The sequence below is a fragment of the Massilia paldalensis genome (assembly GCF_044901715.1).
GTDB lineage: Bacteria > Pseudomonadota > Gammaproteobacteria > Burkholderiales > Burkholderiaceae_D > Telluria > Telluria paldalensis.
This window is the reverse complement of the sequence record NZ_JBJCIU010000001.1, coordinates 1,873,191-1,988,143: the sequence shown is the minus strand read 5'-3', so window position 1 is coordinate 1,988,143 and position 114,953 is coordinate 1,873,191. Positions and strand designations below refer to the sequence as shown.

At 67.8% G+C, this 114,953-nt stretch carries 95 protein-coding genes and 3 tRNA genes (2 of these 98 cut by a window edge); 55 read left to right on the top strand and 43 right to left on the bottom strand.

All coding sequences use genetic code 11. From position 1 onward, the window contains the following. The 5 genes from ACI1V7_RS08705 to ACI1V7_RS08685 all read right to left on the bottom strand — a co-directional run. On the bottom strand, positions 1-320 hold the 5' portion of the coding sequence (locus tag ACI1V7_RS08705; RefSeq protein ID WP_404531355.1) for a protein kinase domain-containing protein. Its footprint begins 1,867 nt before the window's first position; only the first 320 of its 2,187 coding nucleotides appear in the window; the start codon lies at positions 318-320; its stop codon lies off the left edge, out of view. A gap of 119 nt (positions 321-439) precedes the next feature. After that, the gene (locus ACI1V7_RS08700; RefSeq protein WP_404531353.1) at positions 440-2,302 is read right to left on the bottom strand and encodes an AI-2E family transporter; all 1,863 of its coding nucleotides are present in this window, start codon (positions 2,300-2,302) and stop codon (positions 440-442) included. A 213-nt stretch (positions 2,303-2,515) separates the two neighbouring features. Further along, positions 2,516-3,124 (bottom strand): SAM-dependent methyltransferase, encoded by a 609-nt coding sequence (locus ACI1V7_RS08695; RefSeq protein ID WP_404531352.1) that lies wholly within the window; start codon positions 3,122-3,124, stop codon positions 2,516-2,518. After that, positions 3,121-4,596: an APC family permease gene (locus tag ACI1V7_RS08690; RefSeq protein WP_404531351.1), complete on the bottom strand. Its 1,476-nt coding sequence runs from the start codon at positions 4,594-4,596 to the stop codon at positions 3,121-3,123. Before ACI1V7_RS08690 ends, ACI1V7_RS08695 begins: the two co-directional genes overlap by 4 nt. 161 nt (positions 4,597-4,757) lie before the next feature. Beyond that, on the bottom strand, positions 4,758-5,384 hold the full coding sequence (locus ACI1V7_RS08685; protein WP_404531350.1) for a LysE family translocator: 627 nt from the start codon (positions 5,382-5,384) through the stop codon (positions 4,758-4,760). A gap of 160 nt (positions 5,385-5,544) precedes the next feature. On the opposite strand from ACI1V7_RS08685, the gene ACI1V7_RS08680 reads away from it, so the two are divergent. From ACI1V7_RS08680 to cphA (ACI1V7_RS08665), 4 genes are all read left to right on the top strand, one after another. Next, the gene (locus tag ACI1V7_RS08680) at positions 5,545-6,396 is read left to right on the top strand and encodes a metallophosphoesterase (protein ID WP_404531349.1); all 852 of its coding nucleotides are present in this window, start codon (positions 5,545-5,547) and stop codon (positions 6,394-6,396) included. Between the two features lie 296 nt (positions 6,397-6,692). Then, positions 6,693-8,087, top strand: coding sequence for a branched-chain amino acid transporter BcaP (gene bcaP, locus ACI1V7_RS08675; RefSeq protein ID WP_404531348.1), 1,395 nt, complete (start codon positions 6,693-6,695; stop codon positions 8,085-8,087). Positions 8,088-8,314: 227 nt separating this feature from the next. Beyond that, complete coding sequence (locus ACI1V7_RS08670; RefSeq protein ID WP_404531347.1) at positions 8,315-9,775, top strand: iron-containing redox enzyme family protein; 1,461 nt, start codon at positions 8,315-8,317, stop codon at positions 9,773-9,775. A gap of 83 nt (positions 9,776-9,858) precedes the next feature. After that, positions 9,859-12,492: a cyanophycin synthetase gene (gene cphA, locus ACI1V7_RS08665; RefSeq protein ID WP_404531345.1), complete on the top strand. Its 2,634-nt coding sequence runs from the start codon at positions 9,859-9,861 to the stop codon at positions 12,490-12,492. Between the two features lie 172 nt (positions 12,493-12,664). On the opposite strand, the gene cphA (ACI1V7_RS08660) is transcribed toward cphA (ACI1V7_RS08665), so the two are convergent. The 4 genes from cphA (ACI1V7_RS08660) to ACI1V7_RS08645 all read right to left on the bottom strand — a co-directional run bounded on the left by cphA (ACI1V7_RS08660) (position 12,665) and on the right by ACI1V7_RS08645 (position 17,706). Continuing rightward, positions 12,665-15,262, bottom strand: coding sequence for a cyanophycin synthetase (cphA, locus tag ACI1V7_RS08660; protein ID WP_404531344.1), 2,598 nt, complete (start codon positions 15,260-15,262; stop codon positions 12,665-12,667). Continuing rightward, positions 15,259-16,170, bottom strand: a complete 912-nt coding sequence (locus ACI1V7_RS08655; RefSeq protein ID WP_404531343.1) for a cyanophycinase — start codon at positions 16,168-16,170, stop codon at positions 15,259-15,261. The genes cphA (ACI1V7_RS08660) and ACI1V7_RS08655 overlap by 4 nt, the downstream gene beginning before the upstream one ends. After that, the gene (locus tag ACI1V7_RS08650) at positions 16,167-17,084 is read right to left on the bottom strand and encodes an isoaspartyl peptidase/L-asparaginase (RefSeq protein WP_404531341.1); all 918 of its coding nucleotides are present in this window, start codon (positions 17,082-17,084) and stop codon (positions 16,167-16,169) included. Before ACI1V7_RS08650 ends, ACI1V7_RS08655 begins: the two co-directional genes overlap by 4 nt. Positions 17,085-17,250: 166 nt before the next feature. Next, complete coding sequence (locus ACI1V7_RS08645) at positions 17,251-17,706, bottom strand: DUF2244 domain-containing protein (protein ID WP_404531569.1); 456 nt, start codon at positions 17,704-17,706, stop codon at positions 17,251-17,253. Between the two features lie 140 nt (positions 17,707-17,846). Between ACI1V7_RS08645 and ACI1V7_RS08640 the strand changes: the two genes are divergently transcribed. From ACI1V7_RS08640 to ACI1V7_RS08595, 10 genes are all read left to right on the top strand, one after another. Further along, positions 17,847-19,097, top strand: coding sequence for an Hsp70 family protein (locus ACI1V7_RS08640; RefSeq protein WP_404531340.1), 1,251 nt, complete (start codon positions 17,847-17,849; stop codon positions 19,095-19,097). Between the two features lie 31 nt (positions 19,098-19,128). Then, positions 19,129-19,761: a 3'-5' exonuclease gene (locus tag ACI1V7_RS08635; RefSeq protein ID WP_404531339.1), complete on the top strand. Its 633-nt coding sequence runs from the start codon at positions 19,129-19,131 to the stop codon at positions 19,759-19,761. A gap of 183 nt (positions 19,762-19,944) precedes the next feature. Further along, positions 19,945-21,504, top strand: coding sequence for a tetratricopeptide repeat protein (locus tag ACI1V7_RS08630; RefSeq protein ID WP_404531338.1), 1,560 nt, complete (start codon positions 19,945-19,947; stop codon positions 21,502-21,504). 342 nt (positions 21,505-21,846) lie between these two features. Continuing rightward, positions 21,847-22,425 carry a serine hydrolase domain-containing protein gene (locus ACI1V7_RS08625; protein WP_404531337.1) on the top strand — a complete coding sequence of 193 codons (579 nt, stop codon included), beginning with the start codon at positions 21,847-21,849 and terminating at the stop codon, positions 22,423-22,425. Continuing rightward, positions 22,394-23,071, top strand: a complete 678-nt coding sequence (locus tag ACI1V7_RS08620; RefSeq protein ID WP_404531568.1) for a serine hydrolase domain-containing protein — start codon at positions 22,394-22,396, stop codon at positions 23,069-23,071. The genes ACI1V7_RS08625 and ACI1V7_RS08620 overlap by 32 nt, the downstream gene beginning before the upstream one ends. 235 nt (positions 23,072-23,306) lie before the next feature. After that, complete coding sequence (locus tag ACI1V7_RS08615; protein WP_404531335.1) at positions 23,307-24,095, top strand: prohibitin family protein; 789 nt, start codon at positions 23,307-23,309, stop codon at positions 24,093-24,095. An 81-nt stretch (positions 24,096-24,176) separates the two neighbouring features. Then, positions 24,177-26,354, top strand: coding sequence for a prolyl oligopeptidase family serine peptidase (locus tag ACI1V7_RS08610; RefSeq protein ID WP_404531333.1), 2,178 nt, complete (start codon positions 24,177-24,179; stop codon positions 26,352-26,354). 182 nt (positions 26,355-26,536) lie between these two features. After that, positions 26,537-28,723, top strand: a complete 2,187-nt coding sequence (locus tag ACI1V7_RS08605; RefSeq protein WP_404531332.1) for a hybrid sensor histidine kinase/response regulator — start codon at positions 26,537-26,539, stop codon at positions 28,721-28,723. A 103-nt stretch (positions 28,724-28,826) separates the two neighbouring features. Beyond that, positions 28,827-29,780, top strand: a complete 954-nt coding sequence (locus ACI1V7_RS08600; RefSeq protein ID WP_404531567.1) for a GlxA family transcriptional regulator — start codon at positions 28,827-28,829, stop codon at positions 29,778-29,780. 28 nt (positions 29,781-29,808) lie between these two features. Continuing rightward, positions 29,809-30,657, top strand: a complete 849-nt coding sequence (locus tag ACI1V7_RS08595) for an aldo/keto reductase (protein ID WP_404531331.1) — start codon at positions 29,809-29,811, stop codon at positions 30,655-30,657. Positions 30,658-30,797: 140 nt separating this feature from the next. Here the strand turns inward: ACI1V7_RS08595 and ACI1V7_RS08590 are convergent, their stop codons facing one another. Further along, positions 30,798-31,373 carry a helix-turn-helix domain-containing protein gene (locus ACI1V7_RS08590; RefSeq protein WP_404531330.1) on the bottom strand — a complete coding sequence of 192 codons (576 nt, stop codon included), beginning with the start codon at positions 31,371-31,373 and terminating at the stop codon, positions 30,798-30,800. 165 nt (positions 31,374-31,538) lie between these two features. On the opposite strand from ACI1V7_RS08590, the gene ACI1V7_RS08585 reads away from it, so the two are divergent. From ACI1V7_RS08585 to moaD, 6 genes are all read left to right on the top strand, one after another. Beyond that, on the top strand, positions 31,539-32,744 hold the full coding sequence (locus ACI1V7_RS08585; RefSeq protein WP_404531328.1) for a glycine C-acetyltransferase: 1,206 nt from the start codon (positions 31,539-31,541) through the stop codon (positions 32,742-32,744). A gap of 56 nt (positions 32,745-32,800) precedes the next feature. Continuing rightward, positions 32,801-33,760 carry an NAD-dependent epimerase/dehydratase family protein gene (locus ACI1V7_RS08580; protein WP_404531327.1) on the top strand — a complete coding sequence of 320 codons (960 nt, stop codon included), beginning with the start codon at positions 32,801-32,803 and terminating at the stop codon, positions 33,758-33,760. Between the two features lie 89 nt (positions 33,761-33,849). Beyond that, positions 33,850-35,247 carry an L-serine ammonia-lyase gene (locus ACI1V7_RS08575; RefSeq protein WP_404531326.1) on the top strand — a complete coding sequence of 466 codons (1,398 nt, stop codon included), beginning with the start codon at positions 33,850-33,852 and terminating at the stop codon, positions 35,245-35,247. Between the two features lie 169 nt (positions 35,248-35,416). Next, positions 35,417-36,913: a threonine synthase gene (gene thrC / locus ACI1V7_RS08570; RefSeq protein WP_404531325.1), complete on the top strand. Its 1,497-nt coding sequence runs from the start codon at positions 35,417-35,419 to the stop codon at positions 36,911-36,913. 32 nt (positions 36,914-36,945) lie between these two features. Then, positions 36,946-38,163 (top strand): molybdopterin molybdotransferase MoeA, encoded by a 1,218-nt coding sequence (locus ACI1V7_RS08565; RefSeq protein ID WP_404531566.1) that lies wholly within the window; start codon positions 36,946-36,948, stop codon positions 38,161-38,163. An 8-nt stretch (positions 38,164-38,171) separates the two neighbouring features. Beyond that, positions 38,172-38,429 carry a molybdopterin converting factor subunit 1 gene (gene moaD, locus ACI1V7_RS08560; protein WP_404531324.1) on the top strand — a complete coding sequence of 86 codons (258 nt, stop codon included), beginning with the start codon at positions 38,172-38,174 and terminating at the stop codon, positions 38,427-38,429. A gap of 125 nt (positions 38,430-38,554) precedes the next feature. Here the strand turns inward: moaD and ACI1V7_RS08555 are convergent, their stop codons facing one another. The 5 genes from ACI1V7_RS08555 to ACI1V7_RS08535 form a co-directional block, all read right to left on the bottom strand. Continuing rightward, positions 38,555-39,790, bottom strand: a complete 1,236-nt coding sequence (locus ACI1V7_RS08555) for an MFS transporter (protein WP_404531323.1) — start codon at positions 39,788-39,790, stop codon at positions 38,555-38,557. A 227-nt stretch (positions 39,791-40,017) separates the two neighbouring features. Further along, positions 40,018-41,037, bottom strand: coding sequence for a TRAP transporter substrate-binding protein DctP (dctP, locus tag ACI1V7_RS08550; protein WP_404531322.1), 1,020 nt, complete (start codon positions 41,035-41,037; stop codon positions 40,018-40,020). A 400-nt stretch (positions 41,038-41,437) separates the two neighbouring features. Beyond that, positions 41,438-42,400: an alpha/beta fold hydrolase gene (locus ACI1V7_RS08545; protein WP_404531321.1), complete on the bottom strand. Its 963-nt coding sequence runs from the start codon at positions 42,398-42,400 to the stop codon at positions 41,438-41,440. After that, positions 42,397-42,597 (bottom strand): helix-turn-helix transcriptional regulator, encoded by a 201-nt coding sequence (locus tag ACI1V7_RS08540; protein WP_404531320.1) that lies wholly within the window; start codon positions 42,595-42,597, stop codon positions 42,397-42,399. The genes ACI1V7_RS08545 and ACI1V7_RS08540 overlap by 4 nt, the downstream gene beginning before the upstream one ends. Further along, positions 42,594-42,992: a hypothetical protein gene (locus ACI1V7_RS08535; RefSeq protein ID WP_404531319.1), complete on the bottom strand. Its 399-nt coding sequence runs from the start codon at positions 42,990-42,992 to the stop codon at positions 42,594-42,596. The genes ACI1V7_RS08540 and ACI1V7_RS08535 overlap by 4 nt, the downstream gene beginning before the upstream one ends. A 143-nt stretch (positions 42,993-43,135) precedes the next feature. Between ACI1V7_RS08535 and ACI1V7_RS08530 the strand changes: the two genes are divergently transcribed. Both ACI1V7_RS08530 and ACI1V7_RS08525 read left to right on the top strand, forming a co-directional pair. Further along, on the top strand, positions 43,136-44,404 hold the full coding sequence (locus ACI1V7_RS08530) for a TIGR03862 family flavoprotein (RefSeq protein ID WP_404531318.1): 1,269 nt from the start codon (positions 43,136-43,138) through the stop codon (positions 44,402-44,404). A gap of 49 nt (positions 44,405-44,453) precedes the next feature. Next, entirely contained in the window at positions 44,454-45,011 is a 558-nt protein-coding gene (locus ACI1V7_RS08525; RefSeq protein WP_404531317.1) for a hypothetical protein, read from the top strand. On the opposite strand, the gene ACI1V7_RS08520 is transcribed toward ACI1V7_RS08525, so the two are convergent. From ACI1V7_RS08520 to hpnC, 6 genes are all read right to left on the bottom strand, one after another. Next, complete coding sequence (locus tag ACI1V7_RS08520; RefSeq protein ID WP_404531316.1) at positions 45,012-45,821, bottom strand: GIN domain-containing protein; 810 nt, start codon at positions 45,819-45,821, stop codon at positions 45,012-45,014. A 9-nt stretch (positions 45,822-45,830) separates the two neighbouring features. Continuing rightward, positions 45,831-46,619 carry a DUF1700 domain-containing protein gene (locus tag ACI1V7_RS08515; RefSeq protein ID WP_404531314.1) on the bottom strand — a complete coding sequence of 263 codons (789 nt, stop codon included), beginning with the start codon at positions 46,617-46,619 and terminating at the stop codon, positions 45,831-45,833. 25 nt (positions 46,620-46,644) lie between these two features. Further along, positions 46,645-46,791, bottom strand: a complete 147-nt coding sequence (locus ACI1V7_RS08510) for a hypothetical protein (RefSeq protein WP_404531313.1) — start codon at positions 46,789-46,791, stop codon at positions 46,645-46,647. 132 nt (positions 46,792-46,923) lie between these two features. Then, the gene (hpnE, locus tag ACI1V7_RS08505) at positions 46,924-48,288 is read right to left on the bottom strand and encodes a hydroxysqualene dehydroxylase HpnE (RefSeq protein ID WP_404531312.1); all 1,365 of its coding nucleotides are present in this window, start codon (positions 48,286-48,288) and stop codon (positions 46,924-46,926) included. Further along, complete coding sequence (gene hpnD / locus ACI1V7_RS08500) at positions 48,275-49,120, bottom strand: presqualene diphosphate synthase HpnD (RefSeq protein WP_404531311.1); 846 nt, start codon at positions 49,118-49,120, stop codon at positions 48,275-48,277. The genes hpnE and hpnD overlap by 14 nt, the downstream gene beginning before the upstream one ends. Positions 49,121-49,198: 78 nt before the next feature. Then, complete coding sequence (gene hpnC, locus ACI1V7_RS08495) at positions 49,199-50,008, bottom strand: squalene synthase HpnC (protein ID WP_404531310.1); 810 nt, start codon at positions 50,006-50,008, stop codon at positions 49,199-49,201. A 171-nt stretch (positions 50,009-50,179) separates the two neighbouring features. On the opposite strand from hpnC, the gene ACI1V7_RS08490 reads away from it, so the two are divergent. The 11 genes from ACI1V7_RS08490 (at position 50,180) to ACI1V7_RS08440 (ending at position 63,860) form a co-directional block, all read left to right on the top strand. Then, positions 50,180-51,346 (top strand): efflux RND transporter periplasmic adaptor subunit, encoded by a 1,167-nt coding sequence (locus ACI1V7_RS08490; protein ID WP_404531309.1) that lies wholly within the window; start codon positions 50,180-50,182, stop codon positions 51,344-51,346. After that, the gene (locus ACI1V7_RS08485) at positions 51,343-54,465 is read left to right on the top strand and encodes an efflux RND transporter permease subunit (protein ID WP_404531308.1); all 3,123 of its coding nucleotides are present in this window, start codon (positions 51,343-51,345) and stop codon (positions 54,463-54,465) included. Before ACI1V7_RS08490 ends, ACI1V7_RS08485 begins: the two co-directional genes overlap by 4 nt. A gap of 302 nt (positions 54,466-54,767) precedes the next feature. Further along, positions 54,768-54,854 (top strand) — tRNA-Leu (locus ACI1V7_RS08480). A gap of 31 nt (positions 54,855-54,885) precedes the next feature. Then, positions 54,886-56,226, top strand: coding sequence for a trigger factor (tig, locus tag ACI1V7_RS08475; protein WP_404531307.1), 1,341 nt, complete (start codon positions 54,886-54,888; stop codon positions 56,224-56,226). Positions 56,227-56,312: 86 nt separating this feature from the next. Then, a complete protein-coding gene (clpP, locus tag ACI1V7_RS08470; protein ID WP_290414123.1) occupies positions 56,313-56,930 on the top strand; it encodes an ATP-dependent Clp endopeptidase proteolytic subunit ClpP in 618 nt (205 codons plus the stop codon). A 160-nt stretch (positions 56,931-57,090) separates the two neighbouring features. Next, positions 57,091-58,359, top strand: a complete 1,269-nt coding sequence (clpX, locus tag ACI1V7_RS08465) for an ATP-dependent Clp protease ATP-binding subunit ClpX (protein WP_404531306.1) — start codon at positions 57,091-57,093, stop codon at positions 58,357-58,359. 266 nt (positions 58,360-58,625) lie between these two features. Then, entirely contained in the window at positions 58,626-61,031 is a 2,406-nt protein-coding gene (gene lon / locus ACI1V7_RS08460) for an endopeptidase La (RefSeq protein ID WP_404531305.1), read from the top strand. A 158-nt stretch (positions 61,032-61,189) separates the two neighbouring features. Then, on the top strand, positions 61,190-61,513 hold the full coding sequence (locus ACI1V7_RS08455) for an HU family DNA-binding protein (RefSeq protein ID WP_404531565.1): 324 nt from the start codon (positions 61,190-61,192) through the stop codon (positions 61,511-61,513). Positions 61,514-61,558: 45 nt separating this feature from the next. Further along, a tRNA-Asp gene (locus ACI1V7_RS08450) sits at positions 61,559-61,635 on the top strand. A 32-nt stretch (positions 61,636-61,667) separates the two neighbouring features. Continuing rightward, positions 61,668-61,744: transfer RNA gene (locus ACI1V7_RS08445), tRNA-Asp, on the top strand. A gap of 199 nt (positions 61,745-61,943) precedes the next feature. Then, entirely contained in the window at positions 61,944-63,860 is a 1,917-nt protein-coding gene (locus ACI1V7_RS08440; RefSeq protein ID WP_404531304.1) for a SurA N-terminal domain-containing protein, read from the top strand. Positions 63,861-64,011: 151 nt separating this feature from the next. Here the strand turns inward: ACI1V7_RS08440 and mnmH are convergent, their stop codons facing one another. Together mnmH and ACI1V7_RS08430 are read right to left on the bottom strand one after the other, a co-directional pair. After that, positions 64,012-65,079 carry a tRNA 2-selenouridine(34) synthase MnmH gene (gene mnmH / locus ACI1V7_RS08435; protein ID WP_404531303.1) on the bottom strand — a complete coding sequence of 356 codons (1,068 nt, stop codon included), beginning with the start codon at positions 65,077-65,079 and terminating at the stop codon, positions 64,012-64,014. After that, positions 65,079-65,720: an arylesterase gene (locus ACI1V7_RS08430; RefSeq protein WP_404531302.1), complete on the bottom strand. Its 642-nt coding sequence runs from the start codon at positions 65,718-65,720 to the stop codon at positions 65,079-65,081. The genes mnmH and ACI1V7_RS08430 overlap by 1 nt, the downstream gene beginning before the upstream one ends. Between ACI1V7_RS08430 and ACI1V7_RS08425 the strand changes: the two genes are divergently transcribed. Further along, positions 65,719-66,462 (top strand): ABC transporter ATP-binding protein, encoded by a 744-nt coding sequence (locus tag ACI1V7_RS08425; RefSeq protein WP_404531301.1) that lies wholly within the window; start codon positions 65,719-65,721, stop codon positions 66,460-66,462. The two genes, ACI1V7_RS08430 and ACI1V7_RS08425, sit on opposite strands and share 2 nt — an antisense overlap. Before the next feature lie 96 nt (positions 66,463-66,558). Here ACI1V7_RS08425 and ACI1V7_RS08420 read toward each other — a convergent pair whose 3' ends face one another. Then, positions 66,559-68,049, bottom strand: coding sequence for an NAD(P)H-hydrate dehydratase (locus tag ACI1V7_RS08420; RefSeq protein ID WP_404531300.1), 1,491 nt, complete (start codon positions 68,047-68,049; stop codon positions 66,559-66,561). 93 nt (positions 68,050-68,142) lie between these two features. Between ACI1V7_RS08420 and ACI1V7_RS08415 the strand changes: the two genes are divergently transcribed. Next, a complete protein-coding gene (locus tag ACI1V7_RS08415; protein ID WP_404531299.1) occupies positions 68,143-71,757 on the top strand; it encodes a hydantoinase B/oxoprolinase family protein in 3,615 nt (1,204 codons plus the stop codon). Between the two features lie 110 nt (positions 71,758-71,867). On the opposite strand, the gene ACI1V7_RS08410 is transcribed toward ACI1V7_RS08415, so the two are convergent. Beyond that, on the bottom strand, positions 71,868-73,532 hold the full coding sequence (locus tag ACI1V7_RS08410; RefSeq protein WP_404531298.1) for a response regulator: 1,665 nt from the start codon (positions 73,530-73,532) through the stop codon (positions 71,868-71,870). 196 nt (positions 73,533-73,728) lie between these two features. Between ACI1V7_RS08410 and purL the strand changes: the two genes are divergently transcribed. From purL to lpxD, 3 genes are all read left to right on the top strand, one after another. Further along, complete coding sequence (gene purL / locus ACI1V7_RS08405) at positions 73,729-77,769, top strand: phosphoribosylformylglycinamidine synthase (protein WP_404531297.1); 4,041 nt, start codon at positions 73,729-73,731, stop codon at positions 77,767-77,769. Positions 77,770-77,949: 180 nt separating this feature from the next. After that, positions 77,950-78,837, top strand: a complete 888-nt coding sequence (locus ACI1V7_RS08400; protein WP_404531296.1) for a 5'-nucleotidase, lipoprotein e(P4) family — start codon at positions 77,950-77,952, stop codon at positions 78,835-78,837. Positions 78,838-78,977: 140 nt separating this feature from the next. Continuing rightward, positions 78,978-80,027 (top strand): UDP-3-O-(3-hydroxymyristoyl)glucosamine N-acyltransferase, encoded by a 1,050-nt coding sequence (lpxD, locus tag ACI1V7_RS08395; RefSeq protein WP_404531564.1) that lies wholly within the window; start codon positions 78,978-78,980, stop codon positions 80,025-80,027. Here the strand turns inward: lpxD and ACI1V7_RS08390 are convergent. From ACI1V7_RS08390 to ACI1V7_RS08355, 8 genes are all read right to left on the bottom strand, one after another. Next, entirely contained in the window at positions 80,002-80,379 is a 378-nt protein-coding gene (locus ACI1V7_RS08390; protein ID WP_404531295.1) for a DUF1304 domain-containing protein, read from the bottom strand. The two genes, lpxD and ACI1V7_RS08390, sit on opposite strands and share 26 nt — an antisense overlap. A gap of 89 nt (positions 80,380-80,468) precedes the next feature. Continuing rightward, the gene (locus tag ACI1V7_RS08385) at positions 80,469-81,764 is read right to left on the bottom strand and encodes a putative glycoside hydrolase (RefSeq protein ID WP_404531294.1); all 1,296 of its coding nucleotides are present in this window, start codon (positions 81,762-81,764) and stop codon (positions 80,469-80,471) included. Between the two features lie 117 nt (positions 81,765-81,881). Next, the gene (locus ACI1V7_RS08380) at positions 81,882-82,661 is read right to left on the bottom strand and encodes a peptidylprolyl isomerase (protein ID WP_404531293.1); all 780 of its coding nucleotides are present in this window, start codon (positions 82,659-82,661) and stop codon (positions 81,882-81,884) included. An 80-nt stretch (positions 82,662-82,741) separates the two neighbouring features. After that, positions 82,742-83,521, bottom strand: coding sequence for a peptidylprolyl isomerase (locus tag ACI1V7_RS08375; protein ID WP_404531292.1), 780 nt, complete (start codon positions 83,519-83,521; stop codon positions 82,742-82,744). 110 nt (positions 83,522-83,631) lie between these two features. Then, positions 83,632-83,907 carry a BolA family protein gene (locus tag ACI1V7_RS08370; protein ID WP_404531291.1) on the bottom strand — a complete coding sequence of 92 codons (276 nt, stop codon included), beginning with the start codon at positions 83,905-83,907 and terminating at the stop codon, positions 83,632-83,634. After that, the gene (locus tag ACI1V7_RS08365; RefSeq protein ID WP_404531290.1) at positions 83,904-84,539 is read right to left on the bottom strand and encodes a septation protein A; all 636 of its coding nucleotides are present in this window, start codon (positions 84,537-84,539) and stop codon (positions 83,904-83,906) included. Before ACI1V7_RS08365 ends, ACI1V7_RS08370 begins: the two co-directional genes overlap by 4 nt. Before the next feature lie 15 nt (positions 84,540-84,554). Continuing rightward, entirely contained in the window at positions 84,555-84,950 is a 396-nt protein-coding gene (msrB, locus tag ACI1V7_RS08360) for a peptide-methionine (R)-S-oxide reductase MsrB (protein ID WP_404531289.1), read from the bottom strand. Between the two features lie 39 nt (positions 84,951-84,989). Then, positions 84,990-86,468: a protein adenylyltransferase SelO gene (locus ACI1V7_RS08355; RefSeq protein ID WP_425593026.1), complete on the bottom strand. Its 1,479-nt coding sequence runs from the start codon at positions 86,466-86,468 to the stop codon at positions 84,990-84,992. A gap of 207 nt (positions 86,469-86,675) precedes the next feature. Between ACI1V7_RS08355 and ACI1V7_RS08350 the strand changes: the two genes are divergently transcribed. From ACI1V7_RS08350 to ACI1V7_RS08335, 4 genes are all read left to right on the top strand, one after another. After that, a complete protein-coding gene (locus tag ACI1V7_RS08350) occupies positions 86,676-88,364 on the top strand; it encodes a 3-(methylthio)propionyl-CoA ligase (protein ID WP_404531288.1) in 1,689 nt (562 codons plus the stop codon). 149 nt (positions 88,365-88,513) lie between these two features. Next, positions 88,514-90,595, top strand: coding sequence for a 3-hydroxyacyl-CoA dehydrogenase NAD-binding domain-containing protein (locus ACI1V7_RS08345; RefSeq protein WP_404531287.1), 2,082 nt, complete (start codon positions 88,514-88,516; stop codon positions 90,593-90,595). A gap of 163 nt (positions 90,596-90,758) precedes the next feature. Then, positions 90,759-93,350, top strand: a complete 2,592-nt coding sequence (locus ACI1V7_RS08340) for a hypothetical protein (protein WP_404531286.1) — start codon at positions 90,759-90,761, stop codon at positions 93,348-93,350. Positions 93,351-93,408: 58 nt separating this feature from the next. Next, the gene (locus tag ACI1V7_RS08335) at positions 93,409-94,671 is read left to right on the top strand and encodes an MFS transporter (RefSeq protein WP_404531285.1); all 1,263 of its coding nucleotides are present in this window, start codon (positions 93,409-93,411) and stop codon (positions 94,669-94,671) included. Positions 94,672-94,692: 21 nt separating this feature from the next. On the opposite strand, the gene ACI1V7_RS08330 is transcribed toward ACI1V7_RS08335, so the two are convergent. Both ACI1V7_RS08330 and ACI1V7_RS08325 read right to left on the bottom strand, forming a co-directional pair. Continuing rightward, on the bottom strand, positions 94,693-96,393 hold the full coding sequence (locus tag ACI1V7_RS08330; RefSeq protein ID WP_404531284.1) for an MFS transporter: 1,701 nt from the start codon (positions 96,391-96,393) through the stop codon (positions 94,693-94,695). Positions 96,394-96,546: 153 nt separating this feature from the next. Further along, positions 96,547-97,608, bottom strand: a complete 1,062-nt coding sequence (locus ACI1V7_RS08325; protein ID WP_404531282.1) for a site-specific integrase — start codon at positions 97,606-97,608, stop codon at positions 96,547-96,549. 253 nt (positions 97,609-97,861) lie between these two features. Here ACI1V7_RS08325 and ACI1V7_RS08320 point away from each other — a divergent pair, with 253 nt between their 5' ends. After that, a complete protein-coding gene (locus ACI1V7_RS08320; RefSeq protein ID WP_404531281.1) occupies positions 97,862-98,164 on the top strand; it encodes a Dabb family protein in 303 nt (100 codons plus the stop codon). Between the two features lie 50 nt (positions 98,165-98,214). After that, positions 98,215-99,102, top strand: a complete 888-nt coding sequence (locus ACI1V7_RS08315) for an SDR family NAD(P)-dependent oxidoreductase (protein WP_404531280.1) — start codon at positions 98,215-98,217, stop codon at positions 99,100-99,102. A gap of 144 nt (positions 99,103-99,246) precedes the next feature. Here the strand turns inward: ACI1V7_RS08315 and ACI1V7_RS08310 are convergent, their stop codons facing one another. From ACI1V7_RS08310 to ygfZ, 3 genes are read right to left on the bottom strand one after another with little or no spacing between them, the layout of a single operon-like run. Next, positions 99,247-100,005 (bottom strand): NRDE family protein, encoded by a 759-nt coding sequence (locus ACI1V7_RS08310; protein ID WP_404531279.1) that lies wholly within the window; start codon positions 100,003-100,005, stop codon positions 99,247-99,249. After that, complete coding sequence (locus ACI1V7_RS08305) at positions 99,996-100,316, bottom strand: DUF4936 family protein (protein WP_404531278.1); 321 nt, start codon at positions 100,314-100,316, stop codon at positions 99,996-99,998. Before ACI1V7_RS08305 ends, ACI1V7_RS08310 begins: the two co-directional genes overlap by 10 nt. 15 nt (positions 100,317-100,331) lie before the next feature. Beyond that, positions 100,332-101,402, bottom strand: coding sequence for a CAF17-like 4Fe-4S cluster assembly/insertion protein YgfZ (ygfZ, locus tag ACI1V7_RS08300; RefSeq protein WP_404531277.1), 1,071 nt, complete (start codon positions 101,400-101,402; stop codon positions 100,332-100,334). A gap of 123 nt (positions 101,403-101,525) precedes the next feature. Between ygfZ and mltG the strand changes: the two genes are divergently transcribed. The 11 genes from mltG to lpxO all read left to right on the top strand — a co-directional run bounded on the left by mltG (position 101,526) and on the right by lpxO (position 109,661). Further along, positions 101,526-102,527, top strand: a complete 1,002-nt coding sequence (gene mltG, locus ACI1V7_RS08295; protein WP_404531276.1) for an endolytic transglycosylase MltG — start codon at positions 101,526-101,528, stop codon at positions 102,525-102,527. Beyond that, positions 102,524-103,147, top strand: coding sequence for a dTMP kinase (tmk, locus tag ACI1V7_RS08290; protein WP_404531275.1), 624 nt, complete (start codon positions 102,524-102,526; stop codon positions 103,145-103,147). Before mltG ends, tmk begins: the two co-directional genes overlap by 4 nt. Next, positions 103,138-104,169: a DNA polymerase III subunit delta' gene (locus ACI1V7_RS08285; RefSeq protein WP_404531274.1), complete on the top strand. Its 1,032-nt coding sequence runs from the start codon at positions 103,138-103,140 to the stop codon at positions 104,167-104,169. The genes tmk and ACI1V7_RS08285 overlap by 10 nt, the downstream gene beginning before the upstream one ends. A 10-nt stretch (positions 104,170-104,179) precedes the next feature. Further along, entirely contained in the window at positions 104,180-104,557 is a 378-nt protein-coding gene (locus ACI1V7_RS08280) for a PilZ domain-containing protein (RefSeq protein ID WP_404531273.1), read from the top strand. A 55-nt stretch (positions 104,558-104,612) separates the two neighbouring features. After that, positions 104,613-105,131 carry a GNAT family N-acetyltransferase gene (locus ACI1V7_RS08275; RefSeq protein ID WP_404531272.1) on the top strand — a complete coding sequence of 173 codons (519 nt, stop codon included), beginning with the start codon at positions 104,613-104,615 and terminating at the stop codon, positions 105,129-105,131. 145 nt (positions 105,132-105,276) lie between these two features. Continuing rightward, the gene (locus ACI1V7_RS08270; protein ID WP_404531271.1) at positions 105,277-106,059 is read left to right on the top strand and encodes a TatD family hydrolase; all 783 of its coding nucleotides are present in this window, start codon (positions 105,277-105,279) and stop codon (positions 106,057-106,059) included. A gap of 3 nt (positions 106,060-106,062) precedes the next feature. Then, complete coding sequence (locus ACI1V7_RS08265) at positions 106,063-106,764, top strand: ankyrin repeat domain-containing protein (protein WP_404531270.1); 702 nt, start codon at positions 106,063-106,065, stop codon at positions 106,762-106,764. A 112-nt stretch (positions 106,765-106,876) separates the two neighbouring features. Then, the gene (locus ACI1V7_RS08260; RefSeq protein ID WP_404531269.1) at positions 106,877-107,809 is read left to right on the top strand and encodes a class I SAM-dependent methyltransferase; all 933 of its coding nucleotides are present in this window, start codon (positions 106,877-106,879) and stop codon (positions 107,807-107,809) included. Between the two features lie 181 nt (positions 107,810-107,990). Beyond that, positions 107,991-108,182: a hypothetical protein gene (locus tag ACI1V7_RS08255; protein WP_290414161.1), complete on the top strand. Its 192-nt coding sequence runs from the start codon at positions 107,991-107,993 to the stop codon at positions 108,180-108,182. Positions 108,183-108,293: 111 nt separating this feature from the next. Next, positions 108,294-108,521: a DUF6139 family protein gene (locus ACI1V7_RS08250; RefSeq protein WP_404531268.1), complete on the top strand. Its 228-nt coding sequence runs from the start codon at positions 108,294-108,296 to the stop codon at positions 108,519-108,521. A 240-nt stretch (positions 108,522-108,761) separates the two neighbouring features. Further along, positions 108,762-109,661, top strand: coding sequence for a lipid A hydroxylase LpxO (gene lpxO / locus ACI1V7_RS08245; protein WP_404531267.1), 900 nt, complete (start codon positions 108,762-108,764; stop codon positions 109,659-109,661). A gap of 130 nt (positions 109,662-109,791) precedes the next feature. Here the strand turns inward: lpxO and ACI1V7_RS08240 are convergent, their stop codons facing one another. The 5 genes from ACI1V7_RS08240 to ACI1V7_RS08220 all read right to left on the bottom strand — a co-directional run. Further along, positions 109,792-111,204, bottom strand: a complete 1,413-nt coding sequence (locus ACI1V7_RS08240) for an acetate kinase (protein WP_404531266.1) — start codon at positions 111,202-111,204, stop codon at positions 109,792-109,794. Between the two features lie 25 nt (positions 111,205-111,229). Then, positions 111,230-111,745, bottom strand: coding sequence for a hypothetical protein (locus ACI1V7_RS08235; protein ID WP_404531265.1), 516 nt, complete (start codon positions 111,743-111,745; stop codon positions 111,230-111,232). An 11-nt stretch (positions 111,746-111,756) separates the two neighbouring features. After that, positions 111,757-112,431, bottom strand: a complete 675-nt coding sequence (locus tag ACI1V7_RS08230) for a C39 family peptidase (protein WP_404531264.1) — start codon at positions 112,429-112,431, stop codon at positions 111,757-111,759. After that, positions 112,428-112,859, bottom strand: coding sequence for a hypothetical protein (locus ACI1V7_RS08225; RefSeq protein ID WP_404531263.1), 432 nt, complete (start codon positions 112,857-112,859; stop codon positions 112,428-112,430). Before ACI1V7_RS08225 ends, ACI1V7_RS08230 begins: the two co-directional genes overlap by 4 nt. Before the next feature lie 71 nt (positions 112,860-112,930). Beyond that, positions 112,931-114,953 carry the 3' portion of a hypothetical protein gene (locus tag ACI1V7_RS08220; RefSeq protein ID WP_404531262.1) on the bottom strand. It continues 287 nt past the right edge of the window, so only the last 2,023 of its 2,310 coding nucleotides appear in the window; its start codon lies off the right edge, out of view — the gene reads right to left on this strand; its stop codon occupies positions 112,931-112,933.

The window sequence follows — 114,953 nt, the reverse complement described above, 5'->3', positions numbered from 1 at the left end:
AGCGTGCGGCCGCGAATCAGCTCCATGACGATGAACTGGCCGTTGGCGGTCTCTTCGATCGCATGGATCTTGACGAATGCGGGATGATGCAGCGAGGCAGCCATCCGTGCTTCCCGCATCAGGTCCACGCCCGCGGCGATGGCTTCGCGCTTCACGCGCTTGATCGCGACGCTGCGTTCGAGCCTGGTATCCAGCGCCTCGTAGACTTCGCCGTGGCCCCCTTCGCCCAGCCGGCCACGGAACGCATAATGCGCCGGCGCGGCCGGAAAACCGGCAGAGGGCACCAAGCTGGGAGGAAGAACGTCGTCGGAGACAGCCATGCCATGGGATGCGGAACAGAGTGTCTCTGATTATAGCAATGGAGCAACTAAAAATGGATGCAGAAATGCAATTTTTAGTCGCCCCGTGGCGACATTGTTGGCAATCTGCAGCGCTGCCTTCAGCTCCGCGCCGGCTTCTCCGGCGTCACGAACGCCAGCGCCTCCTCGAACGACCTCAGCACGATGTCGATATGGTTCTCGATGGCCGACTGCGGCACGGTCGAGCGGTCGAACGGCGGGCGTACCGTGGCCAGCAGCACGGTCGGCAGGCTGTCACGCAGTTCCAGCGCCGCCGTCAGCCAGGTGGCGAGGTGTTCTTCCAGCGGGTAGGGGAGGAAGATCGTCGAGATCAGTTCGGCGTAATCCGGCCCCGGGCCTTTCGTTTCCAGCAGCGTGAAGCTGCGGGCGTCGATGTCGGCCTCGCGCAGCGCACGCACGAGCAGCTCGCTCAGGATGCCGTCGCGTTCGGAGGCCAGGCCCGCGCACAGGACGACGGAGTGGGCCGGCACGTCGAGCGAGCCCTGCCAGCGGCCTTGCCGTTCCTCGCGCATCTGGCGCAGGTGGGCGCCGAGGTTGGCGTCCAGCAGCGAGACGTCGCGGCGGCGCAGGCTGCGCGGCGTCGCGGGCAGGTCCGGCGTCAGCTGCAACGCGACGTTGGCGATGGTGGCGCGGATGCGGGCGAGCTGGACGTCGTCGATCTGGCCGCTGCGGATGTCGGCCGCGGCCGTCGACAGGCCCGGCAGCAGCACCTGGTCGCAGTAGCGCGCAAAGCTGGCGCGGCGCAGGTAGGCGCGGGCGTCGCGCAGGATGGTCTCCGTGTCGCCGGCCAGCACGCGCTGGTACAGGCGCTGCGCGCCGCTTACGCTGGGGGCGTCGCCGAGCAGGATGGTCACGGGCTCGAGCCCGCGCACGTGGCGGCCCGCCACGACGAGGCACAGCGTCAGCGGCGTCGACAGCAAGAGGCCGATCGGTCCCCACAGCGCCCCCCAGAACACGGCGGAGATGATCACCGCCAGTGGCGACAGGCCGGAGCTGTGGCCGTACACCTTGGGTTCGACGACGTTGGCGACGAACAGTTCCAGCGCGAGGAACAGGGCGATACAGGAAATCGCCAGCTGCCAGCCCGGATCGATGGCGGCGACGAAGACGGCGATGATGAGGCCGGCGGCCATGACGCCCAGGTAGGGCACGAAGCGCAGCATGGCGCTGAGGGCGCCCCACAGGCCGGCATGCGGCACGCCGGCCAGCCACAGCAGCAATCCGATCAACGTGCCGAACGTCAGGTTGACGACGAATTGCGAGAAGAAGAAGCGGGACACGCCCTGGGCGGCGTCGGACAGCGCACGGATCGTCCTACCGACCTCGGCCTGGCCGGCCAAGCGGATCACGCGGTCGCGCAGGGATTCGTGCTCCAGCGTGATGAAGACCAGCAGCACGAGCACGAGGCCCGCTTCGCCGATCGGTCCCCAGGCGACGGAGAACAGGCGCTGGATCTGGTCCGTGGTCGTGAGGCGCGGCTGGCGGATCTCGACGGGCAGGGGCTGCGTCGGGCTGACGGTGACCGTCGTGATGCCGCGCCGTGCCGTGACGGCGCCGCGTTCCTGCGGCGAGACGGCGGTCAGCTCGGCCTCCAGGCGGGCGAACGGACGCTCCGCGAATTCGCGCACGGCGGCCACCTTGGTGCGGATCGCGGCGCGGTACTTCGGCAGGTCGTGCGACACGGCCACCAGCTGGAAGGCGAGGATGGTGCCCACGCCGATCACGCAGCTCGCGACGATGATCACCGACAGCAGCGTGGCCGGCATGTGCGACAGCCCGACCCGGCGCATGCTGCGGATCAGCGGCGCGATGACGAGGCTCAGGATGGATGCGAGCGCGAGCGGCTGGATCACGTCGCGGCCGAAATACAGCAGGCCGAGAACGCAGCAGGCCGTGACGATCGCGCCGGAACCGAGGTACTTGAATAAGGATGAATCGCGCATTCGCGGGGTGCGGGGCGGATGGCGGGACGCTGCCGCTGCCATTCCGTAAACATAAAACCTCCAATGTATCGAAAAAATGGAGCCCAATCAAATTAGCTTATGGAAATAGAAAGGAATGGGCGTGTCGTACGTACGGCGAGGGTGCCGAGCGGGCACCCGGCCCGGCGGCTCAGGTGCTCAGGTGCTCAGGTGTGCTGGAAGCGGGTGTCCCAGTCAGGTCCTGGACCGCTCGCCATCCGCCAGCGCAGCCTTCTGGGCCGGTCCGACGGTCCACATGTAGATGGTGCGGCCATCGACGTCTTCCGTCCGCTCCGGCGGCCACTCCGGACCCATGTCGAAGGCGTGCGAGACGACGCGGCTGCCGACCTTCAATTGTCGCCACAGCTTCGGGCGCAGCTTGACGTTCACGTCGGGCAGCAGGTACAGGGTGACGACGGAGGCGCGCGACAGGTCGGTCTCGAACAGGTTGGCGACCCGGAAGTCCACGCGCGTGCCCACGCCCGCCTTTTTCGCGTTGGCGCGCGCCTCCGCGATGCGTTCCGGATTGAGGTCAATGCCCAATCCCTGCGCGCCGTATTCGCGGGCGGCGCTGACGACGATGCGGCCGTCGCCGCAGCCGAGGTCGATCAGGTAGTCGCTTTTTTCCACGCGGGCCAGTGCCAGCATGCGGTCGACGACTTCCTGCGGCGTCGGCACATAGGGCACGTCCAGGCGCGGCGGCGGAGGCTTGTCCTGGGCACGGATGGCCGGTGCGGGCAGCAAGGCGATCCCGCCGGCAGCGGCGGCGAGCAGGAACTGGCGGCGGTGCAGGGTCGGGTTCATCGTCGTTTCTCCTCGGGATGGGTGTCGAAGGGGGCCAGCGGCTCGCCGGCGGCACGCCGGCGCCGGCCGTCGTCGTGTTGCAGCAAGCGCAGCAGCAGCACCCCGACGGCCAGGACGGCGACGCCGACCCAGGCCGCATTCACGCCGCCCACGGACTGGCTGGCGACGTGGGACAGGCTGGCCCACAGCATGGCCGCGCAGCTGGTGCAGAAGACGAGGGGCAGCAGCGGATACCACGGTACGCGGTAGGGGCGGTGGCGCGCCGGGTCGCGGCGGCGCAGGACGAACAGCGCGATACCGGTCAGCAGGAAGAACAGCCAGAAGACGGGCGCCGTGAATTCGACCATCGCGCGGAATCCGTCGCCGCCGGTGCTGCCGGCGGCGACGAGCAGCATGGCCGCAGCCGCTTGCACGAGCAGCGCCACGGCGGGCGTGCCGCGCACCCCGTTCCAGCGCGCGAGCCGGCGCAGCCGTGGCCAGTCGTGGCCCAGCGCATAGCCGGTGCGGGCGCCGACGATCATGGTGGCATTGATCGAAGTGAGCGCGGACACGGCGACCAGCAGGGCGATGGCATGGCCGCCGGCGCTGCCCAGTCCCAGCCGCAGCACGTCGGCCGCGGGCGCGGGCGAGGCCGCCAGTCCCGCCATGCCGAGCGTATGCCAGTAGGCCCAGCAGACCAGCAGGTACAAGGCGGTGATCAGCATGACGGACAGCACGAGGGCGCGCACCATGGCGCGCGGCCCGCCGCGCAGCTCCGCGCTGATGTAGGCCGCTTCGTTCCAGCCGCCGTAGGTCAGCAGCACGAAGACCATCGCCAGGCCGAAGGCCGGCGGGCCGCCGGTCCCGGCTGCGGACGGGGGCGGCGTGGCGCCGGCGCCCGCTGCCAGTGCCAGCGCCGTGGCGCCGACCAGCAGCAGGCCGCCGACTTCGACGAAGGTGAGCCAGTTCTGGGTGCGGCTGCCGCTGCGGATGCCGGCCAGGTTGACGAGCGCCAGGACGAGGACGGCGGCCGCGGCATAGACGGCTGCGCCGGCACCGGCGGGCAGGCCTGACAGCGGCAATGCCTGCTGCAGGTAATCGCCGAACACGAAGGCGAGCAGGGCGATGGATCCCGTCGTGATGACGGCATAGCGGGCCCAGCCGAACAGGAAGGCGAGGGAGCGGCCGTAGGCCAGGCGCAGGAAATGGTAGTCGCCGCCGGCGTGTGCATGGCTGGTGGCCAGTTCGGCATAGCACAGGGCGCCCACCAGCGACAGCACGCCCCCCAGTATCCAGGCGAGGAACATCCACGGGGGACTGCCCGTCATGGCGGCCACGGCGGCGGGCGCCTTGAAGATGCCGGCGCCGATGACGATGCCGACGATCAGCGTGACGGCTTCGCGCAGCCCGAGCACCGCGCGCGGGGCGTCGCCGCGCTCGATCGCCGCGGTGCCTTCCAAGCTGTCGTCGTTGCCGGGCCGCGTATCGTGCATGAGGGTTCGCGTCGGGTTCGGGGCCGGTTCGCAAGCGATCCGGTGCTCGGGCGCGGCACGGTACGCATGCCGTCTGTTCAGTCAGACGGCAGGGCTGGGGCTAAGTTCCGGCGCCTGGCCGGACGTGGACGAGGATCAAAGGTGGTGCCGAAGGCAGCGGCTCAGCGCGCCACGATCAGGCGCAGGCCCAGGCCGATGAAGACGGCCCCGGCGATGCGGTCCAGCCACATGCCCGCCTTGGGACGCCGCCCCAGCCAGACGCCGATGGCGCCGGAGAAGAAACCGAGCAGGCCGAACAGCACGGCCGCTTGCAGCGTGAACGTCAGGCCGAGCAGGGCGATCTGCAGGTTGGCGTCGCCGCGGCCTGCGGCCACGAACTGGGGCAGGAAGGAGAGGAAGAACAGGGCGACCTTGGGATTGATCGCATTGGCCAGCATGCCCTTGAAGAACAGCGTGCGCGCCGATTCCGTCACGCCTTCGGCGCGATTCACCCGGGCTCCGCCGCGGCTCCGGATCGCGTGCCAGCCCATCCATGCCAGATAGAGGCCGCCGCATACCTTCAAGGCCGTGAAGGCGACGGGCGACGCGGCGATCAGCGCGCTGACGCCCACCACGGCCAGCAGCGTATGGCTGAGGCAGCCGAAGGCGCAACCGAGGCCGAAGGCGATCCCGCGCAGGCGGCCCTTGGCGATGCCGATGCTCAGTACCATCATGTTGTCGGGACCCGGCGACAGGGTCAGCAGGACGGCGGCGGCGAGGAAGGCGAGGAATTGGTCGAGGGTCAGCATCGGCGTCGCGGATAAAGGGGCCAATAAAGGGGGCCAATAAAGGGGATGCCAATCTTAGCCGCTCTTGATGCAGAGCACTAGTGATCGCTTGCCGGTCGGGTAATCTGCGCCGCCCGCGGCACGCTTCGTGTACAGTGCCGGTTTTACAAGTATCTTACGCATGAGCAAGAACAAGCACGCGCGCCCCATCCGCCACGCCACCGAACGCGTCCTGAACTTCCTGCTGCTGGGCGGCACGGTCGCGGGGCTCAGCTACCGGCTCGGTGGCCAGGGCAGGGTGCGCGTCGTCCGCCAGGACGTCGACGTCAAGGGCGGCAAGCGCCTGGCGCGGCCGCTGCGCATCGGCTTCGCCTCGGATTTCCACGCCGGACCGACGACGCACGACGCCTTGTTCGACGACCTGCTGCGCCAGATCGAGCAGGAGCGGCCGGACGTGCTGCTGCTGGGCGGCGATTACGTATCCTTCGATGCCGCCAATGCCCGACACCTGGCGGCCTTCCTGCGCCAGGCGCACGGCCTGGCGCCGCTGGGCGCCTACGCCGTCATGGGCAACCACGACGTCTGGAACGGCCGCGAGCCCATCGAACGCGTCCTGCGCGACAGTGGCGTAACCGTGCTGGTCAACCGCAGCATCCCATTGCCGGCCCCGTTCGGCGAGGTCAGCATCTGCGGCATCGACGACCCGTGGACGGGCCGGCCGTCCGCCCGCGATACCTTCGCCGGCGCCGGCCCCGTGCGTATTTACCTCATGCATTCTCCCGACGGCTTGTGGCGCCTGGAGGGGCAGCATTTCGACGTCGGTTTTGCCGGACATACCCACGGTGGGCAGATCGCGCTCCAAAATGGTGCGCCATTGTTCCGGCCCAGCGGACCCGTATCGCGCGATTACTGCTATGGCCGCTACGACGTGCCCGGCAACGGCCCGCTGATCGTCAGCCGCGGCGTCGGCTGCGCGGGTATTCCCTTGCGCCTGAACGCCGACCCGGAGCTGCTCATCTGCACACTACGCTAGCAAACATCGCGCTTCGCAGCCGGATCGTTCGTCATCCGAAGCGGCCACCTCCAGCATTTCCATCCTAAACAAAGGGATTTTTTAACTAATCCTTTGATTCCGGTTAAGAGAATGGTGATAATGTCACGCCGCTAACGCTGCTGCCCGGCATTGTTTTTGCATGTCGGAAAGCCGCGCAAGCCCGTACCCAAGAGGAGACATCGCGCGTGTGTCGGTCGAGAACGACACGATCGCTCTGCGGCGGCGCACACAATAACGAGGGTCCGGGATCTATCTACTATCGATTGGAGAAAGCAGTGAGTCTTTTCAGAACCAAGAATCTCGACAACATGGTCGCGTCCGCCGCTACCCCTGGCGGACTGAAGAAGGTACTGGGTCCGACCGACCTGATCCTGATGGGCATCGGCGCCATCATCGGTACCGGTATCTTCGTGCTGACCGGCGCGGGCGCGCTCACCGCGGGCCCGGCACTGACGGTGTCGTTCATCGTCGCCGCCATCGCCTGCGGTTTCGCGGCGATGTGCTATGCCGAGTTCGCATCGACCGTGCCCGTCGCCGGCTCGATCTATACCTACAGCTATGCCACGCTGGGCGAACTGGTCGCGTGGATGATCGGCTGGGACCTGCTGCTCGAATACGGCCTCGCCACCTCCACCGTCGCCAGCGGCTGGTCGGGCTATTTCCAATCGCTCATGTCGGGCTTCGGCCTCGAGATCCCGAAGGTGCTGTCGGCCGCGCCGGGTGCGCTGCCGGGCGTGCAGACCTACATGAACCTGCCGGCCCTGTGCATCATGCTGCTGCTGACCTGGATGCTGTCGCTGGGCGTGCGCGAATCGGCGCGCGTGAACAACGTCATGGTGATCATCAAGACCGTCGTCGTGCTGCTGTTCATCTTCGTCGGCGTCAAGCACGTGGCCCCGGCCAACTGGCATCCGTTCGCTCCGTTCGGCGTGAACGGCATCATGAGCGCAGCCGCCGTCGTGTTCTTCGCCTTCATCGGCTTCGACGCCGTGACCTCGGCCGCCGAGGAAGTCAAACGTCCGGAGCGTGACCTGCCGATCGGCATCATCGGTTCGCTGCTGATCTGCACGGTGCTGTACGTGATCGTGGCCGGCATCATGACGGGCATCGTCCCGTTCAAGCTGTTCGAAGGCGTCGACCACCCCGTCTCGCTGGCCCTGCAGCACGCGGGCGAGAACTGGTTCGCCGGCTGGATCGACCTGGGCGCGATCCTGGGCATGACCACCGTGATCCTCGTCATGGCCTACGGCCAGACGCGCATCATCTTCGCCATGTCGCGCGACGGCCTGCTGCCGGCCAAGCTGTCGACCGTGCACCCGAAATACGGCACCCCGTTCTTCGCCACCTGGATGGTCGGCATCGTGTTCGGCCTGATGGCTGCCTTCGTGCCGCTGAACGTGCTTGCCGAACTGGTCAATATCGGCACGCTGGCCGCGTTCTGCCTCGTGTCGGTGGCCGTGATCGTGCTGCGCAAGAAGCGTCCGGACCTGAAGCGCGCGTTCCGCTGCCCGGGCGTGCCCGTCGTGCCGGCCATCGCCGTGGTCTTCTGCCTGGCGCTGATGTCCTTCCTGTCGGCCCTGACCTGGATCGCGTTCGGCATCTGGCTCGTCATCGGCCTGGTCGTGTATTTCGGCTATGCCCGTTCGCGTTCCAAGCTGCACGGTCAATAAATAAAGTCTGTGCCGCGCCCGTCGCGGCGGACGAAGGAGGGCGGCCACGAGCCGCCCTTTTTCATGGCTTGATGCATTGCTATCAGGAATGAATATAAAAATATCTTTCTTGAAATGAATGCATTTTTTGTAATCATTGTCTGACAGCGAGGAGGGGAGCCTACCGATTACGTGCTAACGAGCGGGTCCGCATAATCTGGGTAGAACAGTTACCAAAAAGATCTGCCATGACCTCTACGTTTGCCATCGAGAGCGCGCAAGTGCGTACCACGCAGGAGACACGCGCCGCCACCCCCGCCCTGGATTCGAAAGCACTTTATTTTGCGCTGCTGGACAACCCGGCCGAGCATGTGGAAGGAGCGCGCGCCTACCTGCGTGCGCAAATCGAGGCGACCCGCGCCGAGCCGGACGAGCTGCCGGAAGCCCCCTGGCAATTGCCGGGCTGGATCCAGGGCCGCTCGGAAGCCGTGGGCCTGTCCTACCGCGAATACCTGGCCGCGCGCAAGAACGGTGCGCCGCGCCGTTATTTCTCGAACAAATCGCATGCGCTGTATTTCCTGAAGGGTGCCGCGCCGACCAAGCTGGTCGACGGCGCCTGGCTGTACGGCGTGCTGTCGCGCTGGGAAAACCCGGACTACCATCCGCTCATCAAGACCTACCTCGAAGAGCTGGGCGACGGCGTGCCGGACAAGAACCACGTCACGCTGTACCGCCGCCTGCTCGCCGCCCACGGCTGCGAGCACTGGGAAGGCCTGTCCGACGAGTATTTCGTCCAGGGCGCGATCCAACTGGCGCTGGCTTACTGCGCCGACGAGTTCCTGCCGGAAGTCGTCGGCTTCAACCTGGGCTACGAGCAGCTGCCGCTGCACCTGCTGATCACGTCCTACGAGCTGAACGAACTGGGCATCGACCCCTATTACTTTACGCTGCACGTCACCGTCGACAACGCCGGCAGCGGCCACGCGCACAAGGCCGTGCAGGCCGTGCGCACGCTGGCAGCCCAGTCGAGCGACCCGGCCGCGTTCTGGCGCCGCGTGCTGGATGGCTACCGCCTGAACGACCTGGGCGCCTGCACCACGTCCATCATCGGCTCGTTCGACCTGGAGGCCGAGCTGGTCGAGATCTTCACGGCGAAGGCCGCGATCGGCAAGAACATGCACTCGGATTACTGCCGCGTGGCCGGCCGTTCCGTCAACGACTGGCTGTCCGAACCCGCCGACATTCCCGCCTTCCTGAAGGCGATGGAAGACGCGGGCTGGATCCAGCGCGGCGAGCCGGTCGAGAACAGCCGCTTCTGGCGCCTGATCCAGGGCGAACGCGCGGAAATGTTCGGCGTGTTCTCCGCCTACGAGCAGGAAGTGCTGCGCGACTGGATCACGAGCACCCGCGACGACATCAAGACCAGCCGCACGGGCCGCGTGCTGTCGCACCGCGCGCGCCAGCGCACGCTGGACAAGCTGAACCAGCAAGGCGAGCGCAGCGGCTATCCGGAGCGTGGCCTGATCCGCCGCCGCACGGCGGGCACCGGCGGGGACAGCGAACTGATCCAGCTGGAAGAACGCGTCGCCGGCGCCGCCGGCAAGTCCGAGGCGATGTCCATGCTGGCGCGCCTGATGTCGCCTTCGGTGCATCATACGGCCATCGGCCTCATGGCGACCCGCATGTATTCCAAGCTGCTCGACGCCTGACGCAAACAATACAAGCCTTACCCTGGGACGCGGCCGCCGGCACCACCGGCGGCCGCGTCCCGTTGTCCAGAACGAGGAAACCTGTGCACATACTTGAACAACGCTTCCTGCGTGGCCCGAACATCCACGCGGAATCCCCATGCCTGCTGTCCGTGCTCGACCTCGGGGACGTGTACGGCGTCTCCACGCGCGACATCCCCCACTTCACGGAGGCCCTGCTGGACCTGCTGCCGTCGCTCGCCGACTACCTGGTGCCGACCGGGCAGCCGGGCGGCTTCGCCCAGCGCCTGCGCGAAGGCACGTATTTGGCGCGCGTCGTGGAGCACGTCGCCCTCGGCCTGCAATGCCTGGTCGGCGCGCCCGTGGGCTTCGGCCGCACCCGCCCCGTGTCGGGCAAGCCGGGGCAGTACCGCGTGGTCGTCGCCTACCTGCAGGAAAAGGTGGCGCAGCCGGCGTTCGCGCTGGCCGTCGACATCGTCGACGCGCTCGCGCACGGCAAGCCGTTCGATCTCGAACCGCGCCTGCAGGAACTGCGCGAGGTGGCGGAACACTATGCGATCGGCACCAGCACCGCGGCCGTGCTGGCGGCGGCGCAGGACCGCGGCATCCCCGTGCAGCGCATCACCGAGGACGCCAACCTGTTCCAGCTGGGCTGGGGCGCGAAGCAGAAGCGCATCCAGGCCACCGTCACGGGCGACACGAGCACGATCGCCGTGCGCATCGCCAGCGACAAGCAGCTGACCAAGCAGCTGCTGCAGGAAGCGGGCGTGCCCGTGCCCCAGGGCGAGACCGTCACCACGATCGAGGACGCGCTGCGCGTGGCGCGCAAGCTGGCCGTCCCCGTCACCGTCAAGCCGCTCGACGCCAACCAGGGCAAGGGCGTGACCGTCGACTGCCGCACCGACAGCGAAGTCGAGCAGGCCTACGCGTTCGCGCGCAAGCATGGACGCCGCATCATCGTCGAGCGCTTCGTCGACGGCGCCGACTACCGCGTGCTGGTCGCGGGCGGAAAGGTGGCGGCGGCCTCGTGCCGGCGTCCGGCCCACGTCGTGGGCGACGGCCGCAGCACCGTGCGCGAGCTGGTCGACGCGGAAAACACGAACCCCGCACGCGGCGCCGGCCACACGAACATTCTGACGAAGATCGCGCTCGACGCCCATGCCGAGGACCTGCTGCGCAAGCAGGGCTACGTGCCGGACGCCGTGCCGCCGGCGGGCGCCACCGTCTACCTGCGCGGCAACGCCAACCTGTCGACGGGCGGCACCGCCGAGGACGTGACGGACCTGCTGCCGGAATCGACGCGCCGCCTGTGCGTGCGCGCCGCCGCCAAGATCGGCCTGGACGTGGCCGGCATCGACATCGTGTGCCGCGACATCGCCGTGCCGCTGGACGAGCAGGGCGGCGCCGTCATCGAGGTCAACGCGGCGCCGGGCATCCGCATGCACCAGCATCCGAGCAGCGGCCAGGCGCGCGATGCGGGTGACGCCATCGTCGAGGGCATGTTCGGTCACGGCGACGGCCGCATCCCCGTCATCGCCCTGACTGGCACCAACGGCAAGACGACGACCACGCTGCTGATGGCGCACACGGTGCGCCTGGCCGGCCGCGTCACCGGCGTGACCACCACGCACGGCGTCTATATCGACGGCAAGCAGGTCGCCAGCGGCGACTGCACCGGCTACTGGTCGGCGCGCACCGTGCTGGCCTCGCCGGACGTGGAATTCGCCGTGCTGGAAACGGCCCGCGGCGGCATCCTGAAGCGCGGCCTCGCGTTCGACCGCTGCGACGTGGGTATCGTGCTGAACGTCGCGGCCGACCACCTGGGCCTGGACGGGGTCGACACCATCGAAGACCTGGCGCAGGTGAAGGCCGTCGTACCCATGTCGGCCTCGCGCGCCGTCGTGCTGAATGCCGAAGACCCCCTGTGCGTGGCCATGGCGCGGCGCGTCCACCCGGACGTCGAGATCATCTATTTTGCGATGGCAGCCGACAATCCCGTGCTGCTGCGCCACCTGGAAGAGGGCGGCCGCGCCACGTATTTCCAGGACAACGCCGTCGTCGTCGCCGACGCGACCTACCACCAGGAACTGCTGCGCGTGGAATCCATGCCGATCGCGTTCGGCGGCCGCGCGCGCTACAACATCGCGAATGCGCTGGCCGCGGCGGCGGGCCTGATGGCGTCCGGCTTCTCGAACCTGCAGATCGCCACGGGCCTGTCGACCTTCGTCAGCGACGGCAAGACCAACCCGCTGCGCACCAACGTGTTCGACGTGCGCGGCGTGACCGTGATCATCGACTATGCGCACAACAAGGCGGCATACTCGGCCCTCGTCGAGATGGCGCGCGCGCTGCTGCCGGGACAGCTGGTCGGCATCGTGACGGCGCCGGGCGACCGCCGCGACGAGGATCTGACGGACGTGGGCCGCGTGTGCGGGGCCGGCTTCGACGAACTGGTCGTCTACGATTCCGCCCCGCGCGGCCGCACGGCGGGCGCCGCCGTTGACCTCATCCTGCGCGGCGCCGAGGAAGTGGTCGGCGTGTCGGACACCCTGCACCGGGAACTGGACGTGGGCAAGGCGATCCGCCTGGGCCTGTCGCTGTGCGAGCGCGGCGACGTGCTGGTATTCGCCTGCGGCACCTCGCTGGACGTGTTCGTGGAAGCGATCCGCGAGATGGATCCGGAGAGCGCGCAAAAGATCGCGGCGCAGGTGGGGTAAGGAAGATCGGTAGTGAAAAGCCGCCCTTGCTTGCGCAGGGGCGGCTTTTTTTGTGATGCGACTGCAAAAATACGTCGTCCCTGCGCAGGCAGGGACCCAATTTTCACGTACTACGACAGCGCGTGCAGAACTTGGGTCCCTGCCTGCGCAGGGACGACCTGTCGAGGTTAATTCAGACCGCCTCCGCCGCGATCCTGCTCGCCGTCTCCGGCGACGTCGGGCGGATCGCCTCCGTCAGTTCCGTGATCGACGAGCCGCAGCCGAACACGAGCACGTCGCCCGGTTCGCAGCGGGCCAGGCCGGCGCGGATCGCCTGGTGCACGTCCAGCTCCACCTGCAGGTGGTCGGACTCGAATTTGGCCAGCTGCGCGCCCTGCACCAGCAGCTGCGACACCTCGCCGGCGGCGCGGCCGCGGTTCTCCGTTTCGTACACCACCAGCTCGTCGAAGCCCGACGCGCAGGTCTCGCCGATGTCGACCAGGTCGCCGTCGCGGCGGTCGCCCGGTGCGGCCACCACGCCGACGAGGCGGCCCGGCGTCATCGCGCGCGCCGTCTCGGCCAGCGCGGCATAGGCGGCCGCGTTGTGGGCATAGTCGACGATGACGGTGACGCCGTCCACGTCGTATACGTTCGAGCGTAGCGGGTTGTGCTTCCAGTCCGACACGAAGGTGCGCAGGCCGTCGGCGATCTCCAGGTTACCGAAGCCCGTCGCGGCCAGCGCGGCGGCGGCGGCCAGGCTGTTGGCGATGTTGTAGCGGGCGGCGCCCTTCAGGGTGACGGGCATCGTGCGCACGTCCAGCAGCGCCTCGTGGCGGGTGGCGCCGGCCAGCACGATGCTGTTGTCCTGCAGGTAGACGGCGCGGCCGCCCCGTTCCAGGTGCTGCAGCAGCACCGGGTTGTCGGCGTCGAGCGCGAAGTAGAGCACCTCGACGCCCGGGGCCAGTTGCGCGGCCATGGCGACGCAGTGGTCGTCCTCGGCGTTGAGCACCACGGCCCGGCGCGCGCGCCCGGCAATGACGCTCTTCACCCGCGCCAGTTCCTCGACGCTGTCGATGCCGTCCAGGCCCAGGTGGTCGGCGGAGACGTTCAGCACGACGGCGACGTCGCACTGGTCGTAGGCCAGGCCGCGCTTGAGCAGGCCGCCGCGGGCCGTTTCCAGCACGGCGAAGTCGACGTCGGGGCTGGCCAGCACGGTGCGCGCCGAGCGGTAGCCCGTGCAATCGCCCTTGACGATGCGGTCGCCGTCGATGAACACGCCTTCGGTCGTGGTGACGCCCGTGCGCAGGCCGGCCATGCGGGCCGCGTGGGCGACGAGCAGCGTCGTCGTGGTCTTGCCGTTGGTGCCGGTGACGGCCACCACGGGGATGCGGCCGTCGTCGCCGCCGAACAGCGCTTCCACGATGGAGGCGCCGGCGTCGCGCGGGGTGCCGCGGCTCGGGTACTGGTGCATGCGGATGCCGGGGGCGGCATTGACCTCGATGATGCCGCCGTCCTGTTCGCGCAGCGGCAGCGCGATGTCCTGGCACACGATGTCGATGCCGGCCACGTCCAGGCCGATGGTGCGCGCGGCGCGGATGCAGATGTCGCGCGTCTCTTCCGGCAGCAGGTCGGTCACGTCCTCGGCGGTGCCGCCGGTGGACAGGTTGGCGTTGCCGCGCAATTCGACCACGGCGCCTTCCGGCGGCACGGCATCCAGGTCGTAGCCCTGCTTGGCCAGGACATCCAGCGCGACGTCGTCGAGCGGGATCTTGGTGAGGATATTGGTGTGGCCGGCGCCCCGTGCCGGGTTGCCGTTCTCCAGTTCGACGAGCGCGCGCACCGTGGAGACGCCGTCGCCCATCACGTGCGGCGGCCGGCGCCAGGACGCGGCCGCGACCTTGCGGCCCGTGACGAGCACGCGGTAGTCGCGGCCCTGCAGGTGTTCCTCGACGATGATGCGGCGGCCGTACTGGCGCGCGAAATCGTAGGCGCGCTCGACTTCCTCGGGCGTCGTGCAGTTGACCGTCACGCCCTTGCCCTGGTTGGCGTCGAGCGGCTTGACGACGACGGGGCCGCGCATGCGGCGCGCCACGCGCAGCGCCTCGTCCAGCGTGCCTACGGTGGAACCGCCCGGCACCGGCACGCCGGCCTGGTCGAGCAGGGTCTTCGTCAACTGCTTGTCGCTGGCGATGCCGACGGCGATGTGGTTGGAGGCGCCCGTGATGGTGGCTTGCAGGCGCTTCTGGCGGCTGCCCCAGCCCAGCTGGAACAGGTTGGCATCCTCGGTCAGGCGCAGGCTCGGGATGCCGCGCTTGTGCGCCGCTGCCAGCACGGCGCCCGTGCTGGTGCCGATCGCATGGCGGTGGGCCGTATCGCGCAGTGCGTCCAGCAGCGCTTCCAGGTCGGGCGTCTCGTGGCGGGCGCAGGCATCGATCAGCGTGCGCGCCGCGTCCAGGGCGGCGCGTGCGACCTGCTCGATGGCGTAGCCGCAGGCGATGCGCACCTTGCCGGGGCGGGCGTGGTCTTCGTGCACCTGGCTGAAGGCACCGGGCGCGCCCGCGAGGCGCTGCAGTTCCATCAGCACCGGTTCGAGGGCATCGTGCGGGGCCTGGCAGGCGGACAGGCGCGCGGACGCTTCCGGGGTCATGCCGGGCAGCAGGGCCAGCAGGCGGGCGCCGAGGCCGGCGACGCCGGCGTCGGGCGCCGCCGCGGCATCGACCACGACCAGCATGCAGGGCGTCGCGGCGTACAGGTTCGGGCCGCGCAGGAAGCGTTGTTCAGTGATTCTCATGAGATCGGGTTCCGTTTCGTTACATTTTCCAAAAACTCGAGCAGCGGCGGCGGGATGCGGCGCGCGCCTGCTTCTTGCGCGGCGTGGGGCAGCACGTACTTGCTGCCGGCGGGCAGCAGGTGCAGGCGCACGTCGATCAGTTCGGGGGTTTCGCTGTTGGCGATCTCGGCGACGTTGGATTCCATCGAGCGGCCATCGACGATGGTGACGGCGCCCTGGCCCAGCACCTCGATGCCGGCGCCGCGTTCGACGACGAGGGCCGTGTCCTCGTCGATCCCGATGCCTTGCAGGTAGGGGTTCTGCGCCACCACCGTCAACAGGCGCGACAGGCGCTGGCGTTCCGAGAAGTGCTGGTCGATGACGACGCGGTGCAGGAAGCCCAGGCCCGCGCCCAGGCTCACCGAGCCCTTTTCCGGATGGAGTTCCACGCGCCCCGTGGCCAGCATGTGGCCGGACATCGCCGAGGCCCCGGCGCTGGTGCCGCCGATGCAGGCGCCGCGCAGCTTGAGGGCGGCGTGCATCTCGGCATCCAGGGCGGTGCCGCCGATGATGGCCAGCAGGCGCTTCTGGTCGCCGCCCGTCATGAAGATGCCGGTGGCGTCGACCACGTCGCGGATGTGCTCTTCGTTGTTGGCGTCCTGGCGGCTGGCCAGGTGCAGGTGGACGTGGCGTTGCACGCCCAGTTCGGCGAAGGCCTTGTCGTAGGTCTCCCACATGTCCTCGGCCACGGTGCTGGCCGCCGTGATGACGACGATCTTCGCGTCGGCACCGCCGGACAGCTCGACGAAGCGCCGCAGGATCTCCATGTCGCGCTGCTTGTCCTCATGGCCGCCGATGATCACGAGGTGGCCGTGGCTGGTCGCCAGGCGGGCCGCCCGGTCCTGCATGTCCTGGTCTTGCGTCGTCATTGCTGGATGATCCTTGCCTGCGGCATGTCACGGTTGGAGAAGGAGCCGGCTTCGGTCTTGCTGACGGCGATCAGGCCGACCGGCACGGCCGGGTCGAACAGCCCGACGCCGCGTTCCAGCGCCTGCTGCAGCGGCATGCCGTCCTCGATCCAGCCGTAGACGGTGCGCGCCAGCAGGTGGCGCACGATCTGTTCGCCGATGCCGGTGGCGGCGACGGCGCCGGCGGGGCCCGCATAGAAACCGCTGCCGATGATGGGCGTGTCGCCCACGCGGCCCAGCAGCGACGGCGCGGAGCCGCCCGTCGACAGCGCGACGGCGAAGTGGCCGTCGGGGCCGCGCACGACGGCGCCGACGGTGTCGCACGCCGCGTTTTCCGGCAGCTCGAGCGGGGTCTGGTAGTTCCAGAAGCGCAGGAAGGCCTTGGCCTTCGGATCGATGCCGGGCATGGCGGGCAGGGCGCCGGCCAGCTCCTTGACGACCTTGGCGTGGGCATCGCGCTGGCGCTGCGAGATCTCCGTATGGACGGGGTGCCGGATCGCGGCGGCGAAACGGTTCGCGCCGTCGCCGGCCAGCATCCAGTGCGGGGTATCGGCCACCGCGCGCGCCAGCAGCACGGGGTTCTTGACACCCTGTACGCAGGCGACCGCGCCCAGTCGGCCCTTGGTGTCCATGATCGAGGCGTCCATCTCGACGGTGGCGCCGTCCAGGCACAGCACGGAGCCCGTGCCGGCGTTGAAGCGGCCGTCGTCTTCCATGACGGCGACGGCGGCGATGGCGGCGTCCAGCGCATCGGCACTGATCGCAAGCTCCTGCGCGGCCCGCTCCACGGCGCGTTCGCAGCCGTCGTCGTAGTCGCGCGGGCTGCCGGCACCGCCGTGCACGACGATGGCATATCCTTGTTGGGTAACGCTCATGTTTTTTTATTCTCCAATGCAAGAGCCGGCCACGCGATAAATAAAGTGTGGTCCAGCGAATAGCGCATTATGCAAAACATACATAATTTGAAACATCGGTAGCCTAGCCGTGTGGATGTAAGAGGGGGCTTACACGGCCGCGGTCGTTACGAAACGGGGTGGGCATTCAGCCTGCCGTGGTGGAAACCGTCCGCAATGCGATGCGCAACTCCTGCGCCACCTGGCGCTTGCGCGCGTCCGTCGCGTAGCGTCCGATCTCGACCTGCACGCCGCGCGCCTCCAGATGCACGAGCGCCCGTCCGGGCCTGTCCGGAAGCAGCACGCGGGTGCGCAGCGGATCGAGGCGCGTGACGCGTCGCCGCTCGGCCTGCACGCATTCGACCACGAGGCCGCCGTCGGACAGGGCGATGCGTTCGTGGTCGGTGGCATGGCGTGCATACAGCAGCAGGGCGAGGCCGACGGCGGCGAGTTCCGTCAGGCTGAAGGCGAGCACGAGCCAGACGCCGTGGACGAGGAAGGCGATGGCCACGGCGAGGGACACGGTGCAGACGGCGGCGTAGGCAAGGGCGACCTGACGCGGTGTCAGGGAGCAATTGCGCTGTAGTATCCATTCGTACTGCATGGCCGCCTCGCGCCGGGGAAGGGGAGAATGCAGATCATACTGCAAGCGCGGCGTGGCGGCGTGGCCTCACGGACTCGGCGCCAGGTGCCGTCCGGTCCGGAATCTGCTACACTCTCGCCCCTTTTCCACGAGAGGCTTCCATGGCGAACGCTTGCGGCGTCGACTTCGGCACGTCCAATTCCACCGTCGGCTGGGTACGCCCCGGCCAACCGACTCTCCTGACCCTGGAGGACGGCAAGCCGACCCTGCCTTCGGTCGTGTTCTTCAATGCCGACGAGGATGCGGTGCGCTATGGCCGGGCTGCCCTGGCCGATTACCTGGAGGGCTACGACGGCCGCCTGATGCGCTCGCTGAAGAGCCTGCTCGGCACGAGCCTGATGGACGGGCAGACCGAGGTCGCCGGGCGCGCCTTGCCGTTCCGTCAACTGCTGGCCCACTTCATCGGCGAGGTCAAGCGCCGCGGCGAGCAGCAGGCCGGTCGCCCGTTCGACCACGCCGTGTTCGGCCGTCCCGTCTATTTCGTCGACGGCGACCCGGAGGCCGACCGCCTGGCCGAGGACACGCTGGCCGGCATCGCCCGCTCCGTGGGTTTCAAGGACATCGGCTTCCAGTACGAGCCGATCGCCGCCGCGTTCGACTACGAGTCGCGCATCGGGGGCGAGGAGCTGGTCCTGATCGCCGACATCGGCGGCGGCACCTCGGACTTCTCGCTGGTGCGCCTGGGCCCGGACCGCGCCGCCCGGCCCGACCGCCGCGAGGACCTGCTGGCCAACGGCGGCGTGCACATCGGCGGCACCGACTTCGACAAATACCTGAGCCTGGCGAGCGTGATGCCCCTGCTGGGCTACGGCAGCCAGCTGGTGTCGGGCGCGGCCATCCCGTCGAGCTATTATTTCAACCTGGCGACCTGGCACACGATCAACCAGGCCTATACCCGCAAGAGCGTCGCCCAGCTGGCCGAGCTGGTGCGCGACGCCGCCGAGCCGGACAAGCTGCAGCGCCTGCGCCACCTGATCGACGAGCGCGCCGGCCACTGGCTGGCCATGCGCGTGGAAGAGGCGAAGATCGCGCTGTCCGACGCGCCCGAGGTCGTGCTGGACCTGGACCGCCTGCAGCCGCCCGAGCAGCTGCGCATCGCGCGCGCCGGCTTCGATGCGGCCGCATCCACGCTGGTCGACCAGGTCGGCGCCACCGTGCGCCAGCTGCTGGCGGATGCGGGCGTGCCACCGGAACGCGTGGACACGGTATTCTTCACGGGCGGATCGAGCGGTGTGACGGCGCTGCGCGAGCGTATCGCCAGCATCGTCCCGGACGCGCGCCGCGTGGAGGGCGACCTGTTCGGCAGCATCGGCGCCGGGCTGGCGCTGGACGCCGCGCGCCGCTACGGCTGAGCCCGCGTACACCATCAAAGAAAGGATCATCGTGTTCGAACGCCCCATCGTCATGCTCGACTTCGAGACCACCGGCCTGTCGCCGGATACGGGCGACCGCATCACCGAAGTGGCCGCGCTGCGCATCGCCGGCGGCGAGATCGTCGACCGCTACGTTTCGCTCGTCAATTGCGGCGTGCGCGTCCCTTATTTCATCACCCAGCTAACGGGCATCACGCAGAAGATGGTCGACGGCGCGCCGCCGGCCGACGAGGTGGTGCCGGCGCTGCTGGACTTCATCGGCAACGACGTGCTGGCCGCCCACAACGCCAGCTTCGACGAGAAATTCCTGAAGGCCGAGGGCGCGCTGCTGGGCCACGATTGCCGCCACACGGGCCTGGTGTGCTCGCTGAAGCTGTCGCGCCGCGTGTTCCCGGGCCTGGCCAGCTACAAGCTGGGCCAGCTGTCGCAATCGCTGGGCATCGTGTTCGGCGGCCGCGCCCACCGGGCCGAGGCCGATGCCGAGGCGGCCGCGCACGTGCTGCTGCACATCGGCCGCCACCTGGGCAGCTCGTATGGACTGCAGCGCGTCGCCCCCGAGCTGCTGGTCTCGCTCAACCGCGTGGCGGCCGCCAAGGTCCCGCGCTTCATCGACGCCTACGTCGCGAGCCGCTCCGGCGACTGATGCCGGCGCCGCCGGGCGGGTGCGCTTTCGCCGCTGTCCATCCCCTCCCGATTGGTGCAGGTCAAATCCGCAGGCCTGCCCAAATTTAAACTTTTGGCAAGTATCGAGCGCATGGCAAGTCGCTGGTCGCGGCTTGCCGGCCTTGTCCGTCGGAGTTCAACGACATAAGTCCGGAGAGCGAACATGGAAGGCGACCCCTCACAGCCCAAGCCCTCGCGCGAGCAGCCGTACAGGCAGCTGCACGAGCCGCCACACCAGACGCCAGACAAGACGCGAAGCAAGCCTCGGCCCGAGGCCCCATACACGCCATCGCACACGCGATCAACTACGTCATCGCAGCCGCGATCACACACGCCCTCGCGGACCTCGCCGCACAAGGCCGAGCTTCTTTCCTGGTTCGCGCGCGCCGCCGAGCGCGGCGATCCGTACGCGCAATTCAATCTGGCCCTCATGTACAAGAACGGCGAGGGCACGCCCCGCGACGATGCGGCCGCATGCCGCTGGCTACGCCGCGCCGCCGGCCAGGGCCTGGCGTTCGCCCAGAACCACCTGGGCAGCATGCTGTTCCTGGGGCGCGGCGTGCCCCAGTCCGATACGGACGCCGCATACTGGTTCGGGCGCGCGGCGGAGCAGGGTGATCCGTCAGCGCAGCAGAACCTGGGCGACATGGCGCGCCACGGCCGCGGCATGCCGCGCGATGCCGAGCTGGCGGTCCACTGGTATGCGAAAGCGGCCGAGCAGGACCTGGCCAGCGCCCAGCGGCGCCTGGGCGAGTGCTATCTGCGGGCCGAAGGCGTGCCCGCCAGCCACCCACTCGCCATGGCGTGGTTCCGCAAGGCGGCGCTGCTCGAGGATGCGGCCGCCGAAGTCAGCCTGGGCCTGATGTACCGGCACGGCCAGGGCGTGGCGCCGGGGGAGGCCGAGGCCGTGCACTGGTTCCGCCGGGCCGCGGCGCGCGGCCATGCGCCGGGCCAACGCCTGCTGGGCCAGGCCTGCCTGGATGGCCGCGGCACGCCGCGCGACCGTACGGCCGGCATCTCCTGGCTACGCTGCGCGGCGGGGCAGGGTGATGCGGAGGCGGCCTGGAGCCTGGGCCGCTTGCTGGCAGACGGGCCCGACGGCCAGCGCGACGAGGCGGCGGCCCTGGCCTGGTACGAACAGGCGGCCCGGCGCGGACATGCGCCGTCCCAGTACCAGCTCGGCACCCTCTATGCCCAGGGCCGCGGCACGCGGGCCGATCCGCAGCGCGCCCTGGTCTGGTACCGCCGCGCGGCGAACCAGGGGGCCGCCAATGCCCAATTCACCCTCGGCGTCATCTACGCCAACGGCCAGGGAGTGCGCCGCAACGACGCGATGGCCGCCGAATGGTACCGGCGCGCCGCGGAGCAGGGCGATGCCAGCGCGCAGAACAACCTCGGCGTCATGTATGCGAACGGCCTGGGCGTATGCCAGGACGATGCGCTGGCCGTGCAGTGGTATGGCCTGGCGGCCGAGCAGGGCCATCCGCTGGCCCAGTACAACCTGGGCGGCATGTACGGCGCCGGCCGGGGCGTGGCCCGCGACAGCGTGCGTTCCTATATGTGGATGCTGCTGGCGGCCGACGCCGGCGACGCAGCCGCCAGCGCCAACAAGGCCATCGTCGCCCGCCGCCTGTCGCCGCGCGAGATCGACAGCGCGATCGACCTGCGCCGGCGCTGGCACAGCGAGCGTTCCCCTTCGGGCACGGAGCGGCGCGCCGCCTGAGGGAGCGGCCGATACAGCGTGGACGGTGCGGGATGCGACGCCGCGTCCCACGTTCCATGCACGTCGATTGACGTCCTACGATTCAGGTTCCACGATCCAGGTTCCACGATCCATGTTCCTGCGTTCCATGCTCTAGGATCCATGTTCTACGATCCATGCCCCGTGATCCAAGCTCCACGATCCATTCCCAACGCTCATTCCCTACGTTACATGCCACATTCTGGACAGCCGTTTCCACCGTCTATCGCGTAAAACGACCGCCCCGTCGCAATCTTGGCCATTCCGGGATGCGGCTTCCTTACAGTGCTGAGTAACGCGATCTGCAATGGGAAGGGAAGTGATATGGGACCTGTCGATGCGGGACGCCGGCGAGCCGTCGCCAGCCTGTTGTCCTTGCCGCTGCTTGGCGTTGGGGGCGGCGTGCACGCACGCGCGGTGCGGGCGGAGCGCGTGGATGCGGCAATCGCCGCGCCTGCCGCCGCGTTCATGGCCGACCCGCGCGCCGTGGGGCTGTCGATCGGCGTGCTGCATGGCGGCATGCGGCGCACCCGACATGCCGGCACCGTCGACGGCGACCGTCACCGGGCGCCGGACGACCGCACCATCTATCCCATCGCTTCGCTGACCAAGACGTTCACGGCGACATTGCTGGCGCAGGCCCAGCATGACGGCAAGCTGAGGCTGGAGGACGACATCCGCCTGTACCTGGATGGCGACTACCCGAACCTCGTCTACGAGGGCCAGCCGATCCAGGTGCGCTACCTGGTGAGCCACCTGTCCGGCTTGCCGCGGCTGCTGCCCGACAGGCCGGAGGCGGCTCCGGTTTTACGAGCGACGTCCCGTATCCAGACCGCTTGCGCGCGCTCGTCGCGGCGACGACGCGGCGCCAATTCGATGCAGGCCTGCACCAGGCCAGGCTGACGGCGCCACCGGGAACACGTTTTCAGATTCGAATGCTGCGGCGCAATTGGCGGGATATACATTGGAGCGCGTGTACGGGATCGATTTCGACACCCTGGTTCGCCGGCATATTGCCGATCCGCTGGGCATGCAGGATACGGGTATCGTCGTCAACGAAGAGCAGCGGCGGCGCTGCGTTTCCGGATACGAGAACGGCAAGCGCCAGCCGTATTTTCCAGACCAGACACAGGCCGCCGGCGCATTGAAATCGACACTGGCGGATATGCTGGCTTATGCGGATTGGCAATTAGCGGAACGGGATCCAGCGGTGCGCCTGTCGCACCAGCCTGTCTATCGCGACGGCGATGTATTCGTTGCCTTGAATTGGCAAGTCGTGGAAAAGGAAAGGCGCCGTGTGATTTCCAGGATGGCTCGCATCCCGGTTTCGCCTGCCTGCTCGTCCTGCATCCGGAGAGTGATATTGCCATCGTATTGCTGTCGAACGAAATCGATCCCGGTACGCTCCAGCGCTTGCGTACCGTGGCAAACGGCATCGCTCTGCGACTGGACGCGCACGCCATTGCCATACCGTGAAAAGCGCCCGTCGCCATCGATATTATCGGAGGATCTTGATTCTCACGAAAATGCGCATGTGCGCGGATGGTAATTCGCGTGGAGAACTGCATAATAATTACGGCGATTCCACGTAATACTTTCCGCGATTTCCTTTCCTGTCTTCGCATTCGAATTGCCCACGCTTCGACATTTACGAAGATGCCCATCTGAAATATCTGATTTCCCTCTCTCATTCGCCACGCTACACTTTATTTGTCGTCACCGAACAAGACGGCCTGCCCGGAAAAATACATCGTTCGGCAGAACCATGAGAAAGGAAAAGAATAATGAAAACCTTGCCCTTGAAAGTCGTCGGCATCATCGTCCTGATGATCCTGCTGTGGTCGCTCGCGCCGTTCGGCACGGTGCCCGCCGGACACCGGGGCGTGATGACGACCTTCGGCAGCCCGAGCGACCAGGTGCTGAGCGAAGGCATCCATTTCCGGATTCCGCTGGCGCAAAAGCTCAACCTCGTCAACGTCTCGATCCAGAAAGGCGAGGGCGACGGCGACGCGGCCTCGCGCGACCTGCAGACCGTGCACACGCGGGTGGCGCTGAACTACCACGTGCTGCCGCAGGGCGCCGTTTCCGTGTTCCGCGACCTCGGCAACGAGCCCGGCACGCGCATCATCCTGCCGGCCGTGCAGGAAGCGGTGAAGGCCGTCACGGCGCGCTTCACGGCCGAGGAGCTGGTGGCCAAGCGTACCGACGTGCGCGACCAGATCGTCGCCCAGCTGCGCGAACGCCTGGGCCGGCACGGCATCGTCGTGGACGAGTTCTCGATCGTGAACTTCAATTTCTCGAAGTCGTTCAACGACGCGATCGAAGCCAAGACGACGGCCGAGCAGCTCAAGCTCAAGGCCGAGCGCGACCTGCAGCGCATCGAGGTCGAGGCCAAGCAGCGCGTCGCCCAGGCCCGGGCAGAAGCGGAATCGCTGGCCGTGCAGCGCCAGCAGGTCACGCCCGAACTGATCCGCCTGCGCGAGATGGAAAACCAGCGCATGGCGATCGAGAAGTGGGACGGCAAGCTGCCGAACGTCGCGGGCGGGGCGGTACCGTTCATTAACGTGAAGTGATGCACTTCATCCCATGAATTCGGGATAAGATGCTCTGTGGCATTTCCAACAACCTGCTCATCGACATCGAGATTGATAGACATGCACCTGAGACACCTTACCCTCGTCGCCGCGCTGGCTGCCGCCTTCGGCAGCGGCACGGCGCTCGCCCAAGCCCGGTCGCCAGCCTGCGGCGGCACGCCCCTGGCTTACCCGGTCGCCAAGAAGGTCGACCAGACCGACGATTATTTCGGCACCAGGGTCGCCGATCCGTACCGCTGGCTGGAGGATGCGAACAGCGCCGAGACCAAGGCCTGGGTCGATGCCGAGAACAAGGTGACCCAGGCCTACCTGGCACAGATCCCGCAGCGCGGCGCGATCCGCGAACGGCTGACCCAGCTGTGGAACTACGAGCGCTACTCGGTACCGTACAAGGAGGGTGGCCGCTACTTCTACAGCCGCAATGACGGCTTGCAGAACCAGAACGTGCTGTACACGATGACGTCGCTGGACGACACGCCGCGCGTGCTGCTCGACCCGAACACGCTGGCGGCGGACGGTACCGTCGCGCTGGCCGGGACGGCGGTGAGCCCGGACGGCAAACTGCTCGCCTATTCGACGGCGGCTTCGGGCTCGGACTGGAACGAAATCCGCGTGCGCGACATCGAGACGGGCAAGGACCTGGCGGACCACGTCAAGTGGGTGAAATTCTCCAGCACGGCCTGGACCCACGACGGCAAGGGTTTCTTCTACAGCCGCTACGACGAGCCGAAGGAAGCGACCAAGCTGGCCGACGTCAATTACTTCCAGAAGCTGTACTATCACAAGGTCGGCACGCCCCAGAGCGCCGACACGCTCGTCTACGACCGCCCGGACGAGAAGGAATGGGGCTTCCTGGCCATGACGACGGACGATGGCCGCTACCTGCTGATCCAGGCGACGCGCGGCACGGCGCACAAGCACCGCATCTTCTACAAGGACCTGTCCCGGCCGGACGCGAAGGTGCTGCCGCTGATCGACAATTTCGACGCGGCCTACGAGTTCGTCGACAACGTCGGCCCCGTGTTCTACTTCGTTACCGACCGCAACGCGCCGCGCCAGCGCATCGTCGCCATCGACACCCGCAAGCCGCAGGAAAGCGGCTGGAAGACCGTGGTGCCGGAGAGCCGCGACACGCTCGTCGCCAGCCACCTCATCGACAACCAGCTCGTCAGCGAATACCTCGTCGATGCGCGCAGCAGCGTGCGCATCGTCGATTTGAACGGCAAGCCCGTTCGCGAAGTGGCATTGCCCGGCATCGGCAGCGTGTCCGGCTTCGGCGGCAAGCGGGGCGACAGCGAGACCTTCTTCTCCTTCACCAGCTACACGATGCCGACGACGATCTATCGCCTGGACATGAAGCGCGGCGCCAGCACCGTGTTCCGCCAGCCGAAGGTGGCGTTCGACCCGGCCGGCTACGAGACGCGCCAGCAGTTCTACACGAGCCGCGACGGCACCCGGGTGCCGATGTTCATCGTGTCGAAGAAGGGGCTGAAGCTGGACGGCAGCAATCCGACCTACCTGTACGGCTACGGCGGCTTCAATATCTCGCTGACGCCCGCATTCTCGCCGGCCAACCTGGCCTGGATGGAGATGGGCGGCGTGTTCGTCGTCGCCAACCTGCGCGGCGGCGGGGAATACGGGGAAGCGTGGCACGAGGCGGGCACGAAGCTCAAGAAGCAGAACGTGTTCGACGACTTCATCGGCGCGGCCGAATGGCTGGTGGCGAACAAGGTCACGTCGCCCGCCAAGCTGGCCATCGGCGGAGGCAGCAACGGCGGCCTGCTGGTCGGCGCGGCGATGACCCAGCGTCCCGACCTGTTCGGCGCCGCGATCCCGCAGGTGGGCGTCATGGACATGCTGCGCTTCCACAAGTTCACCATCGGCTGGGCCTGGACCTCGGACTATGGTTCGTCGGAGAACGCGGACGAATTCAAGGCGCTCGTCAAGTATTCGCCGCTGCACAACCTCAAGCCCGGCACCTGCTATCCGGCGACGATGATCACGACGGCCGACCACGACGACCGCGTCGTGCCGGCGCACAGCTTCAAGTTCGCGGCGACGGCGCAGGCGGCGCAGGCGGGCGGCAACCCGGTGATCATCCGCATCGACACCAAGGCCGGCCACGGCGCCGGCAAGCCGACGACGAAGCAGATCGAGGAAGTCGCGGACCGCTGGGGTTTCCTGGCGAAGGCGCTGCACATGGACGCGCCGGCCACGGTGGCGAGCGGCGCGCAGTAAGGAAGGCGGCGTAAGCACGGCGCAGCCAGGTTGTTGTAAGCTGCCGACGCCTTGGAAGGCGCTGGCAGCGAAATCGCTTGCATGACTGGCACGCCTTGCCGTGCGCGGGCATACGCTGGGGCATAATGCAGCCGTTGCATTTGTCCAAATCCATGCCGCTGCCGCCGGCAGCGGATTCCCGCATGAAGATCCGCGCATATTTATTGATCACGGTGGGCGCCATCCTCCTGCCGATCTCGCTGTTCGCCGCCGTCGCCCTGCAGACGCTGTTGCGCGCCGAGCGCGAAGCCGCCTTGCAGGCCCTCACGGAGACCGTCAGCGCGACCGCGCTGCTGGTGGACCGCGAACTGAGCAGTGCGGAAGCGGCGCTGCGGGTGCTGGCGCGCTCGCCGCATCTGGCCAGCGGCGACATCCGGGCCTTCTACGACCATGCCCGGAGCGCGGACCGCGGCGAGGGGGGCAGGACGATCTTGTTCGACGCCGAGGGCCAGCAAATCATCAACACGGTGGCGCCTTACGGGCAGCCGCTGCGGCCGGCGCCCGATTATGTACGGGTACGCACGCGCCGTGTCATCGAGAGCCAGCAGACGGTGGTGTCGGACCTGATCATCGGCGCGCTGCAGCAGATTCCCGTCACGACGATCAACATTCCCGTGCCGCTCGACGGCGGCCGGCGCTACGTGCTGGGCTCCGTGTTCGCGCCTGACTATTTCAGCAAGCTGATCGCGCGTCGCGCCATGCCGTCGAGCTGGACGCTGTCCGTGATCGACCGCGCCGGCCGCTACGTCGCCCGCTCGCGCGAGCCCACGCGGCTGGGAAACTACGCGAATCCCGCGCTGCTGGACGCGGCGAACGCCCACGGCGAGGGACAGGTCCGCTACAACAACCGCGCGGACATCGACTCCTACCATGCCTATGCGCGCTCGCCGATGTCGGGCTGGATCGTCGCCGTCAGCGTGCCCGCCGCCGAGATCGAAGGCGCGGCGCGCCGCGCGACGACGCTGGCAGCCGCCGGCCTGCTGGTGGCGCTGCTGTGCGCGAGCGCGGCCGCCGCGTTCTTCGGGCGCCGGTTGCTACGCGCGGTCGCCGGCGCCGAGGCGACGGCCGCCATGCTGGGGCGCGGCGAGCAACCCCGCCGTCCCGGCACCGGCATCGCCGAGGTCGATGCGCTGCAGGACGCGATGTGCGCCGCCGGGCGCAAGCTGGCCGAGGCGGACCGGCAGCGCGCCGAGCTGCTGGCGCGTGAACGGGACGCACGGTGCCTGGCCGAGGAGCAGGTACGCATCCGCGACGATTTCCTCGCCATGCTGAGCCACGAGTTGCGCAATCCGCTCAGCGGCATCGTCGGCGCCGCCCAGCTGCTGGGCATGGAAAGTCCGAACGCGGCCCTGAAACGCAACGCCCAGGACATCCTGATGCGCCAGAGCCGGCACCTGACGCGCATCGTCGACGACCTGCTCGATCTGGCGCGCCTGGCGCGCGGCAAGATCAAGCTCGAGATGCAGCCGGTCGAACTGTCCGCCGTGGTCGAGTCGACGGTGTCCGCGTTGCGGGTGGCCGGCCGCGTCGACCACGCGCTCGGGTGCCGCCTGCAGCGCCTGTGGGTGCGGGGCGACCGCACGCGCATCGAGCAGGTCGTCGGCAACCTCGTGACGAACGCGCTGAAGTATACGCCGCCGGGTGGGCGCATCGACATCGTGCTGGAAGCGAACGAAGGCATGGCCTGCCTCGAGGTCGCCGATACGGGCGTCGGCATCGCGCCCGAGCTGATGCCGAAGCTGTTCGACATCTTCGTGCAGGGTACGGTGTCGCTCGACCGCGCCCAGGGCGGCCTGGGGATCGGCCTGGCGCTGGTGCAGCGCCTCGCGGCGCTGCACGGCGGCAGCATCGAGGCGGCCAGTGCGGGCAGCGGGGAGGGCAGCACCTTCCGCCTGCGCCTGCCCTTGCTGGCCGCGCTGCCGCACGAGACGCCGCCCACGGGCGAGGCGCGGTCCGCGCCGGCGGCGCACCCCTTCTCGACGGTGCTGCTGGTCGACGACAACGACGATGCGCGGCGCATGCTGGTGGGTCAATTCGAGGCGGCCGGCTGGCGCGTGTCGGAGGCGGCGGACGGCATCGCGGGCCTGGCGTTGGCGCGGCGCGCGCGGCCCGACCTGGCCGTCGTCGACATCGGCCTGCCCGGTATCGACGGCTACCAGGTGGCGCGTGCGTTGCGCGCCGACGCGTCGTTCGACGGCATGCGGCTGGTTGCCCTGACGGGATACGGGCAGGAGGCCGACCGCCTGCGCGCGCTGGATGCCGGTTTCGATGCGCATTACGTAAAACCGATCGATTTCGAGGCGCTAGTGCACGATTTGGCCGCTACCTGAGTCATCGCGACCCGGTTTGACCGAATTCGTGGGATATCGGTCCCACCGCATGCCTTCCGTTTTGGGAAGATCGTCCTGTGACAATGACAGGAGTTCTTCCATGATTCGCGATATCGCGATTGTTGCCTTTCCCGGTTTCCAGCTGGTCGACCTGGCCGCGCTGAACGTCTTCGAGCTGGCCAACCGCCCGCCCGGCGGCCCCCATTATCGCTTGCACGTGCTGTCGCGCCAGGGCGGGCCGGTGGCCAGTTCGGCGGGCATCAGCGTCGACACCGTCGCCTTCGATACGCTGGCCAGCCCTCCCGACACCATGATCGTGTTCGGCGGCGACGACCTCGATGCCCAGCCGCGCGCACTGCTCGACTTCCTGGCGCAGACGAGCAGCGCAGCGCGCCGCACGGCCAGCATCTGCAGCGGCGTGTTCCTGCTGGCCGCGGCCGGCCTGGTCGAGGGCCGCAGCGTGACCACCCACTGGAACCTCGCCGCCGAGCTGCAGCGCCGCCATCCGGGACTGCGCGTCGAGCCGGACCGCATCTTCATCAACGATGGGCCGTACTGGACCTCGGCCGGCATGACGGCCGGGCTCGACCTGGCGCTGGCGCTGGTCGAGGAAGACGTCGGCAGCGCGGCGGCGCGCGAGATCGCCCGCCACATGGTGCTGTACTACCGGCGCAGCGGCGGCCAGTCGCAGTTCGCCAGTCCCGCGGACATCGCGCCTCGTTCCGATCGCATCCAGGCCGCGCTGGAATACGCGCGCGACAATCTGTGCCGCCCGCTGTCGCTGGAAGAACTGGCCGACGCGGCGCAGCTGTCGCGCCGCCAGTTCAGCCGCAGCTTCCGCGCCGAGACGGGCCAGACGCCGGCGCGCGCCGTCGAGCAGCTGCGCGTGCAGGCGGCCCGCGAACTCATCGAAACCACCAGCCATCCGATCGAGGTCGTCGCCCGCGAGAGCGGCTTCCTCGATCCGGAGCGCATGCGCCGCGCCTTCCTGCGCGCCTTCGGCCATCCGCCGCAGGCGATCAAGCGCCAGGCCCGCGCCGGCCGCCTTCCCACCTGACCTTCACCACCACGACGAGGACCCGACCATGACAATCAACGATACTTTCCTGCTCGGCGGCAGCACGCCGATCCGGCGCCTGGGCTACGGCGCGATGCGCATCACCGGGCCCGGCGTGTGGGGCGATCCGCCCGACCGCGATGGCGTCATCGCGCTGCTGCGCAGCCTGCCCGAACTGGGCGTCGACTTCATCGACACGGCCGATTCCTACGGCCCCAACGTCTCCGAGGAACTGATCCGCGACGCGCTCGCGCCGTACCGCGCCGGCACGGTCGTCGCCACCAAGGCCGGCCTGGCGCGCACGGGCCCGGGCAACTGGGTGCCGCTGGGCCGCCCCGAGTACCTGATCCAGCAGGCCTACGCCAGCCTGCGCCGGCTGGGCGTCGAGCAGATCGACCTGTGGCAGCTGCACCGCATCGATCCGGCCGTGCCGCGCGGCGAACAGTTCGGCGCTATCGCCTGGCTGCTGGAGCAGGGCGTGATCCGCCATGCGGGCCTGTCCGAGGTGGGCGTGGCGGACATCGACGAGGCGCGCCGCCACTTCCCCGTGGCGACGGTACAGAACCGCTACAACCTGGCCGAGCGCCAGAGCGAGGACGTGCTGGCGTATGCGGAAGACCACGGCATCGGCTTCATTCCCTGGTTCCCGCTGGCGGCGGGCAGCCTGCTGCAGCCGGGTGGGGTGCTCGATGCCATCGCGCGTCGCCACGGCGCCACGCCGGGCCAGGTGGCGCTGGCCTGGCTGCTCAGGCGCAGTCCCGTGATGCTGCCTATTCCCGGCACGTCGAGCCTCGCGCACCTGCGCGAGAACCTGGGGGCGTGGGAACTCATGCTGTCGGACGAGGAATTCGCGGCCTTGTCGCAGCTGGGGCGCTGACCGGTAGATCGCGCCGGTAGATCGAGCGATATGGCACGTCGTCCCTGCGCAGGCAGGGACCCAATTAAGCGAGCGTTGCCGTCACATTACATTGGGCCCCTGCCTGCACAGGGGCGACGCGATCATGGTGCAGGGCGCCGCTAGCGGTGCACCACCACCATCAGCGCCTTGGCCTCGGCCTTGCCCGCGTTACGGATCACGTGATCCTGGTCGGCCGGATAGCGCGCCGTCGCGCCATGCTTGATTTTCTTCTTTTCTCCCCCCACCTCGAGTTCCACCGTCCCCGTGACGATGGTGAGGTGCTCCGTGGTGCCGGGGTCGTGGGCCTGGGAGGCCAGTTCGCCGCCCGGCTGGAGCGTCAGTTCGTACCATTCGTACTTGCCGGCCAGCTCCATCGGTCCCAGGATGCGCAGCGAGTAGCCGGCGTGGGCGCCGGGCAGGGTCGGGATCTCGTGCGCCTCGACCACGCGAATATGCTCGGGCGTACGCACCTCGGACGACAGCAGCTCGCCGATCTGCACGCCCAGCGCATTGGCCAGGCGCCAGGTGATGGCGATGGTCGGGTTGGCCTTCTCGCGCTCGATCTGCGACAGCATCGATTTCGAGACGCCGGCGATGCGCGACAGGTCTTCCAGCGTCAGGCCGCGCGCCAGGCGCAGGCGCTGCAGGGTGGCGCCCACTTCCGGAGGTGCATTATTGGTAACGACGGTATTCATCTAAGCTTATGTATTCTTGCTTGCCAAGTTCAATGGCCGGGGGTAATATTCGATATATTGAATTCGCGTTCGACATAGAGAACAAGTTCAAGACATCGAACGACCCACGGTACAACATCCGCCAACCGCCGGTCAAGCCGGACAGTAAATAAAAGGGATCACATCATGAGCGACCAGGCTTTTTATAGCGCCCTCCAGCAGAAACTCCACACGCTCCAGAGCGAGGGCCTGTTCAAGCCCGAGCGCGTGCTCGCCTCGCGCCAGGGCGCCGAAGTGGTCGCCCAGGACGGCCGCACGCTGATCAACATGTGCGCCAACAACTACCTGGGCCTGTCCGGCGACCTCGAGACGCAGAAGGCGGCGGAAGCGGCGCTGCAGAAATACGGCTATGGCCTGTCGTCCGTGCGCTTCATCTGCGGCACCCAGACCGTGCACAAGGAACTCGAGGGCGCGCTGTCGCGTTTCCTGGGCACCGAGGACACGATCCTGTACGCGGCGGCCTTCGATGCGAACGGCGGCGTGTTCGAGCCCCTGTTCGACGAAAACGACGCGATCATCTCCGACGCGCTGAACCACGCGTCGATCATCGACGGCGTGCGCCTGTGCAAGGCGGCGCGTTATCGCTACGCCAACAACGACATGGCCGACCTGGAAAAGCAGCTGCAGGCCGCCACCGACGCGGGCAAGCGCCACAAGATCATCGTCACCGACGGCGTGTTCTCGATGGACGGCACCATCGCCAAGCTGGACGAGATCGTGGTACTGGCCGAGAAATACGGCGCGCTGACCATGATCGACGAATCGCATGCCTCCGGCTTCATGGGCGCGACGGGCCGCGGCACGCACGAGCACTGCGGCGTGGTGGGCAAGATCGACATCATCACGGGCACCCTGGGCAAGGCCCTGGGCGGCGCCATGGGCGGCTTCACCTCGGGCCGCAAGGAAGTGATCGAGATGCTGCGCCAGAAGTCGCGTCCCTACCTGTTCTCGAACACGCTGGCCCCGATGATCGCCGGCGCCTCGCTGGCCGTGCTGGAGCGCATCAGCAAGAGCACCGAGCTGCGCGACCGCCTGCACGAGAACACCGCCTACTTCCGCAAGGAGATCGAGCGCATCGGCTTCACCATCAAGCCGGGCACGCACCCGGTGGTGCCCGTGATGCTGTTCGAGGCGCCCATCGCGCAGAAATTCGCCGCTCGCATGTTCGAACTGGGCGTGCTGCTGTCGGGCTTCTTCTACCCGGTGGTGCCGATGGGCCAGGCGCGCGTGCGCGTCCAGCTGTCCGCCGCCCACACCCGCGAACAGCTCGACACCGTGCTGGCCGCCTTCGAACAGGCCGGCCGCGAACTGGGCATCCTCAAGGCGCAGTAAGGGCGGTCCCTACGCATCCGAACAAGAACACGAACAGAAAGTACAGGTACAACAGCATGGAACGCATCCTCATCATCGGCGCCAACGGCCAGATCGGCAGCGAACTCGTGACCGCCCTGGCGGACAAGCACGGCGCGGACAACGTCATCGCCTCGGACATCGGCGCGGACAACGTCTACGGCGCCAAGCGCTACACCCGCGTCGACGTGCTCGACAAGGACGCCGTGGCGCGCCTCGTGGCGGACGAAGGCATCACCCAGGTGTACCAGCTGGCGGCGCTGCTGTCGGCCACCGGGGAAAAGGCGCCGCTGAAGGCCTGGACGCTGAACATGGACGGCCTGCTGAACATCCTGGAAATCGCCCGCGAGCGCGGCGAGGCGGGCAAGCCGCTGAAGATCTTCTGGCCCTCGTCGATCGCCGCGTTCGGCCCCAACACGCCGTCGGATGCGCCCCAGTACGCGATCATGGATCCGACCTCGATCTACGGCATCAGCAAGCTGGCCGGCGAGCGCCTGTGCGAGTACTACCACGCCAAGTACGGCGTCGACGTGCGCAGCATCCGCTACCCGGGCATCATCAGCTTCAAGTCCCCCCCGGGCGGCGGCACCACCGACTACGCGATCGCGATCTTCCACGCGGCGCTGCGCGGCGACGTGTACGAATGCTTCCTGGGCCCGGAAACGACGCTGCCGATGATCTACATGCCGGACGCGATCCGCGCCACCGTCGAGCTGATGGAAGCGCCGGCCGAACGGGTCAAGATCCGCTCCTCGTACAACGTCGCCGGCGTGTCGTTCAATCCGCGCGAACTGGCCGCCGCCATCGCCGCCAAGCTGCCGTCGTTCCGCATCGAGTACAAGCCGGACAGCCGCCAGCAGATCGCGGACTCCTGGCCGAAGAGCCTCGACGATGCGCGCGCCACGGACGACTGGGGCTGGAAGGCGGCCATCGGCGTGGATGCGATGGTGACGGACATGCTGGCCAACGTCGACGTCGGCCTCGGCAAAGCTGCCTGAAAATAAAAATAGCGTGTATAAACGAACGTCGTTCCCGTGCAAGCGGGAGCGACGTTTTGGCTTAACAAAAGAAACACTGGAGACAGCGCATGGACATGAGCGTATTTGACCTCTTCAAGATCGGCATCGGCCCTTCGAGCTCGCACACGGTGGGCCCGATGGTCGCCGCGCGCCGCTTCCTGAACGACTACCGGGCGGAGGCGGGTTCGCTGGACGACGTCACGGGCGTGGAAGCGCACTTGTACGGCTCTCTGGCGCTGACGGGCGTCGGCCACGCGACCGACAAGGCCGTGATCCTCGGCCTGATGGGCGAAACGCCCCAGGAGGTCGACCCGGACGGCGTCGAGGACAAGCTCGCGGAAGCGGAGCTGGACGGCGAACTGCGCCTGCTCGGCACGAAGGCAGTGCCGTTCACGCAGCGCGAGAACCTCGTCTGGCACAAGCAGTCGACGCTGCCCGAGCACCCGAACGGCATGCGCTTCGTGCTGCACCTGGCGGACGGCAGCCTGGTCGAGCGCATCTATTATTCGATCGGCGGCGGTTTCATCACCGCGGCGGGCGAGGCGCAGGCGGCCAAGGAGGCGGCGCCCGCCGCCAACGTGCCGTTTCCGTTTAACACGATGGGCGAGCTGCTGGAGCAGGGCCGCCGCCACGAGCTGTCGATTCCCGCCATGCTGCGCGCGAACGAGTGCGCGCGCATAAGCAACGAGGAGCTCGACGCGGGCCTGGACCGCATCTGGCACGTGATGCGCGACTGCATCGCGCACGGCCTCGTCACCGAGGGCCAGCTGCCGGGCGGCTTGAACGTCAAGCGCCGCGCCGCCAAGCTGTGGCGCCAGGAGCAGGAAGGCAAGCTGACGGCGAACCAGCTGCCGCACGATGCCGTCAACCAGGTCAGCCTGTACGCGATGGCCGTCAACGAGGAGAACGCGGCCGGCGGTCGGGTCGTTACGGCGCCCACCAACGGCGCGGCCGGTATCATCCCCGCGGTACTGCGCTACTACGCCGAGGATTGCCGGCCTAGCGACCCGCAGCGCGGCATCCGCGACTTCCTGCTGACGTCCGCCGCGATCGGCATGCTGTGCAAGAAAAACGCGTCGATTTCGGGCGCAGAGATCGGGTGCCAGGGCGAAGTCGGCGTGGCCTGCGCGATGGCGGCGGCGGGCCTGGTGGCGGCGCTGGGCGGCAGCAACGGCAAGATCGAGAACGCGGCGGAGATCGGCATCGAGCACCACCTGGGCATGACCTGCGATCCCATCGGCGGCCTGGTGCAGATCCCCTGCATCGAGCGCAACGGCATGGGCGCGATCAAGGCCATCACGGCGGCTTCGCTGGCGCTCAAGGGCGACGGCACGCACTTCGTCAGCCTCGACGACGTCATCGAGACGATGCGCCAGACGGGCGCCGACATGCAGGCGAAGTACAAGGAGACGTCGCTGGGCGGCCTGGCGATCCACGTCGTCACCGTGAACCACGCCGCCTGCTAGGCGGCAGGGGTCAGAGTCCGGTGTTGCTTTTAAGGGACTCTGACCCCGGTGTTCAGCCCCACCGTTAGACAGGCCTACAACGCCAAACAATATTCGGTAAAAGACAATATTTCCGCGGCCGGACTATAATAAACCTCCCACGCCAGCCAACCCGGAATCTTTCTACCGTATGCATTATGTGTCCACCCGCGCGACGAGCGCGTCCGCAGCACGCAATCCCCAAACGTTCTCGAGCATCCTGCTGGGCGGCCTGGCGCCGGACGGCGGCCTGTATCTCCCCGGCGACTATCCGCAGGTGACCTCGGCCGAGCTCGATGCCTGGCGCACGCTGTCGTATGCGGAGCTCGCCTACGAGATCCTGCGCAAGTTCGCCACCGACATCCCTGACGCCGACCTGCGCGCCCTGACGGCGAAGACGTACACGGCCGATGTCTACCGCAATGCGCGTGCCGACGAGTCGAGCGCCGAGATCACGCCGCTGCGCGTGCTGGAGAAAAGCGGGCAGGGCACGCTGATCCTGCAGGGCCTGTCCAACGGCCCGACGCTGGCGTTCAAGGACATGGCGATGCAGTTGCTGGGCAACCTGTTCGAGTACGCGCTGGCGCGCAGCGGCGACGAGTTGAACATCTTCGGCGCCACCTCGGGCGACACGGGCAGCGCCGCGGAATACGCGATGCGCGGCAAGCGCGGCATCCGCGTGTTCATGCTGTCGCCGCACCAGAAGATGAGCGCCTTCCAGACCGCCCAGATGTTCAGCCTGCAGGACCCGAACATCTTCAATATCGCCGTCGAAGGCGTGTTCGACGACTGCCAGGACATGGTCAAGGCGGTGTCCTCCGACCTCGAATTCAAGGCGCGCCAGAAGATCGGCACCGTCAACTCGATCAACTGGGCCCGCGTCGTCGCCCAGGTCGTGTACTACTTCCGCGGTTACCTGAAGGCGACCACGTCGAACGCGCAGAAGGTCTCGTTCACGGTCCCGTCGGGTAACTTCGGCAATATCTGCGCGGGCCACATCGCCCGCATGATGGGGCTGCCGATCGACAAGCTGGTCGTCGCCACCAACGAGAACAACGTGCTCGACGAATTCTTCCGCACGGGCGTGTACCGCGTGCGCAAGAGCAGCGAGACCTACCACACGAGCAGCCCGTCGATGGACATCTCGAAGGCCTCGAACTTCGAGCGCTTCGTCTACGACCTGGTCGGCCGCGACGCCGAGCGCACACACGCGCTGTTCCGCAAGGTGGACACGCACGGCGGCTTCGACCTCTCCGGCGGCCCGGGCAGCGACGGCGACGAGTTCAAGCTGGTCGCCGACTACGGCTTCCAGTCCGGCACCTCGCGCCACGAGGACCGCCTGGCCACCATCCGCGCCGTGTTCGACGACTACGGCATCACCATCGACACCCACACGGCCGACGGCATCAAGGTCGCCCGCGAGCACCTCGACCCGGCCGTGCCGATGATCGTGCTGGAGACGGCCCTCGCCGCCAAGTTCAACGAGACGATCCTGGAAGCGCTGGGCACGGATGCGGCGCGCCCGGCCGGCTTCGAGGACATCGAGTCGCTGCCGCAGCGCTTCGTCGTCATGCACCCGAACGTCGCGCAGATGAAGGAATTCATCGCCGCGCACACGGGGCTGGGCCACGCGGAGGCGGGCCAATGAGCGCGCAGGGCCAGGCGCCGGCGCGCAAGCCGATGCTGACGGTGCGCGAGGCGCTCGACTTCCTGCTGGCCGCCGCGCGGCCCGTCGACGGCGTCGAGACGGTCGATACGCTGGAGGCCAACGGCCGCGTGCTGGCCGAGGACCAGGTCTCGCTGCTGGACGTGCCGTCGGCCGACAACACGCAGATGGATGGCTATGCCGTGCGCGCGGCCGATTGCGCGAGCGGCGCCGCGCGGCTGCGCGTTGCCCAGCGCATCCCGGCCGGCAGCGTCGGCCAGCCGCTCGAACCGGGCACCGCGGCGCGCATCTTCACGGGCGCGCTGATCCCGCCCGGCGCGGATGCCGTCGTGATGCAGGAACAATGCGAAGCGGACGGCGACCATGTGACCGTCCGGCACGCGCCGAAGGAAGGCGAATGGATCCGCCGCGCCGGCGAGGACGTGCGCGCCGGCAGCGTGATCCTGCCGGCCGGCACCCGTTTGCGCGCCCAGGAACTGGGCCTCGCGGCATCCGTCGGCCTGGCCACGCTGCCCGTGCGCCGGCGCCTGCGCGTCGCCGTGTTCTTCACGGGCGACGAATTGGCGATGCCGGGCGAGCCGTTGAAGCCGGGCGCCATCTACAACTCGAACCGCTTCGCGCTGCGCGGGCTGCTGGAGAACTTCGGCTGCACGTTCACCGACTACGGCATCGTGCCGGACTCGCTGCAGGCCACGCGCGACACCTTGCGCGCGGCGGCGCGCGAGCACGACCTGATCATCACCTCGGGCGGCGTATCGGTCGGCGAGGAAGACCACATCAAGCCCGCCGTGGAAGCGGAAGGGCGCCTGAACATGTGGCAGATCGCCGTCAAGCCGGGCAAGCCGCTGGCGTTCGGCGCCGTGCGCCGTGCCGAAGGGAGTGACGGGGAAGCCTTCTTCATCGGCCTGCCGGGCAATCCGGTGTCCAGCTTCATCACCTTCCTGCTGTTCGTCCGCCCCTTCCTGTTGCGCCTGCAGGGCATGACGGGCGCCGTCGCGCCGCGCACGATCGCCATGCGCGCCGACTTCGACTGGCCCAAGGCCGACCGCCGCAACGAATTCCTGCGCGCCCGCATGAACGAGGCGGGCGGCCTGGAACTGTTCCCGAACCAGGGCTCGGGCGTGCTGACGTCCACCGCCTGGGCCGACGGCCTGATCGACAATCCGCCGGGGCAAAGCATCGCGCGTGGCGACACGGTGCGCTTCATCCCGTTCGCTTCACTCCAGTATTGAATACCGACATGAACATCAACCTGCGTTTCTTCGCCAGCGTGCGCGAAGCCCTCGGCACTCCGGGCGAGACGGTGGCGCTGCCCGACGGCGTGGCCACCGTCGGCGCCGTGCGCGACTTTCTGATCGCGCGTGGCGGCGCCTGGGCCGAGGCACTGGCCCACGACCGCGCCCTGCGCATGGCCTTCAACCACGTCATGTGCGCGCCCGAGACGCCCGTCGCGGAAGGCGGGGAAGTGGCGTTCTTCCCGCCGGTGACGGGCGGCTGATCCAGCTCCGCTAGAAAAAGCCGTCGCCCCTGCGCAGGCAGGGGCCCAAGTTCTCGGGCACGATCGCTGCGCCACGAAATTGGGCCCCTGCCTGCGCAGGGGCGACGTGTTTGCAGGGTCTGCCGTCAGCCGTGGTGCGCTTCCTCGCGCACCGCAGGGGCCTGGGCCGGCGCACCGTGGCGCATGGCCGCGACGATCACCAGCACCAGCGCCAGGACCGTCAGCGCCGCGCCGCCGAACATCACGGCCGCATAGCCCGCGCCGGCGTTCAGCACGGCCGCGCCCAGCGCCGCGCCGATCGCATTGCCCAGGTTGAAGGCGCCGATGTTCACGGAGGAAGCCAGGCCCGGCGCTTCCGTCGCGGCGCGCATCACGCGCATCTGCACGGGCGGCACCAGGGCGAAGGATGCGATGCCCCACACGAGCAGGCCGATCGCGGCGCCGGCCTGGGTCTGGGCCAGCCACGGGAAGGCGATCATGGTCGCCGCTTCCAGGGCCAGGAAGAACATCAGCGTCTTGTCGATCGAGCGGTCGGCCAGCTTGCCGCCGACCGAGTTGCCGATCGTGAAGCCGATGCCGACCACGGCCAGCATCAGGGTGATGAAGCCCGGCGAGGCGTGGGCAAACGTCTTGAGTGCGGGATTGATGTAGGTGTACAGCGCGAACATGGCGCCGGAGGCCAGCACGGTCGTCAGCAGCGCCTGCAGCACGACGGGGCGCAGCAGCACCTTCAGTTCCTTGCGCACGTCCGGTGCCTCGCCCTTGGCGCCCTTCGGCAGGAACATCAGCAGCGAAGCCATCGCCAGCACGCCCAGCATGCCGATCGCGCCGAAGGATTCGCGCCAGCCCAGGCTGTCGCTGACCCAGGTGGCGGCCGGCACGCCGCCGATATTGGCGATGGTCAGGCCCGTGAACATCGCCGCGACGGCGCTGGCCTGCTTCTCGCGCGGCACCAGGCTTGCGGCGACGACGGAACCGATGCCGAAGAAGGCACCGTGCGTGAGGCTCGTGATGACCCGCGCCGCCATCAGGCTGGCATAGTTGGGCGCCAGCGCCGACAGGATGTTACCGATCGTGAAGATCGCCATCAGGGCGATCAGCGCGTTGCGGCGCGGCCAGCGCGCCAGCAGCAGGGTCATGATCGGCGCGCCGACCATGACGCCGATCGCGTAGGCCGAGACGAGCATGCCGGCCGACGGGATCGACACGTTCACGCCCTGGGCGATGGTGAGGAGCATGCCCATGGGCCCGAATTCCGTGGTGCCGATGCCGAAGGCGCCGATCGCCAGGGCGAGCAGGGGCAGGGCGGCGCTGTGCGGCTGCCCCGTGGAAGTGCTGGAGGATGGTGTGGATGCGTGCATATTATTCTCGCGTGGTTCGGCCGAGACCCCTGTCCGGCCCGATGAACCCGCATTATGCACGCGATCACTTTTTCAGATAAAGCCCGTAATCCTCAAAACACTTTTGTAAATAAGGCGAAAATTGACGCGCAAAGCGCGTCATCGCTGCGCAGGCAGGGGCCCAATTTCATGTCGTGCTCCCGAGATGCCGACAAGCTCGGGCCCCTGCCTGCGCAGGGGCGACGTGGTCACGCCAGCGTCTTCTCAGCAAGCGCCATCAGCCGCGCGCAGTTCGCATTGCGGTCGGCATAGTCCTTCCACGCCGTCGTGCGGGCCAGGTCCTGCCACTTGCGCAGCGAGGCATCGTTGAGGTCGACCGTGCGTCCGCCATTACCCTGGAACAGGGCTGCGACCGAGGCATCGTCCATCTGTGCCGACTTGCGCGCGAAGCTTTCCAGGTCAGCGCCCACGGCCAGCAGCGTCTCCTGCTGTTCCTTGGTGAGGCGGTCGAACGTGGACTTCGAGATCAGCAGCGGCTCCAGCATGAACCAGTAGGCGCCGTTGCGGGCCGTCGTCACCGACTTGCTCACTTCGTCCAGGCGGAACGAGATCAGCGAGGACGAGGAGGTCATGGCGGCATCGATGCGGCCCTGCTGCATGGCGCCGCGGATCTCGTTGGAAGGCATGGCGACGACGCTGGCGCCCGCCTGCTTGAGGATCAGGTCCATCTCGTGCGAACCGCCGCGCACCTTGAGGCCGGCCGCATCCTCCGGATCGACGATGGGCTTGCCACGCGAGGCCATGCCGCCCGCCTGCCAGATCCAGCTCAGGATCACGATGCCCTTGTCGGCGAGGATGCGGTTGAATTCCTGGCCGATTTCCGCGTTCTTCCAGCCGTAACCCTGTTCGTAGGACGTCACCAGCCCCGGCATCAGGCCGATGTTCACCTCGGGCAGGTCCGCGCCGGCGTAGGACAGCGGCACGAGCGACATGTCCAGGCGGCCCGCGGCCAGCGCCCCGATCTGCGCCTCGCTCTTTATCAGCGTGGAGCGCGGGTAGATCGAGAACTTGACCCTGCCCTTCGTACGGCGCTCGGCCTCGGCGGCGAACATGCGGCACAGGCGGTCGCGGAAATCGCCTTCGGCAACGCTGCCGCCGGGGAACTGGTGGGAGATCTTGAGGTGGGTGGGCTGGGCCCACGCCGTCTGGAGCCAGAGCGGACTGGTCGCGATCGCGCCCAGTAATGTCCTACGGGTCATTACCGACATATTCATCCTCCAAGATGATCAGATCGACGTGTCGAATCGTGCCGCCTTGTCGCATGGCGCCGGTGGCATCGTTCGTATTGTTGTGCGTATAAGCATAGGCTGAGCCCGTGGCATGTCAAGACGAAAATTGAATTTATGCCAAAGCTTTTTGCCGCCGGCCGTGCTGGCCGCATGCGGCAATGCAGCGCAAGTATCGGTCGCGCGAACGCATTCTTGTTTGCGCTGGCTCAGATGCTTGCTCGGTTCGCCAGGTATTGCGGTGCACCGTCGGCGCGGCCGGACGGTGTTGCAAGAAAAGCACGTCGCCCCGGCGCAGGCCGGGGCCCAATGTCGTGGCGCAGCCGAGCCGCATGGAACGTGGGCCCCGGCCTGCGCCGGGGCGACGATCGGGGGGAGTCGCTCAGAGCCCGCGCAGGAAGGCGCGGATCGCGTCGCGCACCTTGTCCGGCTGGTCGAACATGGCGAAATGGCGCGCCGGCGCGACGCCCGTCACCTGCAGGCGCGGCACGCCTTCCAGCAGCGCGCGGTAGTAGTCGAGCTTGGCCGCTTCCGTCAGGCCCTGCTGCTGGCTGTCGAGGTCGAAGTAGGGCGCCAGTACCAGCACCGGCGCAGCGATCGACTTCAGGCCCGGGCGCAGGTCCAGCGCCAGCACGTCGGCCGTGTAGCGTCCCACCGAGGCCGGGTCGCTGCGCCCGGTCAGCTTGGCCAGTTCGTCGGCCTTGTCCATGTCGAGCACGCCGATCGTGCGCATATAGCCCTGCTGCTGCGCCGCGAAGGCGCCGGCCGGGATGTTGGCCAGGCGCTGGCGCATCGTGGCCGCCTGCTGGGTGCGCTGCTGGGGCGGGAAGTCCTCGGTGCCGGGGAACACGGGCAGGCCGTCGATGCTGACGACGCCGCCCAGCAGCTGCGGCTGGTCCTCCGCGAGCGCGAAGCCGAGGATGCCGCCCAGGCTGTGGCCGATCACGACGGGCTTGTCCAGCCGCCGCTGGGCGATCAGCTTCTGCACGGCGGCCTGGGCGGCGGCGAACGGCTGCTCGCCGGCGGCCGGGCGGCCATCGAAGCCGGGCAGCGTCAGCACGTACAGCGTGTACTCGCCGGCGAAGGCGCGGATCGTGTCCTGCCACACCCAGCTGCCGCTGGCGAGGCCCGGCACGAGGATCAGCGGACGGCCGCGCGACCCGTGGCGCTCGACCAGGACGCCGTCGACCTCGAAGCGCTCGGCCGGCGCGATGGTCGCGGCGTAGCGGCTCGTGGCAGCGGGGGCGGGCGCCGGCTCGGCGGCGCGGGATTCCTTGCCGACGTCCTGGCCGATGCAGAGGACGGCGATCAGCAGGGCGGCGATGCGGGGTTTCGTGCACTTCATGCGGACTCCTCGGGGAAAAAGATGGTTTCGATCGGCTGTTCGAACAGCCGGGACAGCGCGAAGGCGAGCGGCAGGCTGGGGTCGTACCTGCCCGTCTCGATGGCGATGACGGTCTGGCGCGACACGTCCAGCAGCTCGGCCAGGTGGGCCTGGCTCCAGCCGCGCGCGCCGCGCAGGTCGCGGATCAGGTTCTTCATGCTTCCAGGCGCCGGTCCATGCGGGTGCGGATCAGGCCGGCCAGCGCCCAGCTCGCGCCCATCACGATCCAGACGGCGAACATCGACAGACGCGGAAAGCCGGCCGTCTCCAGGAAGCCGTAGCTGAACGTGACGGCGCCTGTCAGGGCGAAGGCCAGGCCCAGCGTCTCGAGCATGCGCAGGCGCTGGTACTCGTCGATGCGGCGCACGTGGCGCGCGATGGCGCGGATCATCAGGCCGAAGCCGGCCATCGGCAGCAGCAGGACGGCCGTGCGCAGCGGCCCTTCGTCCAGCGGGCGGCCGAACGCGATCGATGCGCACAACAGGACCGCGTAGACGGCGAGCGCCGTAAACAGCTCGCGGTGGTAGGCTTTCGTGACCCGTCGTTCGTGCATGGATGGCTCCTCGTGGCGGTGGATGTAAAGGATGCTTGACATCGTAGGCCGGCGCATTCCCGATGTCAAGCGTCCTTTACATCGACCGGCGTAGCGGCCTTCGACTACAATGCACGCCTTTCCTGCACACGCCGCTTCCCGCCATGACCCAGACTCCCGACCCTTCGCGCCGCGCCATCGTCGTCGGCGGCGGCCCCGCCGGCCTGATGGCGGCCGAGGTGCTGGCCGCGGGCGGTGCCTCGGTCGACGTATACGACGCCATGCCGTCCGTCGGCCGCAAATTCCTCCTGGCGGGCAAGGGCGGCATGAACATTACCCACTCGGAGCCCCTCGATGCGTTCGCGGCCCGCTACGGCAGCCGCCGCGCCAACGTCGCGCCCTGGCTGGACGGCCTGTCGCCGGACGCGGTGCGCGGCTGGATCCACGCACTCGGCATCGAGACCTTCGTCGGCACATCGGGCCGCGTCTTCCCCACGGACATGAAGGCGGCGCCGCTGCTGCGCGCATGGCTGCACCGGCTGCGCGAGCGGGGCGTGCGCTTCCACATGCGCCACCGCTGGCTCGGCTGGGACGGCGACGTCGATGGAAGTGCGGCGGGCGGCGCGCTGCGTTTCGCCACGCCCGAGGGCGAGCGCGTGGAACGGGCCGGCGCCGTCGTGCTGGCCCTGGGTGGCGCCAGCTGGGCACGGCTCGGTTCGGACGGCGCCTGGGTGCCGCTGCTGCAGGGGGCGGGCGTGGACGTCGCGCCGCTCCTTCCCGCCAACTGCGGGTTCGACGCCGACTGGAGCGCGCATTTCGCGCAGCGCCACGCGGGCGCGCCCCTGACCACCGTGGCGCTGGCACTGGACGACGTCGACGGCGTGCGGCTGGCGCGCAAGGGCCAGTTCGTCGTCACGGCGACGGGCATCGAGGGCAGCCTCGTGTACGCGCTGTCGGCGCCCATCCGCGAGCGCATCGCGCGCGACGGCCAGGCTACCGTGTTCGTCGACCTGCTGCCGGACCATGACGCGGCGCGCGTGCTGGACGAAGTGGCGCGGCCGCGCGGGACGCGCTCGATGTCCAGCCACCTGCAGAGCCGCCTCGGCATCAAGGGCGTGAAATCGGGCCTGCTGCACGAGTGCCTGTCGAAGGAGGCGTATGCCGATCCGGCGCGCCTGGCGCGGGCGATCAAGGCGCTGCCGCTGGTCCTCAAGCGTCCCCGCCCCATCGACGAGGCGATCAGCAGCGCCGGCGGCGTGCGCTTCGCGGGCCTGGACGCCGCCGGCATGCTGCGCGCCGTCCCCGGTACCTTCGTCGCCGGCGAGATGGTGGACTGGGAAGCGCCGACGGGCGGCTACCTGCTGACGGCCTGCTTCGGCAGCGGACGCGCGGCGGGCCAGGGTGCACTGGCATGGCTGGACCGTCCCCGCTGAGCGGACCGGCCATGCTAGGATGGCAATATTGTGACTTGACCATCATTCCATGAAAAAGACCGTCCCCTTCCTCCTCGCGTTCTTCATGACGCATGCCGCGTCGGCCGCCGAACCATCGTGCGCCCAGCAGCTGGGCCCCAAGCAGTCGGCCATGCTGGTGGCGCAGTGCATCCAGGCGTCGCCGGCCACCCATCCGCCCTGCAATGCGGCCAACAGCTGCGCGATGGTGATCGGCGAGATCGAGCGCGGCTGCAACCTGCTGCACGGCCAGTCGTACGAACCCGGTTTTTGCAAGGTGGTGGACATGCCCAAGGGGACGCGGCGCGCGACGGGCGTCCTGATGCCCTCGGGAGGCGGCGACGATGCCTTCCTGCGCATCATGACGGAGGGCGGCGTGCAGCTGGGCGGCTTCTGCCTCGCGGGCAGCGGCTGCGACACCTGGTTCGGCGAAGGCGGGGACGGCGAGCCCCCGGTGGTGCTGGACAAGAAGCTGCGCGGGCGCCGCGCGCAAATCGAATTCGTCACGGAACCGAACCGCGGCCGGATCGAGGGTGCAGACGAGCGCGACGTCCTCACCTTCGTGAAGCGCGCCACCTTGCTCAAATAATCAGTCCTTGAACACGACGCTGCCGCTGCCGTGGCGCGTCACGCTGCGCTGATCCGGATTGCCGTAGACGACGGCGTCGCCGCTGCCCGTGAGCGACACGGTCACTTCGCGGGTGGCGTACAGGGCGCTGTCGCCGGAACCCTGCTGCACGAGTGCGGCTTCCTCGACGCGCAGGTGGCGCGCGTCGATGTCGCCCGAGCCGCGCAAGGTGGCCGCCAGCGCGCGGCTGGAGCCGACGAGGGTCAGCCGGCCCGAGCCCTCGACGTCGCCCGTCACCGTGTCGCTGCTGCCGCCCGTGACCTCGAGGTCGCCGCTGCCGTGCACGTTGGCCGCGATCTCGCGGTAGCGGCCGTTGAAGCGCACGCTGCCCGAGCCGCCCAGCGTGATGACGATGCGTTCGCCGCCGAAGCCGCTGACGGCGTGTTCGCCGTTGCCGTTGACGGCCAGGCTGTCCAGCGTCGGCAGCGTGAGGGCGACTTCGATCGGCTGGCGGTGGCGCAGCAGGATGCCGCGCGGGGCGATGCGCAGCGTATCGCCGTCCAGCGCCGTGTCGATGTTCGCCAGCAGGCGCTGCTCGCCGCGCACTTCGAGGCTGGGCACGGCGCCCTGGCGCAGCGTCAGGTTGACGGGGCCGCTGACCTCGACGCTCGACACGGCGCGGTCGAGGGCGCGCTTGTCGGTGGCCAGCAGGCGGCTGCCCGGGGTCGACGGACCGTTGCTGCCATGGGCGCGCAGCATGCTGTACGAGACGCCGATCAGGACGAAGGCCAGCAGCAGCAGGGCGAAGCCGATTTTCAACAATGCGCGCATCGCCGCCTTTCAGCTGCCCTTGAGCAGCGACCGGTTCATCTGCAGGTAGCGCTTGATGCCTACCCATGTATAGCGCGTGACGACGAGCGAGGCCAGCATCAACGCGATCCCGCCCAGCACCATGCCGCCGCCGAGCAGCGTCTGCGTGGTGCGCGATTCCGCGTCCATGTCGGTGCTGATGCGCAGCGTGCTGTCGGCCACCGCCTCGGCGCCGCGCAGCACGCGCGAGCGGCGCGACTGGCCGTCCGCGCCGGCGCCGCCGTCGGCCTCGGCGTCCGCCGCGTTGTCCGCCCGCTCCTGGCGCACGTGGATGCCCTGTTCCCCGATCGTGATCAGCATCTGGCGCTCGCCCCGGTCCTCGTCGATCGTGACGAAGCGGCTGGGCCAGTCCAGGACCAGTTCGTTGGTGCCGGCCAGGCCGCTGGCCGTGGTGGCGATGCCCGCCAGGTAGAACGCGAGCGCGCTCACGTACAGGGCGAACAGCAGCGAAGCGTAGACCATCGCCGGCACGATCATGAACAGGTTGAAGATGGCCAAGCCGAAGGCAGAAACGGCCATGCGCGCGGCCCCGGCCGGGCTTTTCCGGACCGAGAGCGTGGACAGGTGGGCGCTGGCACGCAGCGTCATCGCGATCTTCTTCGGCTCGTCGAGCTCGCGCGCCACGTCCTGCTCGCTGCGGCCGGCGGCGACGCCGTCCACGAAGCGCTGTTCGTAGTAGGCCAGCGTTTTGGCCTGCACGTCGGGCTGCAGGCCCAGCATGGCCCGCTTGAGCGCGTCGAGGTATTCCAGTTTGCCCATGCGGCGTTCTCCCCCGGCTCCGGCGTCAGTGGCGGCCGATGGCCGGCAGCACGTACGGCGCCGGGTCCAGCGCCGCCCCGGCGCCGACCAGTCCCGGATGGACGAGCACCACCGTCGCGAGGGCGACGACGGCCAGGAGGGCCAGGGTACGCAAGCCGAGTACGAGGTTCATGTGCATGTCCGCCAACATTCTTGTCGATGCTCCCACTCTACGCAGCGTTGCCGGCACGGGCCAGCGCGGTGCGACGGACTGCCGTTTTTGCGGAATAGTCCGCATGGGGCCGGGATAGCCGGGATGCATGGATCATGGCTTGCGCCCCTTCAGCAGCGCCTGCGCGGCCTGGACGCCGCTGCGTACGGCCGCTTCCAGCGTGGCCGGATAGTCGCTGGCCGTGTAGTCGCCGGCCAGGAACAGGCCGGGCAGGGCCGTCGCGTTGGCGGGGCGCGCCAGGCCTGGCGTGCAGGCGAAGGTGGCGCGTTTTTCCGTGATCACCTGGGTCCAGCGCGGCGCCGCCAGCACCGGCATGGCGAAGGCATCGGCCAGCTGCTTGGCCACGGCGCACGCCAGCGCCTCCTGGGGCTGGGCGGCCGCATCGCCGGCGGCGCTGACGACGATGGCCAGCAAGCCGTCCTGCTCGCCCCGGTCGCCGTCCAGCTGGCCGCGGTCGAAGGCGAACTGGCCCCACAGGCCCTGGTCCGGCGCGTCGAGCAGGGCGCAGAACGGCAGGGGCAGGCGGGTACCCGGCTCGTATTGCAGGTAGACGGTCGAAATGGGCTCGTAGTCGAAGGCATCGAGCTGGGCGCAGGTTTGCGCCAGCGGCGGCAGCGCGCGCAGCAGGCTGGCCGCCTGCCACGGCGGGGCGGCGACGACGACGGCATCGTGGACGAGGCAGCCCGCGTCGTTGCCCACGCGCCAGCGCGCGCCGTCGGGCACGACACTGCTCACCCGGGTCCCCGTCAATACGCGCGCGCCGCGGCGTTCCAGCCATGCGCGCGCGGCTTCGGGGAACAGGGCGTCGAGCAGCACGCGCGGCAGCAGCATGTCGGACGCCGCCCGCTTTGCACCCAGGCTGTCGCGCAGCACGGCCAGGAAGACCCTGGCGGAGGCGCGCTCGGGCGGCGTGTTCAGCGCCGCGATGCACAGCGGCGCCCACAACAGGCGCTGCAGGCGCGGCGTCTGGTCGAAGCGCTCCAGCAGTTCCGCCACGCTGCAATCGGCATGGAGCTGCCAGCCCATCCAGCGCGCGCTTGTCGAAAAGCGCGCCAGCGCCAGCTTGTCCTCGCGTTCGAGGCCCTTGGCGCCCAGCAGGGCCGCCAGCACGTGCAGGGGCGCCGGCAGGCGCGGGGCGGCGAAATCCATCAGCCGCGCCGCGGGCGGGTAGCGCATCTGCAGCGGCAGGCGCAGGAAGGCGGCGCGCGGGTCGACGCCGACGCGGCGCAGCAGCTTCAGGCTGTCCCGGTAGGCGCCCAGCAGGATGTGCTGGCCGTTGTCCAGCCGCCGCTCTCCCGCCGGGCCCTTGACCTCGACGGCGCGCGCGCGGCCGCCCAGCATGCGCGCCGCTTCGTACAGCGTGACGCGGCAGCCGGCGGCGGCCAGTTCGACGGCGGCGGCACAACCGGCCCAGCCGCCGCCGACGACCGCCACGTCGGCGCCGTCAGTTCTTGACATACGTCTTCCACGCCAGCCACAGCTTGCGCAGCGGCGTCAGCGAGATCTTCTGGTTCAGCACGTGGTAGCCGTCGCGCGCGATCTCATCGAGCAGCGTGCGGTAGATGGCGGCCATCATGAGGCCGGGACGCTGGGCGCGCCGGTCCGCCCTGGGCAGCAGCGCGAAGGCCTCGTCGTAGATGCCCTGGGCGCGCTCGGTCTGGAATTGCATCAGCGCTTCGAATTTGTCGCTGTGGCGGGCGTTAAGGATGTCGGCCGCCGTCACGCCGAACTGCTGCAGCTCGTTGACGGGCAGGTAGATGCGGCCCTTGCGCGCATCCTCGCCGACGTCGCGGATGATGTTGGTGAGCTGGAACGCGAGGCCCAGCTTTTCGGCGTACTCGAGGGTCCGGGGATTCGTCACGCCGAAGATGCTGGCCGACAGGATGCCGACGACGCCGGCCACGTGCCAGCAGTACTTGCGCAGGCCGGGGTAGTCGAGGTAGCGCGACTGGTCCAGGTCCATCTCCATGCCGTCGATGATGGCCAGCAGGTGTTCTTCCTTCAGGTCGTAGACGGCCAGGTGCGGCTGCAGCGCCAGCATCACGGGGTGGGTGGGCGGATTGCCATCGCTGGCGCCATACATGCTAGACACTTCCTTGCGCCACCAGGCCAGCTTGATGCGCGCGACGGAGCCGTCGCTGGTCTCGTCCACGGTGTCGTCGACCTCGCGGCAGAACGCGTACAGCGCCGTGATCGCGCGCCGGCGTTCCGGCGGCAGGAACAGGAAGCTGTAGTAGAAGCTGGAGCCGCTCTGGACGGTCTTTTGTTGGCAGTATTCGTCGGGGGACATAATCAAATTCGGGGTCATGCGGCGCGGGGCCGCGTGGTTAGCCTGCTATCTTAGCCGATACCGTGCCCTTGCGGCCCGCTACATGCGGATGGCGCGCCAGCCGACGACGATCCAGTCGCGGCGCTTGAGTTGCGGGCGGCGCCGGAACACGTCGTAGTCGACGCGATCGATGGCGTCGAGGATGCGCAGGCCGCCCTGCACGATCAGGCGCAGCTCCCAGCCGATGCGGCCCGGCAGGCGCGTGGCCAGCGGCGCGCCCTGCAGCATCAGCGCCCTGGCCCGTTCGACCTGGAAGCCCATCAGCGCGCGCCAGGCCGGGCCGGTGCGGCCGTGGGCGATGTCGTCCTCGGACACGCCGAAGCGCGCCAGGTCTTCCTGCGGGAGGTAGATGCGGCCCTTGTCGATGTCGATCGCCACGTCCTGCCAGAAGTTGATGAGCTGCAGGGCCGAGCAGATGGCGTCCGCGTCGCGCAGGCTCGCCTCGTCGTCGACCTGGTACAGGCCCAGCATCAGGCGCCCGACGGGATTGGCGGAGCGGCGGCAGTAGTCGAGCAGGGTGCCGTAGTCGGCATAGCGGGTCGTCACGACGTCCTGGCGGAAGGCGCTGAGGAGGTCGCGCAGCGGCTGCAGCGGCAGGCGGTGCGCGCGCAGCGCGGCGGCCAGGCGCGCGAACATCGGGTCCACGCTGGGCTGGTCGACGGCGATCACGTCCAGTTGTTCCTCGTAGGCCTGCAGCGCGGCCAGGCGCTCCGCGGGCGACGCGTCGCCCTCGTCGGCCAGGTCGTCGGCGCTGCGCGCGAACGCATAGATCGCCTCGACGGCCGGCACCAGGCGGCGCGGCATCAGGAGCGAGGCGACGGGGAAGTTTTCGTAGTGATCGACTGCCATGAAGCGGAAAGTGGTGGGAGAAAAGCGTGCGTCTAGATTGCTGACTCTAAAGTCATTTGTTTTGCATAGTTGCATGATTATAATTGCTCGGCTTCACGCGAAGGAATAAATCGCGATGACCCGTGCGACGCGCCGCGTCGCCCCTGTGCAGCACCGACCGAGGACTCTACCGTGCTTGATGCGTTTTCCCCTCGCTGCGCCCGTCCGCGCGCAGCCACGCTGTCCGTCGTACTTCTTGTTGCCCTGCTGGCCGGCTGCTCGAAGGCGCCGCCGCCGGCGCCCGACGTGCGCCCCGTGCGCGCCATGGTCCTGGCGGCCGGCAACGGCGCCGCCAGCGCCGAGTTCTCGGGCGACGTGCGCCCGCGCTACGAATCGCGCCTGGGCTTTCGCGTGGGCGGCAAGATCAGCGCGCGCCAGGTCGACGTCGGCACCGTCGTCAAGCGCGGCCAGGTGCTGATGCAGCTGGACCCGCAGGACCTGCGCCTCGGCCAGGCCCAGGCCGACGCCAGCCTGCGCGCCGCGCAGACGAGTGCGGAACTGGCGCGCGCGGAGCTGAAACGCTACCAGGACCTGCGCGCCCAGAACTTCGTCAGCCAGGCCGTACTGGACGAAAAGATCGCGGCGGCCCGCTCCAGCCAGGCGCAGGCCGAGGCGGCGCGCGCGGCCCTGCGCAACCAGGCCAACCAGACCGGCTACGCGCGCCTGCTGGCGGACGCCGACGGCGTCGTCACGGGCATCGATGCGGAGGTCGGCCAGGTGGTGCAGGCCGGCACCCCCGTCGTGCGCGTGGCGCGCACCGACGAGAAGGAAGTCGTGATCGGCGTGCCCGAGGACCAGGTCGATGCGCTGCGCGAGCTGGCCGACGTCAAGGTGCGGCTGTGGGCCGACCCGGACGCCAGCATTCCCGGCAAGATCCGCGAAGTGTCGCCGGTGGCCGACCCGGCCACGCGGACCTACACGGTCAAGGTCACGGTGCCGGCGCGCGAGGACATCCGCCTGGGCATGACGGCCGTGGTCGCGCTGCAGAAGAAAGGCGACGGGCAGGCCGGCATCCGCGTGCCGCTGCCGGCGCTCGTGCAGAACGGCGGCGCGACGTCGGTGTGGGTCGTGGAAAACGGGGCCGTGCGCCTCGTGCCCGTCAGGATCGGCGGCGTGTCCGGCAACGACGTGGTGCTGGTGGACGGCGTGCGTCCGGGCCAGACGATCGTCACGGCCGGCGTGAACCTGCTCAAGAACGGGCAGAAGGTCAGGATCCTGGCGGCCGACGTGGCCCGCCGCGGCGACGCGGAGCAGGAGGCCATCGGCGGCGCGGCCGCGGCGGCCGGGGTCAAGCAATGAGGCATTTCAACCTGTCGCGCTGGGTCCTCGAGAACATTCCCCTCACGCGCTACCTGATCGCCGCGCTGCTGATCGGCGGCATCCTCAGCTACCAGCAGCTGGGCCAGGACGAGGATCCGCCGTTCACCTTCCGCATCATGGTCGTCACGGCCTACTGGCCCGGCGCTACCGGCGTGCAGATGGCCCAGCAGGTCACGGACAAGCTGGAGCGCAAGCTGCAGGAGACGCCGCACGTCGACAAGATCCGCAGCTTTTCCAAGCCGGGCGAGACGACCATCCTGGTCGAGCTGCGCGAATCGACGCCGCCGCAGGACGTGCCCGCGACCTGGTACCAGGTGCGCAAGAAGGTCGGCGACATCGCGAACACGCTGCCGCAGGGCGTGGTGGGACCGTTCTTCAACGACGAGTTCGGCGATACCTACGGCTCGATCTTCGCGCTGTCCGGCCACGGCTTCACCTATGCGGAGATGCGCGACTACGCCGACTTCGTGCGCCAGCAGCTGCTGGGCGTGCCGCTCGTCGCCAAGGTCGAGCAGTTCGGCGTGCAGGAAGAAAAGATCAACATCCTGTTCTCGCAACAGAAATTTGCCCAGCTGGGCGTGCCGTTCGAGCAGATCGTGAACCAGATCGCGACGCAGAACGGCATCGAGTCGGCCGGGGTGCTGGTGACGCCGCTGGAAAACCTGCAGGTGCGTGTGACGGGCGGCCTGAAGACCGTCAAGCAGCTGGAAGACCTGAGCCTGCGCGCCGGCAGCACCACGTTCCGCCTGGGCGACTTCGCGAAGGTGGAGCGCGCCTACGAGGATCCGCCGCGCGACAAGATGCGCTACAACGGCCACGAAGTGATCGGCCTGGGCGTATCGATGGAAAAGGGCGGCAACATCATCGCGCTGGGCAAGGGGCTGGAAGCGACCGTGGAGCGCATCCGCGCCCAGCTCCCCGTCGGCATCGAGCTGGAACGGGTGTCGAACCAGCCGGCCGCCGTCACCGAGTCCGTCGACGAATTCATGCACACGCTCGTGGAAGCCGTCGTGATCGTGCTGGTCGTGTCCTTCCTCGCGCTGGGCCTGCACCGCAAGCCCCGGCTGCGCCTGGACATCTGGCCCGGCCTCGTCGTCGCGCTGACGATCCCGCTGGTATTGGCGATCACCTTCCTGTTCATGCACATCTTCGACATCTCGCTGCACAAGGTGTCGCTGGGCGCCCTCATCATCGCGCTGGGCCTGCTGGTCGACGACGCCATCATCGCCGTCGAGATGATGGTGAGGAAGATGGAGGAGGGCATGTCGCGGTTCGAGGCGGCGACCTTCGCCTACACGTCGACGGCCTTCCCCATGCTGACGGGCACCCTGATCACGGCCGCCGGCTTCCTGCCGATCGGCCTGGCCAAGTCCGCGGCGGGCGAGTACACGTTCACGATGTTCTCGGTGAACGCCATCGCGCTGCTGGTGTCGTGGCTGGTGGCGGTGAGCTTCACGCCCTACATCGGCTTCCTGCTGCTGAAGGTGACGCCCCACGCGGCCGCCGCGGGCGAGGGGCACGGCCACGACGTGTTCGACACGCCGGGCTACCGGCGCCTGCGCCGCATGGTCGACTGGTGCGTCACCTGGCGCAAGACGACGATTGCGCTGTCGCTGGGCGTGTTCGCGCTGGGCGTGTTCGGCTTCAAGTTCATCGAGAAGCAGTTCTTCCCCGATTCCAGCCGGCCGGAGCTGATGGTGGAGATGTGGCTGCCGGAGGGGACGAGCTTCGCGGCCAACGAGGCACTGGTGAAGAAGTTCGAGCGCTTCGTGCGCGCCCAGCCCGAGCTGCACAGCGTGACGAGCTACGTGGGCACGGGCAGCCCGCGCTTCTACCTGCCGCTGGACCAGATTTTCCCGCAGTCGAACGTGTCGCAGCTGGTCGTACTGCCCAGGAGCCTGGCGCAGCGCGAGACGCTGCGGCGCAAGATCGAGGCCGCGTTCAAGACCGACTTTCCCGAAGTGCGCGGGCGCGTGAAGCTGCTGCCGAACGGGCCGCCGGTGCCGTATCCCGTGCAGTTCCAGGTGGCCGGGCCGGACATCGCCGTCGTGCGCGGCGTGGCCGACCGCGTCAAGGAGATCCTGCGCGCAAACCCGAACGCCGTCGGCGTCAACGACAACTGGAACGAGCCCGTGAAGGTGCTGCGCCTGGACCTCGACCAGGACAAGCTGCGCGCGCTGGGCGTGACGTCGCAGGCCGTGCGGCGCACGGTGGCGACCGTGCTGTCCGGGACCACGGTGGGCCAGTTCCGCGAGAGTAACCGCCTGATCGACATCGTCGTGCGCCAGCCCGTCGAGGAGCGCTCGACCATGTCCGTGCTGGCCAACACCAACGTGGCCACGCCCGCGGGGCGGCCCGTGCCGCTGTCGCAGCTGGCCCGCATCGAGTTCGTGTGGGAGCCGGGCGTCGTCTGGCGCGAAGGACGCGAGTGGGCGATCATGGTCCAGTCGGACGTGGTCGAGGGCATCCAGGGCCCGACCGTCTCCGCCCAGGTCGGTGACAAGCTGGCGACACTGCGCGCCGGTCTGCCGGCCGGTTACCGCATCACGCTGGAAGGAGCGGCCGCCGACAGCTCCGAGGCCGAGGCCTCGATCGCCGCCAACGTGCCGCTGGTGCTGTTCATCGTGTTCACGCTGCTGATGCTGCAATTGAAGAGCTTCTCGCGCGCGCTGCTCGTGTTCCTCACGGGGCCGCTGGGCGTGGCCGGCGCGGCGATGGCGCTGCTGGCGCTGCACCGGCCGTTCGGCTTCGTTGCCAACCTGGGCGTGATCGCGCTGTTCGGCATGATCATCCGGAATTCCGTGATCCTCGTCGACCAGATCGAGAAGGACATCGCGGCCGGCCATCCGGCCTGGGATGCGATCGTCGACAGCGCCGTGCGGCGCGCCCGTCCGATCCTGCTGACGGCCGCCGCCGCGGCGCTCGCGATGATCCCGCTTTCGCGTTCCGTGTTCTGGGGGCCGATGGCGGTGGCGATCATGGGCGGCCTGCTGGTGGCGACGGCGCTGACCCTGCTGTTCCTGCCGGCGCTGTACGCCGCCTGGTTCCGCGTCCGCAGGGTCGAGGGCGCGTCGTCCACGCGGTCGAAGAGTGCCTGAATGGTGCTGCGCGAGGGTGGGCGCCACGTGCCCGCCATTCGCCGCAGCGCAGCATGTGCGTAAATGTTTGAAATATCGCGGGAAAATGGCCGAGATCCGGCGGAAGAGGGCAAAAACCCGGCCATATGCGCCCGGCACGGATTAAAAATCGCCCAATGGTGTCAGAAAATCCAGTAAAATATCGTGTTGAAGTTGTAGCCCCTAAACAAGCGCATAGCAGGGCGGCCGGTTTCACCGTCGGGCGCCCTTTGTTTTTGCGGGAAGATGTGTGGCAAGTTATGGGGCATGATGCAGCATCCTGAGCGAGGATGGCGAAATTGGTAGACGCACCAGGTTTAGGTCCTGACGCCAGCAATGGTGTGGGGGTTCGAGTCCCCCTCCTCGCACCACGAATAATTATTTTTTTGGACGATTTTTACAATGGCAACTGCAGTCGAAAACCTGGGTAAACTCGAGCGCCGCTTGACTCTCTCTTTTCCGCTGAGCGACGTACGTACGGAAGTTGAAAAGCGCCTCAAGCAGCAGGCCAAGACCGCACGTGCGCCGGGCTTCCGTCCGGGCAAGGTGCCGCTCAAGATGGTCGCCGCCCAGTACGGCTACCAGATCGAGTCCGACGTCCTGAACGACAAGGTTGGCCAGGCCTTCAACGACGCCGCTACCGAAGCGCAGCTGCGCGTGGCCGGCATGCCGAAAATCGAACCGAAGCAGGAAGCGCCGGAAGGCATGCTGGCCTTCGACGCGACCTTCGAAGTCTACCCGGAAGTGGTGCTGCCGGCGCTGGACGGCATCGAAGTCGAGACCGTCAAGACCGACGTCTCGGACGCCGAGATCGACAAGACCATCGACATCCTGCGCAAGCAGCGCGTGCACTTCCACACCAAGGGTGAGGCAGGCGAGCACGGCGACGGCGGCGAAGCCGTCGCGGCCAACGGCGACCGCGTGACCGTCGACTTCGTCGGCAAGATCGACGGCGTCGAATTCGACGGCGGCAAGGCCGAAGACTATGCGTTCGTGCTGGGCGAAGGCCGCATGCTGCCGGAATTCGAAGCCGCGACCGTGGGCCTGAAAGTGGGCGAGAGCAAGACCTTCCCGCTGCCGTTCCCGGAGGATTACCATGGCAAGGACGTCGCCGGCAAGACCGCCGAGTTCACCATCACGCTGAAGAAGCTGGAATGGGCGCACATGCCGGAAGTCGACGCCGAGTTCGCCAAGTCGCTGGGCATCGAAGACGGCAGCGTCGAGAAAATGCGCGAAGACATCAAGGTCAACCTGGAGCGTGAAGTCAATGCCCGCATCAAGGCCCGCAACAAGGAAGCCGTGATGGACGCCCTCGTCAAGCACACCGAGATGGATGTGCCGAAGGTCATGATCGAGCAGGATTCGCAGCGCCTGGCCGAGCAGACCCGCCAGGACATGGCCCAGCGCGGCATGGACGTCAAGAGCCTGCCGTTCCCGGCCGATCTGTTCGCGACCAAGGCCGAGCGCCGCGTGCGCCTGGGCTTGATCCTGTCGCAACTGGTCCAGGACAATAACCTGCAAGCTAGCCAAGAGCAGGTGAAGGCCCAGATCGAAGACTTCGCGCAAAGCTACGAAGATCCGAAGGAAGTCCTGAAGTACTACTACAGCGACCGTCGCCGCCTGGGCGAAGTGGAAGCTCTTGTATTGGAAGAAAACGTCGTTAACTACGTGCTTGGCAAGGCGAAGGTGACGAGCAAGGACATCGCCTTCGACGAGCTGATGGGAAGCACCGCTCAGGCGTAATCTTCCTGAAGGGCGCCGTGCGACATTCCTTGGCGGGATCTGGAATAGTGCGGCTCCGTAACTCTTCATTAAAGGAATTGACAGGTATGAATCGTAATCCGGCATTGGATACCCAAGCCCTCGGCCTCGTGCCGATGGTGATCGAGCAGAGTGGTCGCGGCGAACGCGCCTACGACATCTACTCGCGCCTGCTGAAGGAGCGCGTGATTTTCCTGGTCGGTCCTGTCAACGACCAGATGGCCAACCTCATCGTGGCCCAGATGCTGTTCCTGGAAAGCGAAAACCCGGACAAGGACATTTCGCTGTACATCAACTCGCCGGGTGGTTCCGTGTCGGCTGGCCTGGCCATCTTCGACACCATGAACTTCATCAAGCCGGACGTGTCGACCCTGTGCACCGGCCTGGCCGCGTCGATGGGCGCCTTCCTGCTGGCCGCGGGCGCCAAGGGCAAGCGTTTCTCGCTGCCGAACTCGCGCGTGATGATCCACCAGCCGTCCGGCGGTTCGCAGGGCATGGCATCGGACATCGAGATCCAGGCCAAGGAAATCCTGTACCTGCGCGAGCGCCTGGCACGCATCATGGCCGACAACACCGGCCAGACGATCGAGCAGATCCACAAGGACACGGACCGCGACCGCTTCATGTCGGCGGAGGAATCCGTCGAATACGGTCTGATCGACAGGGTCTTGACGAACCGCGGTTAAGCATTCGACAAGATGTTGCCCGTAGACGCCCGGACGCGACAGCGCTTCGGGCGTTTTGTTTTCAAATCGGGTAGCATGGAGCCGTGCACACTTGTTGCACGCACTTGTTGCATACTTGTATTAGCGATATATTCATAGCAATTCAACGAAAATCTGCCCCATGTCAGACAAAAAATCCTCCAGCGGCGAAAAACTCCTGTACTGCTCGTTCTGCGGAAAGAGCCAGCACGAAGTGAAGAAGCTCATCGCGGGACCCTCGGTTTTCATCTGCGACGAGTGCATCGACCTGTGCAATGACATCATCCGCGACGAGACCTCGAACGTGGAATCGGTGGCCGGCGCCAAGTCGGACCTGCCGACCCCGCACGAGATCGCCGAACTGCTCGACCAGTACGTGATCGGCCAGCAGACGGCCAAGCGTATCCTGTCGGTGGCGGTGTACAACCACTACAAGCGCCTGAAGCACATGGGCAAGAAGGACGAGGTCGAACTGGCCAAGTCCAACATCCTGCTCGTGGGCCCGACCGGCTCGGGCAAGACGCTGCTGGCGCAGACGCTGGCGCGCATGCTGAACGTGCCGTTCGTCATCGCCGACGCCACCACGCTGACGGAAGCGGGCTACGTGGGCGAAGACGTCGAGAACATCATCCAGAAGCTGCTGCAGAGCTGCAACTACGAAGTCGAGAAGGCGCAGCGCGGCATCGTCTACATCGACGAGATCGACAAGATCTCGCGCAAGTCGGACAACCCGTCGATCACCCGCGACGTGTCGGGCGAGGGCGTGCAGCAGGCGCTGCTCAAGCTGATCGAGGGCACCATGGCCTCGGTGCCGCCGCAGGGCGGGCGCAAGCACCCGAACCAGGACTTCGTGCAGATCGACACGACCAATATCCTGTTCATCTGCGGCGGCGCGTTCGACGGCCTCGACAAGGTGATCCAGAGCCGCTCGGAGAAGTCCGGCATCGGCTTCGGCGCCAGCGTCAAGAGCCAGTCGCAGCGTTCCGTGTCGGACGTGCTGCTGGAAGCGGAGCCGGAAGACCTGATCAAGTTCGGCCTGATCCCGGAACTGGTCGGCCGCCTGCCGGTCGTCGCGGCGCTGAGCGAACTGACCGAGGACGCGCTGATCCAGATCTTGGTCGAGCCGAAGAACGCCCTGATCAAGCAGTACACGAAGCTGCTCGACATGGAAGGCGCGGAACTCGAAATCCGCCCGGCGGCTCTGCACGCGATCGCCAAGAAGGCGCTGGCGCGCAAGACCGGCGCGCGCGGCCTGCGTTCGATCCTGGAACATGCGCTGCTCGACGTCATGTACGAATTGCCGAGCCAGCAGAATGTGGTGAAAGTCGTGATCGATGAAAATACGATCACGAACGGTGCAAAACCTTTGCTGATTTATAGCGAATCGCCGAAAGCGGCCGGCGAAAACTGAAATTTCCGGGCGCACACACAACAAAGGTCTTGAAACGCTGAGTTGAGGCGGTACAATCAATCTCAACAAAAGCCGGCTTCAACCGAAAAGCCACTCGCGGCCTGCGCTGTGAAGTGGCTTTTTTATTTGAATCTCCCGATTTTGTAGAAACGGCTATTATTCATGACAAGTGATCTTTTTTTGCTTGTAGAAAATTTTTATTCGGCCGGGCTTGTGTTTTCGTAGGAAGCTCCCACATCGAAAACACGCTTTCTATAAGGTATGCCATGACAACTTCTAAATTGACCGAGCAAATGACGCTGCCCCTCCTGCCCTTGCGCGACGTGGTGGTGTTTCCGCATATGGTGATACCGCTGTTCGTCGGCCGCCCGAAATCGATCAAGGCACTCGAGGCTGCGATGGAACAGGGCAAGAGCATCATGCTCGCTGCCCAAAAGGCAGCCGCCAAGGACGAACCCTCCGCCGCAGACATCTACGAGATCGGCTGCGTGGCCAATATTCTGCAAATGCTGAAGCTGCCCGACGGTACCGTGAAGGTGCTGGTCGAAGGCGCCCAGCGTGCCCGTATCAATCACATTACCGATGGTCCGAGCCATTTCGTGGCCGAGCTCTCGCCGATCAATTCGGAAATCGGTGACGATTCCGAAGTCGAGGCGATGCGCCGCGCGATCGTCCAGCAGTTCGACCAGTACGTCAAACTGAACAAGAAAATCCCGCCCGAGATCCTGGCTTCGCTGGCCGGCATCGACGACGCCGGCCGCCTGGCCGATACCGTCGCCGCCCACCTGCCGCTGAAACTCGAGCAGAAACAAGTCATCCTGGAGATCTTCAACGTCGCCAAGCGCCTCGAGCACCTGCTCGGCCAGCTGGAAGGCGAACTGGATATCCTGCAGGTCGAAAAGCGCATCCGTGGCCGCGTCAAGCGCCAGATGGAGAAATCGCAGCGCGAGTACTACCTGAACGAACAGGTCAAGGCCATCCAGAAGGAACTGGGCGAAGGCGAAGACGGCGCCGACATCGAGGAACTCGAGAAGAAGGTCATCGCCGCCAAGATGCCGAAGGAAGCCCTGGAAAAGGCCCAGTCGGAAATCAAGAAACTGAAGCTGATGTCGCCGATGTCGGCCGAAGCCACCGTCGTGCGCAACTACATGGACACGCTGATCGGCCTGCCGTGGAAAAAGAAATCCAAGGTCACCATCGACCTGGAAAGGGCCCAACAGGTGCTGGAAGCCGACCACTATGGCCTGGACAAGATCAAGGAACGCATCCTCGAGTACCTCGCGGTGCAGCAACGCGTCGAGAAGCTGAAGGCGCCGATCCTGTGCTTCGTCGGTCCCCCGGGCGTGGGTAAAACCTCGCTGGGCGAGTCGATCGCCCGTGCGACGAACCGCAAGTACGTGCGCATGGCCCTGGGCGGCGTGCGTGACGAAGCCGAGATCCGCGGCCATCGCCGTACCTATATCGGCTCGATGCCGGGCAAGGTGCTGCAGTCGCTGACCAAGGTCGGCGTGCGCAACCCGCTGTTCCTGCTCGACGAGATCGACAAGATGGGCGCGGATTTCCGCGGCGACCCGTCCTCGGCCCTGCTCGAGGTGCTGGACCCGGCGCAGAACCACACCTTCAGCGACCACTACGTCGAAGTCGACTTCGACCTGTCGGACGTGATGTTCGTGGCGACGTCGAACTCGTTCAACATCCCGCCGGCGCTGCTGGACCGGATGGAAGTGATCCGCCTGTCGGGCTACACCGAGGACGAAAAGACCAGCATCGCGCAGCGCTACCTGCTGCCGAAGCAGATCAAGAACAATGGCCTGAAGGAAGACGAGATCAAGGTCGAGGAGTCGGCGATCCGCGACATCATCCGCTACTACACCCGTGAAGCGGGCGTGCGTTCCCTCGAGCGCGAGATCTCGAAGATCTGCCGCAAGGTCGTCAAGATGCTGCTGCTGAAGAAGGACAACAAGCGCGTGCTGGTGAACGCCAAGAACCTCGACAAGTTCCTGGGCGTGCGCCGCTACGACTTCGGCGTGGCCGAGAAGGAAAACCAGGTGGGCCAGGTGGCCGGCCTGGCATGGACCGAAGTGGGCGGCGACCTGCTGACCATCGAAGCCGTGCAGGTGCCGGGCAAGGGCGCCGTGATCCGTACCGGTACGCTGGGCGACGTGATGAAGGAATCGATCGAGGCGGCGCGCACCGTGGTGCGCTCCCGTGCGAATCGCCTGGGCATCAAGAACGAGGCGTTCGAGAAGACCGACATCCACATCCACCTGCCGGAAGGTGCGACGCCGAAGGACGGTCCGTCCGCCGGTATCGGCCTGACGACGGCGCTGGTGTCCGTGTTCACCGGCATCCCGGTGCGCGCCGACGTGGCGATGACGGGCGAGATCACGCTGCGCGGCGAAGTCCTGCCGATCGGCGGCCTGAAGGAAAAACTGTTGGCGGCGCAGCGCGGCGGCATCAAGACCGTCCTGATCCCCGAGCAGAACGTGAAGGACCTGGCCGAGATCCCGGACAACGTCAAGAACAAGCTCGAGATCGTTCCCGTGCGCTGGATCGAGAAGGTGCTGGAAGTAGCGCTGGAACGCCAGCCCGAGCCGATCGTCGACGTGCCGGCCGTGCCGGTCGCGCCGGCGGCGGCCACCGAAGGGCAGGGCGGCGTGGTCAAGCACTGATCGCTTTCCGCTGATGTGAAGACGGCACCTCCGGGTGCCGTTTTTTTTTCGCCGCTTCGTCCCGATGGCAGCCGAATAAAGGCTCTATTGTTGCCCCGTAGAAGCATGCTGGCTTGACACAAGGCGGGGCGCGCTTGTTTAATACGCCCTTGCGGTTTTTGCCTGATGTCCGGGCCAGCCGCTTCCAGAACGCACAACGAGGGAAAAGAGTGAACAAAACTGAACTGATCGAAGAAATCGCGAAGTCCGCGGACCTGACCAAAGCTTCTGCGGCACGCGCCCTCGACGCGATGATCGATGCCGTGACCACCACCCTGAAGAACAACGACAGCGTGACCCTGGTCGGCTTCGGCACCTTCACCGTGGGCGAGCGCGCTGCGCGTACCGGCCGCGATCCGCGCACCAAGGAAGCCATCACCATCAAGGCCGCCAAGGTCCCGAAATTTAAGGCTGGTAAAGCCCTGAAAGATGCAGTAAACTAATGCCTCGCTGCGCTGACACGCAGCTGGCAGTACCTGATATTTCGTGGAGCGGTAGTTCAGTTGGTTAGAATACCGGCCTGTCACGCCGGGGGTCGCGGGTTCGAGCCCCGTCCGCTCCGCCAACCATCGGTTGGGTTGCGAAATAAAAGAATTTGGAGCGGTAGTTCAGTTGGTTAGAATACCGGCCTGTCACGCCGGGGGTCGCGGGTTCGAGCCCCGTCCGCTCCGCCAGATTGAAGTAAGAAGGAGGGTCGCCCCTGCGGGCGACACGGGCTAGGGCTCGAAGGGATTCGCTTGCAAGCGAATCCGCGGCCTGCAGGATGTAGGCGAGCCCCGTCCGCTCCGCCAGATGAAAAAGAAGAGGCGAACGAAAGTTCGCCTTTTTTTTTACGGTTTTTGATAACGCATTTTCAACCTTGAATGGCTGACCATGTTTGAATTTATTCGTAAGCACCAGCGCCTCATGCAATTGCTGTTGCTGCTGCTGATCCTGCCGTCCTTCGTCCTGGTCGGCGTCAGCAGCTACCAGGAGCGCGGCGGCGGCGACGGCGTTGCCACCGTGGCCGGCAAGTCCATCACGCAGCAGCAGTGGGAAGAAGCGCAGCGCCGCCAGATCGACCAGGCGCGCCAGCAGATGGGCGCGCAGTTCGACCAGAAGCTGTTCGAGACGCCGGAAGCCAAGCAGGCGATCCTCGACCAGCTGGTGGCCGAACGTGCGGTCAACGCCGAAGTCGAGCGCGCTCACCTCACCGTGAGCGACGCCGTGCTGGCCAAGGCGATCGGCGACATCCAGATGTTCCGCAAGGCCGACGGCAGCTTCGACAAGGACCAGTACATCGCGGCGCTGGCCGCCCAGGGAATGACCCCGGACATGTTCGACGCCCGCATGCGCCACGACATGGCCGTGCAGCAGCTGGCCGGCGCCGTCAGCCAGACGGCGTTCGCGCCGCGCAGCGTGTCGAACCGCCTGTCGGACATCAACGACCAGGAGCGCGAAGTGCAGGAGCTGATGTTCCCGCTCGCGACCTACGCCGCGCAGGTCAAGGTAACCGACGACATGGTCAAGGCCTATTACGACAAGCATGCCGCGCTGTTCCAGGTGCCGGAGACCGTCAAGGCCGAATACGTCGTGTTCAATGCCGACGCCGTGCAGAAGCAGGTGACCGTGTCGGACGCCGAAGTGGCTGACGCGTACAACAAGAACAAGGCGCGCTTCACGACGCCGGAAAAACGCAGCGCCAGCCACATCCTGTTCAACGTCGCCAAGGACGCCAAGCCGGCCGACGACGCCGCCGCCAAGGCCAAGGCCGAAGCCGCGCTGGCCGAGGTGCGCAAGAACCCGGGCGACTTCGCGAAGATCGCCAAGGCGCAGTCGCAGGATCCCGGCTCGGCCGAGCTGGGCGGCGACCTGGGCGTGGTCGAGAAGGGCGTGTTCGTCAAGCCCGTCGAGGACGCGATCTACGGCCTGAAGGAAGGCGAAACCAGCGGCCTGGTGCGTTCGGAGTTCGGCTACCACATCATCAAGGTCACGAAGGTCGTGCCGGCCACCCAGAAGTCGCTGGAAGACGCGAAGCCGGAAATCCTGGCCGACCTGCAGAAGACCAAGATGTCGGCCAAGTACACGGAACTGGCCGAGACCTTCTCGAACACCGTGTACGAGCAGGCGGACAGCCTGAAGCCCGTCGCGGACAAGCTGGGCCTGCAGATCCAGACGGCCGATGGCCTGGGCCGCGCGCCGAATCCGGCGCTGGGCAACTCGCCGGTCAATAACGACAAGTTCCTGAAGGCGATCTTCTCGAACGACGCGATCAAGAACAAGCGCAATACCGAAGCCGTCGAAGTGGCGCCGAGCACCCTCGTGGCCGGCCGCGTCGTCGAGTTCAAGCCGGCGACGAAGCGTCCGCTGGCCGAGGTGGAAGCGCAGATCCGCCAGCGCGTCACGCAGGAAGAGGCGCTGCGCCTGGCCAAGCAGGCCGGCGAAGCGAAGCTGGCCGCTGCCAAGGCATCGGGCGACGCTACCGGCTTCGGCGAAGCCAAGATCGTTTCGCGCACCAAGCAGCCGCCGTTCAGCGAAAACGCCGCGCTGGCCGTGCTGAAGGCCGATACGAGCAAGTTGCCCGCCTATGTCGGCGTCGACGTGCCGGGCCAGGGCTATGGCGTGTACCGCATCGCCAAGGTGTCGCAACCGGCCCAGCCGGACCAGGCGCGCCGCAAGCAGGAGGCGGAGCAGATCGGCCGCGCCATCGGCGGCGCCGAGACCTACGGCTACGTCGAAGCCCTGAAGCAGAAGGCCAAGGCGAAGATCAACGTCAAGCCGGCCGACCTGGGCGCGAACGCCGCCCAGTAAGCCAGCAGGCGACGAACAAAAGCCCGGCCGCGAAAGCGGACCGGGCTTTTTTCATGGTATCGGTCGGGTTGCATGTCGGTGGGCACGTGGTGCCCACCCTACCGCGTTTGCGCGCCTTTGGCGTAGGGTGGGCATCACATGCCCACCATGATCAGGCCTCGGCGCCTCCGTCGTGCAGCTGCCGCGCCGCCGCGAGGAAATCGTCCGGCGCGATGCCGGACAGCGTGACGACCTGCGCCTGCGGATACTGCGTGAAATTGCGATCGATCGATTTCAGGTAGGCCGGATCGTAGTGCTCCACCAGCAGCTGGTCGACCAGCTCCGGCATGCGGCCCTCGTTGGCCATCTCGTGCCAGGCATCGATCCTGGCGCGGCCGTGCAGCTGCACCAGGTGCTCGAGCTGGCCGTTCAGCGCCGCCGCGTCGCGCGCGAAGTGGCGGTAGTCTTCCATCAGCAAGTCCACGCGCAGCGGACGGTCGAGTTCAAGGCGGATGCAGGGCGCGGCGCGCATGCGCGCCATCAGGGCATCCGGCACGCGCAGGTTGCCGACCTTCTTGCTTTCCGATTCCACGAACACGGGACGGCTCGCATCGAAGCGGCGCAGCCGGTCCCAGATGGCGCTCTCGAAGGCCTTCTGCGTGGGCTGCGGCGCGTCCGGCAGGTTGCCGAGGACGGAACCGCGGTGGGCCGCGAGGCCCTCCAGGTCGAGCACCTGCGCCCCGATCGCATCGAGCGTCTCGAGCAGGCGCGTCTTACCGCTGCCGGTGGTGCCGCACACGACGCGCAGGTCCAGCGCGGGCGGGTCTTCCAGCGCCGTGGCGATGTAGGCGCGGTAGGCCTTGTAGCCGCCGTCGAGCTGGACGACGGGCCAGCCGATCTTGGCGAAGATCAGCGCCATGGAGCCGCTGCGGTTGCCGCCGCGCCAGCAGTAGACGAGGGGCTTCCACTCCTTCGGCTTGTCGGCGAACAGGGTCTCGACGTAGCGCGCGATGTTCTTCGCGACCAGCGGCGCGCCGATCTTCTTGGCCTCGAAGGCGCCGACCTGCTTGTACGTGGTGCCGACGAGGATGCGCTGCTCGTCGTCGAGGACAGGGCAGTTGATGGCGCCGGGCAGGTGGTCGAGGGCGAACTCGGATTCGCTGCGCGCGTCGATGATGGTGTCGAATTCGTCGAGCGCGGGCAGGATGGTCTCGAAGTTCAGGACTGCGGGGTATTTCATTATGGTCGGATCAGGGGAGCCAGCTGGGGCCAGATGTTATTGAGGATGGTGGGGTGGGCGCTCGCGAGCGGGTGCATGCGGTCGGCCTGGAAGTTGGCGGTCTCCAGGGCCACGCCCTCCAGCATGAAGGGCACCAGCGGCACCTTGGCCTGCGTGGCGAGGGTCTGGTACATGGCGGAGAAGCGCTCCGTGTAGGCGCGGCCGTAATTCGGCGGCATGCGCATGCCGACCAGCAGCACCTTGGCCTTGTTCTGCTGTGCCAGCGAAATCATGGTGCGCAGGTTGTCCTGCGCCGACGCCACCGGCAGGCCGCGCAGGCCGTCGTTGGCGCCCAGTTCGAACACGACGACGTTCGGCTTGTGCTGCTGGAGCAGGGCAGGCAGGCGCGTGCGGCCGCCGCTGGTGGTCTCGCCGCTGATGCTCGCATTGACGACGCGGGCGTCGATCTTGTCCGCCTTCAGTTTCTGTTCCAGCAGCGCGACCCAGCCGCTGCCGCGCGCGATGCCGTATTCGGCGGACAGGCTGTCGCCCACCACCAGCACGGTTTTTGGTGCAGAATAGGCATTCGCCGACGCGGCCACGGCCACCACGAAGAAGGTGGCGGCGGTCCCGATGGTCCATTTCTTGAGACGATTAAGCATGCGTGATAATCCCGAGGCTTCCAAGCGCGAGGCTTCCAACATTGAATCGGCCGGCCGTGACGGCCGCTCCGGCCAGGATGCGGCGATCGCCGTGATCGGCCTGTCGAAGCGGGTGGCGGACGCCAGCGGCGAGCTCACCATCCTGCATGAGGTGGATTTTACCGTGCAACCGGCCGAGACGCTTGCCCTGGTCGGCGCATCGGGCTCCGGCAAGTCGACCTTGCTGGGCCTGCTGGCCGGGCTGGACACGCCATCGACGGGCCGCGTACTGCTGGACGGCACCGATATCTTCGCGCTGGACGAGGACGGCCGCGCCGCGTTCCGCAAGGCCAAGCTGGGCTTCGTGTTCCAGTCCTTCCAGCTGCTCGGGCACCTGAGTGCCCTGGAAAACGTGATGCTCCCGCTGGAATTGCGCGGCGACGGCGCCGCGCGCGCGAAGGCCGAAGCGATGCTGGGTCGTGTCGGCTTGTCCAGCCGCCTCAACCACTATCCGAAGTACCTGTCCGGCGGCGAACAGCAGCGCGTCGCGCTGGCGCGCGCCTTCGTGACGGAACCGCCGCTGCTGTTCGCCGACGAACCGACGGGCAGCCTCGATGCTGCCACCGGCGAGGCCGTCACGCAGCTGATGTTCGAACTGAACCGGGAGCGCGGCTCCACGCTCGTGCTCGTGACGCATGATCCCGCCATGGCCGCGCGCTGCGGCCGCACGATCACCATCGCCGCGGGGCGTCTCGTCGCGTAAATGGCGGTCGCGGCGGAGCACCGGGGTCGGAGTCCAACCATCAACACCGGACTCTGACCCCTACGCAGGCACCACGTGCCGACCAGCCGTTCGCGTTCAACGCTGCGCCACCAATGCATTCAGTTCGGCCCGTATCGCCCGCGGCAATTCTCCCGCCGTCAGGCCGATCGGCCCGATGCCGCTTTCCACCAGCCGGTCCGCCGCCGCGCCATGCAGCCACACGGCGCCCAGCGCGGCTTCCCACGCGGGCCATCCCTGGCCCAGCAGCGCCCCGCACAGGCCGGCCAGCACGTCGCCCGTTCCGCCCGTCGCCAGGCCCGGGTTGCCCGTCGTATTGATCGCCACGTCGCCGTCCGGCCGCGCGATCACGCTGCCCGCGCCTTTCAGTACGACGATGGCATCCAGGCGCTGGGCCAGCTCGCGCGCGTTTTCCAGCCGGTCGGCCTGCACGATGGCGGCCGTCACGCCCAGCAGGCGCGCCGCTTCGAGCGGGTGCGGCGTCAGGATCGTCGGCCCGGCGCGCTGGGCGATGCGCGCCCGCAGGTCGTCACTGGCGGCGGCGAGGTTCAGCGCGTCGGCATCGAGCACGACGGGGCCGGCACCGCCGATCGCCTGGGCCAGCAGGTGCCTGGCGATGTCCGCGTCCCCCATGCCGGGGCCGGCCACGATCGTGCGCTCGTCGAATGCGAAGCCGGCAGCGTCGCGGAACATGATCTCGGGCTGGGCGGGATCGATGCCCAGGCCTGCATCGAGCGCTGCCACGAACACGCGGCCGCTGCCGCCGAACAGCGCCGCGCGTGCGGCGAGGATCGCGGCGCCGGCCATGCCGCGCGCGCCGCCCAGCACCGCGACGTCGCCGAAGCTGCCCTTGTGCGTATTGCGCCGGCGCGCCGCCAGGTGCGCGGCGAACAGCTGCGGGCCGTTCAGGCGCGCCTGCGCGGGCTGGGATGCGTCGGTGCCGAGCCAGTCGACGTGCACGCGGCGCGCGTGGTCCGTGCCGTCGCCCGTGTGCAGGCCCGGCTTGTTGCCGAGGAAGGTGATGGTGTGCGTGGCCACCACGGCGATGCCGTCCGGGCCCACGACGGCGCCCGTGTCCGCATCGAGGCCGCTCGGCACGTCCAGCGCGAGGGTGGGGCAGTCGGTGCCGGCGATGCGTTCCACCAGCGCGCGGGCGCGGCCGGCGAGGGGACGCGCGAGGCCGATGCCGAACAGGCCGTCGACCACCAGGCAGCGCGCGGCATCGGCGCTGCCGTCGCCGATGTCGTCCACGAAGCGGGCACGGCTCGCGCGGGCCCGTTCCAGCGCCTGCTGCGTTTCGGCGGAAGGGTTGGCGCCCGCGAGATGCACGACCTGCACGGCGGCGCCCAGGTTGGCCAGGTTCGCGGCGACCTCGAGCGCGTCGCCGCCGTTGTTGCCCGGGCCCGCCAGCACGAGGACGACCCCGGTGGGAAAGCCGCCCAGCAATTCCAGCGCATAGGCCGCGGCCGCTTCGCCCGCGCGCCGCATCAGTTCTCCCGGCGCGAGGGACGCCGCGGCCGACTGCTCGATCGCGCGGATCTGGGCGACGCCGTACAACTCCGTATCCATGGGGACTCCCTTCATCGTGATCCGCCATTTTCGCCAAAAATCGGGCGCCGCGCCGCTAGAATGTGGACTTGACCCGATTTCGATGGAGCGAAGATGGACTGGCAATTCTGGATCGACCGCGGCGGCACCTTCACGGACATCGTGGCGCGCCGCCCCGACGGGGCGCTGGTCACGCACAAACTGCTGTCGGAAAATCCGGAGCAGTACCGCGATGCGGCCGTCGCCGGCATCCGCCACCTGCTGGGCCTGGCGCCGGGCGCCGCCATCCCCGCCGGCAGCGTGGAGGCCGTCAAGATGGGCACGACGGTCGCCACCAATGCGCTGCTCGAGCGCAAGGGCGAGCCGACCGTGCTCGCCATCACGCGCGGTTTCCGCGACGCGCTGCGCATCGCCTACCAGAACCGGCCGCGCCTGTTCGCGCGCCACATCGTGCTGCCCGAACTGCTGTACGGCCAGGTCGTCGAGGTCGACGAACGGATCGGCGCCCATGGCGACGTCGTGCGTGCGCTCGACGAGGCGGCCGTGCGGCGCGACCTGCAAGCCGCGTTCGATGGCGGCGTGCGCGCGCTGGCCATCGTCTTCATGCACGGCTACCGCTACCACCAGCACGAGGAGGCGACGGTGCGGATCGCGCGCGAGATCGGCTTCACCCAGGTCTCCGTGTCGCACGAGACCAGTCCCCTCATGAAGCTCGTCGCGCGGGGCGACACGACGGTCGTCGACGCCTACCTGTCGCCGATCCTGCGCCGCTACGTGGACCAGGTGGCGAGCGAGCTGCCCGGCGTGCACCTGCAGTTCATGCAGTCCAGCGGCGGCCTGACGGATGCAAGGGCGTTCCAGGGCAAGGACAGCATCCTGTCCGGCCCCGCCGGCGGCATCGTCGGGATGGTGCGCGCGAGCCGCCTGGCCGGCTTCGAGCGCGTGATCGGCTTCGACATGGGCGGCACGTCGACCGACGTGTCGCATTACGCGGGCGAGTTTGAGCGCGTGTTCGAGACCCAGGTCGCCGGCGTGCGCATGCGCGCACCCATGATGAGCATCCACACGGTGGCGGCGGGCGGCGGCTCGATCCTGCATTTCGACGGCAGCCGCTACCGCGTCGGGCCGGACAGCGCGGGCGCCAATCCGGGCCCGGCCTGCTACCGGCGCGGCGGCCCCCTGACGGTCACGGATTGCAACGTCATGCTCGGCAAGATCCAGCCCCGTCATTTCCCCCACCTGTTCGGTCCCGGCGCGGACCAGCCGCTGGACGTGGACGCCGTGCGCCACGGCTTCGCCGACATGGCCGCGCGCATCGGCGCCGCGACGGGCGAGACGCCCGCGCCCGAGGCGGTGGCGGAAGGCTTCATCCGCATCGCCGTGGGCAATATGGCCAACGCGATCAAGCAGATCTCCGTGCAGCGCGGCCACGACGTCACCGACTACGCGCTGACCAGCTTCGGCGGCGCCGGCGGCCAGCACGCCTGCCTCGTCGCGGACGCGCTGGGCATGAAGACGGTGTTCATCCATTCGCTGGCGGGCGTGCTGTCCGCATACGGCATGGGTCTGGCGGACCAGGGCGCGATGCGCGAGAAGGCCGTCGAGCGGCGCATGGCCGACGTCGATGGCGAAGCGCTGGCGCTGGAACTGGACGGGCTGGCCGAGGGGGCCCGCGCGGAGCTGCTGGCCCAGGGCGTCGATGCCGGCCGCATCGAGGTGCTCCGGCGCGTGCACCTGCGCTACGAGGGCACGGACTCGGCGATCGTGGTCCTGTTCGACACGGCCGACGCCATGCAGGCGCAGTTCGAGCAGGCCTACCGGCGCCGCTTTTCCTTCCTCATGCCGGGCAAGGCGCTGGTGGTGGAAGCCGTGTCGGTGGAAGCGCTGGGAAGGTCCGATGCGCCGCCCGAGCAGCCGTCCACGCGGCCCGCGCGAACCACGCCGCGGGCCGCGTCCGAGACCGTGCCGATGTTCGGCGACGGCGCCTGGCGCGACACGGCCGTGTACCGCCGCGCGGACATCGGTCCCGGCGACGTCATGAAAGGCCCCGCGATCATCGCGGAGGCGAATGCGACGACGGTGGTGGAGGCGGGCTGGCAGGCCGAGGTCACGGCCTACGACCACCTCGTGCTGCGCCGCGTCGAGGCGCTGCCGCAGCGCCATGCGATCGGCACGACGGTCGATCCCGTGATGCTGGAGATCTTCAACAACCTGTTCATGTCGATCGCCGAGCAGATGGGGCTGCGCCTGCAGAGCACGGCGTACTCCGTCAACATCAAGGAGCGCCTGGACTTCAGCTGCGCGATCTTCGACGGCGACGGCAACCTGGTCGCCAACGCGCCGCACATGCCCGTGCACCTGGGCTCGATGGGCGAGAGCATCAAGAGCGTGATGCGCAAGAACGCGGGGCGGATGCGGGCCGGCGACGTCTATGTGCTGAACGACCCGTACAACGGCGGCACGCACCTGCCGGACGTCACCGTGATCTCGCCCGTGTTCGACGCGGCGGGCCGCGAGATCCTGTTCTACGTGGGCTCGCGCGGCCACCACGCGGACATCGGCGGTACCACGCCGGGCTCGATGCCGCCCGACTCGCGCCATATCGAGGAAGAGGGCGTCCTGCTCGACAACGTCAAGCTCGTCGACGGCGCCGACGGCGCCAATGGAGTGTTGCGCGAGGACGCCATGCGCGCGCTGCTGGCGGGCGCGCGCTGGCCGGCCAGGAACCCGGACCAGAACATGGCCGACCTGCGCGCCCAGGTGGCGGCGAACCAGAAGGGCGTCGAGGAGCTGCACAGGATGGTGGCGCACTTCGGCCTGCCCGTCGTGCGCGCCTACATGGGCCACGTGCAGGACAACGCCGAGGAAGCCGTGCGGCGCGTGATCACGGCCTTGCAGGACGGCCGCTTCGTCAACGAACTGGACAACGGCGCGCGCATCGAGGTGGCGATCCGCGTCGACCATGCGGCGCGCAGCGCGACCATCGACTTCACGGGCACATCCGCCCAGCTGCCGAACAATTTCAATGCGCCGTCGGCCGTCTGCATGGCGGCCGTGCTGTACGTGTTCCGCACGCTCGTGGACGACGAGATCCCGCTCAATGCCGGCTGCCTGAAGCCGCTCGAGGTCATCATCCCGCCGGGGTCGATGCTCAATCCGCACTATCCGGCCTCGGTCGTGTCGGGCAATGTCGAGACCTCGACCTGCATCACCAACGCGCTGTACGGCGCGCTGGGCGTGATGGCGGCGAGCCAGGGCACCATGAACAATTTCACGTTCGGGAATGCCCGTCACCAGTACTACGAGACCATCTCCGGTGGATCCGGGGCGGGCGAGGGCTACGATGGCACGGACGTCGTGCAGACCAATATGACGAACTCGCGCCTCACGGATCCGGAAATCCTGGAGTTCCGCTTTCCCGTGCGCCTGGAAAGCTATGCGATCCGGGCCGGCTCCGGTGGCGCGGGGCGCTGGCACGGGGGTAATGGCGGCGTGCGGCAAGTACGGTTCCTGGAACCGATGACGGCGGCCATCCTGTCGAACAACCGCCTGCATGCGCCGTTCGGCATGGCAGGCGGCGCGCGGGGCGCGAAGGGCCGCAACCTGGTCGTGCGCGCCGACGGCAGGATCGAGGAACTGGGCCACATCGGCAAGGTGGACATGGCGCCGGGCGACATGTTCGTCATCGAGACGCCGGGGGGCGGGGGCTACGGGGTGCCGGAAGCATAGACGCTGCTCCGAGGTGGGCACGTGGTGCCCACCCTACGAGGAAGGTCGGCGCCGTAGGGTGGACACTACGTGCCCACCATGCGTCGAGGTGACGCGCGCACCCGACGGTGTCACACCCCGCTGGCGATACCGTACTTGCGCTTGGCGGCGGCCAGTTCCGCATCGAGCGCCTGCAGGCGCGGGTGGGCGGCGTCCAGCGTGCGGATGTGGTCCAGCTGCTCGGCGCCGACGGCGGCGAGCGACTCGTCCCAGCCCATCTCCATGATCTGGCGCAGGATGCCGCCCACGACGGCGATCATCACCTGCAGGTTGTTCGGCGCCAGGCGAAGCGCCTCCAGCAGCGTCTGCACGGCGCCGCGCACGTCGCCCATATTGCGCTTCTCGTCCGCTACGCCCAGCAGCATCTGGGCCTGGGCACGCATCTGCTTGGACATGCCGTCGGCCAGGTCGGGCCGTCCCGCCTTGACGAAGACGCTCATGGCCTGCTGCGGCGAGACGGCGGCGTCGCCGCTGGCCGCAGCGCCGTTCAGCGCGCCGATGAGCACGTCGGACGCCTCGTCGTCCAGGCGGTGGCCCAGCAGCGACTGCGCGAGGCCGATGCGCAGCGCCGGCGACAGCTGGCCGCCGGCGCGCACGGCGTCCACGGCGGACTTCAATTCCCTGACGGCGCCGCCCGTGTCGCCGGCCGCATCCTGCAGCAGGGCGGCGGAGATCGCGCGGCAGGCCTCGCCGGCGGGCGTGTCGCGCAGCGAACGTTCCAGGTCGCGCACGACGTTGCCGGCGCCGACCGGGTCGCCCTTGCGCACGAGCGCCTTGACCAGGTTGACGTGGTCTTCGGGATCGCGGAATTCGGAATAGCGCGAGCGCGCGACGACCTGGCGGAACGATTTTTCCGCCGCGGCCGCGTCGCCCGCATCCATGGCGACTGCGCCCAGCTTGCGCAGGCGCCGCACCATGAACGGCGAGATGGCCACGGCGTCTTCCAGCGTCTTCTGGGCGAGGGCGGCGTCGCCGGCGTCTTCCTGGCAGCGCGCCAGCAGGTCGTAGGCGGCCATCAGGCTCGGGTTGTCGGCCACCAGCGCCTGCAATTCCTCGACGGCGTGCTCCGTTCGTCCCATCGCGCGCAGCGCCCGCGCCAGGCCCAGCCTGGCCCAGTCCAGGGGCTTCGCGGACAGGACGCCGCGGTAGACGTCTTCCGCCTGCGCATACTCCTTGAGCGACATGTGCAGCTCGGCGCGCAGGCGCGCGAAATCGAGGGCGTAGCGGGGCTGGGCGGCCACGGCGTCGGCACAGGTGCGGATGGCGGCGCGCGGATTGCCCTGCGCCACCTGCTGGTAGGCCGGCAGCATGGCGGCGCGGCGCGCCAGCGCGCGGCCGATGCGTTCGTTCAGGATGCCCGCCGTGAAGGGCTTCAGGATGTAGTCGGAGGGCTGCAGCTCGGCGGCGCCGACGACCCGCGCGTGGCTGGCCTCGGACGTCAGCATGATGAAGATGGCCCAGGGCGGGATCAGCTTGTGGTGGCGCAGGTCTTCCAGCAGCTGCTGGCCGTCCTGGCCTTCGCCCGGCGCCGTGCCCGTGCCGGCGGCGCCGCCCAGGTCGTACTCGCACAGGATGATGTCGTAGCTCTTGCGGCCCAGGGCCTTGATCGCCGAGCCGGCGTTCATGGCGGACTCGATGCGCGAGATGCCGGTCTGGTTCAGCATGTTCTGCAGGTTGGCGCGGATGCCCGGGTTCGGGTCGATCACGAGGACCGTCAATTGGCTGTTCTCTTGCATCGTTCTGGCGTCGTCCGCTTCCTGTTTATGCTGCTACGATACCGCTTACTTGAACGTCCAGCAACTTTGACGGGGGCTTCTGCTGTTTTTCGGACAAACTTGTCCGGAATTACACCAGCGGGGGCGGGTGCCGACGCTGTATAATAGCGGGCTATCTTTCACCCGCAGCCACGCTGCATCGACGGACTGACAAGCCATGTTGATTCTGCCGGGTTCCAATGCCCTCTCCGCCTTCCGTAGCCAACGCCTCCTGACCCAGCTGCAAGCCGTCGCCCCGACGATTGCCGCCGTCTCCGCACGCTACTACCACTTCATCGACGCCGGCGCGCCGCTGTCCACCGCGGACACCGAGCGCCTCGCCGCCATGCTCACGTATGGCGAGCCCGTGCCGGAAACGCAGTACGAAGGCGTGACCGAGGAATTCTTCGTGATCCCGCGCCTGGGCACGATCTCGCCGTGGGCCTCGAAGGCCACCGACATCGCGCACAACTGCGGCATGGCGCACATCCACCGCGTCGAGCGGGGCGTGGCGTTCAAGGTGGTGCTCAAGAGCGGCATCCTCGGCACCAGCATCAAGGCGCCGAAGAAGCTGGAGGCGGACGAAGTGCAGGCCGTCGCCGCGCTGCTGCACGACCGCATGACGGAAACGGTGCTGCGCAGCGCCGACGAAGCCAAGGCGCTGTTCACCGACCTCGAAGGCCGTCCGCTGGCCGCCATCGACGTGCTCGGCGCCGGCCGCCAGGCGCTGGTGGCCGCCAACGCGGACATGGGCCTGGCGCTGGCCGAGGACGAGATCGACTACCTGTTCGATGCGTTCAGCCGCGCCCAGCGCAACCCGACCGACGTCGAACTGATGATGTTCGCCCAGGCCAACAGCGAACACTGCCGCCACAAGATCTTCAACGCGGAATGGACCATCGACGGCGTCAAGCAGGACCGTTCGCTGTTCCAGATGATCAAGAACACGCACCAGCTGCAGCCGAAGGGCACGATCGTCGCCTACAGCGACAACTCGGCCATCATGGAAGGCGCCGAGGCCGTGCGCTTCTTCCCGCAGGGCGAGGGCCAGGAATACGCGCCGACGACCCAGCTGACGCACACGCTGATGAAGGTGGAGACCCACAACCACCCGACCGCGATCTCCCCGTTCCCGGGCGCTTCGACGGGCGCCGGCGGCGAGATCCGCGACGAGGGCGCGACGGGCCGCGGCGCCAAGCCGAAGGCCGGCCTGACGGGCTTCACCGTCTCGAACCTGATGATCCCGGGCGCCGTGCAGCCGTGGGAAAACGCCGCCAACGTCAACGACCCGGCGAAAGCGGGCAGCGACAAGGTCTACGGCAAGCCGGAACGCATCGCGTCGCCGCTGCAGATCATGGTCGACGGCCCGCTGGGCGGCGCCGCGTTCTCGAACGAATTCGGTCGCCCGGTACTGGGCGGCTACTTCCGTACCTACGAGCAGAACGTGGGCGCCACCGCCATCAACGCGAACACCGTGTTCGGCTACCACAAGCCGATCATGATCGCGGGCGGCATCGGCAACATCTCGGCCGAACACACGCACAAGAACGACATCCCCGTCGGCAGCCTGCTGATCCAGCTGGGCGGTCCGGGCATGCGCATCGGCATGGCCGGCGCCGCCGCGTCGTCGATGGCGACGGGTACCAACACGGCCGACCTGGACTTCGACTCGGTCCAGCGCGGCAACCCGGAGATGGAACGCCGCGCGCAGGAAGTCATCAACGCCTGCTGGCAGCTGGGCAGCGCCAACCCCATCATCTCGATCCACGACGTGGGCGCCGGCGGCCTGTCGAACGCCTTCCCTGAAATCACCAACGACGCCAAGCGCGGCGCCACCTTTGACCTGCGCAAGGTGCCGCTGGAAGAAAGCGGCATGTCGCCCAAGGAGATCTGGTCGAACGAATCGCAGGAGCGCTACGTGCTGGCCATCGCGCCGGACGACCTGCCGCGCTTTGCCGCCATGTGCGAACGCGAGCGCTGCCCGTTCGCCGCGGTCGGCGTCGCGACGGAAGAGCGCCAGCTGAAGCTGATCGATCCGATTACCTCGACCAGCCCGGTCGACATGCCGATGGATGTCCTGCTGGGCAAGCCGCCCAAGATGCACCGCAATGTCGAACACGCGGCCAGCACCTTCAAGCCCGTCGACGTGACGGGCCTGGAGCTGGAGGAAGTGGCCAAGCGCGTGCTGTTGCTGCCGACCGTCGCCGACAAATCCTTCCTGATCACCATCGGCGACCGCAGCGTGGGCGGCATGACCGCGCGCGACCAGATGGTGGGCCCGTGGCAGGTGCCGGTGGCCGACGTCGCCGTGACCACCCTGAGCTTCGAAGGCTACAAGGGCGAAGCGATGGCGATGGGCGAACGCACGCCGGTCGCCGTCATCGACGCCGCCGCCTCGGGCCGCATGGCCGTGGGCGAAGCGATCACGAACATCGCCGCCGCGCCGATCGCGGACATCGCCGACATCAAGCTGTCCGCCAACTGGATGGCCGCCTGCGGCCAGCCGGGCCAGGATGCCGCCCTGTTCGACACGGTGAAGGCCGTCGGCATGGAGCTGTGCCCGGCGCTGGGCGTATCGATCCCGGTCGGCAAGGATTCGCTGTCGATGCGCACCACCTGGAACGAGAACGGCGAAAACAAGGCCGTCGTTTCGCCCGTGTCGCTGATCGTCTCGAGCTTCGCGCCCGTCACCGACGTGCGCAAGACCCTGACGCCGCAGCTACGCACGGACCTGGGCGACACGGCGCTGATCCTCGTGGACCTGGGCCGCGGCAAGAACCGCCTGGGCGCCTCGGCGCTGGCGCAGGTGACGCAGCAGCTGGGCAACGACACGCCGGACGTCGATAACCCGCAGGACCTGAAGGGCTTCTTCACGGCGATCCAGCAACTGAACGCCGACGGCAAGCTGCTGGCCTACCACGATCGTTCGGACGGCGGCCTGTACGCCACGCTGTGCGAGATGGCCTTCGCGGGCCGCGCCGGCGTGACCGTCAACCTCGACATCCTGGCGATGGACAGCGAGCACGCGGCCGACCAGGGTGACGCCAAGAACTGGACGGGCCAGGTGGCCGAGCGCCGCAACGAACTGACGCTGCGCGCGCTGTTCAGCGAAGAGCTGGGCGCCGTGATCCAGGTACGCGCGGACGAGAAGACGGCCGTCATGAACGTGCTCCGTTCCTTCGACCTGGGTGCCTGCAGCCACATCATCGGCAAGCTGAACGACCGCGGCGCCATCGAATTCACGCGCGACGCGAAGGTCATCTACAGCGCGAAGCGCAGCGCGCTGCACCGCCTGTGGAGCGAGACCAGCTGGCGCATCGCGCGCCTGCGCGACAACCCCGTGTGCGTCGACCAGGAATACGAGCGCCTGCTGGACGAAACGGATCCGGGCATGAGCCCGAAGCTGGTGCACGACACGCAGGTCAACATCGCGCTGCCGTTCATCAGCACCGGCGCGCGTCCGAGCGTGGCCGTGCTGCGCGAGCAGGGCGTCAACTCGCACGTCGAGACGGCGTGGTCGCTGCACCAGGCCGGCTTCAAGGCCGTCGACGTGCACATGAGCGACCTGATCGCAGGCCGCGCGAAGCTGGACGACTTCAAGGGCATCATCGCCGTGGGCGGCTTCTCGTACGGCGACGTGCTGGGCGCCGGCGAAGGCTGGGCCAAGACGATCCTGTTCAACGCGCAGCTGAAGGAGGCGTTCGCCGCGTTCTTCGGCCGCCAGGACACGTTCGGCCTCGGTATCTGCAACGGCTGCCAGATGATGAGCAACCTGAAGGGCATCATCCCGGGCGCCGAGGCATGGCCGAAGTTCACCCGCAACAAGTCGGAACAGTTCGAGGCCCGCTTCGGCATGGTCGAGGTGCTGGATTCGCCGTCGATCTTCTTCGCCGGCCTGGCGGGCACCCATGCCCCCCTCGCGATCGCGCACGGCGAAGGCTACGCGGACTTCTCGCAGACGGGCGACATCGACCAGGTCGTCAAGGCGCTGCGCTACGTCGACAACCGCGGCCAGGCCACCGAAACCTATCCGTTCAACCCGAACGGTTCGCCGGACGGCCTGACGGCCGTGACGACGCCGGACGGCCGCTTCTCGGTCATGATGCCGCACGCCGAGCGCGTGGCGCGCACCGTCACCATGTCGTGGCACCCGGATGGCTGGGGCGAGAACTCGCCGTGGGCACGCATGTTCCAGAATGCGCGCAAGTGGGTCGGCTGATATAGTGTCCATGTGACGCGTCACGGAAAAGCGCACCTGCGGGTGCGCTTTTTTTTCGCCTACTTGTCCACTTGCCGTCGTGTTTCGGGACAAGGTCGGCGAGTTGGCGCGTGCGCACTGCGGCGAACCCGCTTATCCTCGTCACAGTCCGTTTATTCGATCACTTCCCGAGGAGCTTCCATGATGTTTCCCGCGTATCGATCCCATGCCCGCGTGTTCCTGCTGGCGCTTGCCGCGTGCGCTGCATCGGGTTGCGTGTCGGCCCAGCGTGCTCCGGCACTGCCTGACGCGCAACTGCATCAGCTCAATAGCGTGGCGTGGATGCAGCGGTCGCCCGAGTACGCACTGCTGGCACGCAGCGTGTTCGCGTCCGCCCAGGCGGCCTTGCCGGCCGCGCTGGCGCAGCCAGGCAGTGCCGCGGCGGAACAGTCGCCCGTGCCGGCGGGCGCGGGTGCCGCCGTCATCGTGGACCTGGACGAGACGATGCTGGACAACAGTCCGTTCCAGGCCTGGCTGGTGCGTTCCGGCGCTGCATACCGGCCGCAGGACTGGGACGCGTGGGTGGCGCGCAAAGCCGCGCAGGCCATCCCCGGCGCGGTCGAGTTCGCGAAGGCCGTGACGGCGATGCCGAACACGACGATCTTCTACGTCAGCAATCGCGAGTGCAATGGCCCCGGACCCTGTGCCGCCAAGCAGGCGACCATGGAGAACATGCGTGCGCTCGGCTTCCCGCGTGCGGACGAGGAGGCGGCCTTCCTGTTCAAGGGCGAGGACGCCGATCCCCGCGGCGACAAGGTGGCGCGCCGCAGCCGCATCGGCCGGGACTACCGGATCATCATGCTGGTGGGCGACGATATGCGCGACTTCGTGGCCAAGGAAGATGCGGACCTGCTGGCCAGGCGCGATCCGGCGCAGATGGCGCGTGCCGCGGACCTCGTCGGACGGCGCTGGTTCATCCTGCCGAACGCCATGTACGGTTCGTGGGTCGACCGGATGGGCACGTCGCCGGCGGCGATGGCCGGGCAGCTGGCGCCCGCGGACCTGCCGGCGCCGCGGCGCTCGCCCTGAACCCGGTACCGGATTGACCGGGCGCAGACGATGCCCGGCACGACGCCGCGCCGCAGAACCGGGCGAGGGCGTCCTTGGTCCAACCCCGTGCGGAACATGGGCCGGTACGTGAGCCGGCCGATCCGCGCCGGGAGGAGACCATGTGCGTGCGGCTGGAAGAATTGATCGAAAGTCTGGGCGGGTCGCTGGTCGGCGATCCGCGGGCGGTAGTGTCGGCTGTGGCGTCGCTGGAACGGGCCGGTGCGACGGACCTCAGCTTCCTCTCCAACCCCACGCTGCGCGTCGCCGCCGCCGCAAGCGGGGCCGGCGCGCTCATCCTGTCGCCGCTGGACGATGCCGTCGTGGGGGCCGACTACCGCGGGGCACGCATCGTGACGGCCAACCCGCACGCCTATTTCGCGCGCGCCGCGCACTACCTCGTCGTCCGCGAAACGCCGCCGCAGGCACCTGGCATCCATCCAGCGGCCTCCGTGGATGCGCGCGCCCGGATCGATCCGGCGGCGCACATCGGGCCCCTCGTGACCGTCGAAGAAGGCGCGGTGGTCGTGGCCGGCGCCATCATCGACGCGGGCTGCTTCATCGGCCGCGATGCCGTCATTGGCGAGGACACGCATTTCTTCGCCAACGTCACCTTCCACGCCCGCTGCATCATCGGCAAGCGCGGCATCGTGCACTCCGGCGCCGTGATCGGCGGCGACGGCTTCGGCTTCGCGCACGAAGACGGGCGCTATATCAAGGTGCCCCAGGTCGGCAGGGTGGTGCTGGGCGACGACGTCGACATCGGTTCGAACACGACGGTCGACCGCGGCGCGCTGGACGATACCGTCATCGGCGACGGGGTGAAACTCGACAACCTGATCCAGATCGGCCACAACTGCCGGATCGGCGCCCATACGGCCATGGCGGGCTGCACAGGCGTGGCGGGCAGCGCGCAGATCGGCAGCCATTGCACCTTCGGCGGTGCGGCGATGATCAACGGGCATATCGAGATCGTCGATCATGTCCACGTCACCGCCGGGACGCTGGTGCCGAATTCGCTGCTGGAGCCGGGGCGTTATACGGGCTTCTATCCGGTCTCGAGGAATGCGGAGTGGGAACGTAATGCGGTTTTGCTGCGCAACCTGACGGCGCTGCGCGAACGGATACGGGTGCTCGAGAAGGCCGTCAAGGCGCTGGGGCTGACGGTGTGAGAAGGAGGGCGGCGAGTGCGAGAAGCGCGGGCAGGGTCTGCACGAGAAGTATGCGTCGCTGCACGGTGACGCCACCCCAGATGCCGGCGATGGCCACGCAGACGAGGCCGAACACGGCGAAGGCGCGGCCGATCATGGGATCCGGATGCACGAGTCCCAGCGCCAGTGCGGCAGCGAGAAAGCCGTTGTAGCAGCCCTGGTTCGACATCAGCGGTGCAAGCCGCTCGACCTCGTCTTGCTTGATGCCGAAGACCCTGCGGCCTCGGCCGCGGAACAGTACGGTCTCCAGCAGGAAGATATAGACGTGGATAAGGCAGACGACGGCGATGAGGATGGTCGCAACGATGAGCATGAAATGTCCCTTGGGAAATTGCCCATAATGTAGCGCATCCGTGCGGGGGGACGCCAGGGCCGCCTGCCGGCGACCCTACGAAGCGGCGCTCAGCGCATCAGCCTGTCCAGCGTCGGCTGCATCTCCCGCTGCCAGATCCGGTAGCCGTTCGCATTCGGATGCAGCAGATCCGGCATGATGTCCTTCGACAGGCTGCCGTCCGCGCCCAGGAAGGCCCCGTTGATGTTCAGGAAGAACACGTGGCGGTTGTCGGCCAGCGCCGGCAGTTTAGGATTGATCCGTTCGTTGATGCAGCGGTTGTCGTCGCCCGGGCCCTCGCCGCGCGGGAAGATCGCCAGCAGCAGGATCTTGGCCTTCGGCAGGCGCTGGCGGACTTCGGCGACGTCGCGCTGGATGCCCTTGAACGTGATGTCGGCCGCATCCTGGCGCAGGCCCGTGTTATTGGTGCCGAACATCATGACGACGACCTTCGGATCGATGCCGTCGATCTCCCCGTGCTGCAGGCGCCAGAGGATGTTCTCCGTGCGGTCGCCGCCATAGCCCAGGTTCAGTGGGTTGTACTTGCCGTAGAACTGCTGCCACAGCGCGGGCTGCTCCTTTTCCCAGTGGTGCGTGATCGAGTCGCCGATGAAGACGAGGTCCGTCTTTTCGCCGGCCGCCTTGCGGCGCGCGATCTCGGCCAGCTTTTCCTCGTGGCGCGGCATCCACCAGTCGAGCGACCAGGATTCGTTCAGCGGCTCCGGCGTGACCGAGACGGTGCGGTAGTCGGCGCAGGCGGCGTTCGGCGTGCCGGCGGCGTCGAAGCGGATGTTGGCGATCTCGGCGTCGCCGGCACCCGTGCCGTCCAGGGCGAACGGTTTCCGGACGGCGCTGAAATCGTCGCCGTCGTGGGCGAAGCAGGACATGGCATAACTCAGGTGCTTCCAGCCCTTGCCCTGGTCGGCCCGCGCCGGGAGCACGTAGGGCACCCTGCGCTGGCACTCGACGCCGCAGTCGATGCGGAAGGCAAGGCCGCCCTTGCTCATCTCGTTGACCTTCAGGTCGAACGAGACGGTGCCGCGCGCTAGGTAGGGGCGCAGATCCAGCGGCGCGCTCTCGATGCGCACGGTGGAGAACCAGGCATCCTTCCAGGTCAGGCGCAGCGCGTCGCCTTGCGCATCCTTGTCCGTCCGCGCGGCTTCCACGACGGCATGCGGCAGCTTCGGGTCGTTGTCCATGCGGCCGCGTGCGCCGTCGAGCGTGTTCTGCACGTCGAAGTCGCCGTACAGCACGCGGGCGCCGGCGACGGGCTTGCCGACGTAGAGGGGCAAGGCTGGTGCCGCGGCGGCGCTGCCGGCGAGGAACAGGCAGGCGAGGGCGAGGGAAGGGTGGCGGATGTTCATCATGTCTCCTTTATGATTGTTGTTTGGCCGAACTAATAGATGATGGCAACAGCGCGGACTGAGAAAGCGGGGCCAAAAAAAAGCGCCCCGAGCGGAGCGCTTTTGTCCTGCCGAGCCAGTTTACTGGATCTTGGCTTTCTTCATCAGGTCTTCGCGGAACGCGGCCAGCTTGCGCTGTTGCAGCGATTCTGCGATCTGCTGCTTGACTTCGTCCAGCGGCGGGATCTTCGCGGCGCGCACGTCTTCCAGCTTGATCACGTGGTATCCGAACTGGGTCTTGACCGGGGTTTCGGTGATCTGGCCTTTTTGCAGCGAGGTCATGGCCTTCGAGAACTCAGGCACGAAGGAAGCCGGGCTTGCCCAGTCCAGGTCGCCGCCGTTGCCGGCCGAGCCGGGGTCTTTCGATTGCTTGGCCAGGTCTTCGAACTTGGCGCCGCCCTTCAGCTTGGTGATGATCTGCTTGGCTTCGTCTTCGGTGCCGACCAGGATGTGGCGTGCGTGGTATTCCTTGTCGCCCATCTGTGCCTTGAACTTGTCGTACTCGGCCTTGATGTCGGCGTCCTTGACGGGGTTCTTCTTCACGTAGTCGGCCAGCATCGCGTTGATGATGATGCTCTGGCGGGCATTGTCGATGGCGTTCTTGACTTCCGGGCGGGCGCCGACGCCTTGCTTGTCGGCTTCCTGGATCAGGACTTCGCGGCCGATCAGGTCTTTCTTGATCGCATCGCGCAGTTGCGGCGAATCGGTTGCCTTGCCCTGCGCAACGACCTGCTTGACCACTTGGTCAACCTTGGCCGCGGGGATGGGCTTGCCATTGACGGTCGCAACGTTCTGGGCGAACGACGGCAGGGCTACCATCGCAGTCATGGCTAACAACAGGCGGGCGGGCTTCACAATCATTTATTCGATCCTATCTAAAACACGAAAAGTCGCCATAGCGACGAAAACCGGCGGTTCGTCACCGCCGGTGATGGTGCATATTACTGCACCTTTGCTTTTTTCACCATTTCTTCCTGGTACGCAGCCAGTTTCTGCTGCGAGAGCGCGTCCGAAATCTGCGGTTTGACCTCATCCAGGGTCGGCAGTTTCGCCGCGCGGACGTCGTCCAGCTTGATCACGTGGTAGCCGACTTGCGTCTTGACGGGCTTCTCGGTGACCTGGCCTTTTTGCAGGCTGGTGAAGCCGGCTGCGAACTCCGGCGGGAACGAGGACGGGGTAGCCCAGTCGAGGTCGCCGCCATTGTTGGCGGTGCCCGTGTCCTTCGATTGCTTGGCCAGGTCTTCGAACTTGGCGCCGCCCTTCAGCTTGGCGATGATGGCGTTGGCGTCCGCTTCGTTTTCCACGAGGATGTGGCGCACGTGATATTCCTTGTCGCCCGTCTGCTTCGTGAAGCGGTCGTATTCGGCCTTGATCTCGGCGTCGGTCACCGGGTGCTTGGTGATGTAGTCCTTGGCCAGCGCATTGATGACGATGGTCTGGCGGGCGTTTTCCAGCGCGGACTTGACGTCGTCCTTCTTGTCGTAGCCTTGCTTGATGGCTTCCTGCACCATCACCTCACGGGCGATCAGGTCTTTCTTGATGGCGTCGCGCAGCTGCGGGCTGTCGGTGCCCTGGCCCTGGGCCACGACCTGCTTGACGATGGCGTCGGCGCGCGACGACGGAATGCCCTTGCCGTTCACGACGGCGAGGTTCTGTGCGAATGCGGGAGTTGCGGCGATAGCGATCAGGGCTAACAGCAGCCGAGCTGGCTTGAAAGTCATTTTAGTTCCTGTGAGGGGGGTTGCTTGGACGAAGATTGGATTAATTCTTGTATTGCGCAGCGATTTTGGACCGATTTTCGAGTGGATAGCTTAAGACTTGCTGAAAGCCATCAAACCGATGCTTCCGAGGGCGCGATGGCGGTGATCGCCAGGGCGTGGATCTCAGTATGCATCATGGCTCGCACGGCATCATACACCAGCCGATGACGCATGACGAGCCTCAAGCCCTCGAACCGTTCGGAGACGATTTTCACACTGTAGTGACCGCCGCCGGAAGCCGCGCCGGGATGGCCGGCGTGCAGGTGGGAGTCGTCGCCGACTTCGAGCAGGGTGGGCGCCAGCGCCTCCTGCAGGGCGGCGCGGATGCGTTCTACGCGGTCGTTCATGCGTCCTCCGGTTCCTGGATGTATTTGGAGATCATCATGGTCTGGATGACGATGAAGGCGAAGAACAAGCCCGTCGCGCCGAACAGCTTGAAGTTGACCCACGCGTCCTCGTTGTTCTTGAAGACGACGAAGGCCATCAGCACGTTCAACGCGCCTTGCAGCACGAAGAACAGGGCCCAGGCGTAGCCGACCCGGCTCCAGACGGGCTCCGGCAGCTTGATCTGCTGCTCCATCACCTTGCGGATCAGGTTGGTCTTGAAGCCCAGCTGGCCGACGAGCAGGGCCAGGGCGAACGCCCAGTACAGCAGGGTCGGCTTCCACTTGATGAAGTCCGGGTCGTGGAAATAAATCGTGAGTCCGCCCATGACGCTGATGATGCCCAGCGAGAGCCACAGCATCCCGTCGACCTTGCGGCGGCGCGCCAGCAGATACACGATCTGCAGCACGGTGGCGACGATGGCGATGGCCGTCGCCAGGATGATCGGCGCCTGCTTCGCGTCGATCGTGCCGCCGGAAATGAGGGCGCCGAGGTATTGCTGGCTCAGCGCTTGCGCCGAATCCGGGTTCAGCTTGGCCACCTTGTAGGTGACGAAGAACAGGATGACCGGGAACAGGTCGAAGAGAAATTTCATGGGCGAATCAATGAGTTAGACGGGCTCGAAGCGCAGCGCGGCCGAGTTGATGCAATAGCGCATGCCGGTCGGCGGCGGGCCGTCCGGGAACACGTGGCCGAGGTGGGCGTCGCAGACGGCGCAGATGATTTCCGTGCGCACCATGCCGTGGCTGCGGTCTTCCTTCTCGATGACATTGGCCAGGTCGAGGGCGCGGAAATAGCTGGGCCAGCCGCAGCCGGACTCGAATTTTGCATCGGACTCGAACAGCGGGGTATTGCAGCAGACGCAGTGGTAGATGCCGTGCTCGTGATGGTCCCAGTATTTACCGGTGAACGCGCGCTCGGTGGCGGCGTGGCGGGTGACCTGGTACTCCATCGGGTCGAGCTGGCTGCGCCATTCGGCATCGGTCTTGGTGACTTTGTCGGTCATGGTGTCTCTTGTCCCTTTCTTTGTTCATCCATTGGTTGATCAGGAAGAGCAACTCACCTCGAGGTGGGATGCCCAGTCCGGCGGCAGCGCCGCGTAGGCTGCGTTCTCCGGCTGTTCGTCGAACGGGCGGTCGAGCACGGCGCGCAGGCGGTCCACCTCGCCGTAGTCGCCGGCTTGCGCCTTGTCGATGGCGACCTGGGCCAGGTAGTTGCGTAACACGTATTTGGGGTTGACTCCGTGCATTGCAATCCGCCGCGCTTCGTCCTGGCTGCCTTCCCGGCGCAGGCGTTCGCGGTAGCGCACGGCCCAGGCGTCGAAGGACGGACGGTCGATGAACAAATCGCGCAAGAGGGCATCGGCCTCAGGCCCGGCGTCCGGCAGGACGTCGACGCGCAATTCGCCCAGGCTGCGGAAGAACAGCGTGAAATCGACGTGGTTCTCCTGCATCAGCTTGAACATGTCGTCGAACAGCGCACGGTCGTCGTCCTGCGCCGTGGCCAGGCCCAGCTTGGCATGCAGCAGCGCGTCGAAGCGGTCGCCGTAGGCATCGACGTAGACATCGAGCGCGGCCTGGGCCGCATCGTTGTCCCGGATCAGCGGCAGCAGGGCATTCGCCAGCGCGTAGCAGTTCCAGTGGCCGACGGGCACCTGGTTCGCGTACGAATAGCGGCCGCCCTGGTCCGTGTGGTTGCAGATGTGGTCGACGTCGAACGCTTCCATGAAGCCGAACGGGCCGTAGTCCAGCGTCAGGCCCAGGATCGACATATTGTCGGTATTCATGACGCCGTGCATGAAGCCGACGGCCTGCCACTGCGCGATCATGTGCGCCGTGCGCACGGTGACTTCGGACAGCAGGGCCAGATAGGGGTTCGCCTCGCCTTCCAGCTGCGGATAGAAGTTGCGGATGACGTAGTCGGCGAGGATCTTCAATTCCTCGTGCTTGTTGCGGTAGTGCCAGTGCTCGAACGAGCCGAAGCGCACGAAGCTGGGCGCCATGCGCGTCACGACGGCGGCCGTCTCGATCGATTCGCGCACCACCTGCCGGTGCGACCCCGTGACCATCAGCGCGCGCGTCGTCGGTATGCCGAGGGCCGCCATCGCTTCCGAGCACAGGAATTCGCGGATCGACGAGCGCAGCACGGCGCGGCCGTCGCCCATGCGCGAATACGGCGTCATGCCGGCGCCTTTCAGCTGCAGCTCGATGGGGCCGTCGGCCGTGGCGATCTCGCCCAGCAGGATCGCGCGGCCGTCGCCGAGCTGGCCCGCCCAGTGGCCGAACTGGTGGCCCGAATAGACGGCGGACAGCGGCTTGGCCCGCGGCGGCACGCGGTTGCCCGTGAACGCTGCCACGAAATCCTCATGCGCCAGGTCCGCCGGATCCAGGCCGAGCAGGGCCGCCGCCTTCGGGCTGGCCGCGACGAAATAGGGGGCGGGCAACGGCGTGGGGCGGAGATGCGTGTAGAACGCGGGTGGCAATTCGGCGAAGGAATTGTCGATGGGCAGGTCGTCGGCGCGGATGGCGGCTCCAGTGCGGGTGAATGAAAGATTGTCCGGATTCTACCGCAGACGCGCGGATTCTATGGGGCGCCCCGCGTGCAGGCCAATCGCGTTACATTCGGTAACTTTTCCGCATCGAGCGGTGCTGCGCCGCAACATGGAAAACCGTTGACGCCGCCGTCCGGCGCGCTCGACACTGCGCCGATGTCGCCGCCGCCAGGAGAAACGATGGAACAGACCCGCCACGCCCCGCCGATGGACCCGCCGACCGGGCCGCTGATGGGCCAGATGATGCATCAGGCCTTGACCATCTCCAGCATCCTGCAATTCGCCGCCCGCCATTACGCGGCCAGCGAGATCGTGTCGCGGCCCGTGGAGCCCGACCTGCAGCGCGAACTGCATCGTTACACCTACCGCGACTGCGAGCGCCGGGCCCGGCGTCTGGCGCGGGCCCTGCACGACCGCGGCGTCGCGATGGGCGAGCGGGTCGGCACGCTGGCCTGGAACGGCTACCGCCACCTGGAACTGTACTACGGCGTATCCGGTTCCGGCGCCGTCCTGCACACGATCAATCCGCGCCTGCATCCGGAGCAGATCGCCTATATCGTCAACCATGCGCAAGACCAGCTGCTGTTCTTCGACCTGACCTTCCTGCCGCTCGTCGAGGCGATCGCGCCGCACTGCGCCACGGTGCGCGCCTTCGTGCTGATGAGCGACCGCGCCCACATGCCGGACGGCAGCGCGATCCCGAACCTGCTGTGCTACGAAGACCTGCTGGCCGGTGCGACGGGCGACCACGACTGGCCCGCGCTGGACGAGAACGCGGCCGCGTCGCTGTGCTACACGTCCGGCACGACGGGCAACCCCAAGGGCGTGCTGTATTCGCACCGTTCGACGGTGCTGCATGCCTACGCCTCGGCGCTGCCCAACGTGTTGAACGTCGCCGCCGCCGATACGGTGCTGCCCGTCGTCCCCATGTTCCATGTGAATGCCTGGGGCCTGCCGTATTCGACGCTGCTGTCGGGCGCCAAGCTCGTGTTTCCCGGCGCCGCGCTGGACGGCCAGTCGCTGTATGCGCTGTTCGAAGCCGAGGGCGTGACGTTCTCGGCCGGCGTGCCCACCGTCTGGCTGGGCCTCGTCAATTACGTGCTGGAGAACGGACTCGCGTTCTCCACGTTCCGCCGTACCGTCATCGGCGGCTCGGCCTGTCCGCCCGCGCTGATGGACACGCTCATCGACCGCCTCGGCGTGCAGGTGATCCACGGCTGGGGCATGACGGAGATGTCGCCGCTCGGTACGACGGGCGGCCTGCTCGCGAAGCACCGCGCGCAGCCGCGGGAAGAACAGCGCGCCATCCTGCGCAAGCAGGGCCACGCGATCTATGGCGTGGACATGAAGATCGTCGACGACGCGGGCGCCGAGCTGCCGTGGGATGGCGCCACGTCGGGCCACCTGCTGGTGAAGGGACCGTGGATCGCCGCACGCTACTTCGGCGACGAGGGCGGAGATATCCTGCAGGACGGCTGGTTCCCGACGGGCGACATGGCGACCATCGACGCGGACGGCTTCATGCAGGTGACGGACCGCAGCAAGGACGTGATCAAGTCGGGCGGCGAGTGGATCGGGTCGATCGACCTGGAAAACATCGCGATGGCCCATCCGGCAGTGCTGCAGGCGGCCTGCATCGGCGTCGCCCATCCGAAGTGGGACGAGCGGCCGTTGCTGCTGGTGGTGCGCCGTCCGGGCATGGACGTGGGGCGCGACGAGCTGCTCGGTTTCTTCGTGGGCAAGGTGGCCCGCTTCTGGATGCCGGACGACGTCGTCTTCGTGGAGGCGCTGCCGGTGGGGGCGACGGGCAAGGTGCAGAAGAACCGCTTGCGGGACGCGTATCGGGAACACCGGCTGCCCGGAACGTAGGTGGCGGTCGGTGGGCACGTGGTGCCCACCCTACGAACGGATCTTGCCGTAGGGTGGGCACCACGTGCCCACCATTCCCGAATAACACGACCGTTCGCTTCTTCGGTTATAGTGGCTGGCGCCTTTCACGATACCGACAAGAGGAGACCATGAGCGCCGATTATCACGTCCAGGACGGTGTCGCCGTCATCACGCTGAACAACCCGCCCGTCAACGGCCTCGGCCTGGCCACGCGCACGGCCGCCGTCGACGGCCTGCAGCGCGCCGCCGCCGATCCGGCTGTCCGGGCGATCGTCGTCACGGGCGCCGGCAAGGCGTTTTCCGGCGGCGCCGACATCCGCGAATTCAATTCGCCCAAGGCGCTGACGGAACCGACACTGCACACCTTGATCCGCACGGTGGAGGACTCGCCCAAGCCCGTCGTGGCCGCGATCCACACCGTGTGCATGGGCGGCGGCCTGGAGCTGGCGCTGGGCGCGCACTACCGCGTGGCGCTGCCCGGCGCCCAGGTCGCGCTGCCGGAAGTCAAGCTGGGCCTGCTGCCGGGCGCCGGGGGCACGCAGCGCCTGCCGCGCGTGCTGGGGCTGGAACAGGCGCTGGAGATGATCGTCTCGGGCACGCCGGCGAAGTCCGAATCCCTGGCCGGCACGCTGCTGTTCGACGCGCTGCTGCCGGCCGGCAGCGACCTGGTGGCGGGCGCCGTCGCGTTCGCGCAGGACATCGCGGCGCGCCGCCCGCTGCCGAAGGTGCGCGACCTGGCCGTCGACCATCCGGACCCGCATGCCTTCCTGGCCGCCGCGCGCGCGAAGGTGAAGGCCGCGGCCGGGCCGTTCCCGGCGCCGCCGGCCTGCGTGGAGGCCGTGGCCGCCGCCGTCGAGAAGCCGTTCGAGGAAGGCCTGAAGTTCGAGCGCGACCTGTTCCTGCACCTGACCACGACGACGGAGTCGAAGGCGCTGCGCCACGCTTTCTTCGCCGAACGCGCCGCCTCGAAGGTGGCCGACGTGCCGGCCGATACGCCCGTGCGCCCGATCGCGCGCGCCGCCGTCGTCGGCGCCGGCACCATGGGCAGCGGCATCGCGATGAGCTTCGCCAACGCGGGCATTCACGTCACCGTGCTCGAGACGTCGCAGGAGGCGCTGGACAAGGGCCTGGCCGCGATCCGCCGCAATTACGAAGCGACGGCCAGGAAGGGCAAGCTCGCGCCCGAACAGCTGGAGAAGCGCCTGGCCCTCGTCCAGGGTACGCTGGACATCGCGGATATTTCCCAGGCCGACATCGTCGTCGAAGCCGTGTTCGAGGACCTGGCCGTCAAGGAAGACGTGTTCCGCCGGCTCGATGCCGCGATGAAGCCGGGCGCGATCCTGGCGTCGAACACGTCCACGCTGGACCTGGACCGCATCGCCGGCTTCACCGCGCGGCCGCAGGACGTGGTCGGGCTGCACTTCTTCAGCCCCGCCAACGTGATGAAGCTGCTGGAAATCGTGCGCGGCGCGGCCACGGGCAAGGACGTGCTGGCCACGGCGCTGGCGCTGGCGAAGCGCCTGAAGAAAACGGGCGTCGTGTCCGGCGTCTGCGACGGCTTCATCGGCAACCGCATGGTCGAGCAGTACCTGCGCCAGGCCGGCTTCCTGCTGGACGAGGGCGCGCTACCGGCCCAGGTCGATGGCGCGATGGAGCGCTTCGGCTTTGCCATGGGCCCGTTCCGCATGGCCGACCTGGCCGGCAACGACATCGGCTGGGCGATCCGCAAGCGCAAGCGCGCCCAGGACCCGGGCCTGCAGTACTCGGGAACGGCCGACCTGTTGTGCGAGGCAGGACGCTTCGGCCAGAAGACGGGCGCCGGCTGGTACGACTATGCGGCGGGCGAGCGCACGCCGCAACCCTCCGCCGTGGTCGAGGACATGGTCGTGCGCCACTCGGCCGATCTCGGCATCGCGCGCCGCCGCATCGACGATGGCGAGATCGTCGAGCGCCTCGTCTACGCGCTCGTGAACGAGGGCGCGAAGATCCTGGAAGAGGGCATCGCCCAGCGCGCGTCGGACATCGACATGGTGTACCTGGCGGGCTATGGCTTCCCGCTGTTCCGCGGCGGTCCCATGTTCTACGCGGAGACGGTCGGCTTGCCGGCCGTGCTCGCGGCGATCGAACGCTTCGCCCGCGGCTACCGTGGCGACGCGTGGGTGCCGGCGCCCCTGCTGGTGCGCCTGGCGTCCGAGGATAAGGGATTCTGAAGCCGCGCGACATCGAGGTGTAAGCAAGTTCCTGTGATTTGTATGGCTTTGTCGGTGCGGCGCGCAGCCCGGGCGCGCCTGTTTTAGCATCGGCGACGCGCGTTTCGTTGCCCTGAGGCAGGGTGCGGCGCGCTCCATCCAACATTCCAAGGAGTTCGACTCGATGTCACTTCACATCACGATGCGGCGCGCGGCAACGCGCGCCATCGCCCTCGGCTGCGCCGTCATGCTTGCCGCATGCGGTTCGGGGACGCAGGATGCAGGACCGGCGCAGGCCGGCGCCGAGGCCAGGACGGCGGCCAAGGTCACCCAGGGCGCCGCGGCCGCCGGCACGTTGACGCTGCCGCTGGAAGTGCTGGGCAAGGGTTCGCCCGACCAGCCCGTCGTCGCCGAGGCCCAGCTGTCGCTGGCGTCGGGCCAGCAAGGCAAGGCCGCCCAGCTGTATTTCCAGTGCCACCGCTGCGGCTTCTACGCCGCGCCGGAATTCGAGGCGACCACCCGCACCCCCGCGAAGATCAAGGCGAGCGTGCGCGTCCTCGGCGGCGCCGGCACGCTGGCCGCGTCCCTGGTGCCGTGGATCGACATCACGGACGCCAACGTCACGCTGGCCGACGACGAGCGCGTGCACGGCGGCGTCAACGGCGGCCTGTACACGACGCGCATCACCGTCGCGCTGGATGCCGCCGCGCGCGCGCGCCTGGTGGCCGGCGCCAACCGCGTGCAGTTCCGCTTCAACGGCACCGATGGCGAGTCGAACGGCTTCCGCGTGCTCGACGTCGAGCTGCGCGACGCCGCCGCCGCGCGCGTGGACAACACGGTGCACCTGCAGGCCGACCCGCGCACGGAGCGCGACGCCGGCCAGTATGCGCAGTCCGATGCCGCCGCCGGCAAGGCGCTGTGGTACGCGCAGGGCCGGATCGCCAAGTCGAGCATCGTCACGCGCAAGCTGAACGCGGCCTGCGCCTCCTGCCATGCCGAGGATGCGCGCGACCTCCAGTACTTTAATTACTCGAACAACGCGATCGTCCAGCGCAGCCAGTTCCACGGCCTGTCCGCGACCCAGGGGCGCCAGATCGCCGCCTTCGTGCGCACTTCGCTGGCGGCCATGCCGTACGCGGCCAATGCGCGGCCGTGGAATCCCCCGTACCAGCCGGGCCCCGGACTGGACGCCGATCCCGCGTCGTGGGCCGGCGGCGCCGGGCTGCAGGCGGTGCTGCAGACGCCGGCGCAGGCCGTGAACGCGGTGTTCGGCAAGACGCCGGCATCGACGGAGGCGATCACCCAGGCCGACGTCGACCGGGTGATGGACCCGAACGCCACGATGAACGTGCGCGAGATGCCCGTGCCGCTGCAGTTCCCCGACTGGAATGCCTGGCTGCCCTCGATCCATCCGCTCGACGTGTGGCCGGCCGCGGCCGACGGCAGCGGCTTCCAGAACGGCGCCGCGTTCGACGGCGACCGCAAGGACCCGAACGGCCGCTACCTGGCGATGCGCGCATGGTTCGAGGCGCGCCGCAATCCGTCCAACCCGGGCGACTGGAGCCACCTGCTGCCCGAGCTGCGCGAGCAGATCAACGCCATGATCACTCAGGCGGGCTGGGACGGCTACTGGTTCCTCGGCGGCGGCCGCGGCAACCACATCGGCGGCGACAAGCGCACCGGCGCCCAGGTGGGCGGCGCGCACCTGCAGTCGCTGGCGTCGTCCGCCACCGTTAAGGCCGGCAAGCAGGGCGCATTCACGACGAACGCCTTCATCGAACGCGCCGTCGACAGCCTGCTGCACTGGAACGCCGTCAAGCAGTGGGAGATGGCGCAGCAATACAAGCTGGAAGGTAACCAGCAGTGGTTCCTGGGCGAACGCGACGGCTCCAGCGGCGAATGGCGCGGCAGGGGCGAGGCGCACGGCTGGCCGTTCAATACGGTGAGCCTGTTCTTCCTGGCGCCGCACATGGTGTACCAGGAAGACCGCGACGCGTCCGGCCGCATCACCCGCGAGTGGTACACGGCGTGGGAGGCCGACAACATCACGGCGTCGTACTACCGCAGCAACCAGTGGTACCAGCTGCAGATGGCCGTCAATCCGGGCGCGCAGAGCGGCTGGGTCAATTATCCGATGGACTGGCCCTACCTGTACGCGTTCGACGACTACATCGGACTGCGCGTCGGCGACGCCACGCCCGCGGCCCGCGCCGCCCAGGCGAGCCACTACGTGCGCCTGATGCAGGCCCGGATCAAGGGCGCCCAGTACGTCAACAACGACATCCCGCTGTACGACCCGACCAGCCAGCAGAGCCTCATCAACAACCCGGGCCGCTACGGGCGGGGCCAGGCGGAGAAACACCTGGCGGTGGCGGGCTTCCTCGATAACGCCAGCCGCGACGGTACCAACCCCTCGCACTTCCTGTTCCTGAACGACGTCCAGCCGGGCCTGCACGTGAAGGTGGTCAACGGGGCGATCAACCAGTTCCTGTCGCTCTACGCGGGCCAGCCCGCCAGCGCCTGGCGCCGCTGCGATCCGGACAATACGGAGCTGGGCGAGGCGGAAAACGTCGCCGGCTTCCGCTTCTGCCTGGACCGCGCCCGCTTGCCGCTCGGGACCTTCGCGGACGGCACGCACTTCCCCGTGTCGAATGCCCTGTACCAGACCAGTACGGAGCAGGTGGAGCAGTACGGCATCTGGGCCGCGCGCCGCCTCGGCGCCGACCCGACCCGCCTGTCCGCCTGGCAGGCGTGGCAGGATACCGTCTGGCCCTGATGTACGGCTGACAATGGCCCTGATGCGGGCATGGCGGGGCTCGTGTTAGCCTGTGGGCGTGAAGAACGTAAAGAACGCCAATAACGCCAACAGCGCCAACAGCGCCATCCTGATCGCGACCGCCTGCCTGCTCGGACTCTTGTCCACGACGGGCGCGTCGCTGCCGTACCCGATCCTGCCGCCCCTGTTCGTGCACGGGGCGGCGGACGGCTTCACCAACTTCATGGGCTTGCCGCCCAAGCTGCTGTTCGCCGTCGCGCTGATGGTCAATCCCGTCGGCCTGCTGCTGGGGACGGCCGTGTTGGGGTCGATGTCGGACCGCTACGGCCGCCGTCCGCTGCTGCTGTTGACGACGCTGGGCGCGGCGCTGGGCCACGTGCTCACCGCATGGGCACTGGCCAGCCGCTCCTATCCGCTGTTCCTGCTGGCGCGCTTCGGCACCGGCCTGCTCGAGGGCCAGAGCGCCATCGTGCGCGCGATGCTGGCCGAACGCCTCGAGGGGCCGATCCGGAATCACGCCATGTCGTGGCTGAACGGGGCGCTGCACCTGGGCTGGCTCGTGGGCCCACTGCTGGGCGGCTTCACGGACGGTTTCGGGGTGTCCGTGCCGTTCTACATCGCCGCCGGCGCGCTGCTGCTGGGCGGCGCGCTGGTCTGGGTGGCGCTGGAACGCGTGCCCGGCAGGCCGGGCCCGTCCTGGTGGCAGGTGGCGCGCGAACGCCATGCGTTCAACTTGCTGCGCCACCCGGGCCTGCGCATGCTGTTCGGCGTGCAGCTGGCCTATACCTGCGGCGTGACGGCGTTCTACGAGTTCTATCCGCTGTGGCTGGTCGAGATCGGCCACTACGACCGGCGCGCCATCGCGCTCGTCAACGTGGGCATGTGCGGGCTGATGACGTGCGCGGCGCTGTTCGCCGGGCGCCGCGGCAGCATGGAGCCGATGCGCCGCGCCGCTTACCTCGCCTGCGCCGTGGCGCTGGCGGTGGGCTCGTTGGGGCTGGGCAATCTGTGGATCGGCCTCGTCGGCATCATGCTGTTCAGCCTCCCGCACGCGTTCTACAACGCCACCGTGCAGACCTGGGCCGCGGACCGCTTCGGCGGGCATGGCCAGGGCGCCGTCATGGGCCTGTTGTCGACCACGTTCTGCCTGGCGAACATCCTGATGGCGGCGGCCGGCGCCGTGCTGACGCTGGTCGACACGCGCCTCGTGCTCGTGGTGGGCGCCGGCTTGACGGCGTGGGCGGCGACGCGCATGCAGGCCCTGGGGCAGGGCGCGATCGAGGACAAAGAAAAGGCCGCCGTCGCCGGCGGCCAAACGTGAACGACGGATACGACGCGGCCGTCAGTCGGCCGCGTAGATATTGTTGTCCTTCGTCTCGCGCACGAACAGCGTGCCGATGACGACGGTGGCCAGCGCGATCACGATCGGATACCACAGGCCGTAGTAGATGTTGCCGTTGGCCGCGACCAGGGCGAAGGAGGTGGTCGGCAGCAGGCCGCCGAACCAGCCGTTGCCAATGTGGTAGGGCAGGGACATCGACGTGTAGCGGATGCGGGTCGGGAACATCTCGACCAGCATGGCGGCAATGGGACCGTAGACCATCGTCACGTACAGCACGAGGACGAACAGCAGCGCCACCACCATCGGCTTGTTGATGCCGGCCGGGTCGGCCTTGGCCGGATAGCCCGCCGCCTTCAGCGCGGCGCCCAGGTCGCTCTTGAGCGCCGCTTCGCGGTCCTTGCTGGCCTGGTCGAAGTTCAGGCCGTCCGGGGTCATGACGGCATTGAACGAGGGGTAGACCTTGTCGCCGACCTTGATGCTGGCGACGGTGCCGGCGGGCGCGTCCTGGCGCGTGTAGCTGACCGACGCGGCCGTCAGCTGGCCCGTGGCGATGTCGCAGGACGAGGGGAATTTCTTGGTGCCGGTGGCGTTGAACTGGAAGTGGCAGGATTCCGGATCGGCGACGACGACGACGGGCGAGCTGTTGATGGCCGCCTCCAGAGCCGGGTTGCCGTAGTGCGTCAGGCCCTTGAAGATGGGGAAGTAGGTCAGCGCGGCGATCAGGCAGCCGCCCAGGATGATGTACTTGCGCCCGATGCGGTCGGACAGCGCGCCGAAGAAGATGAAGAACGGGGTCGCGATCGCCAGCGCGATGGCGAGCAGGATGTTGGCCGTGGCCGCATCGATCTTGAGCGTCTGCGTGAGGAAGAACAGCGCGTAGAACTGGCCCGTGTACCAGACCACGGCCTGGCCCATCACGAGGCCGATCAGCGCCAGCAGCGCGATCCGCGCGTTCTTCCAGGTCAGGAAGGCTTCCGACAGCGGCGCCTTCGAGGTCTTGCCCTCGGCCTTCATCCTGGCGAAGGCGGGCGATTCGTTCATCGCCATCCGGATCCAGACGGAGATCGCCAGCAGCAGCACGGAGACGAGGAAGGGGATGCGCCAGCCCCAGGCTTCGAAGGACGCCGTGTCCATCGAACTGCGCACGCCCAGGATCACGAGCAGCGACAGGAACAGGCCCAGCGTGGCGGTCGTCTGGATCCAGGACGTGAAGAAGCCGCGCCGGCCCTCGGGCGCGTGCTCGGCCACGTAGGTGGCGGCGCCGCCGTATTCGCCGCCGAGCGCCAGGCCCTGCAGGATGCGCAGCGTGACGAGGATGATCGGCGCAGCGATGCCGATCGACGCGTAGCTCGGCAGCAGGCCGACGACGAAGGTCGAGCCGCCCATGATCAGGATCGTCACGAGGAAGGTGTATTTTCGGCCGATCATGTCGCCCAGGCGGCCGAACACGAGCGCGCCGAACGGCCGCACGATGAAGCCGGCGGCAAAGGCGAGCAGGGCGAAGATGAAGGAGGTGGTCGGATCGCCGACGAAGAACTGCTTGGCGATGACGGCCGCGAGCGAGCCGTACAGGTAGAAGTCATACCATTCGAAAACGGTGCCGAGGGACGATGCGAAGATAACCTTGCGTTCTTCCTTCGTCATTCCTGCGCTCGACGGCAAGGGTTTGCCGCCGGCGGCCATGCCGGGTGTGATTGCCATTGTAGTCTCCGTATAGTGTAGATGCATACGCGATCGCCGATCTGCGCCAGCGATGTGGCGACTCTGCGCCGTGAAACTTACGCGATTCTTGCTGCAACCTTACTGGAAACTGACGGCAGGCTTGCCGTCACATGCATGGCCATGCCGCCTGCATCAATCGCCTTGCACCGGCGCGGGCGGGGGCCCGCTTTCCCCGGGAATGTCGTCGTCCGGCATCGCGTCCGCCGCCGCATCTTCCTTGCGCACGCGCGCATGGCGGTAGGCGTCGGTCGAGCGTTCCAGCGCGAGGCCCAGCGCCGTCGTCAGCTCGTCCTGCGGCGTGCCCTGTTGTAATTGCTGGAAGGCGAAGGTATTGCGCAGCGTACGCCCGCCCGCGTGCGCTGCCGGGATGCCGGCGCGCTGGAAGGTGGCGCGCACCTGGCGGTAGACGGTGGCCTTGTGCAGCGGCTCGCCGTCCATATTGGCGGGGAACGCGAGGTTGCCGGGAATGCCCAGCGCATCGCGTTCGTCCAGCCAGGCGAACAGTTCGGCCACGCCGGCCCGCGGCAGCGTCACCGTGTGCTCGTAGCTGGTCGGGTGCTTGGCTTCCGGCGTGATCGACAGTTCGATGGCGCCGTCGACGTCGGCCTGGCGCCCGACCTCGTCCACCAGCAGGCCGATCGCCTCGGCCACGCGCAGGCCGGACAGGGCCATCACCACCTGCATCGCACGGTCGCGCCGGCGTTTCCAGCCGGCCCCGCTGCGCCGTTCTTCCTCGCGCACGGCGGGCAGGGCGGCCAGGAAGCGCTGCAGCTGGTCCGTGTCGAGCGCGGTCATGGGCGCATCCTTGGGCGTGAGCTCGCGGTCCGAGGCGACTATCGCCTGGCGGGCGGGATTCGGCGCGCGGCCCAGGTACTCGAACACGCGCTCCAGCAGGCGCAGGTAGCGGTAGGCGATCTTGCTGTTCAGGTCGCGCTTGCCGCGGTCGGACAGCAGGACGAATTCGCGCAGGTCGGCGGGGGAGACGGTGGACATGCGCAGGCCGCGCTCCAGCATCCAGGCGGCGAACTTGCCGAACATGAAGCGGTAGATGGCGGCCGACTCTGGCGAGATCGGCGTCGCGACCGTGTCGCGGTTGCGGCTCGACGTTTCGACGAAGGCCGGCGTGACGACGAAGGCGGCGAATTCCTCGGCCGGGCGGGCGTCCCAGGCGGCGGGCGATGGTGTAGTGGTCATGGCGATGCGGGCAGAAGCAGGAGCAAGCAGGAACGGGAGGGCAAGAGGGCTGCCCCTATCTTGCAACTAACCGACAAGTTACGTCAACGGCGCGCGATACGTGCTTCCGTGGCCATTAAATTTGCAACTAACCGACTGTGGGCATCAAACCACCAACCCCAGCCGCCAGGGCGAAGGGCGCGACAGGCATTCGCATCCACCGTGCTGCTTCTATAGAATAGGGACGTCTGAAACATCCAGCGAGAAGGAACCGATGCTCAAGCACATCGTCATGTGGAAACTGAAGGACCACGCCGAAGGGGCGGACCGTGCCGCGAATGCCGTCGAGATGAAGCGTAGGCTCGACGAATGCGCGCACATCGTGCCCGGCATGCACGCCTTCGAGGTCACGATCGCCCAGCCCGGCCTGGAGGCGACCTACGACGTCGTGCTGTATTCGGAATTCGAGGACAAGGCGGCGCTCGACGCCTATGCGCAGCACCCGGTGCACAAGGCGCTCGTGCCGTTCATCGGCGCGATCCGCGCCGAGCGCCAGTGCATGGATTACGTGGTCTGAGGGGCACCGGCTTGCCGGGTGACTGCCGGCGGCTGTGGAGGAGGTGGGTAATGAACGAATTCGCGGGACGTGTCGCCGTCGTCACGGGCGCGGCCGGGGGACTGGGCCGGGCCATCGCGGAACGGGCGGCGGCGCTGGGCATGAAGCTGGTGCTGGCCGACCTCGATTCGGATGCGCTCGAGATGGCGAGCGAGGAATTGCAGGCGGGCGGGGCCGAGGTGCTGGCCCTCGTCTGCGACGTCCGCAAGTGCACGCACGTGGAAGAACTGGCGGATGCGGCCATGATCCGCTTCCACGCCGTGCACGTGCTGTTCAATGTGGGCAGCTGCGGCGCGCCCGGTCTCGTGTGGGAATACGCGGAAGCCGATTGGGAGGCGGGCGCCGGCGCGAACCTGGGCGGCGCGATCAACGGCGTGCGCATCTTCGCGCCGCTGATGCTCGGCTGCGCCGCGCGCGATCCGTCGTACCGCGGCCATATCGTGAACTCGGCGGCGCTGCACGGCCTGGCGGGCGCGCCGGCGCTCGGCATGGACAATGTGTCGGCGCACGGCTTGCTGGCGCTGTCCGAGACGCTGTACCACGACCTGCGCCTCGTCGATGCGCCCGTGACGGCGTCGCTGCTGTGCGCCCGGGCGCTGCCCGCGCGGCCGGCGCATGCGCACCACCACCGCGGCGAGGCGCATGGGCAGACGCTCGATGAAGCGGGGAGGCAAGCGGTGCGCTGCCTCGTCGACGAGGCCCTGCCGTCGGCGCCGGCAACGCTGGAGGACGTCGCGCTGCACGCATTCGACGGCATGGCACGGGGAGAATTCCTGCTGTGCGCCGACCCGCAGACGCTGGTGGCGATGGCCGAGCGGATCGCAGCCCTCGCGCGCGGCAGTGCGCCCGCCGATCCGCTGGCCCTGGCGCCGCGCATCCGAGCGCACTTGTCGAGGTAGTCGGGCGGGGCCGGTGGGCACGTGGTGCCCACCCTACGACAACTCCAGTCCGGCAGGCACGTGCGCCCGCGCTCCGACGGTGTGTTCGCACGAAAGACGGGTAGGGTCCGCACCACGTGCCCACCGTACGTGTGCGGCCGGGTCTCAGACCTCGGTTTGCGGGCAAGGCTCGAGCACGCGCTCGTGCAGCTCCGGCTCGCCGGACTCGTACAGCTTGACGACGGTGGACGTGCGCGTGCCGTAGCCCGGGATCTCGATGCAGACGGCGGACAGCTGCCGTTCCAGGTCGATCGGCACGCCCGTCTGGGGCAGGCGCATGTCCGGCGCGCGCGTGGTGTCGGCCAGCATTTCGAAATACGCGTCTTCCGGCGCGCCCTGCAGCAGCAGGCTGGCGAAGCTCGCCTTGGTGCGCACCACCTTCGGCCACGGCGCATCGAGCAGGCCGTTCGACACGCCGTAGATGCCCGGCTCCAGCGGCTTGCCGTTGCGCGCGTCGTCGCCGGCGCGGTTCGAAAACCAGTACATCCCGTCGCGGTCGCCCAGGATCAGGTTGAAGCCGTTGTAGGCATCGGCCTGCGGCGCGATGCGTTCCAGGTAGGCCGGCGCATCGAGGTCGCCCTTCAGGAAATCGGCCACGAGGGCCCCGCGCGTCGGCGCGTCGCTGCGGAAGTCGTGCGGCGCGCGGATATTCGTCAGCGCGGCGAACTTCGGTCCGTGCGGGCCGTCCTTCGTCACACCCATCCAGCTGCCGCCGCCCTGCAGATCGCGGCCGGCGACGATGTTCGGGTAATCCGGCCACGCACCGGCCGGGGTGGCCGGGCGGTCATAGTATTCGTCCCGGTTGGCGCAGGCCACCAGCGGCAGCCCCGGGATCACGCGCCAGGCAAAGACGATCAGGCACATGGCGCGCCATCCAGGCTGGCCGCCGGTTCCGGAGCCAGGTCGACGAAGATCTCGGCGCGGCGCGGGCCGGCGATGAACGCATCGAGGCCCGCTTCCTGTGCGGCGGCATCGAGCACGGCGGCGAAATCGTCCGCCACCGACGGATACACTTCCATCCAGGTCTGCAGGCCGTCGCGCGCTTCCGGGCGGCGCTTCAACTGCGCCGCCACGCCGTGGCGCGGGGCCAGCGCCCGCTGCAGTGCCATGACGCGCGGGGCCAGCGCGTCGGCGTCGATGTCGCGCACCTTGTAGTAGACGTACAGGTCGATCATGTCCCGATTCCCGCCTCAGGCCTCGGCCGTGTCGAGGGCGTAGGGCAGCGGCGCGAAGCGCAGGGGCGTGCCGCCGGCCGCGCCGTGGCGCACCTCGCCGTCCAGTGCCGCCAGCTTGATCTCCACCAGCACGTCGGCGCCGCCTTGCCCGTTCGGGGCGGCATTCACGATCATCCCGCAGGGCTGGTCCGGATCGTCGGCCGCGAACACCTCGTCGCCGGGACGCGCCGCCGCGTTGTCCAGCGTGGCCAGGGCCATGCGGCGTTTCAGCTTGCCCAGGTACTGGCTGCGGGCGACGATTTCCTGGCCCGGATAGCAGCCTTTCTTGAAATTGACGCCGCCGACCAGCTCGTAGTTGATCATCTGCGGCACGAATTGTTCCTGCGTCGGCTGGGTCACCTGCGGCACGCCGGCGTGGATGCCCGACAGTTCCCAGGCCGCGTTGCCGCCGAAGGCCAGGGCCAGGCGCAGCGCGGGCAGGGCGGCGACGGCGCTGGACGTCGAGGTCAGCCACAGGTAGCGCGGGGCGCCAAAGGCGTCGGCCAGGCGCAGCACGGTGCCGAAGGCGCCCTCGGTGCGGGTGTAGGGGGCGGAAGGCAGCGCATCGACGAGCATGCCCAGCGCCGCGCCCGCGCGTTCGCCGCCCAGGCCGAGCACGGCCACGCGGTCGGGCTCCCCGGTGGCGTCGCGCAGCTTGGCCTTGGCGCGCAGCACGAACATCGACAGGCGCTTCTGCAGCGGCGCCTGGATGGCGCGCGGCAGTTGCAGCCAGACGGCGTCGGCATCGCGCCAGGCGAGGAAGGTGGCCTGCAGGCGGCCTTTCGGCGTGCAGTAGCCGGCCAGGCGCACGTCCGCCTGGCCCAGGTGCTCGACGTCGTTGGTCAGCTGGTTGTGCAGGAAACCGGCGGCGTCCTCGCCGGCGACGGCGATCAGTCCGAGATCCGTGACGGCGGCGACGAAGCCGCCGGCCAGGTCGGCCGGCGTGAGCACGTTGCCGAAGTCGTCGATCTCGCCGGCCCGCTCGGGGTGGAAGCGGGCGCCCTGGGCGCTCAGGTGGTCGATCCAATCATTGATACACTGAGTCATACGCTGATTCTTACCCTGAGAATATATTTCCGATTATGCTTTAACGGCTTTATCATTACGGCCTCATTATAGAGTTGTCGACGAAATCGCGCCGGCCACGGCGCAAAACCCACTTCGAGCAGAATGGCACTAATAAAAAAACTCATCGTCACGGGCGTGATCGTGTCAGTCGCGGCCGTCGCAAGCTTCCAATGGTGGGCGGGGCGGCCGATCGCCACGGATGGCCCCGCGATTCCCTTCGCCGTCGCCTCGGGCAGCGGCGTCGCCGGCGCCGCGCAGCAGATGGTCACGGCGGGCATCCCCATCAATACCTTCCTGTTCGGCGTGCTCGCGCGGGTGTCGGGCCAGGCCAGCCGCATCAAGGCCGGCAGCTACGAGTTCGAGCCGAACACGTCGCCGCGCGGCCTGCTGGACAAGCTGGTGCGCGGCGACTTCGCCCAGGACCAGCTCACCGTCATCGAAGGCTGGACCTTCCGCCAGATGCGCCAGGTCGTCGACGCCGCGCCGAACCTGAAGCACGATACCGTCAAGCTGTCCGACGAGGAGCTGCTGGCCAAGGTCGGCCCCGAGTACAAGGCGGCCGAAGGGCTGTTCTTCCCCGATACTTACCTGTTCGCGCGCGGCTCGAGCGACCTGGACATCTACAAGCAGGCGCACGAGGCGATGATGAAGCGCCTGAAGGCCGCCTGGGACAAGCGCGCGGAAGGCCTGCCGTACACGAACCCCTACCAGGCGCTGATCATGGCCTCGCTGGTGGAGAAGGAAACGGGCAAGAAGAGCGAGCGCGCGATGATCGCCGGCGTCTTCGTCAACCGCCTGCGCACGGGCATGCTGCTGCAGACCGACCCCACCGTCATCTACGGCATGGGTGACAAATACGCGGGCAAGATCCGCAAGAAGGACCTCGAGACGGACACCCCGTACAACACCTACACGCGACCCGGCCTGCCGCCCACGCCGATCGCGCTGCCGGGCGTGGAATCGCTGACGGCGGCGCTGGCGCCCGCCAAGACCGACGCCCTGTACTTCGTCTCGCGCGGCGACGGCACCAGCCACTTCTCGGACAACCTGAACGACCATAACAAGGCCGTCAACCAGTACCAGCGCAACGGGGCGTCGCAATGAACGTGGTCGCCGCGCCGGGGCGCTTCATCACCTTCGAGGGCATCGACGGCGCCGGCAAGTCGACCCATATCGGCTACGTGACGGACCTGCTGAAGGATGCCGGCAAGACGGTCGTGTCCTCGCGCGAGCCTGGCGGCACGCCGCTCGGCGAAAAGCTGCGTGACCTGCTGCTGCACGAGACCATGCACCTGGAGACGGAAGCCTTGCTGATGTTCGCCAGCCGGCGCGAGCACATCGCCCGCGTGATCGAGCCGGCGCTGGCGCGCGGCGACTGGGTGCTGTCCGACCGCTTCACGGACGCCAGCTTCGCCTACCAGGGTGGCGGGCGCGGCATGGACCGGGTCAAGATGGAAGCGCTGGAACACTGGGTGCATCCGCTGCTGCAGCCGGACCTGACGCTGCTGTTCGACGTGCCGCTGGCCGTCGCGCGCGCCCGCCTGGACGCCACCCGCACGCTCGACAAGTTCGAGCAGGAGCAGGCGGACTTCTTCGAGAAGGTCCGCAACGAGTATTTGAGACGCGCCGCGCAGTTTCCCGGCCGCATCGTGGTGATCGATTCGACGCAAGCGATCGACGCCGTGCGGGCGGACCTGCGCGCGGCGCTGGAGAAATGGTTGTGACAATGTATCCCTGGCAGCAGGAGCCCTGGGCCCGGCTGCAGCACCTGCGCGAGCGCCTGCCGCACGCGATCCTGTTCCACGGCCCGGCCGGCATCGGCAAGGCCGATTTCATCGAGGCCTTTGCCCAGTCCCTGTTGTGCGAGAACGTGCGTCCGGACGGCCACGCCTGCGGCGCATGCGCATCCTGCGGCTGGTTTGCACAAGGCAATCACCCGGACTACCGCCGCGTGCGCCCGGAAGCGCTGGAAGACGAGTTGCCGGCGTCCGACGGCGAGGAGGGCGGCGAGGACAAGAAGTCGAAGTCGACCAAGACGGCGTCGAAGGACATCAAGATCGAACAGGTGCGCGGCCTGTCCGACTTCATGAACATCTCCACCCACCGCCAGGGCCTGCGGGTGGTCGTGCTGTACCCGGCCGAGGCCTTGAACATGCCGGCGTCGAACGCGCTGCTGAAGACGCTGGAAGAGCCGCCGCCCGGCACCGTGTTCCTGCTGGCATCGAACAGCCTGGACCGCCTCCTGCCGACCATCCTGTCGCGCTGCCGCAAGTTCGCGCTGGCGATGCCGGACCACGCCCAGGCGCTGGCCTGGCTGCAGCAGCAGGGCGTGCAGGACGCCGACAGCTGGCTGCGCGAACAGGGTGGAGCGCCGCTGGCGGCACTGGCCCAGTCCGAGACGGGCAACCGCGACGAGCTCGACGCACTGCTGCAGATCCTGGCCCAGCCGAGCGTGGACGGCGCCCTGCGCGCGGCGGACCGGCTCAGCAAGACGCCCTTGTCGGCGCTCGTCGCCTGGCAGCAGCGCTGGCTGTATGATGTGTTCTCGTACAAGCTGTCCGGCACCATCCGCTACTATCCGCGCTACCAGCGCGAGCTGGCGGGCCTGGCGGCAAGGATGTCGACGCCGAACCTGATGCGCGCCATCAAGAGCGCGAACGAACGGCGCGCCGTCGCGGACCATCCGCTGTCGCCGAAACTGTTTGTCGAAGACATGCTGCTTGACTACACTGCCTGCTGCGCTTGAAAGGAATCCGATGAACGGCCTGCCCACCGACCCGACCGCTCCGCAGCCGCCGCGGCCGTCCGTGCTGTCGCTGGCCATCAAGGAAAAGGCGGCGCTGTACGCCGCCTACATGCCTTTCCTCAAGAACGGCGGCATGTTCGTGCCGACCAACAAGCCGTACAAGATCGGCGACGAAATCTACCTGATCCTGTCGCTGATGGACGACCAGAACAAATACCCGATCGCCGGCAAGGTCGCCTGGATCACCCCGGCCGGCGCCAACAACAACAAGGCGCAGGGCATCGGCGTGCATTTCCCCGCCGACGAGACGGGCCAGCGCGCCAGGCTGCGCATCGAAGAAATCCTGGGCGCGGCCCTGCGCTCCGCGCGCGCCACGCATACCTTGTGACGCATCACGAAAATCATTCCATCAACCTGTTGTCCGCTTCATTGTCGTCCGTTCCATGCCTGACTACCGCCACCGCCTCGCCCGCATCGACGACCTGCCCGTCATCGTCGACATCTACAATTCCACCATCGCCTCGCGCGAAGTCACCGCCGACACGGAACCCATCACCGTGCAATCGCGCGAAGCCTGGTTCCACGACCACACGCCCGAGCGCCGTCCCCTGTGGGTGATCCACGATGCGGCGGACACGTCGGACGAGCCGGCCGTGATCGGCTGGCTGTCGTACTCGAATTTCTATGGCCGCCCCGCGTATTCCGGAACGGCCGAGCTGTCGATCTATATCGCGGAAGCCTGGCGCGGCAAGGGTATCGGCCGCTACTGCCTGGAACAGGCGATGGCGTTCGCGCCGAACGTCAACGTGCACACGCTGCTGGGCTTCATCTTCGGCCACAATGCGCCGAGCCTGGCGCTGTTCCGCAAGTATGGCTTCGACACGTGGGCGCATTTTCCGCGCGTGGCGAACCTGGATGGGGTGGAGCGGGATCTGATCATTCTGGGCAAGCGGGTGGCCTGATCTCGCCGTCGCCCGAACAACCGTCGCCCCTGCGCAGGCGGGGGGCAATTTTCGGTTGCATCACACAAAATCAGGCCCCTGCCTGCGCAGGGGCGACGATGGGAGGCGCACTGCGCCTCCCATCGTCGTCTTGTACAATGTCGGCATGTACATCGACTCCCATTGCCACATCAATTTCCCCGAGCTTGCCGCGCGCATGCCGGAGATCCTCGCCAAGATGGCCGAGAACAAGGTCACGCATGCGCTGTGCGTGTCCGTCGACCTGCCGGACTTTCCCGGCGTGCTCGCGCTGGCCGAGCAGTACCCGCACATCTACGCCTCGGTCGGCGTCCATCCCGACTACGAGGACACGCCGGAGCCCACCGTCGAGCAGCTGGTCACGCTGGCCGACCACCCGAAGGTCATCGCCATCGGCGAGACGGGCCTGGACTACTATCGCCTCGAGGGCGACCTGGAATGGCAGCGCAAGCGCTTCCGCACCCATATCCGCGCCTCGCGCGAGACGGGCAAGCCGCTGATCATCCATACCCGCTCGGCGAGCGCCGACACGATCCGCATCCTGCAGGAAGAGGGTGCCGGCCTCGACAAGGGCGGCGTGGCGGGTGTGATGCACTGTTTCACGGAATCGCTGGAAGTGGCGCAGGCGGCGATCGAGATGGGCTTCTATATCTCGTTTTCCGGCATCGTCACGTTCAAGAGCGCCAAGGACTTGCAGGCCGTGGCGCGGGCGCTGCCGCTCGAGCGCATCCTGATCGAGACGGATTCGCCCTACCTGGCGCCGGTGCCGTACCGGGGCAAGGTCAACGAGCCGGGCTTCGTGCCGCACGTGGCGGAATTCCTGGCCACGCTGAAGGACGTGCCGCTGCGCGAGGTGGCCGACCGCACCACGGAGAATTTCTTCAACCTGTTCAAGTCCGCCAGGAGCTGACCGATGACGTCCCGCCGCACCTTTCTCGCTGCATCCGCCGCCGCCTTCGCCACCGTCGCGCTGGGTGGTTTCGGCCGGCTGGCGCAGGCCGCCGCGGCCGACCAGTCGGGTTCGTTCTTGCGCGCCGTGGAGATGGATGACGGGCGCGGCGTGAAATCCCAGCTCGACCACGGCATGGACCCGAACGCGACGAACCGCGCCGGCGAGCCGGCGCTGGTGGTGGCGGCGCGCGAAGGCTCGATGGGCGCGCTGCGCGTGCTGCTGGCCCATCCGAAGCTGCGCATCGAGGCGGCGGCGCCGAACGGCAATACGGCGCTGATGATGGCGGCCTACAAGGGCAACGCCCCGGCCGTGGACCTGCTGCTGGCCAAGGGCGCTGCCGTCAACCGCGACGGCTGGACCCCGCTGCATTACGCGGCGGCCGCGGGCGACGACGGCATCGCCGCCACGCTGCTCGAACGCGGCGCCCGCATCGATGCCGTGTCGCCGCCGCAGAGCGGCAGCTTCACTCCGCTGATGATGGCGGCGCGCGAGGGGCACGAGGACAGTGCGCTGTTCCTCGTCGACCGCGGCGCCGACGTGCGCCTGAAGAACGGGGAAGGGTTGACGGCCGCCCAGATCGCCGAACGGGCCGGCCACACGTCGATCGCCCAGGCGCTGGCCACCCGCGCCGCCGAACGTCCCAAGGGCGAACAGGCGAATTGACGGCCTTTTCCCCGTCACCTCCACGCTTCGAAACAACAGTTTCCTGTAGATAATTTACCGGTCAAATCAACACCGGTGCCGGCCCGACGCGCGGCTCACTACAAGGAACGATATGCTGAACGAACGCGAAATCGAGAGCTGCTACCTCGGCCAATTTATCCCGGTCCACTACCATCACAATATGCTGATGGACGAGAACCGCATGCACAGCTTCAAGGCCGCCGTCAGCCACGCCGTCAAGCCGGGCATGAAGGTGCTGGAACTGGGCGGCGGCACGGGCGTGCTCTCGTTCTTCGCGGCGCAGAACGCCGCCAAGGTGTACTGCGTCGAGTTCAATCCGGACATGGTGCAGGAGGCGCGCCGCTTCCTGGCAATGAACAGCAACGGCGAGCGCGTCGAAGTCATCCACGCCGACGCCTTCGAATACCTGCCGCCGGAGCCGGTCGACATCGTGATCTGCGAAATGATCCACGTGGGCATGCTGCGCGAAAAGCAGGTCGAGGTGATCGAATCGTTCAAGCGCCGCTACCAGGCCCGTTTCGGCGGCCCGCTGCCGATCTTCCTGCCGGAAGCCGTCATCATGGCCGTGCAGCCGCTGCAGCAGGAATACGATTTCGAAGGTTTCCACGCCCCGATCGTGCAGTTCCAGCAGACCAACGTCGTGTCGCCGGGGACGGTCGAACTGGCCCAGCCGGGCGTGTACAGCATCATGGACTTCAGCCAGCCCGTCGACCCGGCCATCGCCTGGGAAGGCCGCTTCCTGGTCGAGAAGGGCGGCCGCCTGAACGCGCTGCGCTTCATCACCAAGAACGTGCTGTCGATCATCGAGGAATACGGCACCACCATCGACTGGCTGAACCACTACATGATGCTGCCGCTGGCCAAGCCCATCGATGTGCAGCCGGGCGACGTCGTCGAGGTGTCGTTCGCCTACCGCGCCGGCGGCTCGCTGCCGTCGCTGGAAGCGACGATGCGCGCCGAGCTGGTGGCGCGCTTCGAGGAGCGCGAGCACGCCGAGGCACCGGGCGCCGCCGCCTACGCCTGACCCCGCGGCAGCGGCTGCGCGTCGTCCTGCGCGGGCAGGACGGCATGCTGCCGCGCCGTTCATCCCCGGTTTTGCCCCGCTCATCCCCCGCTCCGGCCCTCCGTCGCATCCGCATTGCCCCATTCCCCACCGGCACCTACAGTACGCGCACCTGCTGATTTTCCCCGCGAAGGAGCGTACGATGCTTGGATTCCTGGCCTGGTTGCTGCTGCTGTTCCTGTGCTGGCCGCTGGCCCTGCTGGCGCTGGTCCTGTACCCACTGTTCTGGTTGCTGCTGCTGCCGTTCCGGCTGGTCGGCATCGGCGTCGAGGCCGTGTTCGAACTGCTGCGCGCCATCGTCATGCTGCCGGCGCGCGTCCTCGGCGGCCGATGATGGCGGATGGCAAGGCAGTGTGCGCGGATTAACAGACGCTATTCAACCATTCGCCTATCGTGGCCTTACCGATGGCTTTCATTCGACGGCCATGCTTTGAAAGGAAATGAATTGCGCCTGGACATCTACCGCAGAGCTGAAACCGACGGCAAGTTCTCCTACCTCGCCGTCCCCGAGACCCGCAATATCCCCGAAGAAGCGACCAACACGGACTGGGAAGTCGAAGCCCGTGCCGTCGAAGTCGCAGACGACGCCGAACGGATCGAGGATTACGATATCGACAATCTGAACGGCCAGCTGTCCGAAAAAGGCTACGCAGTCACTTCGGTGCTGCATTAACTAGCCGGCTGCACAGGGTGGGCATGTGATGCCCACCCTACGGGCACATCGTACCGGGCGGGCAACACGCCTGCCGTGCTGTGTCGCCAGCCCACGACAAGTCGTCGAATCCCTGGCGACGATGCGCCGGCCGCCCTTGCAAAAGGGGCGGCCGGCCTACGTCCGTCCCGTCCATATGCTATCCTAGCGGCCTTCGATCATGATCTGTCGCCGCACGACGCGGCGGGCGCTGGAGGCACAATGAAGTGGGCAATCGTCGGTTTTCTTATCCTTTCCGTTCTACATATTCACTTCCGGGGTAAGGTCCGCCTGCCGATCGGCCGCCAATTGTTCGACCATTCGTCGTTCATGGCACCGATTAATATCTTCATGCACTTGTTCTCGCGCGTGCCGAGCACGCCGTACATCCCCGTGCGCGAATTCCCCGAGCTGGCCGTGCTGCAGGAAAACTGGCCCGTCATCCGCGAGGAAGCGCTGAAGCTCATCGAACTCAAGAAGATCAAGGCGTCCGAGGAGAACAACGATGCCGGCTTCAATTCCTTCTTCAAGACGGGCTGGAAGCGCTTCTACCTGAAGTGGTACGACGCCAGCCACCCGTCCGCCGCGCGCCTGTGCCCGAAGACCCATGCGCTGCTGGCCGGCATCCCGTCGATCAAGGCGGCGATGTTCGCCGAGCTGCCGCCTGGCGCCAAGCTGAACCTGCACCGCGACCCGTTCGCCGGCTCGATCCGCTACCACCTGGGCCTGGCCACGCCGAACGACGACCGCTGCTTCATCGAAGTGGACGGCGTGCGCCACAGCTGGCGCGACGGCCAGCCCGTCATCTTCGACGAAACCTACCTGCACTGGGCCGAGAACGCGAGCTCGAGCGACCGCGTGATCCTGTTCTGCGACGTCGAGCGCCCGATGCGCTACCGCTGGACCCAGGCCGTCAACCGCTGGCTGGGCCGCACCATGATGACGGCCGCCGCCTCGCCCAACGAGACGGGCGACCAGATCGGCCTCGTCAGCAAGCTGTTCCGCATCTCGCACGTGATGGGCCAGTACCGCCGCCGCTACAAGGCGTGGAACAAGACCGCGTATAAAGTGACCAAGGTCGGGTTGATCGTCGGTCTCGCCGCAGCCATCTATTACATCTGAGACGTACCCGTAAAACCGTCGTCCCTGCGCAGGCAGGGCCCCAATTTTGCAAGCGTTTACGTGACGCGAACAGAAACTGGGTCCCTGCCTGCGCAGGGACGACGTCGTTTACTTTCCCGTTTTTTTCAGATCAGAACGAGAACGGCATCCTCATCATCAGCGTCACATCCGGCGTATCGCGCGTCATGCCCGCGCCCACGGACACGTTCAGCGTGCGCTTGTTGTTGATGCGGTAGGAGCCGCCCAGCAGCAGGGTGCCGAGCTGGATGCGCACGGAGCCCGGGATCACCTGGCCGTTCTGCTTCATGCGCGAGACCGAGCTGTGGTCGTAGCCTATACTGAACGAGGCGCGTTCGTTGAGCGCAAGGCCCATGCCGATGTTGAAGCCGAACACGTCGCCCGGCTTGATCTCGCCGAGCAGCTCGCGGCCGCCGTCGAGGACGGTGCGGTAGACGTCGTCGCGCTTGAAGTTGTGCGTGTAGCTGAATGTGCCGAAGAAGATGGCCGGGTCCGACGGCAGCAGCCAGGTCAGGCTCGGCTGCAGAGAATAGAAGCCGGAACCCGTCGGCAGGTCCAGCGGCAGGCCGGTGCCGGTGACGTTCTCGCCCAGGCAGCGCGTCTGGCAGTCCGTGACGACCTCGAACGGGTCGCGGCCCGTGCGCGACTTGAAGCGCAGGCCGGCGATGTAATACGGCTTGTCGATGCCGCCGTCGTTGAGCTGATAGCGCGCCGCCAGTTCGATGTCGCCGATGCCCTTGCCGCTGGTGTCGAAGGCGCGTTCTGCCGCGGTGCCCGTGAACAGCTCGCGCGACACGGTCGAATCGCTGCGGTAAACGTAGGGAATCTTGCCTTCGACTTCAAAGCGGTTCGTGACGCCGTAGCGGAAGGTGGCGCTGCCGGTGGTCGTGTTGCGCTTGACCTCGCGCACGTCCAGCAAGCCGATCAGCAGGGCGGGGATGACCGTGTAGCCGACCAGGGCGACGCGGTTGCTGGAGGAATAGCCGTACTGCACGGCCGGCTCGAACACGCCGCGCCCGCGCGGGGTCAGCACGCCCGGCGTTTCGAAGATGGGCGCCACCTCCGGCGTGCGCTGGCCCTGGCCCGGCTGCGGGGCCTGGCCGACCTGGGTCGGCTGGCTGGCGACGACGGGCTGCGGCGCGGCGACGTTGGCGGAATTGCTGCCCGTGACGGGCGCCGGCAAGCCTTCCTGCGGCGCGCCGCCGGTGCCGCGCAGCGCGTCCATCGGCGCAGCGGTGGTCTCGGCCTGGGCCGCCTGGGGCGCGTCCGGGCCCGGTGCCGCCACGGCGGGTCCCGTGCCGCGCAGGCCTGCGAGCTGGCCGCTGCTGGCGGGGCTGCCCGCGTCCCGGATGCCGCTGGCGCGCAATTGGCGCTCGAGTTCGTCGACCCGTGCGCGCTGTTGTTCCAGCTGCTGCCGCATGACCTTCAGTTGTTCCAGCAGTTCGGGCCCGGTCTGCGCTTCCGCAGGAAGGCAGGCGAGCGCCACGCTGAGGGCGATCACGCTGTACAGCGGACTTCTTTGCATATGCGATGTCTCCAGTAGGGCGCCGTCACCTGCCGGTGGCGGCGCTGTTCAATGCATTCGACAGGGTGTTCTGGAAGTTCATGGACTGTAATAGCCCACGCGCATCCACACTGGCGTTAATGATAGTTGAATTATTGATAATCTGATTGTTCAAACTGTTCTGGATCACGGTCCCGCCCAGTGCATTGGGCCCGAAGTCGACGGCGACGCTTCCGCCGCCGCCGTTCTGGATCAGGCGCAGCTGGTTCAGCGAGTCGGCCGACAGCGTGGCCTGGCCGGCCGTCAGCTTGCCCAGGTCGCCGAAATCGATCTTGCTGCTGTCGGCGACGGCGCCGTTGATGGTCGTGATGCGCTCCAGGCCCAGCGAGACGGCCAGGCCCGTGTCGGTGACGAAGCCGCCGCGGTAGCCGTCCAGCGACTCGGCCGCCACCGCGTTGCTGCTGTCGAAGGCGGGGCCCGCATCCTGCGGCGGCGCGGCGCCGGCCTGGGCGGCGAGCGCCGCGCCGGCCAGCAGGCAGGCGATCTGGAAGGAAGGGCGCATGAAGTCTCCTGTCAAAAATCCCCGGGGCCGAATTTCGGCAGGCTGCTGGCGTCCAGCGCCGTCCGGGCCACGGCATCGGCCAGCGGCGCGCGCGGCGCGGCACGCCAGTCGGCGGTGAGATTGAACTGCGGCCGCGTCGGCGATTCGTGGATCACGAACAGCAGCCGGGTCGGCCAGATGGATTCGAATTGTTCGCGCGTGATGGCGCGGGTGCCGCTGGACGGATCGCCCAGCAGGATGCGGCCGTCCTGGAAGCCCTTGATGACGACGAAGTGGTTGTAGCCCTTCTCGGAGATCAGGACGATGGCCGGCAGCTTCGCCTCGGCCAGTTTTTCCAGGGGCTGGCGGAAGCCGTCGGACTTGAAGCCGATCGTGGCCAGGTATCTCTGCATGTCGAGCAGTGAAAAGCCTTCCTTGCGGATCTTGGCCTGGTCGCCATGCGCCCACATCGACTGGAAGGCGGTGGTTTCGCTGACCGGGTAGCCGTAATGGTTGCTCAGCAGGGTGGCCAGCGCGGCGGAGCCGCAGCTGAAGTCGTACTGCTGGCGGATGGTCGAGATGAAGCGGAGTTCTTTCAGGCTGTGCACGGGAACGTGAAAGCGGGCAGCGGCGGTGTCCAGGTCTGCTGCCTGGACGCCGGCGTTGCCCAGCAGGGCGCACAGCAGGATCAGTGCGCGTGAAGTCATTTGAACTGCAGGTTGATGATGGTGGCGTTCTGGATCAGCACGTTGGCGCCGCTGTTCTGGATCACCACGGGGATCCCGGACATGTTGGCGAACGAGCCGCTGTCGATCGTGTTATTGCCGGTGACGACATTGGTGGCCGTGTTGTTGGCCACGGCGCCGTCGATGTTCGCATTGTTGTGCACGTCGGTGCCGCCGCGCTGCCCCTCGAGGTAGGCGTCGTGCTCCGCCGATCCCTGGGCAGGTGCCTGCCTGGCCGGCGCCGGTGCGCTGATCGCATGCGCGGGCGTGAACAGCGAACGGGCCGCCGCCGTGCGGGCGTCGATGGCCTCGTCCGGTGCTGCCTGTGCCGTTGCCGCTGCTACCGCACACGCCGCGAACAGGACGCTGGCGCAGGCGCGGACGACGGAATGCTGGGTTGCTTGCTGCATGGTGGTCCCCCGGTTGCGACAAATACCGCCGTGCCCGAAGGCACGGCAGTATCGGTTTGCTGCTTGCTGGATTACTGCGCGCCGCCGACGTTCATGTTGCTCTGGACGTTGACGCTCTGCTGCACCAGGGAGGAGATGCCGCTGTTCTGGCTGATGACGGTGATGCCCGCCGCGCCCGAACCGGCGTTGCCCATCGTGTTCGACAGGTTGAAGGTGCCGGCGTTGACGGAGTTCGAGCCGCCGTTGCCGCCCATGCCGTCGCCGCCGTTGCCGCCCACGCCGTAGCCGGTCGTGATCGATGCCAGCGAGCCGCCTGCGCCGCCCGTCGAGGTGCCGCCCGCGCCGCCTGCGCCGCCCGCGCCGGCAGTTGCCGTGCCGGCAGTGGCCGAGCCGGTGGTGGCCGAACCGCCGGTGGCTGCGCCGCCCGCTGCGCCCGAACCCGAGGTGGTCGACGCCATGCCGGTCGAGCCGCCTGCGCCGCCTGCCGCGCCTGCGCCGCCCGCACCTGCGGTCGAGGTCGCTGCTGCGCCAGCACCGCCTGCGCCGCCTGCGCCGCCGCTGTTCGACGCGCCGTTGCCGGCCGTGCCGGCCAGCGACGAACCTGCGCCGCCGGTGCCGCCGGTCGAAGCGCCGCCTGCCGCGCCTGCGCCGGCAGTGTTGGTGCCTGCCGCGCCCGCGCCGCCCATGCCGCCGGCAGCGCCTGCGCCGCCCATGCCGCCCACGCCGCCGGCCGCGCCGGATGCGCCTGCGCCGCCTGCGCCGCCGCTGGTGGTGCCGGCGGTCGAGGTGATGGTGCCGCCGGTCACGCCCGAGCCGGTCGAGGACGGAGCGCCCGAGGTGGCGGTGCCGCTGGCGCCGCCGCCGGCGCCCATGCCCGAACCTTCGCCGGTGCCGGTGCCCGGGGTGCCGCTGCCGGCCGTGCCCGAGGTCGCCCAGCTGCCGCCGGCCGTGGTGGTGCCGGTGGCTGCGCCGCCGGTGCCGCCCGCGTTGGCGTTGCCGGCCGCGCCAGCCGCGCCGCCCATGCCGCCCATGCCGCCGGTACCGCCAGCCGCGCCTGCGCCACCTGCGCCGCCGGCCGCGCCCGCGCCGCCCATGCCGCCCGTTGCCGAGCCGGTGGTGCCGCCGGCGCCGCCGGTGCCGGCATACGAACCGCCGGTCGAGCCGCCGTTGCCGCCGCTCAGGGCGCCGGTCGCACCGCCATTGCCACCGGAAGCCGCGCCGCCGGCCGCGGCTGCACCGCCGAAGCCGCCGGTCGAGGTCGACATACCGCCGGCCGCGCCCGCGCCGCCGATGCCGCCCGATGCGCCCGCGCCGCTGGTCGCTGCGCCAGCCGCGCCGCCGGCGCCGCCGGTGCCGGCGTAGGAGCCGCCGGTGGTGGCGCTGCCCGCGGTCGCGCCGCCGTTGGTCGACATGCCGCCTGCCGCGCCCGCTGCGCCCGATGCGCCGGCCGCTGCCGCGCCGGCGCCGCCGGTGGCTTGCACGCTGCCGCCGGTGCCGGTCGAGCCGACGCCTGCAGTGCCGGTGGCGCCGTTGGCGCTACCGGTGTTGTTGGCGACGTTGCCGATGTTCGAGATGTTGTTGCCCGAGACCGAGCCGGACAGGTTGCTGGTGGCGTTGGCCGACGAGGTGTTGAAGGCGTTCGCCACGTTCGAGGTGGCGGTGCCGCCGTTGTTGGCCGCGGTCGCGCCCAGCGACGACGCCGACGAGTCGCCCGAGCTGTTGTTCTTGCCCGTGCTGTTGTCGTTGTCGCGGTTGGTCGTGGTGGTGTTCGTGTTGGTGTTGGTCGTGGTGGCCGTACGCTGGCTGTTGTCCGTATGGTCGTCGGTCGAGGTGGTGGTGGCGGTGTTGCCGCTGTCGCGGGTGGTCGTCGCCGTGTTGGTATTCGTGTTGGTGTTGCCGCTGTTGCTGTTCGACGTGGTGGTCGCGGTGTTGGTGCTGTTGTTGCGGTTGTCCGTCGAGGTGTTGGTGCTGTTGTTGCGGTTGTCGGTGCTGGTGTTGGTCGCCGTGTTGGTGCTGTTATTGCGGTTGTCCGTCGAAGTGTTGACGCTGTTGTTGCTGTTGTTCGTGTTGGTGTTGGTATTCGTGTTGGTATTC

Excerpts from the sequence above, each read along its gene's own strand:
- ACI1V7_RS08380 (WP_404531293.1), bottom strand. The coding sequence starts at position 82,661 with ATGATTGTGAAGCCCGCCCGCCTGTTGTTAGCCATGACTGCGATGGTA.
- hpnE (WP_404531312.1), bottom strand. The coding sequence starts at position 48,288 with ATGTCAAGAACTGACGGCGCCGACGTGGCGGTCGTCGGCGGCGGCTGG.
- lpxD (WP_404531564.1), top strand. The coding sequence starts at position 78,978 with ATGTGCGTGCGGCTGGAAGAATTGATCGAAAGTCTGGGCGGGTCGCTG.
- hpnD (WP_404531311.1), bottom strand. The coding sequence starts at position 49,120 with ATGTCCCCCGACGAATACTGCCAACAAAAGACCGTCCAGAGCGGCTCC.
- ACI1V7_RS08655 (WP_404531343.1), bottom strand. The coding sequence starts at position 16,170 with ATGACGACGCAAGACCAGGACATGCAGGACCGGGCGGCCCGCCTGGCG.
- ACI1V7_RS08365 (WP_404531290.1), bottom strand. The coding sequence starts at position 84,539 with ATGAAATTTCTCTTCGACCTGTTCCCGGTCATCCTGTTCTTCGTCACC.
- ACI1V7_RS08305 (WP_404531278.1), bottom strand. The coding sequence starts at position 100,316 with ATGATCGACCTGTACGTCTACTACAAGGTGCGCGACATCGACGCCGAC.
- cphA (WP_404531344.1), bottom strand. The coding sequence starts at position 15,262 with ATGAGAATCACTGAACAACGCTTCCTGCGCGGCCCGAACCTGTACGCC.
- ACI1V7_RS08260 (WP_404531269.1), top strand. The coding sequence starts at position 106,877 with ATGCTGAACGAACGCGAAATCGAGAGCTGCTACCTCGGCCAATTTATC.
- ACI1V7_RS08430 (WP_404531302.1), bottom strand. The coding sequence starts at position 65,720 with ATGCTTAATCGTCTCAAGAAATGGACCATCGGGACCGCCGCCACCTTC.
- ACI1V7_RS08225 (WP_404531263.1), bottom strand. The coding sequence starts at position 112,859 with ATGCAGCAAGCAACCCAGCATTCCGTCGTCCGCGCCTGCGCCAGCGTC.
- ACI1V7_RS08345 (WP_404531287.1), top strand. The coding sequence starts at position 88,514 with ATGAGCGCCGATTATCACGTCCAGGACGGTGTCGCCGTCATCACGCTG.
- ACI1V7_RS08535 (WP_404531319.1), bottom strand. The coding sequence starts at position 42,992 with ATGCACGAACGACGGGTCACGAAAGCCTACCACCGCGAGCTGTTTACG.
- ACI1V7_RS08230 (WP_404531264.1), bottom strand. The coding sequence starts at position 112,431 with ATGACTTCACGCGCACTGATCCTGCTGTGCGCCCTGCTGGGCAACGCC.
- ACI1V7_RS08645 (WP_404531569.1), bottom strand. The coding sequence starts at position 17,706 with ATGCAGTACGAATGGATACTACAGCGCAATTGCTCCCTGACACCGCGT.
- ACI1V7_RS08240 (WP_404531266.1), bottom strand. The coding sequence starts at position 111,204 with ATGCAAAGAAGTCCGCTGTACAGCGTGATCGCCCTCAGCGTGGCGCTC.
- ACI1V7_RS08630 (WP_404531338.1), top strand. The coding sequence starts at position 19,945 with ATGGAAGGCGACCCCTCACAGCCCAAGCCCTCGCGCGAGCAGCCGTAC.
- clpP (WP_290414123.1), top strand. The coding sequence starts at position 56,313 with ATGAATCGTAATCCGGCATTGGATACCCAAGCCCTCGGCCTCGTGCCG.
- ACI1V7_RS08545 (WP_404531321.1), bottom strand. The coding sequence starts at position 42,400 with ATGAAGTGCACGAAACCCCGCATCGCCGCCCTGCTGATCGCCGTCCTC.
- tig (WP_404531307.1), top strand. The coding sequence starts at position 54,886 with ATGGCAACTGCAGTCGAAAACCTGGGTAAACTCGAGCGCCGCTTGACT.
- ACI1V7_RS08610 (WP_404531333.1), top strand. The coding sequence starts at position 24,177 with ATGCACCTGAGACACCTTACCCTCGTCGCCGCGCTGGCTGCCGCCTTC.
- ACI1V7_RS08410 (WP_404531298.1), bottom strand. The coding sequence starts at position 73,532 with ATGCAAGAGAACAGCCAATTGACGGTCCTCGTGATCGACCCGAACCCG.
- ACI1V7_RS08680 (WP_404531349.1), top strand. The coding sequence starts at position 5,545 with ATGAGCAAGAACAAGCACGCGCGCCCCATCCGCCACGCCACCGAACGC.
- ACI1V7_RS08670 (WP_404531347.1), top strand. The coding sequence starts at position 8,315 with ATGACCTCTACGTTTGCCATCGAGAGCGCGCAAGTGCGTACCACGCAG.
- ACI1V7_RS08340 (WP_404531286.1), top strand. The coding sequence starts at position 90,759 with ATGTCACTTCACATCACGATGCGGCGCGCGGCAACGCGCGCCATCGCC.
- ACI1V7_RS08235 (WP_404531265.1), bottom strand. The coding sequence starts at position 111,745 with ATGCGCCCTTCCTTCCAGATCGCCTGCCTGCTGGCCGGCGCGGCGCTC.
- mltG (WP_404531276.1), top strand. The coding sequence starts at position 101,526 with ATGGCACTAATAAAAAAACTCATCGTCACGGGCGTGATCGTGTCAGTC.
- ACI1V7_RS08375 (WP_404531292.1), bottom strand. The coding sequence starts at position 83,521 with ATGACTTTCAAGCCAGCTCGGCTGCTGTTAGCCCTGATCGCTATCGCC.
- ACI1V7_RS08565 (WP_404531566.1), top strand. The coding sequence starts at position 36,946 with ATGCTGACGGTGCGCGAGGCGCTCGACTTCCTGCTGGCCGCCGCGCGG.
- hpnC (WP_404531310.1), bottom strand. The coding sequence starts at position 50,008 with ATGGCAGTCGATCACTACGAAAACTTCCCCGTCGCCTCGCTCCTGATG.
- tmk (WP_404531275.1), top strand. The coding sequence starts at position 102,524 with ATGAACGTGGTCGCCGCGCCGGGGCGCTTCATCACCTTCGAGGGCATC.
- ygfZ (WP_404531277.1), bottom strand. The coding sequence starts at position 101,402 with ATGACTCAGTGTATCAATGATTGGATCGACCACCTGAGCGCCCAGGGC.
- ACI1V7_RS08485 (WP_404531308.1), top strand. The coding sequence starts at position 51,343 with ATGAGGCATTTCAACCTGTCGCGCTGGGTCCTCGAGAACATTCCCCTC.
- ACI1V7_RS08695 (WP_404531352.1), bottom strand. The coding sequence starts at position 3,124 with ATGAACCCGACCCTGCACCGCCGCCAGTTCCTGCTCGCCGCCGCTGCC.
- ACI1V7_RS08320 (WP_404531281.1), top strand. The coding sequence starts at position 97,862 with ATGCTCAAGCACATCGTCATGTGGAAACTGAAGGACCACGCCGAAGGG.
- ACI1V7_RS08515 (WP_404531314.1), bottom strand. The coding sequence starts at position 46,619 with ATGGGCAAACTGGAATACCTCGACGCGCTCAAGCGGGCCATGCTGGGC.
- ACI1V7_RS08415 (WP_404531299.1), top strand. The coding sequence starts at position 68,143 with ATGGACTGGCAATTCTGGATCGACCGCGGCGGCACCTTCACGGACATC.
- lpxO (WP_404531267.1), top strand. The coding sequence starts at position 108,762 with ATGAAGTGGGCAATCGTCGGTTTTCTTATCCTTTCCGTTCTACATATT.
- ACI1V7_RS08350 (WP_404531288.1), top strand. The coding sequence starts at position 86,676 with ATGGAACAGACCCGCCACGCCCCGCCGATGGACCCGCCGACCGGGCCG.
- ACI1V7_RS08690 (WP_404531351.1), bottom strand. The coding sequence starts at position 4,596 with ATGCACGATACGCGGCCCGGCAACGACGACAGCTTGGAAGGCACCGCG.
- ACI1V7_RS08325 (WP_404531282.1), bottom strand. The coding sequence starts at position 97,608 with ATGACCACTACACCATCGCCCGCCGCCTGGGACGCCCGCCCGGCCGAG.
- dctP (WP_404531322.1), bottom strand. The coding sequence starts at position 41,037 with ATGTCGGTAATGACCCGTAGGACATTACTGGGCGCGATCGCGACCAGT.
- ACI1V7_RS08310 (WP_404531279.1), bottom strand. The coding sequence starts at position 100,005 with ATGTGCCTGATCGTCTTTGCCTGGCGCGTGATCCCGGGGCTGCCGCTG.
- moaD (WP_404531324.1), top strand. The coding sequence starts at position 38,172 with ATGAACATCAACCTGCGTTTCTTCGCCAGCGTGCGCGAAGCCCTCGGC.
- ACI1V7_RS08585 (WP_404531328.1), top strand. The coding sequence starts at position 31,539 with ATGAGCGACCAGGCTTTTTATAGCGCCCTCCAGCAGAAACTCCACACG.
- ACI1V7_RS08555 (WP_404531323.1), bottom strand. The coding sequence starts at position 39,790 with ATGCACGCATCCACACCATCCTCCAGCACTTCCACGGGGCAGCCGCAC.
- ACI1V7_RS08605 (WP_404531332.1), top strand. The coding sequence starts at position 26,537 with ATGAAGATCCGCGCATATTTATTGATCACGGTGGGCGCCATCCTCCTG.
- ACI1V7_RS08280 (WP_404531273.1), top strand. The coding sequence starts at position 104,180 with ATGAACGGCCTGCCCACCGACCCGACCGCTCCGCAGCCGCCGCGGCCG.
- ACI1V7_RS08615 (WP_404531335.1), top strand. The coding sequence starts at position 23,307 with ATGAAAACCTTGCCCTTGAAAGTCGTCGGCATCATCGTCCTGATGATC.
- ACI1V7_RS08270 (WP_404531271.1), top strand. The coding sequence starts at position 105,277 with ATGTACATCGACTCCCATTGCCACATCAATTTCCCCGAGCTTGCCGCG.
- ACI1V7_RS08425 (WP_404531301.1), top strand. The coding sequence starts at position 65,719 with ATGCGTGATAATCCCGAGGCTTCCAAGCGCGAGGCTTCCAACATTGAA.
- ACI1V7_RS08590 (WP_404531330.1), bottom strand. The coding sequence starts at position 31,373 with ATGAATACCGTCGTTACCAATAATGCACCTCCGGAAGTGGGCGCCACC.
- ACI1V7_RS08275 (WP_404531272.1), top strand. The coding sequence starts at position 104,613 with ATGCCTGACTACCGCCACCGCCTCGCCCGCATCGACGACCTGCCCGTC.
- ACI1V7_RS08580 (WP_404531327.1), top strand. The coding sequence starts at position 32,801 with ATGGAACGCATCCTCATCATCGGCGCCAACGGCCAGATCGGCAGCGAA.
- ACI1V7_RS08420 (WP_404531300.1), bottom strand. The coding sequence starts at position 68,049 with ATGGATACGGAGTTGTACGGCGTCGCCCAGATCCGCGCGATCGAGCAG.
- lon (WP_404531305.1), top strand. The coding sequence starts at position 58,626 with ATGACAACTTCTAAATTGACCGAGCAAATGACGCTGCCCCTCCTGCCC.
- ACI1V7_RS08640 (WP_404531340.1), top strand. The coding sequence starts at position 17,847 with ATGGCGAACGCTTGCGGCGTCGACTTCGGCACGTCCAATTCCACCGTC.
- mnmH (WP_404531303.1), bottom strand. The coding sequence starts at position 65,079 with ATGAAATACCCCGCAGTCCTGAACTTCGAGACCATCCTGCCCGCGCTC.
- thrC (WP_404531325.1), top strand. The coding sequence starts at position 35,417 with ATGCATTATGTGTCCACCCGCGCGACGAGCGCGTCCGCAGCACGCAAT.
- ACI1V7_RS08575 (WP_404531326.1), top strand. The coding sequence starts at position 33,850 with ATGGACATGAGCGTATTTGACCTCTTCAAGATCGGCATCGGCCCTTCG.
- ACI1V7_RS08285 (WP_404531274.1), top strand. The coding sequence starts at position 103,138 with ATGGTTGTGACAATGTATCCCTGGCAGCAGGAGCCCTGGGCCCGGCTG.
- ACI1V7_RS08315 (WP_404531280.1), top strand. The coding sequence starts at position 98,215 with ATGAACGAATTCGCGGGACGTGTCGCCGTCGTCACGGGCGCGGCCGGG.
- ACI1V7_RS08700 (WP_404531353.1), bottom strand. The coding sequence starts at position 2,302 with ATGCGCGATTCATCCTTATTCAAGTACCTCGGTTCCGGCGCGATCGTC.
- ACI1V7_RS08625 (WP_404531337.1), top strand. The coding sequence starts at position 21,847 with ATGGGACCTGTCGATGCGGGACGCCGGCGAGCCGTCGCCAGCCTGTTG.
- ACI1V7_RS08540 (WP_404531320.1), bottom strand. The coding sequence starts at position 42,597 with ATGAAGAACCTGATCCGCGACCTGCGCGGCGCGCGCGGCTGGAGCCAG.
- ACI1V7_RS08650 (WP_404531341.1), bottom strand. The coding sequence starts at position 17,084 with ATGAGCGTTACCCAACAAGGATATGCCATCGTCGTGCACGGCGGTGCC.
- ACI1V7_RS08370 (WP_404531291.1), bottom strand. The coding sequence starts at position 83,907 with ATGAACGACCGCGTAGAACGCATCCGCGCCGCCCTGCAGGAGGCGCTG.
- ACI1V7_RS08390 (WP_404531295.1), bottom strand. The coding sequence starts at position 80,379 with ATGCTCATCGTTGCGACCATCCTCATCGCCGTCGTCTGCCTTATCCAC.
- ACI1V7_RS08385 (WP_404531294.1), bottom strand. The coding sequence starts at position 81,764 with ATGATGAACATCCGCCACCCTTCCCTCGCCCTCGCCTGCCTGTTCCTC.
- ACI1V7_RS08400 (WP_404531296.1), top strand. The coding sequence starts at position 77,950 with ATGATGTTTCCCGCGTATCGATCCCATGCCCGCGTGTTCCTGCTGGCG.
- ACI1V7_RS08330 (WP_404531284.1), bottom strand. The coding sequence starts at position 96,393 with ATGGCAATCACACCCGGCATGGCCGCCGGCGGCAAACCCTTGCCGTCG.
- ACI1V7_RS08685 (WP_404531350.1), bottom strand. The coding sequence starts at position 5,384 with ATGCTGACCCTCGACCAATTCCTCGCCTTCCTCGCCGCCGCCGTCCTG.
- ACI1V7_RS08510 (WP_404531313.1), bottom strand. The coding sequence starts at position 46,791 with ATGAACCTCGTACTCGGCTTGCGTACCCTGGCCCTCCTGGCCGTCGTC.
- ACI1V7_RS08530 (WP_404531318.1), top strand. The coding sequence starts at position 43,136 with ATGACCCAGACTCCCGACCCTTCGCGCCGCGCCATCGTCGTCGGCGGC.
- msrB (WP_404531289.1), bottom strand. The coding sequence starts at position 84,950 with ATGACCGACAAAGTCACCAAGACCGATGCCGAATGGCGCAGCCAGCTC.
- ACI1V7_RS08265 (WP_404531270.1), top strand. The coding sequence starts at position 106,063 with ATGACGTCCCGCCGCACCTTTCTCGCTGCATCCGCCGCCGCCTTCGCC.
- ACI1V7_RS08525 (WP_404531317.1), top strand. The coding sequence starts at position 44,454 with ATGAAAAAGACCGTCCCCTTCCTCCTCGCGTTCTTCATGACGCATGCC.
- ACI1V7_RS08520 (WP_404531316.1), bottom strand. The coding sequence starts at position 45,821 with ATGCGCGCATTGTTGAAAATCGGCTTCGCCCTGCTGCTGCTGGCCTTC.
- ACI1V7_RS08440 (WP_404531304.1), top strand. The coding sequence starts at position 61,944 with ATGTTTGAATTTATTCGTAAGCACCAGCGCCTCATGCAATTGCTGTTG.
- ACI1V7_RS08595 (WP_404531331.1), top strand. The coding sequence starts at position 29,809 with ATGACAATCAACGATACTTTCCTGCTCGGCGGCAGCACGCCGATCCGG.
- purL (WP_404531297.1), top strand. The coding sequence starts at position 73,729 with ATGTTGATTCTGCCGGGTTCCAATGCCCTCTCCGCCTTCCGTAGCCAA.
- clpX (WP_404531306.1), top strand. The coding sequence starts at position 57,091 with ATGTCAGACAAAAAATCCTCCAGCGGCGAAAAACTCCTGTACTGCTCG.
- ACI1V7_RS08255 (WP_290414161.1), top strand. The coding sequence starts at position 107,991 with ATGCTTGGATTCCTGGCCTGGTTGCTGCTGCTGTTCCTGTGCTGGCCG.